Raw genomic sequence first — 115,343 nt, 5'->3', positions numbered from 1 at the left:
ATACCATAGCGCATACTGAAAACAGCGATCAAGCTCCTGTTTTTTTCGTGGTGTGACAGCGCGGTGACACTCATCAACAATAAACGCCACTTTAAGGGATTTTATTTTATCATAGCGTTTTTGTTTGCGTTCGCTAATATTCGTTTCTGCCATGCGCTTCATTAAATGATTAAGTTTTTGAATAGTGGTAATAACCACACCACGATCTTCACTTGCCAGTCGCTGTACTAAATCATTGACATTATCAGTTTCATCAATTGATACAGGATCAAATTCAGCATAAGAAGTAAAAGAACTGGTCGTTTGCTGATCAAGATCGACGCGATCAACAATAAATAGGGTTTTATCAATCGCTGGAATCTGTAACAGATTACACGCCACTTTATAAGAGGTTAAGGTTTTACCCGAACCGGTAGTGTGCCATACATAACCAGATTGCTGTCGTGCCGAAGCCTGCTTAACCGCTTCAATAGCATGGATCTGATAGGGTCGTAATAAAATTAACGCTTCATTATCTTTGTCGGTAATTGAATATTGAGTGACAATTTTATGTGCCTGTGGAATAGATAGCACAGCTTTAGCAAAAGCCAAATAGTCGGTGATAGGTTTATTACTGGTATCCACCCATTTACATAAAAAGCGTTCATTTAATTGAGAATATAGTGCTGAAGCAATATAACGGGTATCGGTGCCATTACTCACAACAAACATCTGCACTGAAGAAAAAATACCCTTAAACTTCCCTTCTTTTAGGTATTTTTTGATCTGACGGAAGCCATCCATATAAGGGTGCTGGCGATTTTTTAGTTCAATATGAATCATTGGCAAACCGTTGATCAGCAATGTCACATCAAAAATACGGTTACGATCATTCGCTTGCTGCTTACCGCTGGTAAACTGATTAATTACTTCATAACTCGTGCTGCCACCAGCTACATCGGCGCGATTAATCACATTCAAACGAATTGTACCAAGGCTGGCATCTTCACGCTGTACTTGTACTTTAGCGATACCATTCTCACCAGCAAGCCATTTAGCCGCTTCATAAAAACTAATAAAAGTCAGCTGTGTTTTAATCTGCATAAACTCTTGCTCCGTTAAAGCGACGCCGCGTAATATTGCACGATTATTCGCTTCAAGAATGTTGCGTAAGTTTTGCCATAAAGCTGCTTCATTGGTTAAATCATCCCGATAGTGCCATTGAGATTCACCTTGAATCAGTTGATTAATCAGGTTGATTTCTAACTCTCGTTCTTTAGTAAATTGAATCGCCACAGGCTGTCCTTTTTATAATGATCCACTAAATAAATAATCGCTGTAACATCGCTTTTTTAAGTGTTTGATAATGGGTTAATTTATTTTGTTGTTCAGTAATTTGTTTATCCAATTGTTGGAAAAAGTTACCGATTTGGGTTTGTTCTTCGAATGATGGAAAATATCCTTCAAACTTAACTAAATTACTATATGTAATTCCAAAAACTTTCATACCAGTCCCAACTAAATAGCAATGTTTCTTAAAATTATCTGTATGAAAAAAATAATATAAATACATTGAAGATTGCTTTATTGGTCTTATCGCGATTGTATGTAACCCTGCTACAATTTTATTCTTCATAGGCGAAAAATTTAAAATACAAGGTTGTGCAATACCTTGATAGTCTTCGGATGCATCAGCCAATACCAAATCTCCTTTTTGCAATATTAGATAATCGCCATACTTAATATTTGGTAACATTTCATCATGACCAATAATATTAGCTTTTTTCCTGTGTATATCACCATAATGAATGTATTTTAAACCAGTATTATTTTCTACTTCCACATCTCTAGATAATGAATAAGATTTAATTTGTTTTAATAAATCTTCTAACTTTTTCTTATTCCAATCCCCACTAAACCCGTTAAAACGCACTTTTGGTACTTTTTCATCTTTTTGAGGAAACATTTTTTGTAGCATGGCTTTTTTATAGTTTTGTGCTTGAGTTAAGGCATGTTGTTGTAGTTCAATCACTTGATCTAGTTTCTGGAAAAAATGGCCAATTTGCGTTTGTTCTTGTTGCTTAGGTGTCAAAATAGGCATTGTTCTAAAAACGGAATCACCAATTGCAAATCTATCAGAACGTGCACCTTTGTCACCATTCATAAACATAAAGCGATGCCATTTAGATGTTGAAAAATAATAATCTAAAAAATCATTATTTATCGAATGTGTTCTAAAAACATAATATAGCGGTGACATCACTCCTGTACGATTTAACTTATTGCGTTTTATCGGTCCAACTGGTGCCAAATTTGAAATCCTTGGATTATAAACAAAATCATTCGGTTGAACGACATAGTAGTGGCATAAATTAATTTCATTTGAAATATCTTTATTAAAAAAATCTCGCTGATTTATAATTCCATACTCAGCGGAATTAGTAAAAGTTTCATTGATAAGATTGTTTTTATTTTTTTCTTGAACTTTGTCCGAGATATCACAAAGTTTTGTAATATTCCACTCCCCACTAAATCCCTTAAACCTCAGTTTAGGCACCTTACTCTTAATGCTTGCCATTACCAACTCCTTGTAATGCCGCTTTAAAGTCTGCTAACTCTTTTTCCGCTTCTGGTGTCGTGCCCGTTAGTTCATCTAACATCGCAATCAGTTCTTTTTCTGCGATTTTTAGTTCTTGTTGTGTCTGCATCATCGCGGTGGATAAATCAGCTAGAGGAATCTCTGGTTCTGTTTCAAAGGTATCAACATAGCGGGGAATATTAAGGTTAAAATCATTCGCTTCAATCTCGGTAAAACTCGCCAAATAGCTGAATTTGTCGATAGTTTTGCGTTCTACATAAGCTTTAAAAATGGTTTCAACATGTTCATCAGTTAAGACGTTTTTGGTTCGCGCTTTTTCAAATAATTCTTGGGCATCAATAAACAGCACATCACGTTGATTGTAATCTTTACGTAAGACAATAATTGTAGTTGGAATACCAGTATTATAAAAAATATTCGCAGGTAAACCTATCACAGCATAAATATGACCGTTTTCAAGTAATGTGCGGCGTATTTTCTCCTCGCTGCTGCCTCTAAACAATACCCCATGTGGCAGCACAATCGCCATAGTACCCTTTGATTTTAAATGGTAGAAGCCATGCAGTAAAAAGGCAAAATCAGCACGCGATTTGGGCGCCAACACCCCATAAGGTGCAAAACGAGCATCATCTAAAAAGCCTTTTACTGCACTCCAGTGCGCGGAATACGGTGGATTCATTAATACACCATCAAAATTGGTTGGTTCATCTGTTGGCCAGTCATCACTTAGTGTATCGGCATTGCTTAAATATTGATTTGCAATCGGCACTTGGTGCAACATTAAGTTCATACGGGCTAGATTATAGGTTGAAGTATTAATTTCCTGACCAAAATAGAGCACGGTTCCTGGTTCTTGACTCTCTTTTTTAATATTAAGCATTAATGACCCCGATCCCATAGTTGGATCATAAATACTAAAACCTTTTTGTTTGTGCTTGCCATGCATCACAATTTTAGTCATTAATTTTGCCACACCATGTGGTGTATAAAATTCCCCCGCTTTTTTTCCTGATTCAGAGGCAAATTCACTGATCATATATTCATAAGCATCGCCCAAGATATCGCCGACATAACCATCTAAATCAACCTCTGCCAATTTTTTCATTACACCCGAAATAGTTTCATTTTGCTTTTGTGGTGAGGCACCAAGTTTACGCGAATAAAGGTCAATATCCTGAAATAGGTTGGCAAAAATCTCATGCGCTTGTTCAATATTACGAAAACCTTGTGCTAAGGTTTCTAATTGGAAAGTGCTGTTATTAATATCATTCAACAATTGAGTAAAAGTATATTGTGGCTCTATTACATAAGAAAACTGGGTATTGAGCACCTCTTTAAGATCTTGCCATAATTCTGGATTAGCATAAGCCTTAGTATAGATTGCTTGTGCTTGTTTTAAATCATCAGCTTTCTCTTCTAGCTGATCAACCGCATAATCCAACATATTATCCGATAGGTATTTATAAAAAATAATACCCAACAAATAGTTTTTGTATTCATTGGCATCCATCTTGGAGCGTAAAATATCGGCTGATGCCCAAAGTGCGTTATAAAGTGTGCTAGAATTTTGTTCCATGTAGCAGAATCTCATCAATTAATGATTAACATTGTTGTTAATTTTATCAGATTTATAAATTTTTTATCCATTATTAAAAATAATAGGCTAATTTGTTACTTATGGTGACTACTTCCTAAACACTTCCCATAAATGCCATTCAACAAACCGATCATGCAAATAATCTTCTTTTATACCTGGTAGTAAGATATTTTTAACTTCAAAATCCCAGAACAATTTTTCAACCCTTTGATGACCATTAACTCCACTTGATATTTCCATTTTTAAACTTCCTTCAATATTAGTTAATTGCCAAACCCCATCGCTTTGTAAACGCCAAAAAGGCATATTCGGATAATAATGCGATCTTGCTTGACCAAATCTCATCAATAAATCTAACAATGGCTTTTCAATTTCAGTACTATCATTAAACAAACGCTCATGCCCCTACTTATATTGAGATAAAACGTAAAATAGTAACAAAGGTTTATGCGGAGCTCTTTGATCGCCTTTTTTCCAAATGGAGAGATCGCTGATTTTTTGTTGTAAATGTTTGATATCCATCATTCCATAAACTGAATGCAAAAGATTGGATATTATGACAAATATTACATTAATTTTGTGAGATAGCTCACAAAGTATTAAACCGTTCAATAAACAGATTTAAAAAAAATGATAATTAAATTGTATTTAAAAATAGAAGTGTAAAAGAATATCGGCAAGTAATTATTAATAGAATCAGAATTGATAAACATCAGACACAAAAAAACCAGCTTTCGCTGGTGTTCTTTTAGAATTGGTGCCCGGACGCGGAATCGAACCACGGACACGGGGATTTTCAATCCCCTGCTCTACCGACTGAGCTATCCGGGCAACAATGGAGGTGTATTAAACACGATTCCCGATTATCCGTCAATCCTTTTTATAAGATATTTTAAAAAAACTCTACTGTTTGGTTGAAATTTAACTAGTTATCACTATATTAATAACTTATTATGACATAATATCACTCTATATTTAGAGGAATTTTATATGCGAGTCTTTGGATTTATTATTTTTTTTATCTATGCTTATTTTGAACTCAGTTTCTTTATAAACGTTGCAGATTCAATAGGTGTTTTTCTTGCTTTAATTGGCATTATTGCCACTTCGATTATTGGGTTTTCTTTAATTAAAAAGCAGGGTTTAAATAACCTAAGTATTATGCAACAAAAAATTGCTAATCATCAAAGCCCTAAAGATGAAATTATTAAGAGCGTGTCCTTACTCTTTGCGGGTTTTTTATTGCTAATTCCGGGTTTTTTAACCGATATGCTTGGCGCGATTTTGTTAATTCCACGCATTCAAGATTATATTGTTCGCTTTATTGTTAAAAAATTTCCTTTCAAAGTTCGCTCATTTTCTTCTAGCAGCAATGTGCAACTTAATGATGTAATTGAGGGGGAATTTGAGCGTAAAGATGATTAATAATTAATCAATTAGAAAATTTTTTAATTTTATTATCTTGAAGAATTTAAAATAAACCCCATGTAATGTTCACTATATTATATAGATCATAATTTTATGATTTATTGTTAATAATTATTTAATTTAAATTAGTGCTAGGAGATAACTAATGAAAATTCGTCCATTGCATGATCGTGTGATCATTAAACGCAAAGAAGTAGAATCAAAATCAGCTGGCGGTATTGTTTTAACAGGCTCAGCTGCGGGTAAATCAACACGTGGTGAAGTTTTAGCGGTTGGTAATGGTCGCATTTTGGAAAATGGTCAAGTTCAACCACTCGATGTTAAAGTTGGTGATATCGTAATTTTCAATGAAGGATATGGCGTTAAAACAGAAAAAATTGATAATGAAGAAGTACTTATCTTATCTGAAAGCGATATTTTAGCCATTGTTCAAGCGTAATTGGCAAATAATTTAATTTATAGACAGAATTTAGGAGAAATACAAAATGGCAGCTAAAGATGTAAAATTTGGTAATGATGCCCGTACTAAAATGCTTAAGGGTGTGAATGTATTAGCTGATGCAGTTAAAGTCACTTTAGGTCCAAAAGGACGTAACGTAGTATTAGATAAATCATTTGGTGCACCAACTATTACTAAAGATGGTGTGTCAGTTGCTCGTGAAATCGAATTAGAAGACAAATTCGAAAACATGGGTGCACAAATGGTTAAAGAAGTGGCTTCAAAAGCAAACGATGCCGCTGGTGACGGTACAACTACCGCAACAGTCCTTGCGCAAGCAATTGTTAACGAAGGTTTAAAAGCGGTTGCGGCTGGCATGAATCCAATGGATTTAAAACGTGGTATCGATAAAGCAGTTGTTGCAGCAGTTGAAGAGCTTAAAAAATTATCTTCACCTTGTGCAGACTCTAAAGCGATTGCTCAAGTAGGTACAATCTCTGCTAACTCAGATGAAACTGTGGGTACTTTAATTGCTCAAGCAATGGAAAAAGTGGGTAAAGAAGGTGTTATTACTGTTGAAGATGGTACTGGTTTACAAGACGAGCTTGATGTTGTTGAAGGTATGCAATTTGATCGTGGTTATTTATCACCATATTTCATCAATAAACCAGAAACAGCTACTGTTGAATTAGATAGCCCATATATTTTATTAGCGGATAAAAAAATCTCTAACATCCGTGAATTATTACCAGTATTAGAAGCAGTGGCTAAAGCAGGTAAATCACTACTAATCATTGCTGAAGATGTTGAAGGCGAAGCATTAGCCACTTTAGTTGTGAACACTATGCGTGGTATTGTTAAAGTTGCTGCAGTTAAAGCACCTGGCTTTGGTGATCGTCGTAAAGCCATGTTACAAGATATCGCGATTTTAACAGCTGGTACGGTAATTTCAGAAGAAATCGGTTTAGAGCTTGAAAAAGCTACTTTAGAAGACCTAGGTCAAGCTAAACGTGTTGTTATCAATAAAGACAATACCACTATCATCGATGGTGTGGGTGAAGAGTCTTTAATCAGTGCACGTGTTGAACAAATTCGTAAACAAATCGAAGAATCAACTTCTGATTACGATAAAGAAAAACTTCAAGAACGTGTAGCTAAATTAGCTGGTGGTGTTGCAGTAATTAAAGTTGGTGCAGCAACAGAAGTTGAAATGAAAGAGAAAAAAGCACGTGTTGAAGATGCATTACATGCAACTCGTGCAGCGGTTGAAGAAGGTGTGGTTGCCGGTGGTGGTGTTGCGTTAGTTCGTGCTGCATCTGCAATTTTAGACCTTAAAGGTGCAAACGAAGATCAAAACGTTGGTATTAAAGTTGCCCTTCGTGCAATGGAAGCGCCATTACGTCAAATCGTGACTAACTGTGGTGAAGAAGCATCGGTTGTTGTTAACGCAGTTAAAGGTGGTAAAGGTAACTATGGTTACAATGCTTCAACTGAAGAGTACGGCGATATGATCGCAATGGGTATCTTAGATCCAACTAAAGTAACGCGTAGCGCATTACAATATGCTGCATCTGTTGCTGGTCTTATGATCACAACTGAATGTATGGTTACTGATCTACCTAAAGATGATAAAGCTGATTTAGGTGCTGCTGCAGGTATGGGCGGCATGGGTGGAATGGGCGGAATGATGTAATTCTGCTGTTTCTCCTAATAAAAACCACTCCGTTATGTGAGTGGTTTTTTTATACCTAAAGAAATTTTTTATAACATATTAAAATTAGGTTGTTAAATGTTGATAAAGTGTAATTATACCAATTGTAATCAGCACTAATCCGCCTAAAAGCTCCGCGTTTTTGCCAACAACACAGCCTAATTTTTTTCCTAGTAATAGACCTGTTGTCACCATCACACACGTTGCTAACCCAATCATTGATGCCGTAAAATAGATATTAACATTCGCCATTGCTAAACCGACCCCAACGGCAAATGCATCAATGCTAGTTGATATAGCGGTAAAGATTAACATAAAAAAAGATTTTTTATTATTTGCTGATACTAGTTCTTCTTCCTGATCGTTTTCATCTAATGATGTTAGGCTGTTATAAATCATGTTTATACCTAAAAATAACATGATAATAAACACTACCCAATGATCCCATTTTTCGATATATTGCAAGGCAATATAGCCAATTAACCAGCCTAGTATTGGGGTAATGGCTTCAACAATGCCAAATAAGATCCCCACTTTTAATGCCCCTAAAAACGGTGTTGATTTGAGCGATACGCCACGACAAATCGCTACCGCAAATGCATCCGTCGACATGGCTAATGCTAGTAATAAAATAGCCCAAAAACTCATGATTGTTACTCTTGCTTCTAATGATATTTATTCTAATTCTTGTAATTTATTTTTTTGGATATTAATAACAGATAGTTAGAGACACTTTCATCGCCTTTGTTTTTATAAATTTCCGCTGTTTTTATTACACTACTTCGGCGACTTGAATCATATTCAAAAAGTTGCTTGAACATAAGATCTGCTGTTTTTGTATCGCCATTTTGAATCGCACAATAACCATACTGCTCGTAGGCATCAGCTTTCCAATGATGTTTGTCGAGATCTAGGCTTTGTTTAAATTGTTTTTGGGCTTCTTGATAACGATCTCTACCACATAAAAAAGAACCATAATGAACATGATATAAACCATTACCAGGTTGCATTAATGTAATACGTTTGTAGATCATTTCTGCTTCGTTATACTCGCCAACATGCTGATCAAACATTGCCATTGCTAGCATCACTTGTGGATTATTGGGCGAATACTGGGAAGCTAATTTTAGATTATAATGTGCAGCCTTAATATTATCTTCGGATTCATTGGCTTTAGCTAAATAACCTAACCCTAATCGCATTCTTGCTAATGCAGCAGTTTCTGGGTCAAACTCTTCTCTATTATTAGTTTGACAACCTGCAAGCATTAGCATAGAAAAACAGCTGAACACTATTAACGATCTTTTCATTTACACTTCCTTTTTTATATTAGAAGATTTATGCTGTTTTCTGAACAAGGTTTTGCTTTTTATACAAGGTTCGTTTAGTTCGATCAACCACTTCACCAGCAAGCTGCCCGCAAGCGGCATCAATATCATCACCGCGGGTTTTGCGAACAATAACCGTAAATCCATACCCCATTAATGTTTTCATAAAGCGATCAATTCGGGTATTTGAACAACGAGAATAAGGTGCGCCAGGGAATGGATTCCATGGAATTAAATTGATTTTACTTGGCACATTTTTTAAGAACTTTGCCAGCTCATGCGCATGTTCAACACTATCATTGATTTGATTGAGTAAAACGTATTCGATTGTCACCTTACCGTGATTAGCATTTGATGTTGATAGATAACGTAAAATTGAATCACGCAGCATGGCCATATTATATTTTTGGTTGATTGGCATAATTTCACTGCGGATTTCATCATTTGGTGCATGAAGTGAAATCGCTAAGGCAACATCAATCATTCCTGCCAATTTATCTAATGCCGGTACTACACCAGAGGTTGAAAGTGTGACGCGTCTTTTTGATAAACCATAACCAAAATCATCTAACATGATTTCCATGGCTGGTGCAACATTAGATAAATTAAGTAAAGGTTCACCCATACCCATCATAACAACATTCGTGATCGGCCGATCGGCTAATTTGCCTGTGACACCAATCGCATTTGATGCTCGCCAAACCTGACCAATAATTTCAGAAACGGTTAAATTGCGATTAAAACCTTGCTGAGCAGTTGAACAAAATTTGCATTCCAGCGCACAGCCCACTTGTGATGATACGCACAAAGTTGCTCGATCACGTTCAGGGATATAAACCGATTCAATCATCTGATTATTACCCACATCTAATGCCCATTTAATGGTACCATCCGATGATCGCTGTTCAAGAGCAATTTTAGGCGCTTTAATTTCAGCTAATTTTTTTAGTTGTTCACGGAGCTTTTTGTTGATGTCGGTCATCAGATCAAAATCATCTATCCCAAAATGATAGATCCATTTCATCACTTGATCAGCTCTAAAGGGCTTTTCCCCAAGCGATATAAAAAAATCACGCAATTGCTGACGCGTAAAATTGAGTAGATTTATTTTTTCTTGTGTTGAATGAACATTAATTGTATTAGCAGCATCTGAATTAATTACAGACGTGTTAGATGTAGCAGATTTTAACATAAGGCCTCGTTTTTACACATTATGGCTATTTCAATTTTTAGGGAAAGGATTATACTGGTTTTCACCTTATCTGGCTAATAGAATATTATAGAAACTCAAAATGATAATAAAAACAATAAAATTAAAATTAATTCTCAATATTATATTGATATTAACTCTATTTTTAGATTTGACAATCACTATGGCACATTCAATTCCATTAAATAAACTTACAGGGCAATTTGACGAAAAAAAAGACAGAGATTTTATACCATTAGATTCAACCGTTTTACCTGTTAACAAAAACGGAATGTATCTACAAAAAGAGCCTACAGAGCAACTAATCAAAGCTTATAATGATTTTAAGAAGAGACATCCAGATATTCCTTTTATTGTGGTAAGTGCAACTCGTAATTACACGTATCAAAATGGCATTTGGCAACGTAAATGGGATGCATTGTTAAAAAAAATCAATGATCCACAAAACATTGCAACGGAAATTTTAAAATTTTCATCAATGCCTGGTACTTCGAGACACCATTGGGGTACAGACATTGATATCACTAGTGTGTCATCCGATTTTTTTAGGCAGGATAAAAAAGGCATTATTCTCTATAAATGGTTGCAAGAAAATATGCCTAAGTACGGTTTTTGCCAAGCCTTTAACGAAGGTCGTAAAGGTGGCTATCTTCCTGAAGAGTGGCATTGGTCATACCAACCTATTGCCAGTCAATATATTGCTCAGTATAAACAGATATTAGACAGTGAACCGAATAAAATTATCCAAACCCTGACCTTTACAGGGCATGATAAAATTAAATTACGGGACTTAATTAAAGAATACGTATTGTCCGTTAATAGCGAGTGTTACTAGGTGCAATTGTTTGTAATTTACGCCAATACGGTAAATATATAGTCACAACAAGCCCACCTCCTTCTCGATTAGCTGCTTTAATAGTACCGTTGTGCATAACGACGGTTTTTCGAGCAATAGCTAATCCCAATCCATAACCCTTACCAAGTTGTGGTGACTGAATACGAACAAATGGTTCAAAAATACTGGATAATTTATTCCATTCAACACCTGGTCCGCGATCTTTAACTTCTATTTGTAAATATTTGTTCGTTTCTTTTAACGAGACCTCAATAGCTTGCCCAGATTGTGAAAAGCGAATCGCATTACGAATAATATTTTCAATCGCGCGACGTATCTGTTCTGAATTGCCTTTGACTATCGAATGATTAATGGTTGAAGGGATAAAATGCACATCAATTGATTGATGATTTGCTTCATAGTTAGCGTCATTGATCACTACACTTAATAAATCTTTCAAGTCAAAATATTCATCATTACGATTGTTCATTTCGGAACGGGAATATTTTAATATTTCGCCAATTAACTGATCTAATCGTTCGGATTCCAGCTCAATTCTTGCTAAACATGTATCGATATTTTGTTTATTCTGCTGAGCAAGCCCAATAGCTAACTGCAAACGCGCCAGCGGCGTTCTAAGTTCGTGCGATACATCATGCAACAATGCTTGACGATCTGAGATTAAGATATTGAGTTGTTCAACCATCATATCAAAATCTTTACCTACTTCGCTTATCTCATCATGCCGATATTCTAATTTATCAAATAATCGAACCGAAAGATCACCTTGTGATACTCGAAAAAAACCCTGTCTTAATAACCGCATTGGTTTAGTTAAATTCCAGGCTAAAGTAAGACTTAACGTGAGTCCAACTAAAACTCCCGTTAGTGTAATAGGCATTGGCATATTAAACAGTATTTTTTGGAACTGAGTATTTATTTCTTCTTTTTTAAACGAAACAGAATACAGTGTTCCATCAGGAGCAACGGCCGAACGTTGGTACATATAATTCGGAGATTCTAATTCATCATTTAGGATATTAACTTGATCATTTTGAGGAGAAACCAATTTTATTGACAGCAATACTCGCTCTCGTTCGGGTAAATGTGCAATAAAATTAAGTGTATCTTCTTCACCAGCCACATGCAATAATTGCGCAATCATATCGACTTTAGTCGGCATATGATTGAGAACTTGTCTATTTTTGTCTTCTACATAGAGCGAAAAAGCAATCCATGTTAACTGAAAGGTAAGAAAAAACATCACACAAAATATAACAAGTATTTTCCAAAATAATCGACGATTCATAGCAAACCTACTGTCATTAACGAATACGATAACCTACAGCTCTGATGGTTTCAATTGTCACGTCATTTTGGGCAACTTGATATAATTTTTGACGAATATTACTGATATGGACATCAACACTACGATCATAAAGCTCTCTAGCGCGACCAAGTCCAACTTCAGATAATTCTTCTTTAGTCACAACTCGTTCACTATTTTTTACGAGTAAAACTAATAAATTAAATTCAGTCGATGTTAAGTCAATAACTTGTCCATTCCATGTACATAATCGTTGAGGTAAATCTAATGTCAAGCCATTAAAATGGTATTTTTTATCATCCACTAACTCAACTGTTCGTTCATCAAAACGACGCAATACTGCGCGTAATCTGGCTAGTAGTTCACGAGGATAACACGGCTTAGGGATATAATCGTCTGCGCCTAATTCTAAACCTAACACACGATCAATATTGTCGCCTTTAGCTGTTAACATGATAACGGGCATATTACACTGTTGACGTATACTTTTAAGAACGTCAATACCATTAATATCAGGCAACATAACATCTAGAATTGCAGCACGATATTTCCCCGATAATGCTTCATCAATAGCATCTTTACCCAAATAAACACTTTTGATATTAAAACCTTCATTGGTTAGATATTCACTAAGCATCTGTGATAATTCGACATCATCATCAATTAACAAAATATTTATCATATATCGCCATTATTATTTAATTTTATGTAGTTACATTATTACAATAATAAAAAAAAAGTCAGGTAATTTTACTAAAATATTACATATTTTGAACAATTCTTGATTATTTAATTCACTGTTTAACCAAATAAAAGTTTAGATTCATGCTAAAATTGCAACATATTTTTTTAAAAAGATTAACATAATTTTTTGCTAAAAATAATTTAAATAATAAACTTTATTTATTCCAGTGCAACATATTTAATTATTTACTTTGCAATCTTAACATTAAAATTTAAACTAACTATTATATTTATCTTTTATAAAATGTTTTACCATCTAGCACTATTTATCATAGTGCAATGATATGGAGATAAAAAATGGAACAACAAGTAGTGTGGAAAGAATTAATTCAATTAGTGAAACATGAAGTTTTACCTGCATTAGGTTGTACAGAGCCCATATCTCTTGCTTTGGCATCAGCGGTTGCTACTAAATATATTGATAAAAACAGTATCCGTCACATTGATGCTTATGTTTCACCAAATTTAATGAAAAATGGTATGGCAGTGACAGTGCCTGGTACAGGGATGGTTGGGTTACCTATTGCAGCAGCTATTGGCGCAATAGGTGGTGATGCCAAAGCAGGTCTTGAAGTACTAAAAAAAATTACACCGAAACAAATTAACCAAGCTAAAACGCTACTTAAAGAGCAAAAAGTCACTGTACACATTGCTAATAATAATGCAGCTATTTATTCTGAAGCCAATATTTACACTAAGACCGATCATGTTAGAGTATGTATCGAAAAATCACACACAAACATAGTGTTAATAGAAAAAAATGGTGAAATCATTTTCAAAGCAGAGAATAAAACACAAGACGAGTCTAAAAAAGATTCAATCATAACTCAGATGTCAGTCAAACAGATATATGAATTTGCAACACGCTGTAATTTTGATGATATCGAATTTATTTTACATTCTGCTGAATTAAACGATGCATTATCTCAAGAAGGATTAAGGCGAGATTATGGCTTAAGTATTGCCGCTACACTAAATGAACAAACAAAAACTGGCTTGTTGGCTGATGACCTGTTATCTAAAGTGATTATTCGCACAACTGCAGCATCCGATGCTCGAATGGGTGGTGCAACTTTACCTGCGATGAGCAATTCTGGTTCTGGAAATCAAGGTATTACCGCAACTATGCCCGTGGTGGTGGTTGCCGATTATTTAAAAGCAACAACAGAACAATTGGCTAGAGCACTCATTTTATCTCATACCATTGCAATTTATATTCATAGTAAATTCCCGCCTTTATCGGCACTTTGTGCTGCATCAACCGCAGCAATGGGCTCTGCCGCTGGTATGGCATGGTTACTTGGTAAAGGACAATATGAACCAGTAGATATGGCTATTTGTAGTATGATTGGTGATTTATCTGGTATTATTTGTGATGGAGCCTCCAATAGTTGTGCAATGAAAGTGTCAACTTCGGTATCTTCGAGTTTTAAAGCTGTTTTAATGGCATTAAATCGTATTCGAGTGACAGGTAAAGAAGGGATAGTTTGTGATAGCGTCGAGGCTTCAATTGATAATCTTGGAGCCATTGTTAGCAATAGTATGAAAGCAACCGACACACAAATCATTAATATTATGTCACATAAAGCTTAATTACATCAGTAATGATAAAATATTAAGCTTTTAACGCTTTTAATATAAGCAGTCAGAACATTTTTGAAAAATTATACTGGACAATGTTATTTTTTATGCGTAATATCTCGTCCTACTTCTATGGTGGCTATAGCTCAGTTGGTAGAGCCCTGGATTGTGATTCCAGTTGTCGTGGGTTCGAATCCCATTAGCCACCCCATTTTATAGAAAAAATCTAACGGCGAGTAGCGCAGCTTGGTAGCGCAACTGGTTTGGGACCAGTGGGTCGGAGGTTCGAATCCTCTCTCGCCGACCAATTTAAAAAAAAAGCCTGCTCAATTGAGTAGGCTTTTTTATTATCTGTTTATCGTTTTATTCCCTCATTTATACATAATCGCTTTTCATTAATTAAAATTAATCCTCTGAATTAAATAGATTAATTAGCGCAATTCACTTTATCTGAATAATTTTATTAGATTACGATAAAAAATGTGATCTCTATATCAATTTTGGTACTCAAAATTGACAACATGTATTTTTTTTAATATTTTTTAAACAATCTTATATGGATTAAGATATATCTGATGGATAAAAAAGCCCACAAATGGAGTGTGACCTTTGGAATATCGTGATATTGCGGCAAAAACAGATGTTGAAGAAAAAATTCGAGCCAATCTCAACATAATTAGCGATCAATCGACAGAAAGAGGACTTGCCAAATACTTTGGTGTCAGTCGAACTACTGTACGCAACGCATTGAATGATTTAGCGATAGAAGGATATGTTTTTCAAAATGATAAAAACTTACCATGCCATAAAATTTTTGAAATTAATATGCTGAAGATGTCTTCATTTAGTGAAGAGGTCCAAAAACATGATGATATACAAATCAAAATAAAAGTACTTTCCAACCAAATAATTAAAATGCCTGCTGAATTAAGAGCATTCTTTGGTTCAAATGATCCGTTAATTAGAATTATTCGACAACGCTTTTTAAACCAAGATCCCCTTTCTTATGAAATTACATATTTATCATCGCTAAAATTTAAAGATTTAAATCAGATAGATTTAAATGGTATTTCTCTTTATCAATTTTTAAAAGAACATTACCATTTTACCCCAAACCACGGTAGAGAAGAGATTACTTATGAAGCAGCAACTGATGATAAAGCAAAACATTTACAAGTTGCTGAAGGTACACCAATTTATAAAGTATCAAGCTATAGTTTTGATAATCATTTCGAACCATTTGAACACACCGATCAGTATTTAGTTGGCAATCGATTTCGGTATCATTTATCGGCTAAAAATATCTTCAATTATGAGGTAACGCATCAATGAAGTTATTTGAAAAAATAGCCACTCATTTTATGGATAAGATAAATACTGGACATTATAGAGTTGGATCTAAATTACCCCCTGAAGGGCAATTGCAAAAGGATTATAATGTCAGTAGAACAACTGTTCGAAAAGCAATTGATCTGCTGGTTGATAAAAATATGGTGGTTAGGAAAAAAGGAGTTGGTTTATTTGTTGCACCAACCTTATCTACCCAAAATATTTTAGAAATGACTGGAATTATTAAACCCTTTGTTTACCAGAATCATAAAAAAATTATTAAAGATACCTATTTAAGACAAGCAGGAAGTTACTATAGTCTGTTATTAAAAATAAAACCCTCCGAGCTTATCTATTACGTTAGTTTTTTAGAAATTGCAAAAAACAGTGCAGTTAAAGAAATTTTTCTCTTACCTCTTAATAATTTTCCCGATTTCCAAATATCTATCATCAAAGTTTTATCAGCCCTCGAAATCACTAATTCTGGTAAAAAAAAGGTCGATAAATTAGAGCAGGATTTGCAGCTTATTGCGGCAAATGCTGAATTGGCAAAACAGTTACGATGCAACATTAACGATCCATTATTTAAAATTTCTAATCACTATTTTGATATTAATAGAGAACCGATAGCTATTGAATATAAGTTTGCTAGTAATACTAAATATGTGGTCGATTTCACTTAGGAGGTAACCCAATGATTAAATTATTACGTGTTGATCACCGTTTAGTTCACGGTCAGGTCGTTGTTTCATGGTTTGAAAATGTTGGCGCTAATACAATTTTAGTTGCCAATGATGCTGTTGCGGGTGATGAACTGCGTAAATCAGCAATTCGTTTAGCTAAGCCTGACAACGCAAAATTAGTAATGAAGTCTGTTGATGACAGTATTGAGGCGATTAACTCTGGCGTAACGGATAAATATCAAATGTTAATTGTAGTTGAGTCCGTGGCTGATGCTGAAAAATTAATCCGAGGCATTCAAGGAAAAATAACTAGTCTTAATTTAGGAGGAACTAAACCCCGTGACGGAACGAAGAATTACTCTAAAACAATAAATTTAACCAATTTAGAAGCAGATCTATTAGCTAAATTACAACGAGATGGTGTTGAAGTATATATACAACAAATACCAAATGAATCTAAGCAGAAATTCGAAAAATAGACAAAAAGGAATACAAAATGAGTATTGTTATTACAGCAATTATTTTGGCCTTGATTGCTATGTTAGCTAATGGTGAATACTTTTTAGGTTCATCAATGTTATCTAGACCTTTAGTTACCTGTACTTTAGCGGGACTAGTAATGGGAGATATCACCCAAGGTATTATTATAGGAGCAACGTTAGAATTAGCCTTTGTTGGTTCATTTTCCATTGGGGCATCTATCCCGCCAGAAATTATATCAGGTAGTGTTCTAGGAACAGCTTTCGCTATTGGTGCAGGTAAAAGTACGGCTGTTGCCCTAACTTTGGGAATTCCAATTGCTTCTCTGGTACTAGTAGTTAAGAATTTATGTTTCTTGTTTATTTTACCTTACTTTGTTCATAAAGCAGATAAGTATGCTAGTGAAGGAAATGGTAAAGGCGTTGATCGGATGAATATCTTGGGTGGTTTCTTTTCCATTAACCTACCAATTGGATTAGTGGTCGGGCTTTCTTATCTATTTGGTAGTGAAGCAATTAAAAACTTGCTTGAAGTTATTCCTGAGTTTGTTATTAATGGTTTAGGCATCGCAACTGGCTTATTACCTGCATTTGGTTTTGCTATGCTAATGAAAATTATGATAAAAAAAACCAATGCAACATTCTTTATTCTTGGTTTTGCTGTAGCAGTATATATGAAAGTACCTGTTACTGGTGTTGCCATTTTTGGTGCGTGTATGGCATTGATTCTTACTGGTTATTCTTCCTTTACCGGCAAAAAATCAATAACCTCAGACAATCAAGAAGTTAATAATCTTTCAGGCAGTGCTTTAGTAGGACAGGAGATCAACTATGAAAATGAAGAATTCTAAACGATTAACTAGAAACGATTTAATGCGAACCTTTTGGCGTTCTTTTACCGCCGAATGGTCATGGAATTATGAGCGACAAATGAATTTAGGTTATTCTTTTGCAATCCGCCCTGCTTTAGAAAAAATCTATAGTCAAAAACCAGAACAATTAACCAAAGCTTATCAAAGACATCTAGAGTTTTATAACGTTACACCTTGGTTAGTTACCTTTCCGTTAGGTATTTCTATTGCAATGGAAGAGCAAAATGCCTTGAATAACGATTTTGATGAAAGTTCAATTAATGATGTTAAAGTTGCATTAATGGGACCACTAAGTGGTTTGGGCGATTCATTTTTCTGGGGAACCTTACGGGTTATAGCCACTGGTATTGGTACTTCATTAGCAATACAAGGTAATATTTTAGGTCCACTTTTGTTTCTATTAATTTTCAATATTCCTGCTGTTTTAGCTCGCTATTTTGGTCTATTCATTGGTTATAACATTGGTGCCTCTTTTATTGAAAAGGTTCAAAAGACTGGTTTAATGGATAAATTATCGTATGGTGCTTCTATCTTGGGGCTATCTGTTGTTGGTGCCATGGTAGCAACGATGGTGACATTAAATATGCCACTAACAATAGGATCAGGCGACGATGCAACATCATTACAGGATATTTTTAATGGTATTGTGCCACAAATATTACCTCTGTTATTTACCTTATTCATCTTTTTATTAGACAAAAAAGGGCTTAAAGCGCATTGGATTTTATTACTAATAGCGGGTATCGGTATTTTTGGAGCTTGGAGTGGATTATTAGGATAATAAGGAGAAAAAATGAAAAGTATCGCTGATTATGTTGCCTTAGAGCCTGAATATTATCAGAACATTTTAGATAATTATCAAGCACTATTCACCCAAAATATTGACCTGAGTAAAATTAAACAACTTAGCTCAATTGTTATATTTGCAACAGGTTCAAGTTCCAACGCAGCTTATGGTGCAAGACCTTTAATGAGTAAAATCTTAAAGATACCTGTTTATATTGAAGATCCTTCTATCGCTGCTAATTATTTACATTACCGTGATCCTAATACTTTGTATATTGCTGTTTCGCAAGGTGGAGAAAGTTATTCAACCATTCATTTAGTAGAACAATTTATAAAAAACAACCAAACCATCTATACGCTTACCAGCAATTCCAATAGCCCACTGTATAAAATTAGTCATCATGTCTTATCTATGGGAATTCCAGTTGAGGAGATGCCTTATGTCAGTGCTGGTTATAGCGTAACCATTCTAGATTTAATATTGATCTCTCTAGTAATTGCTCAAAAAAATGACAGTGTTAGTGATGTTCAATTTAACCACTATATAGAGCAATTTCAGAAAGTTACTCATTTACTTCCTAAAGTCATTGAACAATCCCAAGTATGGGTTAATCAATGCCAACATCAATTTTATCATGCTAAAAGAGTGATATTTATTGGTTATGGTGCAACTTATGGAGTTGCTAGAGAAGCGGAAACAAAATTTACGGAAACAGTACGCAATACAGCTTTTGGTAAAGAACTCGAAGAATACATGCATGGTCCATATTTAGGATTACATGAAGATGATCATATTGTGTTTCTTGAACCCCATGGTCAGTTAGATCAGAGAGCGAAATTATTAAAAGTCTTTTTAAATAAACATGTTAAAAATATTTCAACCATTTACGCCAATAGTAGTAACAATCTTAAAGAAGAGGACTTGTGCCTTAATGTTGATATAGATGAACTATACGCATCATTATTTATGACTGTTCCTATTCATCTATTAAGTTACCAAGTTTCAAGATTAAAAGGTCATAATCTTGAAAAATCAGCCTATCCAGAATTTGATGAAATAACTAGTTCTAAAATTAAGAGGATTTAAAAATGAGAAAATATGACGAAAAGAAAGAATTAGACAGCATGAATGGTGCTTTAGCATTAAGACCACAAATTAATGAATTTATTGATAAAATCCACGATCGTGGTTATAGTAATGTTTGCTGGTTAGGTATTGGTGGTACGTATGCATCATCAATGCAAGCAGTTGTTCATATGAAAGAAAAAACAGCCATTGAAACGTTTGTTCAACATGCGGCTGAATATCTAGTAACAGGAAACAAACGTATCACTAAAGACACATTGATCATTATTTCATCTGTCACGGGTACCACACAGGAAGTCGTTGCAGCTATTGAAAAAATTCAAAAAGAAGTTGGGTCAACCGTATTAGCTTTTATGGATAAAGCCGATACCCCATTAGGGAAAATGGCACATCATGTTATTACTTATCCAATGAATGAACAATTAAAATTCTTTATGACAGCTGATCGTTTAATGTATTTAGCCGGTGAGTTCCCTGACTATGATGAGTTTTATCAAGAAATGGATCAACATTTTGCTAAAAATATTGTTGCTGTTGCCAAAAAAGCCGATAAATTTGGGCGAGAAGTTGCTGAAAAACACCATAACGACACTATGCACTATTTTGTTGGTGCGGGTAATCAATGGGGAGCAACGTATTCTCATGCTATGTGTTATTGGGAGGAACAACATTGGTTACGCTCAAAATCCATTGAATCAGCAGAATTTTTCCATGGTACGTTAGAAGTCATTGATCGTGATACAGCAGTCACTGTTTATGTTGGTGAAGATACACAGCGCTCATTAAGTGAAAGAGTAGCTAAATTCCTACCTCAAATCTGTGGTAATTACACCATAATCGATACTAAAGACTATGAATTACCTGGTATATCAGAAAAATATCGTGGAAATCTTTCACCGTTTGTCTTCCGTACCATTAATAATCGTATTGATGCTTATGTTGAATATTTAAATCGTCATCCTATGACGATTCGTCGTTATTATCGTTGCCTTGATTACTAAAGGAGTACCTTAACAATGATTGCTGTATTAGTAAGTACCCATGGTTCATCAGCTAAAAGCCTAGTTGAATCAGCAGAAATGATCTGTGGTAAACAAACTCTATGTGAAGCTGTATCGTTCTCAATGGGACAATCATTAGATGACTTTCAACAGCAAATTGAGCATCAAATTAAGCTGTTATCGCAGCAATGTCCACAAATTTTATGCTTAGTTGATTTAAAAGGTGGCACACCATTTAATACATTGGTTAAGCAAATGGCTGATCACCAAAATTTAGAGGTAATAACTGGTGTAAATATACCAATGTTGTTAACAACTTTTATGCTAAGAACTGATGAAATTAGTCTAAATGACTTATTATCAGAAATCATTGAAGCATCGGTACAAGGCATTGAGCGGTATAATATTGCTTCAATAATGAACAATAATATCCAAGATGAGGACTTTTAAACATTCTATTTGACAGTAAAGCATAAAACTTGTTGTGAAAAGGCAGATCAATTTTTTATAAGCAATAAAAATATGATTTGCCTTTATTCATGAATAAATCAATTTAAATTAAACTTAACGTATATAACACCACGTTATCCTATCAGTGCCTATAAAAATAATTCTTATCTTACTTGTTTTATGGCAATATTTTGTTTTAATAGTAGATAATCTTTACCTATATAACATCTACTTATTGGAAATAAACTATGAAAAATGTTGGTTTTGTTGGTTGGCGTGGAATGGTTGGTTCTGTTCTTATGCAACGTATGGTTGAAGAACATGATTTTGATTATATCAATCCTGTTTTCTTTTCTACATCACAAGCTGGTCAAGCTGCACCTACTTTTAACGGTAAAACAGGAACATTACAAAGCGCAGATAATATTGATGCATTAAAATCATTAGATATGATTGTGACTTGCCAAGGTGGTGATTATACTTCTGAAATTTATAAAAAATTGCGTGCAACGGGCTGGCAAGGTTATTGGATTGATGCAGCTTCAACTCTACGAATGGAAGATGAGGCTATTATTGTTCTTGATCCAGTCAATAAAGCTAATATTCATAAAGCGTTAGATAGAGGTATCAAAACCTTTGTTGGTGGGAACTGTACGGTAAGTTTGATGTTAATGTCATTAGGTGGGCTGTTTGCTGAAAATTTAGTTGATTGGATATCCGTTTCGACTTACCAAGCCGCTTCTGGCGGTGGAGCTCGCCATATGCGGGAGTTATTAACACAAATGGGAATGCTTAATGCTGAAGTAGCTAAAGAGCTTCAAGATCCTCGCTCATCTATTTTAGATATTGAACGCAAAGTTACCCAAAAAATGCGAGATGGCAGCCTACCAACCGATAATTTTGGGGTCCCATTAGCCGGTAGTTTAATTCCTTGGATTGATAAAGCTTTAGACAATGGTCAAAGTAAAGAAGAATGGAAAGGCCAAGCTGAAACCAATAAAATTTTAAATACTAGCCAGATTATTCCAGTTGACGGTCTTTGTGTTCGTATTGGTGCATTACGTTGTCATAGTCAATCGTTTACGATTAAGCTTAAAAAAGACATCAGTGTTCCAGAAGTTGAAAAATTACTTGCTGCGCATAATGATTGGGTTAAAGTTATTCCAAACGATCGAGATCTTTCAATGCGTGAGCTGACTCCTGCTGCTGTTACAGGTACATTAACTACACCTGTTGGGCGTTTACGTAAACTTAATATGGGTAAAGATTATTTATCAGCCTTTACTGTTGGTGATCAATTATTATGGGGTGCGGCTGAACCATTAAGAAGAATGCTTCGTATTTTAGCTTAATTAACAAAAAAGCCCAATTAATGGGCTTTTTTATATTAAACATGTACTAGATTGTCACAGTGTTTTCTAACAACAACATCAAGAGCGAACCGTTGAATAATGCTTGTTGTACTAATGCAAATGCACCAATTGCGGATCGGTCATCAAGTGATGAACAATTGATAGTAAGATTTTTTCTTAATTCCTCTAAACTTTGTGCATTTAATGCGCTGTTTACCGCATTTAACAATACTTCTGGTGATTTAGTTAATTCACCCGCTAACACAATTCGTTGCGGATTAAAAATATTTACCATCATTGCAACCGCACGACCAAGATTCTCACCAGCATCTTTGACTAACTTTATTGCCAGTTCATCACCTTGATTTGCATAATGACAAATATTAGCTATATTACATTCGTCCCGAGATAATCTGGTTGGGTAGCCTTGTTCAATCATCTGTTTTGCACGATGTTCAATAGCATCATTGACTACACGATTTTCTAAGCAACCAAAATTACCACAGTGGCATCGATCACCTAACGCATCAACTTGAATATGACCAACTTCACAACCACTTTGATTATGATTTGTCAGTAATTGTTGATTAACAATAACACCTGATCCGACCCCCCGATGGACACGAATGAGAATAGAATCATCCACATTTTGTGTCGTACCAAAATAACTTTCAGCTAAAGCTAAACTTTGAATATCATTCCCTAAAAAGATTGAAACATTGAATTGTTTTTGTAGTTCTTCAGCTAATGACCATTCTTTAACTTGAATATGAGGAGTATAACGAACAATACCATGTACAGAATCAATCAATCCAGGAAGAACTACGGATATTGCTATAAGATTTTTAATTCTTTTACTGTTATCTTGGATAAATTGCTCAATTAATCCAATCAAATATTTTTGCGTAAATTCCTGAGTGAAGTGCGTTAATGGACATACACTCGATGCTAAACAATTACCACCAATATCATAAAGCTCAATTGTTACATGTGAACGGCTGAGCTGAACAGCAATAGTCTGATAATAGTTAAATTTAGCTTCAATTGAAACGGCAGGACGACCTCCCGTTGATTGTTGTGCATCAACCTCTCTAATCAGTTTTTTCTTAATCAATTGGCGAGTAATTTTAGTAATGCTGGCTGGCGCTAAATGGCTAATTTCAGCCAATTGAATACGAGAAATAGGAGCATGCTGAACAATCAAACGATAAATCATGGCATAATTTAGCTGTTTGATAAGATCAGCATTTCCAACTAAGTTTAGATAATTAAAGGTCATATGATATCTCAATATTTCATTAATTATCTTATATTTTAGCTGTTGATCTCTCCATTAACAACCGTTTTAATAATAGTAAAGTTACGGTCAAAAACAACTAAATTGGCTATTTTACCTTCGCTAACGCTACCAAGAGTTTTATCAACACCGATTGCTTTAGCAGGATAAAGCGTTGCCATTCTTAATGCCTCATCCAATGCAATACCAACATGTTCGACTGCATTTTTCACTGCATCAATCATCGTTAAAGCTGATCCCCCTAATGTACCTTTTTCATCAACACAACGACCGTCTTTATAATAAATGGTTTTGCCTGCAAATACTCCTGAGGATAAATTCGAACCAGCTAATAACATAGCATCAGTAATTAAAATCAAGTGATCTTGTTTGATTTTATGACTATTTCGAATATTTGCCCAGCTAACATGTTGCCCATCGGCAATAATGCCAACATAAACATCAGATTCATCATAAATTGCACCCACTACACCGGGTTCTCGCCCAGTGATATAAGGCATAGCATTGAATAAATGCGTGCCTAGACGAATACCAGCATTAAAACCTCGTCGACAATCATCATAATGACCATTGGAATGACCTACCGATACATGAATTCCTGCGTTAACTAGTTGTTTAATAAAATGATTTTCAACTTTTTCTGGTGCTAGAGTAATAATTTTAATAACATCAGCATTATCACAAAGAAAGTCGATCATTTCTTGCGATGGTTGACGGATGATATTTTCATCATGGATACCTTTCTTTTCAGGATTAATATAGGGTCCTTCAAGATGTAAACCAAGTGCTTGATTAGGGTGTTTAATTAAATATTCACGCATCACATTTACCGCTTTTATCATGAATTCATCCGTCGATGTAATTAAAGTCGGTAAATAGCTCGTACATCCATAAGCAAGATTAGTCGCTTGCATTTTTTCTAATGTTTCAATACTTAATGCATCGAGTGTTTCATTAAATTGCACGCCACCACAACCATTGACTTGAATATCAATAAACCCAGGCGCAACAATAGCATTTTGTAAATCTTCAATAGTGATACTTGCAGATAGTTCGTCTTGTTTACAGATTTTGGTAATCTTATCGCCGTCGATAATAACGGCGTGATTTTCAAGAATTTCATAACCTGTATAGATACGACAATTTGTTAATGCGTACATTGATTTATCCTTTATAAAACGGTCACTTTTAGATTATCAGCTTCCATTTGTTTAAAATATTTTAAGGTTTTTACTTTAAGATCATCAGTACTTGGCTCATCACAAACAATAAGCGATGCTGGATGCATTTGTAACGCAGTGACAGTCCAAAGGTGATTAACTGATCCTTCAACTCCAGCCTGCAGTGCTAAACTCTTGTTATGACCACAAACTAATAAAATCACTTCTTGTGCATCCATTAACGTTGCAACGCCAATAGTCAGTGCATGTTTTGGCACTTGATTAACATCATTATCAAAAAAACGAGAGTTAGCAATTCGTGTATCTTCGGTTAATGTTTTAATTCGAGTACGAGAGCAAAGTGAAGAACCTGGTTCGTTAAAAGCAATATGTCCATCTTGACCAACGCCACCAACGAACACATTGATTTTACCATAAGTTTTAATTTTCTCTTCATACTGACGGCATTCTTCGTCAATATCTACTGCATTACCATTTAATATATGGATGTTGTTTTTATCAATATCAATATGGTTAAAGAAATTTTCATACATAAATGTGTGATAACTTTCTGGATGATCTTCAGGAAGTCCTACGTATTCATCCATATTAAACGTAACCACATGTTTAAAACTTACCTTACCTGCTTTATATTGTTTAATAAGTTGTTGATACATGACCAACGGTGAGCTTCCTGTTGGTAATCCTAAAACAAACGGACGATCCGCTGTCGGTTTGAAATCATTAATTTTGTTCACAATGCGCTGTGCCACCCAAGCACCAACTTCTTGTGCATTTTGTAAAGGAATAAGCCTCATGAGATAATACCTCTTTTGATATAATAAAATAACTTCTTTTTTTTATAAGTAAAATATGTTAATAGTATTTTACTATATTAACTAAATTAATCAAAAAAAATCGTGACATAAGTCACATTAAACACATAATTAATTTGCGAAGTAAAATAATATAGAGTGAAATAGTACTGAATCATTTATATTCACTTAAAGATGATAATATCATCTTTAAGATTTCCCCCAAAATTATATGAGGTAAACTTATGGGAATTTTAGCTTATTTGCAACGTATCGGGCGCTCGCTTATGGTGCCTGTAGCAGTTTTACCTGCGGCTGCAATACTACTCGGCATTGGATACTGGATTGATCCTCAAGGATGGGGACAAAATAGTATTGTTGCTGCTTTTTTAATTAAATCTGGTGGTGCAATTATCGATAATATGGCGATACTATTTGCCATTGGTATCGCATATGGCATGTCTAAAGATAAAGATGGCGCTGCTGCACTAAGTGGCTTAGTTGGTTTTTTAGTCATCACAACATTACTATCTCCAGATTCAGTATCATTATTAACTAACACACCAATTGATAACGTTTCTAAAGCTTTTAATAAAATTAATCAAAACCAATTTATTGGTATTTTAGTCGGTGTAATTTCTTCTGAAATATATAACCGTTTTAGTAATATTGAGTTACATAGAGCGCTTGCATTTTTTAGTGGTAAACGTCTGGTACCTATCCTTGTTTCATTTGTAATGCTATTTGTTGCTTTTGTAATGCTTTACATTTGGCCAAATATTTATCAAGCCTTAGTTGCATTTGGTAATGAAATTAAAGGATTAGGAGCAATTGGTGCAGGTATCTATGGCTTTTTTAATCGTCTACTTATTCCTATTGGTTTGCATCATGCACTTAATTCAGTATTCTGGTTTAACGTTGCTGATATTAATGATATCCCTAACTTCTTAGCTGGACAAAATGCCATTGATAGCGGTAAAGCAATTGCAGGCATTACTGGTCGTTATCAAGCTGGCTTCTTCCCAATTATGATGTTTGGTTTACCAGGAGCAGCATTAGCTATGTACCATACAGCAAAAAAAGGAAATAAAGAAAAAACGGCTTCGATTATGTTAGCTGCTTCTTTCGCAGCTTTTTTTACAGGTATTACTGAACCGTTAGAATTTGCCTTTATGTTTGTAGCTCCAGTACTTTATGTAATACATGCTATTTTAACGGGTATTTCTTTGTTTATTGCTGCTAGTTTACAATGGATTTCAGGTTTTGCATTTAGCGCAGGTTTACTTGATATGTTACTGCAATCACGTAATCCATTAGCTGTACATTGGTATATGCTAATTCTTCAAGGTCTAGTGTTCTTTGTTGTTTACTATGTAGTTTTCCGTTTTGTGATTGTCAAATTCAATTTAAAAACACCGGGTCGTGAAGACGATGTGGAAACTAATCCATCAACTGAAAACACCTCACCTAAAGAAGCGGTTGGTGATGTATCGGCACTTGCAGAACAATATTTAGTCATTGTTGGTGGTAAAGAAAACCTAACGAATATTGATTCTTGTATTACACGATTACGTTTAAGTGTGAAAGACACAGATCTCGTTGATGAAGAATCAGCAAAAGCCCTTGGTGCTATGGCAGTAATTAAATTAGGGAAAACAGGTGTACAAATTGTAGTTGGTCAGCAAGCTGAAAACATCGCCGATCATATGAAAAAGTTAGTATAGTAAAAAATTAATAAAATTATATTGATAAAAAAATCCACGTTTTTATATAGTCAAAAATACGTGGATTTTTTATTTCATTCCTTTTCAATCTCATAAAAATAACATTAACCCTAATCCATTGAATATCACTATTTATAAATCTTATATGTAAAAAAATTTCAGGTTATGTATATGTTTAAGTATAAAAATTAGAATGTTAAAATTACTTCTTGAATAGTTAATAATTGGTTTAATGATTGGTTATTAATAACTTTACAAGCAATATTATGTGTTACCTTAGCAAGGTTTCTCGCATTAAGTGAAGATTTGCAGACATACACATCTTCAATATCATAAAGTTCAAGCATATTTAATGTCGCAATATAATCACGCATTAAAATTTGTTCTGGAGATTGGTTAGGTAACAGATGAAATACACCATCATCAACAAAAAAGACAGAAATATGATTAATTGCCGATGCAGCCAACGCAATATCCAACGCTTCTCGACCTTTAGCATTACCATGAGGTGGAGAACTAATAATAATTGCAACTTTTTTCATTTGATAGCCTTAGTACTAAAATTGAATAGTTCGATCTGTTTCGGCAATAGATACACTTAATTCACCAAGACCTGTTAACTGGAAATTATCCGCAAGATTTTTTTCAATAATTCCTCGTCTTTGAGCGGCGGCAACACAAATAGTTAACGTTAAAGAATATTCTTTGGCTAGCGTTTGCCATGCCGTAACTAAATCAAATTCATCACTAGCAGGATCGGTAAACCGATTACCATTATAAATACCATCTGCATAAAAAAAGATATTTTTAATCGTATGGGAAGTTCTAGATAGCAAAGTTTGTGCAAATTGATAGGCACAATAAGCAGATTGGGTCCCATATGCAGGACCCATAATAACAAGTGTATAACTTAATGAATCTTTCAAAATCAATCAGTTAAATTTTATTTTGCGTTATCATTGACTTTATTTTGATCGGGTTTTGATTGTTCAGCTTTATCATTGTTATCGCCGTCAATACCAAGTAATTCAACTTCAAACACTAATGTTGATGCTGGTTGAATCCCAACTTTATCATCTTGACCCGGAAAGCTTTGATCTCCATAAGCTAAATCTGGTGGTACAACAAGTTTGATTTTACCACCAACACCAATTAATTGAATTCCTTCAGTCCAACCTTTAATTACGGCATTAAGAGGGAAAGTTGCAGTTTCACCTCGGTCATAAGAACTATCGAATTTACGACCATCTGTCAAAGTACCGGTATAATGAACAATAACAGTATCATCAGCTTTTGGATGGCGATTCGAACCTTCTTTAATAACTTGATAAAGTAATCCTGATTTAGTTTGTTTAACATCTTTTTGTTTAGCAAATTCTTCACGGAATTTATCACCAGCAGCGGTGTTTTCCGTTTTTTCTTTTTCAAAACGAGCTTTGCTTTCTTCTTGAATACGTTTACCAAATGCTTCTAAAACATCTTTAACTTCATCTTTTGAAAGTTGAGAAGCACCGCGGAAAGTTTCATTAAAACCACTAATTAAATATTCTTTATCTGGATTAATTTCATTTTGCTCTAAATTTGTCGCCATGTATGAAGCAAATGAAGAACCTAATGCATAAGCCTCTTTTTGTGCATCAGTTGAAATGGTCACTTTATTGGTGCTAGCATTGTTATCAGTTGTATTTTTTTTATCATCACACCCAACCAATGCTAATACGATTGCACTACTTACTAATGTCATTTTAATCAATGATTTCATACTACTTCTCCGAGTTAGAAACTTTTATATCTCAATTTATTATTCAAATTATTATAAATGATTTAATGTAAGATAATATAGTATTTACAAATCATTTATGTAAATAAATTATAATAACATAGCATAAGCAGATTCGTATAAAAGAAAAGCACTATTCAAATCATTCTTGAGTGAAAGCCGCATCCTCAGTTATAATGAGTACAATTTATAGCAAATAATGTAAAAGGATAGCTATTTTGACTACCGAACTTAATACCCTTGATATTGAAGAAATTATCAGTTTATTACCTCATCGTTATCCATTTTTAATGGTTGACCGTGTAATCAATTATGAAAAAGGTAAAACATTAAAAGCGATAAAAAATGTTACTGTAAATGAACCATTTTTTCAGGGTCATTTTCCCACTAAACCTATTTTACCCGGTGTATTAATTTTAGAAGCGATGGCGCAAGCAACTGGTATTTTGGCCTTCAAAAGTATTGAAGAACTGTCTCCCGGACAGCTTTATTACTTTGCTTCAATTGATAAAGCGCGTTTTAAACGCCCTGTTGTGCCAGGCGATCAACTCGTATTAGACGTTGAATATATCAAAGAACGTCGAGGCATTGCTTTATTCCATGGTGTTGCCACTGTTGATGGTAATTTAGTTTGCGAAGCCGAAATGATGTGTGCTCGTAAATAATATTGATTTTAAATATCCCAGAAACAGTATTAAGGAAAGGCTATGGCAACGGAAATACATCCAAGTTCAGTAATAGAAAAAGGGGCTAATATTGGCAATAATGTTCAAATTGGGCCTTTTTGCTTTGTTGGTGAGAATGTTGAAATTGGTGATGGGACTTTTTTAAAATCACATGTAGTCATCAATGGTCACACTAAAATTGGTAAAGAAAATCAAATTTATCAATTTACTTCAATAGGCGAAGTTAACCAAGATTTAAAATATCGTGGTGAACCAACGCGCACTGAAATTGGTGATCGCAACATGATTCGCGAAAGTGTAACCATTCACCGTGGCACTTTACAAGGTGGTGAATTAACGCGTATTGGCAATGATAATTTATTTATGATTAATGCACATGTTGCTCATGATTGTGTTATTGGTAATAATTGTATTTTAGCCAATAATGCAACGCTTGGTGGGCATGTCCAATTAGATGATTATGTAATTATAGGTGGTATGACTGCTGTACATCAATTTTGTGTTATTGGTTCACATGTTATGGTTGGTGGATGCTCTGGTGTTGCTCAAGATGTGCCACCTTATATTATTGCCCAAGGTAATCATGCAAGCCCACACGGCGTAAATTATGAAGGTTTAAAACGCCGAGGATTTAGTAAAGAGGCTTTGCAAGCGATTCGTAATAGTTATAAAGTTCTTTATCGAAATGGCTTAACATTAGACGATGCCAAAGTAGAAATTGAAACCATAGCGAAACAATATCCTGAAGCTCAATTATTTATTGATTTCTTTTCACGTTCAACTCGTGGCATTATCCGTTAATGATAAATAAACCATTAACAATTGCATTAGTCGCTGGGGAAACCTCTGGCGACATTCTGGGTGCTGGTTTAATTCGTGCACTCAAAAAATACTATCCCAATATTGAATTTATTGGAATTGCTGGACCACAAATGCAGGCTGAAGGATGTAAAGCTTGGTACGAAATGGATGAACTCTCGGTTATGGGGGTCATTGAAGTATTAGGTCGACTACGTCGTATTTTAGCTATTCGTCGCGATATCACTAAACGACTTATTGAGCTAAAACCTGATATTTTTATCGGTATTGATGCCCCTGATTTTAATCTTTCATTAGAAGGAAAACTTAAACAAGCTGGCATTAAAACCATTCATTATGTAAGTCCTTCGGTTTGGGCGTGGAAGCAAAAACGAGTTTTTAAAATAAAACGTAATACTAACCTTATCTTAGCTTTCTTGCCGTTTGAAAAAGCGTTTTATGATAAGTTTGATGTTCCGTGCCGTTTTATTGGTCATAAAATGGCTGATGATATCCCACTAAATCCAGATCAAAAAATAATGCGTCAGCAATTAGGCATTCCTCTTGATTGTCTTTGTTTAGCTTTATTGCCAGGAAGTCGTCATGCTGAGGTCTCTTTGCTTTCAGAACCATTTCTAAAAGCGGCACAATTATTACGCCAGCGTTATCCTAATTTGCATATTGTGGTACCTTTAGTAAATGCCAAAAGGCGTAAAGAGTTTGAAGAAATCAAAGCCAAAATCGCCCCCAATCTTAAAGTACAACTATTAGACGGTCAAGCGCGTGAAGCAATGATTTCAAGTAATGCCGCTATATTGGCATCAGGAACAGCAGCATTAGAATGTATGTTAGCCAAATGCCCAATGGTGGTAGGTTATAAAATGAAAGCTTTCACTTTTTGGTTAGCTAACAAAATAATCAAAACGCCTTATGTTTCTTTACCTAATATTTTAGCGGGTAAAGAGCTTGTACCTGAATTATTACAGCATAACTGCACACCAGAAAATATCGCCAATCATACTATCCCTTTTTTAGAAGGGGATAATACAGAAGTTAAAAATGCATTTCTCACATTGCATAAACAAATTCGTTGTAATGCTGATGAACAAGCTGCACAAGCAGTATTAGATGTTTTAAAGAATTAATGTTTGAAAAATAACTCTGCTAGAGGATTTATATTGTTATTGGAATTTACTTACCCTGATACCACGTTAATAGCCGGTGTCGATGAAGTTGGAAGAGGACCGTTATGTGGCGATGTTGTTACTGCAGCAGTTATTTTAGATCCAACTAAACCTATCGTTGGTTTAACAGACTCAAAAAAACTTACTGAAAAAAAACGTGAACAGTTATTTGAAGTAATAAAAGACAATGCATTAGCTTGGTGTGTTGCCAGAGCATCTGTGGCTGAAATCGATCAATTAAATATTTTACATGCCACTATGCTGGCTATGCAGCGAGCGGTATCAGGCTTAAAGATCAAACCCAATTATGTTTTAGTCGATGGTAATCGTTGCCCTAAATTTGGTATTCAAACTCAATCAGTCGTTAAAGGTGATCTATTAGTTGCTGAAATCAGTGCTGCATCAATTTTAGCTAAAGTTACTCGGGATCGTGAAATGGTCGAACTTGATAGATTATACCCGCAGTATGGTTTAGCCAAGCATAAGGGTTATCCAACAAAAGACCATTTAAGCGCAATTGAACAATATGGCGTTAACCATTTATATCGTAAAAGCTTTGCACCAATAAAAAAATTACTGCAATGCTAAAATCAATTATTAGTGCTTATCGCTTATCAACAGTGATTAATAATGGTGAATTAAGAGTGAAATTACGATTCTTGATAGGTTCTTTATTACCATAGTACTCTTTTAATTTTTTTAAAATAGTGATAAAAATTTAAATACTTTATTATAAATTTTCCAAACTAATTCTGAAAAGTAAATATAACTATAGTCCCATCAAATCAAATATTGTATGGTTTGTTTTCAAATTTTTGGGTGAGTCATTTTTAAATTAATGATCTCTTACTGTGATGAAGTATGATTTTTTAAAAGATTTATCCAATTATCTAACTTGTATCTAAATAACTTTACTTGCTGCTTTAAAACATGAAGTTTACCATTTTTAATAAAAATGATCTCCATATAGTTATAAGGTGAGTTGGTTGCTTGCTCAGGCTTTGGTTTGGTTTGATTGAGATAATTGAAAAATAATATAACCAATTTGGTGATTGATCATTTGTTAAAGAAGTGTAGGTAGCGAATGATAAACCAAAAATAAAACGCTTCAATTGCTACCTATAAAATTTAATCGATTACGATATTAATATAATCTAAAACAGCCACTTAAAAAGTTTTAGAGGCTGTAAATCGTATTTTGAATAACTAATCCCGATTACTGAAAATAGATGTCGATTTTGTTTTGTACATAACTTTACTGGCACGAGCAAAACGAATCGTTTTGAAAATACCTAACAAGCTAGCTTGATGCATTCGATACAACAATCGATGAATAATTAGCGCAAACCATCCCTTTACACCCATTTCACTTTTTCCTGCTATTTTAACCACACCTTGCGCGGTATCATGTAAAGAAATGATTGTGCCATTATCGGTATACTTAAACGATTTTAATGGTGTATTATCGAGCATGTTGATAATGTTCTCGTAACAAATTTTTGCCATTTGATGTGCGGCTTGAGCAGTAGGTGGTGAAGCATGACCATTGTCTTGCATAGCGTAAGCACAATCGCCGATAACAAAAATATTGTCATCACGAGAGGTTTGCAATGTTGGTTTTACCACCAATTGATTTGAACGACTTGACTCTAACCCAGCAATTTCTTTCAAATAATCAGGTGCTTTTACACCCGCAGTCCAGATCATAATATCGGCTTTGATAGTATCACCTTCTTTTGGATAAAATCCATCACTTTCAGCCTTAGTAATCATGGTCTTGGTTAATACATGGATACCTTGTTTTTCAAGTGTTTTAGTAATACTTGCCGCTGTCTTTTCTGGGAGGGCTGGTAAAATACGATCTGTTGCTTCAATAACCGATACATCTAGAAGATCGGAACACATCTTATTACGACCGCAGGCACCAAAGGCTTGCACCATATGTGGTAGTTCAGAAGCTAATTCAACACCGGTTGCACCACCACCAACGATAGCAATCCGAATTTTGTCTTCATCCGTGCTTTGATCATTATCGATGATTGAACAAAAACTGGTAAATTTATTAATTAAGGTTTCTCGCAAGCGAATCGCTGCATTTTGATCGTCTAAGAAGATACAGTGTTCTTTAACACCAGGTGTACCAAAATCGTTAGAAGTACTACCAATGGCAATCACTAAAATGTCATAATCAATAGCGACTGATTCATCTTGATGATTGATAATCGTGATTTGTTTTTGGTCCCGATTAAGGTCAGTAAAGGTACCTTGGATAAATTCAAAATTATGCTGTTGTCCTTGAGATGCATAATAAATATTATCAACTTGCTCATCAAGTACACCCGTTGCTACTTCATGTAATAATGGTTTCCATAAATGATAACTGTTTTTATCAATTAAGGTAATTTGAGCTTTGTCCGTTTTGCCTAACTTATCACCTAGGTCAGTAGCGAGCTCTAAACCGCCGGCACCACCACCAATAATAATTATTTTTTGCATATATCAAGCCTTATTATTTCAATTACATAATATCATACTAAATAAGTAGGTTTTTATCTATTTCTTTTGACTGATAACATTCATAAATAAAATCTATTAAAATGGTGGTTTAGAATTATTGAAATTTATTTAAGGGTGAAATAGAATGTAGACCAATATAGTTGTAAATTATTCCATGTAATCTTTATTTTGGAATAAAAATTTAGCTTTGATTGTTTGAATAAAATACTATATCGTATGATATAGTATATCATTGATGACGTATGTTAATTCTTTATTGCATACAATTATCCTAGTTCTTTAGGCCTTATCTTACAATTGTCACTCAAAACAAATTTATGAATAAAAAAATTTTTATTGTTATAGCATTGATTGTTATATTAATTTCGATGACGATCTTAATCCGTGCTCATAATAGAGAGCTTCTTTTGCAAGGCGAAGTTGATGCGCCTAATGTCAGTATTTCCTCAAAAGCAAAGGGGCGAGTGCAAGTTATTCATGTCAATCGTGGCGATGATGTCAAACAAAATGATGTCTTAATTACGCTTGATAGTCCGGAGCTTTTAGCACAAGTTCGAGCGGCAGAAGCAGCACGAGATCAAGCACAAGCACAAGTAGCACTATCTGAGCATGGTACACGTGAAGAAAGTATCCGATATTATGAAGCATTATTTGAACAAGCTAAAGTAGCTTATGACAATGCTTCAAAAGAGTACAATCGTAATAAAGCCATTTCGGCAAAAGGTTTTGTATCACAATCAATATTAGATAGTGCGCTGAAAACTCGTGATGCAGCTTATCAACAAGTTTTGTCAGCCCAAGCCAATTTAGATCAAGCTCGAAATGGTGACCGTGTTGAACAACGACAAATCTATGATGCCAAATTGAAAGAAGCTGAAGAACAACTTAAGCAATTACAGATCCAATTTGATGACTTACAAGTTAAAGCTCCAGTAGATGGAGAGATAGGTTCGATTCCAGCTGAAGTGGGAGAATTATTCAATGCTAATAGCCCACTATTAACCGTTATTCGATTACCACAAGCTTATTTTGTGTTTAATATTCGTGAAAATATTATGCCTAATATTCACAAGGGTGATCATATTAAGTTGGAAGTTCCAGCTCTTGGTAATAAAGAAGTGGAAGCGGAAGTTCGTTTTATTTCACCAATGGGTGATTATGCAACAAAACGTGCAACTCGTGCGACAGGTGATTTTGATTTAAAAACGTTTGAAATTAGACTTTATCCAACTAAACCTGTAGAAGGCTTACGCGCAGGTATGAGTACATTATGGAAAATAGACAACTAATTTTAGACTTCTGGCATCGCTTTAAAAATGCTTTTAACGATGAAATACCAGTTATATTTAAGCGATTTACTTTCCATTGGTTAATGTGGATTTTACCGCTAATTATTTTTGTTTTAATTAGTAGTATCTTTCATAAAGGTGTACTATTTGATCTACCTGTAGGCTATGTTGATCAAGATAAAAGTACTTTATCTCGTGAAATAGTACGGGATCTGAACGCTGGTGCACATGCAAATCTGATTAATTATGATAATCAGCTAAAAATGGCTGAGCATGATTTAGAGAAAGCCAAGATTTATGCCGTTCTTTATATACCACCTAATTTTGAAGCCGATGTGTTAGCTGGTCGCCAACCAACACCAATGCTTTATTATAATGCACTATATTATAGTGCAGGTTTATATTCAATAATGGATTATTCGGGATTAATTGCATCATTAAATACCCAATATCGAACCACCATGGCAACCAGTATTGGTTTGCCTGTGCCCAAACTTGCACAAGTTAATTTCAATTATGATGGGTTATTTAATGCCAGTGGTAACTCTATGTACTTCCAGCAGTTCTCTGCGGTAGTGCATCTATTACAATTATTTGTGGTTACTACAACAATTCATATTCTATCGCAATTACCTAAACGAACTCGACCTAATTATCCATTTGTATTAGGTAAACTCGCTCCTTATACCATCTGGTATACCATGTTATTGATGTTTGAAATAGCAATGCTGGTTTTATTTTCTGATGCGCGCGTATCTGGTTCGCCATTCGCTATGATGATGGTGGTTTTCTTTTATGTGATTGCAGCACAAAGTATTGGTATTTTACTTTATACATTTACCAAAACAGTATTAGATGCCTATACCTATATTGGGGTATTGGTGGGACTTGCATTAACTTATTCAGGTGTCGTGGTGCCTGAATTGTCGATGCCTTGGATAGCAAGATTTATTTCGTCACTTGAGCCTTTAACCTATGCACTGAATAAATTATTCGATCTCTTTTTACGGCATTCAAGTTATCTATCCGTATTAAAAACCTGTAGTATTTTGATGATCTATCCAATAATAATTACAGTGTTAGTTAGAAAACGTTTAGTCAAGCGTTTACATTCACAGTAAGAGGCAATATTTGGATGCTTAAGCTATTTTTTTCTTCAGCTGTAAAAATGTTTTTCTATATGCTAATGCGACCAATGTGGTTATTGATGTTATTGTCTGTCTCGTTAATGAGTTTAGTTTATCTTAATGGTACTATCACTAATTTACCCGTTGCCATAGTCGATCAAGATCATACTGCTACGAGTCGAAGTTTAATTCGTTCTTTGAATACCAGTTCTAAAATCGATGTAGTTACTTATGAAAATTCATTAGAAGCTTATGATGATATTAACAGTCGTAAATTATTTGCGGTATTTACCATTCCAAGAAATTTTGAAAAACGTCTTTTAAACGGTGAAGAGGTAACAATTCCTGCTTATGGTGATGCCTCTAGCCGTTTAGCTAATGGTCTGATACAAGTGGATATTAAGGGAATATATCAACAAATATTAACCGAATATAATACTCGGGTAATGCGTAATGGTGGTTTTTCTGATCCGCAGATTAATATCATTTTATCGCCAATAAAAGGGCAAACGATGCCGCTTTATAATGCAGGTATCAGTTTTGCGGCGATAACCTTTCCTGGACTATTAGTCATGTTGCTGCAACACTCCTTTTTAATTGCCTCAACGAGAACCAATATCACTTTACACTCCTTGCCCCAAGGTAAACCACCAAGGATTGTTATATTCGGAAGTTTATGTGGGATTATTCCAATATGGTTATTTTTGTCTATCGTCTTATTTGGATTATGGCCATGGCTACTTGGCTATCGACAATTAGCAAGCATACCTGAAATCATTATCATGACATTTCCTCTATTATTAGGAATTTTGGGTTTAAGCAAATTGCTCACTGAATGTTTGCGTCGAACTGAGATGATCTATTTAACTTTAGCATTTTTAACAACACCAGTATTTTACTTATCTGGTACCATATGGCCACTTGATGCTATGCCTTTATGGGTTCAAACAGTATCGAGAATGCTACCATCAACATGGGCAACGAATATGATTGCAGGTGTAAATCAGATGGGTTTAGGTCTGCTAGATAATATATCTAATATATTTATGATTCTCTTTCTCGGTGTAATGTATGGTTCACTTGGCTTTTTTATTGCGGCACTACGAGAAGGAAAAGTCAGAGGATATTTAAAAAAGCTGAAGAATTTTTTACGCCACAAAAACTAAAAAGTCAATAATAAACTGTCAATTAGTTAATGCTAAAACGTGAATATATTATCGATTACTGATATGATAAATGCTTAATTTTTAAAATAAGTAATATGTCGTATGCCCAATAAATATTATCCATGGATTATTAGTTTACGCCCAAAAACATTAGTTTTATCACTTTGCGCTATTTTGATGGGCAATGCACTTGCATATTGGCAAGGATCTTTTGATCCATTGGTTATGTTATTATCGATGATTACCGCATCGTTACTGCAAATTTTATCGAATCTAGCCAATGATTATGGCGATGTCATTAAAGGCAGTGATAAACAGAATTTAGCTGGACATAAACGAGGTTTACAGCTAGGTTTAATTACGCTTAATCAATTAAAAAAAGCATTATGGATTAATATTTTTTTATGTATTTTATTTGGACTAATTTTAATTATTTTTGCTTGTAATAATATTTATGAATTATTCAGTTTTATATTATTAGGATTATTATCTATTATTGCAGCAATAACTTATACAGTAGGTAAAAAACCTTATGGTTATATAGGTCTTGGAGACCTATCTGTACTTATCTTTTTTGGTCTAATTAGTGTAATAGGAAGCTATTACTTACAAACTAACGCATTATCAATGCCGATGATTTTACCAGCTTTAGGCTGTGGATTATTATCCGTTGCTGTATTAAATATCAATAATCTTCGTGATATCGATAGCGACAGAATGAATCATAAACGAACACTAGTAGTATTAATTGGTAAAGAGATTGGACGCTTTTATCATCTGCTACTATTGATGATCGCAATATGCTCATTTAGCTTGTTCACTTATAGTTACTTGCAAACTTATTGGGGGTGGCTATTTATGTTCAGTCTACCTTGGTTGATTAGACATATTTATGCTGTTTTTCAATTTAAAACAGCAAAAGATGCCTTCCCTTTACTATTACAGATGGTCAAACTTGCTTTATTGATTAATTTACTTTATTGTTTGGGAATAATTATGAGTTAGTTCACGTTTATTTAAATTTAATATCGTTTTACTCGATGTTAGCGTTATACTAATAGTATTAAAATACGACAGCAAAAGGAGACTTGACAATGGAGTTTGATACTTCAATTCTTTGCGATTACTACCCAGAAGATGTTAACGTAGTGGAACCTATATTTAGTAATTTTGGTGGCGTGACATCTTTTTCTGGTCAAATTGTGACAGTCAAATGTTTTGAGGATAACGGTTTACTCTTTGAAACGCTACAATCTGACGGTACGGGTAAAATTCTGGTAATAGATGGTGGTGGTTCAGTACGTCGTGCGTTAATTGATGCGGAATTAATTGACATTGCTATACAAAATCAATGGGAAGGAATTATTGTCTATGGTGCCGTCCGTCAAGTTGATTATCTGGCAGAAGCTGAAATTGGTATTCAAGCGCTTACCGCAATTCCTGTAGGTGCTGAAAATCAAGGGATTGGCGAAGTGGATATTCGGGTTAACTTTGGTGGCGTAACCTTCTTTTCGGGTGATTTTATTTATGCCGATAATACTGGCATTATTTTGTCTGAAATTGCACTAGAAATTGAAGAATAATTATTTATTCTTACCGCCGATAAATATCGGCGGCCTTATACTCAAACGCACCCATTACCTCAAACTTTTTGACAATAATTTATACATTATTTGATCGTTCGCTTGCGAATATATCCCCCAGTTACAGTCATAATCAATCCTGCTATTTCCATATCTAATAATTTACTAGTAAGTTCAGGAATCGTTAAATCAACCAAAGCTGCAATCGTATCAACAGCAATAGGTTGATGATGAATTACAGAAAAAATTTCAGGATATAAAATACTGTTATCGTGCTCATCATGATTATGTTCTTGTCGATGAATTGTTGATAAATAACGACTATAATGCTCTAAAATATCAATTGGCTCAGTTACTAAATAAGCTCCTTGCTTTATTAAATAATGCGTTCCACTACAGTTTTGATTATCAATATCACCAGGCAAAGCAAATACATCACGATTTTGCTCAAGTGCATAACGGGCAGTAATTAGTGAGCCACTTTTTTCTGAAGCTTCAACGACAAAAGTACCCAAACTTAGTCCACTAATAATTCGGTTACGTCGAGGAAAATATTCTGCTCTTGCTTTTTCAAACGGTAAAAATTCAGACACAATTGCACCATCTTGAGCCAACATATCATTTGCTAAATTTAAATTTGAGCGCGGCGCAATCTGAGCAAGCCCACTTCCCAAAACTGCAATAGTATGCCCTGACACCTCCAGTGCACCGCGATGACAAATCGCATCCAAACCCAGAGCTAGTCCGCTAGTGACTGTTAAGCCGTTAATAGCTAATTCACCAGCAAAATATCGACCCCATTGTGCGCCATATTCACTAAACTCACGGCTACCGACCATAGCAATTTGTGGGGAATGTAATAGCTTCTGGTTTCCCATAACAAATAAAAATAGCGGTGGTGAACTGATCTGCTTAAGTAGTACTGGATAATCTAAATCACAATAAGCAATCAAATCCTTTTTAGGATAAGATGTATCTAACCACTCAAGTATTGGTTCAAAATGTAAATAAGAAGTCGCTAAAAAATTGGCTTGTTGAGCTTCAGATAATGCTAATTTTTCAAGTAAAAATGGAAGATTGTTAATTTTATTAGGTAAGCCTGACTCAAAAAGCTGGCTAATTTTTTTTAATATAGCAAGCTTTCCTTGTCCAAGCATTGAAATTCGCAATAAGAATTCATATTTACTCATTATAACTTTTTGCACTCTTGTTAGATAAATTTAATATTTTGAATCGATAAGATAAATACTACTAATAGCCAACAAGGGCTATTCAACGACATGATAAATGTTTACAATGATTAACAAACTGAACAAACCTAATTTTTGAGGAGTAAATCGAAGAATTTATGGCTATTTTACCGGTATTACGTTTCCCTGATGAGCGACTCCGCAAAGTTGCTAAACCTGTCACCGAATTTTCACCAGAGTTACAAACAATCATAGATAATATGATTGAAACTATGTATGCCGAAAAAGGCATTGGCCTTGCATCAACTCAAGTAGATATTCATGAGCAAATTATTGTGATTGATGTATCTGAAGATAAAAGCCAACTTTATGTGATTATTAATCCTGAAGTAATCAGTAAAGAAGGAGAAACAGGAATTGAGGAGGGTTGCCTATCAATACCGGATTGTCGTGGGTTTGTACCAAGAGCGGAGAAAATTAAAATCAAAGCACTTGATCGTAATGGCAATCCTTATGAGATTGATGCCGATGAACTACTTGCAATCTGTATCCAACACGAAATGGATCATTTAAAAGGTAAATTATTTGTGGATTACCTTTCACCATTAAAACGTCAACGAATTGAACAAAAGATGAAAAAACTGACGCGCGAAGAACAACGTAATAAATAAAATTAACCGCCATAAATGGCGGTTAAACCATCTACCAAATGTATAGCAACGATATTATTTAGCAACAATAACCATCGCAGGGCGAATCAACCGACCATTTAAAGTATAACCTTTTTGGATAGTATTAACGATTTGTCCTGATTGATGTTCCGGTGATTCAACCATACTAATGGCTTGGTGAACATCAGGATTTAATTGCGAATCTTCAGTGCTGACTACTTCAATACCGAATTTTTTGACCGTATCTAAGAATGATTTTAATGTCAGTTCTAATCCTTCAACTGTTGCTTGATGTTCCGGATTATTTTTATCTGTAGATAATAATGCACGTTCTAAATTATCGATAACTGGCAATAGTTCATTTGAAAACTTTTCCAAAGCAAACTTACGAGCTTTATCGACATCTTGCTCAACACGTTTTCGGACATTATCAATTTCAGCTCGTGCACGAATCATGGCTTCACTTTCATTTTTTTTAGCTAATTGTAACGCTTGTTCAAGCTCGGCAATTCGGACATCTTTTGCTTTCAATTGCGCTTCAAAATCTGGTTGATCTGACGCTTGTTGTTCTGTTATTTCTTCTGTTTGTGTGTCAATGTTAGCATCATTTTCTGACATATTTTTATCTTGTTCTGTCATAAGGTACTCCAAATGTAGTCGAAAACTTAATGAATAACGGTTATTATGGGGACAATTTTTATTATTACAAGCTTATGAGTAGATTGATATGTATTTTTTTATTTTTTACCGAAAAAATACAGGTGTTTATGAAAAATAAAGCAAGGATATTTTATGGACACACCATTTAAATGTATTGGCCTAATTGGACTTCCACGTAAATTAGAAGCAATTGAAACTCATCAAGTGCTTTATGATTGGCTGATTAAACTCGGTATTCATGTATTGGTCGAAGATAGATTAGCCGAATATATCCAATTTCCAGTGAGTCATTATGCCTCATTAGAAACAATTGGTGAACAAGCTGATTTGGCTATTGTGGTTGGTGGTGATGGCAATATGTTACGATCAGCACGATATTTATCCCACTATAAAATCAAAGTAATTGGCGTTAATCGTGGCAATTTAGGCTTTTTAACCGATATTTCTCACGAACAAGTAATAGAACAATTAAGCCCTGTTATTGCCGGTGAGTATGACGATGATCCTCGTTTTTTACTGGAAGTCTCTATCTATGATAATGGCAAAATGATTAACTCGGGTTTTGCTGTAAATGAGATTGTCATCACCCCTAATACTGTCGCCCATATGATTGATTATGATGTATATATTAATGAGCGCAATGCTTTTTCACAGCGCGCTGATGGGTTAATTATAGCAACACCTACGGGCTCTACTGCTTATTCTCTATCAGCAGGAGGACCTATTTTAGCACCACATCTAGACGCCTTAATAATTACGCCGATGTTTCCACATTCATTAGCGGTCCGACCATTAGTGATAAAAGGAGACAATCCTATTCATTTAAAATTTCCAACTACTGCTCTGGATTTAAATGTTGCTTGTGATAGCCAAATTATTTTACCAGTAAAGCCTTCGCAAGATGTCATTATCCGCCGTTCTTTATATGAATTTAATTTAATTCACTCTAAAGATTACGACTATTTTAATAATCTTTCGACTAAATTGGGCTGGTCACAAAAAATGTTTTAATTAATGTTTTCACTCACTACTCAAGTAGGATATAAAAGCGATCCTATTTAGAGAAGTTTTTAAAATTGGCACCACAAATCATATTTTTATTAACAATGCCATCACGTGAACTGTCATGGATGAAAAGATAGCTGCTATTACATCATCGACCATAATACCAAAACCGCCCGGCACACGCTTATCAAACCAACGAATAGGCCAGGGTTTTGCCATATCAAACAATCTAAATGCGACAAAAGCAATCGTCACCCATAGTATTGAAAATTGAGGAATGAAATACAGCGTTATCCACATACCGACAAATTCATCCCAAACAATATGACCCGAATCATGAGTATGGGTATCATCCGACGTTTTTTGGCAAAGATAACAACCAAACACAAACGTCACTAAAATAAAAACCCAATATAAAACCGGTTGTAAACCCCAAAATAAAAGCCACAGTGGTATCGCCATTAATGATCCCATAGTACCAGGCATAATGGGTGATAGCCCACTGCCCAATCCGACCGCTAAAAAATGAATTGGATTAGTGAGTTTTAGGTATTTTTTAAAATCTTTATTGCGTGCTTGTTTCGTCATTCTGATGATAATCGGTTGATAAAATTATGCCGACTTGAGGTCGGCAAAAAGTTTGCTTAGCTAACTCTAGCTAGCACTAATAATATTTAGCTATATTATTAGTCTTTAGCTAAGGTTGCAACCATTACTGCTTTGATCGTGTGCAGGCGGTTTTCGGCTTCATCAAAAACGATGCTATGTTTAGATTCAAAGACTTCATTTGTCACTTCTAAGCCATTTTTCAAACCGTACTGGGCAGCCATTTGTTGACCTACTGTGGTATTCATATCATGGAAAGCCGGTAAGCAATGCATAAATTTAACATTTGGATTCTCTGTTAATTTGACTACATTTTGATTGACTTGGTATGGGGTTAATAATTTCACTCGCTCATCCCACACTTCTTTCGGTTCGCCCATGGAAACCCATACATCGGTATAAAGAAAATCAACACCTTTCACACCTTCAGTGACATCTTCAGTTAAAACGATTTTAGCGCCTGTTGTTTTAGCTATCTCTTGGCACTTTTGAACAAGCTCTGATTCAGGTTGGCACGCTTTGGGCGCCACGAGTCGGATCTCCATACCCATCAAGGCTGCGCCTTCCATTAACGAATTGCCCATGTTATTACGGGCATCGCCTAAATAAGCAAATTTAACGCTATTAAGTGGGCGCTCACCGATATGCTCTTTCATGGTCATAAAATCTGCTAAAATTTGCGTTGGATGCGCTTCAGTCGTTAAACCATTCCAAACCGGCACACCGGCATATTTTGCTAAAGTTTCAACAATATTTTGCCCATAACCTCGATACTCAATCCCGTCATACATGCGACCCAGTACTCTTGCTGTGTCGGCAATCGACTCTTTATGTCCAATTTGGCTACCACTTGGCCCTAAATAGGTGACTTGTGCGCCTTGATCAAAAGCACCAACTTCGAATGCACAGCGAGTACGGGTGGAGTCTTTTTCAAAAATAAGCACAATATTTTTACCCGTTAAATATTTTTCTTCATTTCCTTGCTGCTTTGCTTGTTTTAGTTCAATAGCCAAATTTATTAATTGATTGATTTCATCAGGAGTAAAATCAAGTAAGCGTAAAAAGTGACGTTGATAAAAACCGTACATAATATGGCTCCTAGTATCGTAAATATTTACACGATTCTATTTGAATAATTATGCAAATACAAGTTAAGTATTAAAATAACCCTCACATTTTATCTTCTCTTTATGAAAATCTCAAAAATTAGACTTAATCATTAAAATTATTTTTATAATATTGCTTTTTTTGTATAAAAAAGTGTAATAAAATGCCAATTACTGTATCTTCACAAACAAGTAAAATTGAATTTTTATTCATAAATAATGACGACTTATTCAAAAGGTCTTTTTAATCATGCAAACTTATGCCCTCCTTATATTACAAGACGGTTCACAATTTATCGGTAAATCAATCGGTGCTGATGGAGAAACTGTTGGTGAGGTTGTTTTTAATACCTCAATGACCGGTTATCAAGAAATACTCACCGACCCTTCCTATTGCGAGCAATTGGTCACGTTAACTTACCCCCATATAGGTAATGTCGGCACTAACAATGCCGATGCTGAATCTAATCAAGTTTATGCAAAAGGGCTGATTATTCGTGATTTACCACTATTAGCCAGCAATTATCGCAATGAGCTCGATCTATCGAGCTATTTAAAACAGCATAATGTTATTGCCATTGCTGATATTGATACTCGTCGTTTAACTCGAATCTTGCGTGAAAAAGGGGCTCAGCATGGCGTGATTATCACCGCAAACGATAGAGAAACTTTACTTGAAAAAGCCGATACCGCTAAACAAATAGCGATCGATTTTAAAGGATTATCCGGACTGGACTTAGCCCAAAAAGTCACCTGCACAAAAAGCTATTTGTGGACACAAGGTGTATGGACAAGAGAGCAAGAACAGCCAGCAGCAAAAAACGCCTTGCCTTATCATGTTGTGGCTTATGATTTTGGCGTAAAACGTAATATCTTACGGATGTTAGTTGAACGTGGTTGTAAATTGACCATTGTTCCGGCAAAAACCTCTGCGCAGGAGGTATTAGCATTAAATCCTGACGGTATATTCCTATCAAATGGTCCCGGTGATCCGGCACCTTGTACTTATGCCATTGATGCCATTAAACAGTTTTTAGCTACTGACATACCGATATTTGGTATCTGTTTAGGGCATCAACTGTTAGCGTTGGCTTGTGGTGCAAAAACCATAAAAATGAAATTTGGACATCATGGTGGTAATCATCCTGTTAAGGATCTTGAAAATAATCGAATCATGATTACCGCCCAAAATCATGGTTTTGCCGTTGATGAAATGAGTTTACCGACTCACTTACGTGTGACGCATAAATCACTGTTCGACGGTTCGCTACAAGGCATTCATCATAATCAAAAACCGGCTTTTAGCTTGCAAGGCCACCCCGAAGCGAGTCCCGGGCCTCACGATGCCGCCCCACTATTTGATCACTTTATCGAATTAATTAAAATTTATAAGCAGGAGCAATAACATGCCTAAGCGAACAGATATTCATAGCATTCTCATTATTGGCGCTGGCCCAATTGTTATTGGTCAAGCTTGTGAATTTGATTATTCCGGCGCTCAAGCTTGTAAGGCTCTGCGTGAAGAAGGTTATCGGGTTATTTTAGTCAATTCTAACCCTGCCACCATTATGACCGATCCGGAAATGGCGGATGCCACCTATATTGAGCCGATTGATTGGACAACGGTGAGTAAAATTATTGAACAAGAAAGACCCGATGCCATTTTGCCCACCATGGGCGGACAAACAGCGCTCAATTGTGCGTTAGAACTGGATAAAAGGGGCATTTTAAAACAATTTAATGTCGAGATGATCGGCGCTACCGCTGATGCAATTGATAAAGCTGAAGATCGCAAACGTTTTGATCAAGCCATGAAAAAAATTGGTCTTGATACTGCCCGTTCCGGCATTGCTCACTCATTAAAAGAGGCTTATGCCGTACTTGAACAAGTTGGCTTTCCTTGCATTATCCGCCCTTCTTTTACTATGGGGGGAACCGGTGGCGGGATTGCTTATAACACTCAAGAATTTGATGAAATTTGTACCCGAGGACTTGATCTGTCGCCCACCAATGAACTCCTCATTGATGAGTCATTAATTGGTTGGAAAGAGTACGAAATGGAAGTGGTACGAGATAAAAATGATAACTGTATCATCGTCTGTTCGATTGAAAATGTTGACCCTATGGGCATTCATACCGGGGATTCCATTACCGTTGCGCCAGCTCAAACATTAACGGATAAAGAGTATCAAATCATGCGTAACGCATCGATAGCGGTACTTCGTGAAATTGGCGTTGAAACAGGTGGTTCGAATGTACAATTTTCGGTTGATCCTAAAACCGGACGCTTGATTGTGATTGAAATGAATCCAAGGGTATCACGCTCATCAGCATTAGCATCTAAAGCAACCGGTTTTCCAATCGCAAAAATTGCAGCCAAACTTGCGGTTGGCTATACCCTTGATGAGCTATCTAATGATATTACCGGAGGTAAAACGCCAGCGTCATTTGAGCCTTCGATCGACTATGTGGTGACAAAAATACCCCGCTTTAATTTCGAAAAGTTTGCTGGGTGTAATGATCGTCTAACAACCCAAATGAAATCAGTGGGTGAAGTGATGGCTATTGGGCGGACTTTTCAAGAATCATTACAAAAAGCGCTACGAGGGCTTGAAGTCGGTGCGTGTGGTTTTGATCCGAAAATTGACAATTATGATGATGAAAAAAATCTCAGCAAAATACGTTATGAACTGCAAGAAGTTGGCGCTGAACGAATTTGGTATATTGCTGACGCTTTTCGAGCCGGCTTTAGTTTAGATGAAATTTTCACATTAACGAATATCGATCGCTGGTTTTTAGTGCAGATTGAAGAACTTATCAGCCTTGAAAACCAACTAAAATCGCAATCATTCGCTCGCCTGAATTCAGAATCATTATGGCAACTTAAGCGTAAAGGTTTTTCAGATTTACGTATTGCTAAGCTGTTGAATGTTGAAGAACAAGACGTTCGTGATCGACGAAACCAATACGATATTCATCCTGTATATAAACGAGTTGATACCTGCGCGGCGGAGTTCTCGACCGATACAGCTTATCTTTACTCAACCTATGAACAAGAGTGCGAAGCTAAACCACAATTCATTCGCCCAAAGATTATGATATTAGGCGGTGGACCTAATCGGATTGGGCAAGGTATTGAGTTTGATTACTGTTGTGTACATGCCGCGCTGGCGCTCCATGAAGACGGTTATGAAACGATTATGGTTAACTGTAATCCGGAAACGGTATCTACCGATTATGATACCTCAGATCGACTCTACTTTGAGCCAGTCACATTGGAAGATGTGCTTGAAATTGCTCATGTGGAAAAACCAAATGGCGTAATCGTACAATACGGCGGGCAAACACCATTAAAATTAGCCAGAGCGCTTGAAGTCGCTGGGCTACCGATTATTGGTACCTCGCCAGATGCGATAGATCAAGCTGAAGATCGCAAACGTTTTCAGTCGATTGTCGATAAGTTAAAGTTAAAACAGCCAGTTAACGCAACGGTTACCGATATTGAAGATGCGGTGATTAAAGCCGAACAAATTGGCTATCCATTAGTGGTCAGACCGTCTTATGTGCTTGGTGGTCGAGCAATGGAAATTGTGTATAACGAGCAAGATTTAAGACGTTATTTTAAAACCGCAGTCAGTGAATCGAATAATGCTCCAGTACTACTTGATCACTTTTTAGATGATGCTATTGAAGTTGATATTGATGTCATTGCCGACGGCGAGCAAATCGTCATTGGCGGCATTATGGAGCATATTGAACAAGCAGGAATTCACTCGGGTGATTCTGCTTGTTCATTACCAACGTATACTTTAAGCCCAGAAATTTTAGACCAATTGCGCAAGCAAGCTAAACAGTTAGCGTTAGAACTTAATGTAAAAGGGCTTATGAATGGACAATTTGCCGTCAAAGATAACCAAATTTATTTGATTGAAATCAACCCTCGAGCCGCTCGCACCGTACCATTTGTGTCGAAAGCTACCGGTTTGCCATTAGCGAAAATCGCTGCACGAGTTATGACCGGGCAATCACTGGCTAAACAAAATATCACCAAAGAAGTCATACCGCCTTATTACTCAGTGAAAGAGGTGGTATTACCGTTTAATAAATTTAGTGGCGTTGACCCAATTTTGGGGCCTGAAATGCGTTCAACCGGTGAAGTGATGGGAATTGGTAATACCTTTGCCGAAGCCTTTGCCAAAGCACAACTTGGTAGCTTATCAAGTATGAAAAAATCAGGAAAAGCTTTGCTATCTGTTCGTGATCAAGACAAAACTCGCTTGTTAGCGATCGCTAAACGATTAATTGCGCATGGCTTTAGTATTGATGCTACTTTTGGCACCGCTAAGGCATTACAACAAGCTGGCATACCCTGCCAAATGGTAAAAAAAGAGAACGAAGGGCGCCCCAATATTCATGACCATATTAAAAATGGCGAATATAGCTATATTCTCAATACCACATCTGGACGGGCTGCCATTGAGGCATCGAAAATCCTACGCCGTAGTGCTATTCAATATAAAGTTCATTACGATACCACGATGAATGCGGCTTATGCCACAACGTCGGCGCTTAATTATGATCCAGCTCATAGCGTGAAACCATTACAGGCACTTTATCAATAGAGACGAGCAAAACTCGTCTCTTTTCACTAATCTGGTTTACGGTGTCGTACAAATAAGATCTCTTATTCACCTAAAAAAATATTTCTTTTTCCTTTGAACTATTTTATCTAATTAGGAGAGTTTGAGCATAATCAACGATAATTAATGTAAAAAATATTGAGGAGTGTATACCGTTTCGTACAAAAATCGTCCTTATTTGTTAAGGAATGTGTAAAAATAGGCCGTTTAGGCTAGAAGGGTATTGCTTTATTATTTTATTACTATAATATAGCCACCTCTTTGACGCGGGGTGGAGCAGCTTGGTAGCTCGTCGGGCTCATAACCCGAAGGTCGTTGGTTCAAATCCAGCCCCCGCAACCAATTCTTCTAAAATCTATTTTAAATTATTCTTAATAAAACTATTCTGACTTTGGTACTGCCAGTAACGTTGATACCGCTTCACTAATTCTTCTAGCGATATAGCTATTATTCATGGTGTACAAATGGATACCGTCAACATTTTGTGAAACTAAATCAACAATCTGATCGATAGCATAAGCAATACCTGCGTCACGGAACGCATCAGGGTGATGCTCGTATTTCTCCATCATCTGTTTAAATTTCTTCGGTAGATTTACGCCACACATCGATACCATACGTTCAATTTGGTTTTTGTTCGTTACCGGCATAATCCCTGCTTCAATTGGTACATTAATCCCCATATCACGGGCTTTGTCTAAGAAAGTATAAAAATAGTCATTATCAAAAAATAGCTGTGATATGAGTTGATCTGTTCCTGCACTCACCTTTTCTTTTAAATGTATTAAATCTTGTTTTAGCGTTGATGCTTCAAGATGTCCTTCAGGATAACAGGCCCCAATCACATTAAAATCACCATTTTCTTTAATAAATGAAACTAGCTCGCTGGCATAGCGAAAATCATCTTTAGGTGTAACTGTCGGGCTAATATCACCTCGCAATGCAAGCACATTATCGATACCGGCACATTTAAGATCATGAAGAATTTTCTGCATTTCTGCTTTATCAAAATTAATTCCCGGCAAATGGGCAACACTTTCAATGCCATAAGTATGTTTGACAGCGTGGGCGATATCAATTGTCGTTTGACCATTCAAACTACCACCTGCGCCATAAGTAACACTGATAAAATCAGGTTTGAAGTAACCAAGTTCACGCAATGTGCTATAGATTGTCTCTAAAGGTGACGTTTTTTTAGGGGGAAAAACTTCAAAAGAGAACACGGTTTTTTTATTAAAGAGTAAATTTGTTTTCATCTGTATCATCCATTGGTGTGATTACTATTATCCTTACTGACATTTCCGCCGCCAAAATCGGCGGCGGAAATTAAGGTAAAGCAAATTAATTAACGCTGTTAATTAAGTGTTTTTCGAACTTCTAATGTTGCTTGAACTAAATGTTCTAAACTTGCAACAACTTCTTTCTCACCACGAGTTTTTAAACCACAATCTGGATTAATCCAAAGTTTTTGCTTGTCAATTTTTGCCAGTAACTTCTCAATTGTTGCTTTGATTTCAGCAACCGGTGGTACACGTGGTGAATGGATATCATAAACACCCGGTCCAACTTCAGTTTTAAAGTTATTGGCTTTAAGCACATCAATCAATTGTAGATTAGAACGTGATGCTTCAAATGAAATCACATCAGCATCCATGGCATCGATATCTTTGATAATGTCAGCAAATTCGCTATAACACATATGTGTATGAATTTGTGTATCAGCTTGTACTTTGCTGTGCACTAATCTAAATGCCGGAATAGCCCAATCCAGATATTCACTATTCCAATCAGCTTTACGTAATGGTAATTTCTCTTTTAACGCCGCTTCATCAATTTGGATAACTTTAATGCCGGCCGCTTCAAGATCTAACACTTCATCACTGATTGCTAAACCAATTTGGAATACAGACTCTTTTTGTGAAATATCTTCACGAGGGAACGACCAGTTAAGGATCGTCACTGGGCCAGTTAGCATACCTTTAACGGGTTTGTCAGTTAGGCTTTGTGCATATTGTGAATATTCAACGGTAATTGGTTTAGAGCGTGAAATGTCACCCCATACAATTGGTGGCTTAACACAACGAGTACCATAAGACTGCACCCATGCTTTTTCAGTAAAGACAAAACCATTTAAGCTTTCACCAAAATACTCAACCATGTCATTACGTTCAAATTCGCCGTGAACTAACACATCAATACCAATCTGTTCTTGAAGCTTGATGCATTCTGCAATTTTTTGTTTGTTAAACTCGGTATATTCATTTAAGCAAATTTCACCTTTCTTGAATTTTGCACGGTTTAAACGTACATCAGGTGTTTGCGGAAATGAACCAATCGTTGTTGTAGGTAATAATGGCAAATTAAAGGCTTTTTTCTGTGCTGCTTCACGTACTGAAAATTCCGGTAGACGAGTAAAATCAGACGCTTTTAAAGCCGAAACTTTTTGACGTACCGCTTGATTTGCTCCTTCACGCTCACGCGTAAATAGGGTTTGATTTGCTTTGTAAGCCGGACTATTTTCAAAATTCGAGTCTTTGACTAATTCACCAAGTTCTGCTAACTCTTGTAGTTTTTCTTGAGCAAAAGCAAAATAAGCTCGTTGTTGAATCGTTAATTTAGTTTCGTTTTGTAATGTATAAGGTACGTGGAGTAAAGAACACGAAGTATTAATCACAATGTTTGCCGCTTTTTGCTTAATTTTTGCGACTAATTCCAATGTTTTTTTATAATTATTTTTCCAAATATTTTTACCATTTACCACACCGGCAAATAACACTTTATCAGCCGGGAAACCATGACTTTCAAGTAATGCTAAGGATTGTTTACCTTCAACAAAATCAAGTCCGATACCGTCAAATGGTAACGCCACTAATTGTTGGTAACAATCACGCACATCGCCAAAGTAAGTTTGTAAAACCACTTTGGTTGTACCTTTAACGGATAAAATTGACTGATAAAGCTCATTGAATAGAGCAATATCTTCATGAGTTAAATCCGTCACTAAAATTGGCTCATCAATTTGTATCCACTGCGCACCAAATGCAGTAAATTTCTGAATAATTTCTTGATAGGCTTTAATAATATCGGCTTTAAAATCAACTAGCTGTTTATTACCTAAATACTGTGCTAATTTGAAAAAGGTTAATGCGCCAATCACAACCGGTTTGGTTTGAATACCTAATGCTTTGGCTTCTTGATATTCGTCAAAAGGTTTGGTGCTGGCTAGTTTTATTTGTAGTGAATCTTCAATTTCCGGCACTAAGTAGTGATAGTTGGTATTAAACCATTTTTTCATTGCCAGCGCTCGCACATCACCTTTTTCACCTTGATAACCACGCGCCATGGCAAAATAACGATCGAGTTCAGGTAAGCCTAAATCTTGATAACGTTTCGGGATAACATTCAGTAAACAGGCCGTATCTAATACTGCATCATAAAATGAAAAGTCATTAGATGAGATTAAAGCAATTTTATGTGATGCTTGTTGTTGTAGATGTTCAGCACGTAGGGCTTTTGCTTCATTTAATAATTCAGCTTGGGTTTTGTTACCTTTAAAATAAGCTTCGGTTGCAAATTTAAGCTCACGAAGTTTACCAACACGAGGATATCCAATAACTGCAGTATTCATTTTCTTTTCCTTATTTAGCATTTAGCACTTTTCTTTAGTGGTTAAAAAGATAGCAAAAAAAAATGTTATTGAATAATTCTACTTTTTTATCAAAAGATATAGTTTTTAGCTATATCAAAAGGTATAAAAAATCCCTCTGTTTTTCAACAGAAGGATTGAAATAGATGAAAATTAATAAATTAACTACTGGCGCCATTCGCCACGGATTGGTCTTGAAAAATGAGCAAGCACAGCGATCATACAGATTTCGATCGATACACCCCAATAGATATGCCCTAAAATTTCACTCCAAAGTTCATAACCATTTAGGTTCCATAACCAACCAACGGTGCCTTGCGGATCATAAGCGGGATGACGAAAACCTAATAGCGGGATTAAAAAACCGTGCATCATAACGGTAATGATAATGCCATAAAATGCACCATACCATAATCGAATATTATTCCAGAAGTAGGCAATAAATACATAAACGAAGGCAAAGGCAAAACTAAATAACCAGTGATAAAGTGTTACTGCGCCCGAAACGATTGCCGTTTGGTAAACATAATCAAGTGAATGAGAATTAATGCCTAACCAACCAAGCCATGCATCAATGTGTGCCGCAGGTGGTGAAATTTCCCCAGGAACACGAGGAGGCATATTAACTTCAGAACCCCATTTAACCAGTGCGCTAATGAATCCACCAATCAGAGTAGTCCAAACAATAATTTGACGATTTATTTTATTTCCAAACATTTGAGCGATTCCTTACTATATTTAATAGTTATTTAATAGAATTTTAAATGAGAATACATAATAAATTAGATAAAATAAGTTCTACTTAAAACCTATAGGATACATTGTACAATTTTTTGTTTGTTGAAAACAAATGACCCTGTTTTGATATAATTTTGAAAAATGAAATAGTATCTATTTTAATCAATCATAATAGGTATAGTCATACCAAAATATAAACTCAAATAAAATAAATAATATATAATTTTAAGTCTAAATAATACACATTACAGAAATAATTATTTTCAATTGATAATGATTCTCATTACCATATATAATGCCACTATGTTAGTTTAGAGGTTGAATTATGTTAAAAATATCCACAGTAAGTTTAGAAGAGATCAATAATACCATTCATATCCCCAATCCTAATGCGGGTTTTCTCCGAAAACTGTGGGCTTTTTCTGGTCCGGGTGCTTTAGTTGCGGTTGGTTATATGGATCCAGGAAACTGGATCACGTCAATTCAAGGTGGTGCGCTTTATAGCTATTTATTACTATCTGTAATACTCATTTCTAGCTTAATTGCAATGCTTCTTCAGGCAATGTGTGTGAAAATAGGCGTGGTGACAGGCATGGATCTTGCTCAAGCAACGAAATCAATGGTTGGAAAAAAAGTATCTTTGTGTTTATGGTTTTCGACTGAATTAGCTATCATTGCCACAGAAATTGCCGAAGTCATTGGCAGCGCAGTAGCCTTAAATCTTTTATTTGATATTCCATTATTAATCGGAGTGTTATTAACGGTTTTTGATGTAGCTATCCTTTTAATTTTAATGAGATTTGGTTTCAGGAAAATTGAAGCCATCGTCTTTTGCTTAATTGCGACAATCTTTATCATTTTCGTTTATGAAGTTTTAAGAGCTTCTCCCGAACTTAGTGATATTATAGATGGATTTATCCCTAGGAGGGATATTTTTACTGCCTCAATCAAAGGACATGATTCAGCCTTAGTTATTGCACTTGGTATTGTTGGTGCAACTGTTATGCCACATAATTTGTATCTGCATTCATCTATCGTTCAAACAAGAAAATACAATAGACAAAACAGAGTGAGCCTAAAAGAGGCGATTAAATATGCAACGATTGATTCAAATATACAATTGTCATTTTCATTTATCATAAATTGTCTGTTATTAATTCTTGGAGCATCCCTTTTTTATGGCAATAATCCCGACGATCTTGGTCGATTTACCCAACTTTATGATGCTTTGAAAGATCCTCATATGGTTGGTCCTGTGGCAAGCTCAATGATGGCAACTTTATTTGCATTAGCTTTACTTGCATCAGGTCAAAATGCAACAATCACAGGCACATTAACAGGACAAATAGTCATGGAAGGATTTATTCATTTATCTATTCCTCTCTGGGCCAGACGAATAGTTAGTCGGGGATTAGCGGTTACTCCTGTAATTTTATGTATTTATATCTGGGGAGATAAAGAAAATATTGTTGAGAATTTATTAATCTATACCCAAGTCTTTTTAAGTATTGCCTTACCAATATCAATGATCCCTTTAATTTTAGTCACCTCAAATAAAAAAATCATGAAGGAATTTGTCAATAGTAAAATAACCATTATGTTAGGTTGGATAGCAACCATTTCTCTTGTATTTTTAAATCTACAATTAATTTATGAAATAATTAGTTCATTATTTTATTAACTATCGATCAAAGCCATTAATATTTTTCTGATACATGGCTTGTTTAATTTCTTTGTCTTTAATTAATCATTCACTATTATCTATATGCTTATTTATTCAACAATATAAATAAGCATTGAAAATAGATAAAATCTAGATAACACAACAATTCCATCTGGTACAGTAAAAAAATCAATATTTTATTTGAAAAACTGTATTTATTTACAGTGTTTTTATTGATATACTCGTCTTAATTTTAATCAGCTACATGTATTTATTTAATTGTTATGATAACTCAACTTACTATTAATAATTTTGCTATTGTCGATCAATTGTTAGTTGATTTTGCAACAGGAATGACTGCAATTACGGGGGAAACAGGAGCAGGGAAATCCATTGCGATTGATGCTCTAGGACTATGTTTAGGAAATCGTTCTGATGCCTCATCTATTCGCAATGGGACAGATCGTGTAGATATTTCAGCAAGTTTTATACTTGATGATACGCCAGGTGCATATGCATGGTTGATAGAAAATCAACTTGATGAAGATAATGAATGCATCTTACGCCGTGTAATTAATCAAGATGGTCGTTCTAAAGCATTTATCAATGGTCGAGCCGTACCCATCTCTCAACTTAAAGATATAGGACAAATGCTAATCCAAATTCATGGACAACATGAACATCAACGGCTATTACGCAGTGACCACCAGCAACTATTGTTGAATGATTATATGAATGAGCCAACTCTACTTGCGCAAATGCACCAAGCCCATAAGCATTGGAAAACCGCCTGCCAAGCTTATCAGCAATATGAAACCACACGACAAGATCGTGAGGCTCATCTGCAACTTTTACAATATCAATTAAAAGAATTAAACGAATTTTCGCCGATTGAAGGTGAATACCAACAAATCGATGAAGAATATAAACGGTTATCTAATAGTGAACAATTGATTAACCTCAGCCAACAATCAATCATGATATTAGATGAAGCTGATGAATATAATGTTACTAATTTACTTGGCAGCGTTAAAAACAGTGTGCAACTGTTATCCCATCTTGATCCAACATTAAATAATATTCTTAATATGCTTGAAGAGGCAGCAATTCAAATAAAAGAAGCCAGTTATGAACTTCGTCACTACAGCGAGAGTTTAGAGATCGACCCAGCGCACGTCATGAAACTTGAACAACGGTTATCGAAACAAATTGCTTTAGCACGCAAACATCATATCGCACCAGAGACATTACCAGAATTACATCAAAATTTACTTAATGAATTTAAAAAAATTAATCAACAAGATGAACAAGGAGAACTGTTAAAAGCAGACATTAACAAATACCATAAAATTGCGCTAGAGCTTGCCACTAAATTACACCAAAAACGAGTAACAGTAAGCAAAACATTAGCTAAAAAGGTAACGATAATCATGCATGAACTTTCTATGCCAAATGGGCAATTAAGTATAGATATCACTTTTGACGAAAATCGACTAAGTGAAAATGGGGCGGATCAAGTTACTTTTTTAGTTAGCACCAATGCAGGTCAAGTTTTACAACCGCTATCTAAAGTTGCATCCGGTGGTGAACTGTCACGTATTGCCTTAGCAATTCAAGTACTAACAGCGCAAAAAATGGATACCCCAGCATTAATTTTTGATGAAATTGATGTCGGTATTAGTGGACCAACTGCAGCTAAAGTTGGGCAGTTATTAAGGCAACTTGGAGAATCAACACAAGTTATTACCGTAACACATTTACCACAAGTCGCTGGGCAAGCAAATCAGCATTACTTTGTTAGTAAACAGACGAGTGGGAAACAAACCACAACTGATATGCAAAGATTAGATAAAAATGGTCGTTTAAATGAGCTTGCTCGATTATTAGGTGGAAATAAAATTACCGATGCAACCCTTGCCAATGCGAAAGAGTTACTTATTATCTAATTTAATTATGGTAATATAATGCCTTTAAATTTAGATGGGAGAATAGCGAGATCATGAGTCTATCTGGTAAACATATTTTATTAGGGATAACTGGTGGCATTGCTGCCTATAAATGTCCTGATCTTGTCCGTCATTTAAAAAAAGCAGGGGCACAAGTACATGTGGTACTGACTGATTCCGCAAGCCATTTTGTCACGCCGATGACACTCCAAGCGGTTTCAGGAAATCGGGTATCCAATGATCTTTTTGATCCATCAGCAGAACTTTCTATGGGTCATATTGAATTGGCAAAATGGGCTGATTTAGTATTAATTGCTCCAGCTACAGCAAATATTATCGCTAAAATGGCTAACGGTATTGCTGATGATTTATTATCAACGGTATGTTTAGCAACATCTTCCCCGATAGCTATTGCTCCAGCTATGAATCAGCAAATGTATAAAGCATCAGCAACACAGCATAATTTATCAGTTCTTACATCAAGAAATATCTTAATTTTAGGACCTGATAGCGGCTTTCAGGCTTGTGGTGATGTAGGTCCAGGACGTATGCTTGAACCCCAAGCTATTGTAGAAAAAATTGAGAATTATTTTTCCACAACATCAACACTCACCGATTTCTCAATAACGATTACCGCAGGTCCAACAATTGAAGAAATTGATCCTGTACGTTATATTAGCAACTATAGCTCGGGTAAAATGGGCTTTGCTATTGCCAAGGCTGCAGCTCAAATGGGAGCAAAAGTGACCTTAATTAGTGGCCCTGTTCATCTAGATACACCCAATAATGTCAATCGTATCGATGTGAAAAGTGCTAAACAGATGTACGAAGCAGCATTAAGTCATGCCCAAAAATCAACAATTTTTATCGCTTGTGCCGCTGTTGCAGACTATCATGTTAAAACAATTGCTACCCAAAAAATCAAAAAAACTGATGATAATAATGAATTAGTCATAAAATTGGTTAAAAATCCTGATATTGTTGCAAGTGTCGCTGCATTAAAGAATCACAGACCTTTTGTAGTCGGATTTGCTGCTGAAACCAATAATATTAAAGATTATGCACTAAAAAAATTAACGACCAAAAACCTAGATTTGATCTGTGCTAATGATGTTTCAGATCAAACGATCGGGTTTAATTCTGAGCAAAATGCATTAACTCTTTATTGGCAAAATGGTGAGCAAACGTTACCATTAAGCTATAAACAACAATTAGCATCACAGCTACTTGAAGTAGTGATAACACGATATAAAGCGAGTCATGATGAAAAGAAAAATTGATATAAAAGTATTAGACAAACGTTTAGGTAATCAATTTCCACTGCCAACATATGCAACTGAAGGATCTGCAGGTATTGATTTACGAGCCATGTTTGATGAAACTACTGAAATTAAACCAGGTGAAACCATTTTAACTCCAACGGGTTTATCAATGCATATTGCCGATCCAAACTTAGCAGCATTGGTGCTACCTCGTTCAGGCTTGGGATCAAAAAATGGTATTGTGCTTGGTAATCTAGTTGGTTTAATTGATTCGGATTATCAAGGCCAATTGTTTGTTCCTGTTTGGAACCGCAGTCAAACACCTTTTGTTATTGAAGCTGGCGATCGTATTGCCCAATTAATTATTGTACCTGTTGTACAAGCAGAATTTAATATTGTTGATGAATTTACTCAGTCAGCTCGTGGCGAAGGTGGATTTGGGCATTCAGGTAAAAAATGATTGTGAACAACAAAAACAAAAATCGCAAAGAAGATATCTTACAAGCATTAGCAACCATGCTTGAATCCAATGAAGGTACACAGCGAATAACTACCGCCAAATTAGCTGCGACGGTTGGTGTTTCTGAAGCGGCGCTGTATAGACATTTTCCAAGCAAAACAAAAATGTTTGAAAGTTTAATTGTTTATATTGAAGATATCTTATTATCACGCATTAATATAATTATACAAGATGAGCAAAATACCTTTACTCGTTTAAAACTTATCCTAGCATTAATTTTAGGTTTTTCTGAAAAAAACCCAGGATTAACCAGAATTATGACAGGACATGCTTTGATGTTTGAGCAAGAACAATTGCAAGAACGTATTAGTCAACTCTTTGAGCGAATCGAAATACAGATAAAGCAAGTTATACGAGAAAAGAAGATTCGTGAAGGTATTGCTTTTACTACGGATGAACGCATTTTAGCTAGCCAATTACTTGCTTTTTGTGAGGGTATGATGGTTCGTTATTCTCGTTCAGGTTTTAAATATCTACCTACAACTAATTTTGATACTCGCTGGACATTATTAGCTAGGCAGCTCGTTTGATCTGTCTTATAGCGAGATATTTTCATATAATGCCGATTATCGATTAATAAGGATAATTAAATGAATTTTAGAGATTTAATAAATAATTCTATTTTTATTATAGAAAAATATGATGGCATAGTATTTAGTTATATTGCTCATTTTTGCTTTGCCATTCTCATTTTTATCATTGGACGAACCATTGCTAAATTTGTAGCTCGTCAATTCAGAAAAATATTAACGAATCGTCATGTTGATCCAACAGTAGTGAAATTTGTAAGTTCTTTATCCTATTACGCTATAATTGTAATGACACTGGTGGCCGTTTTAGGACAACTTGGCGTTCAAACAGCATCAATTGTTGCCATTATTGGTGCAGCAGGTTTAGCTGTTGGCTTGGCATTACAAGGTTCACTGTCTAATTTTGCTGCTGGCGTTATTTTAATTATTTTTCGCCCGTTTAAAGTTGGAGAAACCGTTATTATTAATAATCAAAAAGGGATTATTGATTCTATTCAAATTTTTTCAACATCAATTGTTACGCCAACCAACGAATTAGTGGTAATACCCAATAGTCAAGTAGTAGGTGCTAATATTATTAACTATACAAGATTACCAGAAAGACGTTTAGATTTAGTTGTTAATGTTGGATATAATTCTGATATTCAACAAGTTTATCAAGTATTAAAACAAGCTGTTGATAAAACAAGCAATATTATAACAAATAAAGAGCCGACTATTCGTTTGGATCAGTTAGATGCTTCATCAATGAATTTCAATGTTTTAGTTTGGACATCAAATGCCAATTATGGACCGGTTAAGGCTGAATTACTTGAAAATATTAAAAATGGATTAAATGAAAATGGTATTAATATTCCATATCCTACTATGGATGTAAATCTTACTTCTCAACCATAATTTTCAATTATTGCATTCCATTGTTAATCAGCAACGGAATGCAAATCACTTTGTAAAAACTAGATATCTTGATCCATATTTAATGCTGGTTTATCGCAATCAGGGCAACCAACAATTTTAGCAGGAACACCCGCTACAGTCGTATGTTTTGGTACAGATTCCAAAACGACTGAGCCTGCGCCAATTTTAGCCCCTTTTCCAATTTCAATATTACCTAAAATAGTCGAATGAGCACCAATCATCACCCCTTCACGAATTTTAGGATGGCGATCACCATTTTCCTTACCTGTACCCCCTAAAGTCACTGATTGTAAAATAGAAACATCATTTTCAATAATAACGGTTTCACCTATGACAATACCAGTTGCATGATCAAACATTACCCCACAGCCAATTTTAGCCGCTGGGTGAATATCAACACCAAACACTATCGCAATCTGACTTTGTAAAAAAATTGCCAATGACTTGCGATTTTGCCGCCAAAGCCAATGTGCGATTCGATAGGCTTGTAATGATAAAAAACCTTTATAATACAATAATGGGGTAGAATAATGGTTGGTAGCGGGATCACGAATATAAACAGCAATAATATCACCTATTGTTGACTGAATAATATTTTCATCCGCATGATAGGCTTGCCGAGCAATTTCGCGAATTTCAATAGCCGGCATAACTTGCGTTGCAAGTTTATTTGCTAAAATATAGCTTAAAGCACTACCTAAGTTTTCATGATTTAGTAAAGTAGCATGGAAATAACTAGCAAGCATTGGTTCACTTTCTACCAATTCTGATGCTTCTTGCCTTATGGTTTGCCATAACAAATCGGGCTTAATAATTGTTTTTGCATCTTCCACAATAAATCCTTATATTTAAATAGTATTGTTCACATTGTTTCTCAATCTTATGCAGGATGCAAGTTTTGTATTCATTTATCCTATTTAAAAATCAACATGGAAAGCAACGGTAACTAGTTCGATACTACATAAAACAGCAAATCGTATGGTTTAATATTATTGCTGTTTCTTTTTTTTATCATCACTTAAAGTAAATATCGCAATAATCAAAATAAATAGCACAATACTTGCCAATACATAAAATGTTGTCGAATAGCCTGTTTTATCGAATAATTTACCTACTAACCATGATAAAACAATAACACCAACATTAGATGAAATATTAAAGCCTACTAAATATAAGGTAGATGATAATCTTTCATCAAAATTACTTACCACATATTTAAACACAGCTAATATGAATAGTGGTGTTTCAATTGCATGGAATAGTTTAACTAGCGAAATCAGATAAATATTATCTAAGGTTGCTGATAATGAAATCCGGCAAATCATTACTAATGCCGCTACTAACAATGATTTTTTTGCTCCTATTTTATTAATAAAGAAAGGTGCTAAAATCATACAAGTTGCTTCTAAAAATACCTGGAATGAATTTAAATAACCATAGACTTGATAGCCATCCTCTGGTTTATCAAAAAAGCTGGTATAAAAATTTGGAAAAAGTTGTTGATCATAAATAGTATAAAAGCTGTTAGTTCCAATTATAAAAAAGACAAATAACCAAAATTTTTTCATAGCAAATAATGAAAGAATTTCACTCATGGTTGGAATGGTTGGTTTTTGTATTACGGCTTGTGTTTCACTGTTGGCAAAAAATTCTTGTTTAGGATTAAAAATTAAATTAATAATAAAATAGATAGCAGAAACAACAGATGCCATCCAAAAATTAATATGTGGATCGATACTAAATAAAATACCGGCTATAAAAGTTGCAGCCGCATAACCAAACGATCCCCAGAATCGTGCAGGACCAAATTCAAAACCAAACAATCGACTAATTCGCTCAATAAAAGAATCAATCAATGCGCATCCAGAAATAAAGCCAGCACTTAAAACTGGCGCACCAATACACACACCTAATAGAAAATCATTTCGTAATAACGGTTCATACACATAAATTAAAAACGGTCCAATGAGTATCATAACGATACTTTGAAAGGTAATGACCGCTTTGCCTATCTGTAATTTATCTTGAATGATGCCATAAAAAATCATAAAAAACATAGCAGCAGCAGAGTTAGCGGCATAAACAATACCAAGTTGCTCACCGGATAAGCCGATTTTACTTTTTAACCAAATGGCATAAAAAGACCACCAAAGAGACCAAGCAGCATAAAAGGTAATAAGATAACCTGACGAGAACCAATAATTTCTATTTTGCATCATATTCATATTTATTACTCTTATATTGTTGAAGTTTAACGTTAACATGTTAATGTTAACATTATTGTCATATTTAGTATGAAATAGATACATCCGATTATCATAATTGCTACTTAGCTCACACTTTTTATCATTACTTTTTGTGGTATCATCACATATAAGCAATGATTGATAACAATTTTTATTATATTGAGTAAAAGGATCTAACTATGGCTTCACTTAAGGATGTTGCAAAATTGGCATCGGTGTCTTTGATGACAGTTTCTCGTGCAATTAATAATCCTGAAAAATTAAATAAACAGACATATGAACGTGTAAAACAAGCCATTGAGCAACTCAATTATGTGCCAGATCTCTCAGCCAGAAAAATTCGTGGCGATAACTCAGGTCCTTGTGCTATTGGTGTTTTAGCTTTAGAAACGGCAATAACACCATTTTCAGTAGAATTATTACAAGCTATAGAAAAAACTGCCCAAACTCATGGTTGGAATACCTTTATTGTTAATTTATTTGATGATAAAGATCCTGATCATGCAATTAATACTCTTTTATCCTATCGTCCTAACGGTATTATTTACACTACTATGGGACTAAGGAAAGTTGATATTCCAGAAAAGCTGCTTGGCAAAAATATTGTTTTGGCAAATTGTGTTACTGACAATGAAAAGCTAGCTTGCTATATTCCCGATGACTACACAGGTCAATACCAAGCGATGCAACAAGTGATACAAAAAGGCTATAAAAAACCGCTATGCATTTATTTATCAGAAAAAACATTGGCAGGTAAAACACGTCGTAAGGGTGCCGAACAAGCATGGCTTGATGCAGGAAAAAATTTAAGAAAAATAATTAGTTATCATATGTCCATATTGGAAAACAATATTACTCAAGAATACATGATGACAATTGATATATTGAAACAACATTGTAATAACACTCCTGATTTTGATGTATTAATTTGTGGTAATGATCGCATTGCTTTTGTTGCCTATCAATTTTTACTCAATCAAGGACTTCATATACCCAACGATGTGGCCATATTAGGTTACGACAATATGGTGGGCACTGGCGAATTATTTTACCCACCGCTTACTACAGTTCAATTACCGCATTATGAAATAGGCAAGCAAGCAGCGTTACATATCATCAATGGTCAAACAGAAACAAACATAAGCTATGTGGCTTCGCCCTATTTAGAAAGAAACTCTTTGTAAATGAATTGACCGCTTGATAGCGGTCAATTCAAGCATAACTTAAGCATAAATAGATTTTAATTGCCAACTGTCGAGCTGAATAATTTTGGCACTACCATTTTCAGCAAATAAATTTATCTGCCGTTCTGCTGGTAATTTAGGATAGATACGACTTGAAAGACTATACAAATCATCATTAACAAATACTTCAACCGATGATGCATCAATATAAATATGTAACGACAGTTTTTTCGTTTTTGGTAGCGGTACACTACGATAACCTTTTAATTCAATTCCAGAAATACTACGATCAAGAACAATACGTTTTGATTGTAAATCCACATATAACAATGTTGCTTGTTCACCATTTTTGGTTGCCGATAGCTGCAAACCAAATCGCTCTGCAGTACTTTGTGATAAATCAAACTCAACATTCAGTTCACAGCTAATGGATTTAATATGAGTATTTTTCAGTTCACTATTAAGAATTATTTCACTTAATGATTGTGACTGTTCACGGAGCGCAGCCAACTCTTTAATTGGACGATTGCGAACATTATTATTGTGATCCAATATCAATTCACGAGGAAGTGTAAAAGAACCCATCCATTTATCTTGTTTACTTGGCATGGTCGATTCCCACATATCCATCCAAGCAAACACAATTCGTCGTCCATCAGCAGCAAGAAACGATTGTGGCGCATAAAAATCATGACCAAAATCCATTTCTTGAAATGATTTGATTATTGAAAACTTTTTACCTGGCTGCCAATCACCAACAATATAACCAGATTGAAAACGATTTCGATACTGATAGCCTTTAGCCTTCATACCTTGTGGCGAGAACATTAAAATCCATTTATCACCAAGTTTGAAAAAGTCCGGACATTCTAGCATATACACATTAGGATCGATATTACTAACAATAACATGGTCAAATGTCCAACGTTTAAGATCTTTTGAATGATAAAGTAAAATTTGCCCAACATCATCAGTATCACGTTGCCCAACAACCATCCACCATGTATCATCTTGAAGCCAAACCTTAGGATCACGAAAGTGCATAATACCATCTTCTGGCGCAAGTATGGTACCGTGTTTTTTAAAATGGACACCATCTTTACTGGTTGCTAAGCATTGTGATTGAGAAATTTTTTCATCATTACCTTGACCGGCTAACCAAATATGGCCTGTATAGATTAAGCATAGCTCGCCATTATTATTGACTGCTGAACCAGAAAAACAGCCACTTTTATCGTAATCATCGCCAGGTGCAATAGCAATAGGTAACCTTCTCCATGTTACCAGATCATCGCTAACAGCATGCCCCCAATGCATTGGTCCCCAATTTTCATTATAAGGATGATGCTGGTAAAAAGCATGATATTGACCTTTAAAATAGATCAAACCATTAGGATCATTCATCCAGCCAGACTGTGGCGCTAAATGAAAATGCGGATAATATTGTTTGTTCATCACTTTCTCTAGCTTTTTCACAGCTAGATTCGCTTCATCAATAGCAGTAGACATAATAACCCCTTTTTTATCCAGTATGACATATATAATTTACATACTACTCCAAATTAACTGTTAACGTTAACCGTTGATAAAAAAATAGATAAAATATGTGATGGAAGTCACACATTTTTAACGTTAACAATGAATTTTTTGGCAAATGATTTAGTCTATGACTAATTTTAAAAAAGACTTTTATTAATTATAATAATAAACTATACATCCACTGTTTTGCTAACAAAATATAAAAATGGCTTATTTTACGAAATTTGGCAACAACCAATATCTATACTAAGCTTAAATTACCGTAGTAACTAACTATGATCGAGTAAAAAAATGAATAGTACAAAAATTTGGTCTCTTGGGGATGCTGTTATTGATTTGTTGCCATTTGGTGATATGAATTATCAAGCTTGCGCTGGAGGTGCTCCGGCTAATGTTGCTATTGGTATTGCTAAGTTAGGACTGCCCTCTGGTTTTATTGGTAGAGTTGGTAATGATCCATTTGGTCACTTCATGGAAAAGACTTTTTGTGAGCATCATGTTGATTGCCAAAGTCTTGAAAAGGATGAGGAGCATAGAACAAGCACTGTTGTTGTTGATTTAGGTGAAAATGGTGAACGAAGTTTTACCTTTCTGGTTTCACCTTCTGCCGATCAATTTTTGTCTGAACAAGCACTTCCTGATTTTAATCAAGATATTCTTCATTTTTGTTCTCTAGCATTAGTTGGAACAACTTGTCGACAAACGCTCAAACAAGCTATTGAGAAACTTAGTGATAAAAATGGTTTAATTAGTTTTGATATCAATTTACGTGAACAAATGTGGCAAGATAAAAATGAAATGCGCACAATTATCACTCAATTCTGTCATGATGCTGACATTCTTAAACTCTCTGATGAAGAGTTGTTTTGGTTAACTGAGAGCCAAGATTGGCATGTAGCACTCGATAAATTGCAACAACATTATAATGCACCACTTAAGTTAGTTACCAAAGGTAGAGATGGTAGTATTGTGTTATGGCAAGGTAAAACTTTTACTTTTGACTCATTTCATGTCAATAGCATTGATACAACTGGAGCTGGTGATGCATTTATTGCCGGCTTACTTAGTAGTATCGCTTCGTCAGGAATGCCTGAAGATAAATTAATGTTAGAAAGTATGATGACCATTGCCAGTGCCTGTGGCGCCTTAGCAACTACCAAAAAAGGGGCATTAACAGCACTTCCCGATAGCGCATTTTTGCAATCATTTATTAGTGATAACCCTGCTTTATGCGCTAAACAAATGGCGTAATAAAATGACAGAAAAAGATAAAATGTTAGCAGGTTTGTTGTATGATCCTTGTATCAACTCACTTACTAATGAACGACTTTATGCGCAAGATCTTTGTTTTCAATTAAATCAATTATCACCATTAGCCGTAAATCAACGGCAACATCTCTTTGAAAAATTATTAGGAAAAACAGGACAACAATTTACAATTATGCCCGGTTTTCAATGTGATTATGGCTACAATATTGAAATTGGTGAGAATTTCTTTGCTAATTTTAATTGCATCATGCTTGATGCGGCCAAAATTACATTCGGAAATAATGTCCTTGTTGCACCCAATTGCGGTTTTTATACCTCAGGTCACCCACTTGATAGCCAAATACGCAACAGTGGGCTTGAGTTTGCCAAACCGATTACGATCGGTAATAACGTTTGGATCGGGGGTAACGTAATTGTACTACCCAATGTGACTATCGGGGATAATACGGTTATTGCAGCTGGCAGTATTGTAGATCGAGATATTCCTTCAAATGTCGTTGCCATGGGAACACCATGCCGAGTGTATAAAACACTTTAATGCCATTTAAACTATCTGTTTGCTACATTGTGCTCTAGCCCATGCATCAATAGTGAACACATCATCAATAGTGGCAGGTTCCGGAAAATTAAGTTGATCTAACGTGGTTGCAACTTGTTTGGCAATATCCATAAAACCAATTTTATGCTGTAAAAATGCTTCAACTGCCACTTCGTTGGCAGCGTTAAGCGCTGTTGTTGCCGTTTGCCCGTCACCGCAAGCCTCAATGGCTAATTTTAAGCATGGATAGCGAATAAAATCAGGTTGATTGAAGGTTAATGATGAGATTTGAGTAAAATCTAAAGCAGAAACACCGGATGAAATACGTAATGGATAAGACATTGAATAAGCAATTGGCGTACACATATCTGGCACGCCTAATTCTGCAATAATACTGCCATCTAGATAACGTACCATTGAGTGAATAATCGATTGAGGATGTACTATAATCTCCATCTGTTCAGAACTAGCATTAAACAACCAGCGTGCTTCAATGTATTCTAAGCCTTTATTCATCATCGTTGCCGAATCAACTGAAATCTTTTTACCCATTGACCAGTTAGGATGTAAAGTCGCTTGCGCAGGCGTGACTGAAGTTAATTGATTTAACGGTAGTTCCCGAAAAGGTCCGCCAGATCCGGTTAACACAATTTTGGCGATACCATGATCAGTCAGATTAGCAAATCCAAGATCATGTTGTACTGCGGTAGGTAAACTTTGAAAGATCGCATTATGTTCACTATCGACCGGCAGTAGCTCGGCGCCATATTGCTTCACCGCTTGCATAAATAAATGCCCACAAGTGACTAATGACTCTTTATTAGCGAGTAAAATGCGTTTACCTTTTTTAATTGCAGCAAGAGTCGGCCTTAATCCTGCTGCACCAACAATTGCAGCCATAACTTGGTTAACTTCGGGGAGCTGTGCTAAATCACACATAGCTTGCTCACCACTCAGTACTTCTATATTCAATTTTAGGTTAGCTAAATTTGCTTTAAGCTGCTGCGCTGCTTGTTTGCTCGCCATAGCAACATATTTTGGTTTAAACTCCTGACACTGCTCTGTCATTTTTGCAACATTAGTGCCACCTACTAGCACATAAGCTTTGTATAAAGTTGGATTTTGCCGAATGACGGCTAACGTGCTACAGCCGATCGATCCTGTTGAACCTAAAATTGCGATATTTTTCATAATTAATAAATTAAACCAATGTTATTTTCTTCAAAGTAAGCGACGTAGTCTAAATCCGGTGCTCTATCGGTCATCACCAAATTAAACTGATCAAGGTTACAAATAAAAGCCGGTTTAACTTGATTAAACTTAGTATAATCGGCAATTAAAATATTTTGATTCGATTTTTTCATCGCCTGATGCTTCATATTTAGTTCATCAAAATGGTAACAAGTTGCACCTTGAGTGAGATCAATACCCGCTGCCGAAATAAAAGCTTTATTTGGACAGATAAAATCGAGCGGATTATGGGAACTAATGCCGGTAAAAATTGCATTATTAAGCTGATATTGCCCACCACATAAAATGATTTTACATTTTGGTTTGTTTTGTAACGCTAGAAAAGCATTGAGTGAATAGCAGATTGCAGTAAAAGCAATATCATCACTAATTTCATCAATGATAAATTGCATGGTGGTACCGCAATCAAAAAAAATAGTATCGTTCTCATCAACAAATTGGCTAACTAGTTTGCCGATATAACGCTTTTCATCTACATGTTTATCTTTTTGATCTGAAACAAAATATTGCGATATGGTATGGCGTGCTTGGTTAACTACATAACCGCCTAAAACAGCTAAACATGAAGATTGATTACTAAGATCTCGACGAATTGTCATTTCAGAAACAGCAAGCATTTGCGCTGCTTGCTTTAAATGAATTTTATCGGTAATTTTTAATTGCTCAATAAGTGCATTAATTCTTTTTTGCGGTTGCGTTTCCATTGCCATTCCATAAATAGCAATAAGCTACTATACAGTAGCTTATAAAAGGATGAATTAATAGCCGCTAGATGATGCGTTATCGCCTGATACAATTGCAATACCAGCACTAGCGCCTAACCGTGTTGCACCAGCTTGAACCATTTTTTCAGCAGTTTGACGATCTCTAATGCCACCTGATGCTTTGACACCCATTTTATCACCGACTGTTTCGCGCATCAATTTAACATCTTCAACAGTTGCCCCTGATAAGCTAAAACCAGTTGAAGTTTTAACAAAAGCAACTCCAATTTCTTTACAAATTGTACAAACTGTAACGATTTCTTCTTTAGTTAATAAGCAAGTTTCTAAAATAACTTTTAACGGCACTGAACCACAAGCATTAAATACCGCTTGAATATCTTCTTTAACCGCCGTTAAATCATTGCTTTTTAGCCAGCCGACATTGATAACCATATCGATCTCTTCTGCGCCAGCTTTGACTGCCATTTCAGTCTCAAATGCTTTAGCAGAAGTCAGCATAGCCCCTAAAGGAAAGCCAACAACTGAACAAACCTTTACATCGCTACCTTTAAGCAAGCTAGCGACTAAAGGCACATAGCCTGAATTAACACATACAGAATAGAAATGATACTGCTTTGCTTCTTCACAAAGTTTACGTATTTGATCTTCTGTGGCATTCATCGCCAGTAAAGTATGATCAATATACTTTGCATAATCCATAATGATGTCCTTTAATTTTTGTTAGTAATGTCTAGTAAATGATTTTAGTATTAAGTAAATGATGTTATAAAAATAACATATATAGCCATACAATGTTATTTCCGTAACATTATATACTTAAATTTTGATAATTAAAAACTAAACTATTTACTAAACTTAGACAATTGAATCAAATTGAAGTGATTGGTATGAAAAAGATAAGCAATGTGCAATTTAACATTACCTATTAATTGAAGATATGATGCGTGATTCACTAAATCAAATTGGAAACCATGATTTTAAGAAACTTGATTATCTTTAGTGGCAAATAATGCGCTAATACAAACAGAATGTTTACCCTTTAATTGTGCACAAGCGCATTATTTGTATTGAGTAACTATAGATAAACTCAGTTAGACTTTATCGCTTAAGATAGAAAAATAATTGTTTATCGAGTGATTTTTTATTTTTGATCTATTCGCTAACTGATAAAACTAATATTTTGTATTTTTCAGCGGTAATTAACTGATTGATTATTGATTAGTAAAAATCAAAAAAACCTAGTTTTATCAACTAGGCTTTTTAGACAAGAGATTAAAATTCCATTAACTCTTTTTCTTTATCAGCAAGCACTGCATCTAATTTTTTAATAGCTGCATCGGTTGCTTTTTGAATTAAATCTTGTGATTTACGTTCATCATCTTCTGAGATTTCTTTATCTTTTAACAAAGCTTTGATTTGATCGTTAGCATCACGACGAATATTACGAATTGACACACGACCTTGTTCTGCTTCATTACGGACTATTTTAGTTAAATCACGACGACGTTCTTCAGTTAACGGTGGCAGAGGTACTCGAATAACTGTCCCTGCTGAAGCAGGATTGAGTCCTAAATCAGAGGTTAAAATCGCCTTTTCAATCATTGGTGTTAATGATTTATCAAATACCGTAATGGCTAAAGTTCTTGCATCTTCAGCGACAACGTTAGCTAGCTGACGTAGTGGTGTTGGGCTACCATAATATTCAACCATAATCCCATCTAATAAACTTGGTGATGCACGGCCTGTTCTAACTTTAGAAATATGAGTTTGAAACGCATCAATACTTTTTTCCATGCGCGTTTGCGCTTCTTTTAAAATCTCATTTAACATAATAAAAACCTTATATTGAAATAAAAAAGACTAACAGCTAACTGTTGCCTGATTATTAATTAATGTTCCTTCTTGTTCACCTAAAATGACCCGACGTAACGCACCTGGCTTGTTCATATTAAATACACAAATAGGTAAATTATGATCACGCGCTAAGGTGAAGGCTGCTAAGTCCATCACTTTTAATTCGTCATCCAATACTTTTCCATAATTTAATGTTTTATACAATGTTGCCGTTGGATCTTTAACAGGATCAGCTGAGTAAACACCGTCAACTTTAGTTGCTTTTAAAACTACGTCAGCTTCAATCTCAATACCACGTAAACATGCAGCAGAATCAGTTGTGAAAAATGGATTACCTGTACCAGCAGAAAGAATAACGACTTTACCATGACGAAGCAAGCTAATCGCTTCAGTCCAACGATAATCATCACATACACCATTTAAAGGAATGGCTGACATTAAACGAGCATTAACTTCAATTCGATGCAACGCATCACGCATAGCAAGACCATTCATTACCGTTGCCAACATACCCATATGATCGCCAACAACACGGTTCATTCCTGCTTTAGCAAGACCAGCACCCCGGAATAGATTTCCCCCTCCAATAACGACAGCAACTTGAACATTCATTTCAATCAGTTCTTTAATTTCTTGTGCCATACGATCAAGAATGGTTGGATCAATACCAAAACCTTCGTCGCCTTGCAGTGCTTCACCACTAAGTTTAAGTAAAATTCGTTTATAGAAAGGGGTTGCCATATGAAGTCTCACTATTCGTTATTTCGTTACTTAATTACCTGACAAGCTATACTTGTTAACAGTAATTTAAAAATATTTTGTAGATAAACAAAACCGCCTTGACGGCGGTTTTTATGAAACAATTAAGATTGTTTCGACATCGCAGCAACTTCTGCTGCAAAATCAACTTCGACTTTCTCGATGCCTTCACCCACTTCAAAGCGGATAAATTTAGCAACTGTCGCTTTTTTCTCTGCTAATAAATCACCTACTGTTTTACTTGGATCCATAACAAATGGTTGACCAGTAAGAGAAACTTCACCAGTGAATTTACGCATACGACCTTCAACCATTTTTTCAGCGATTTCACGTGGTTTACCTGATTGCATAGCGATATCAATTTGGATATTACGTTCATGTTCAACCACATCAGCAGGTACATCACTTGGGCTGACATATTCTGGTTTACTTGCTGCAATGTGCATAGCAATATGTTTCACTAATTCTTCGTCACAGCCATTGTTTGCAGCAACTAAAACGCCAATACGTGCACCATGTTGATAACTACCAACAACTTCACCAGTAATTTCTTGAACACGACGAATACCGATGTTTTCACCGATTTTAGCAACTAAAGCTGTACGTTCTTCTTCAAATTTTGCTTGTAAAGCAGCAAGATCTGTTAAACCATCATTTAATGCGGCTGTGGCAACTTTTTCACTAAATTCTAAGAAACCAGCGTCTTTAGCAACAAAGTCGGTTTCACAGTTGATTTCTAAGATTACACCTGATTTTTTATCAGCAGCAATTTTAGAGATAATTACACCTTCAGCAGCAACACGACCTGCTTTTTTAGCAGCTTTTGCTTGACCAGATTTACGCATGTTGTCGATAGCAAGATCGATATCGCCATTCGCTTCAACTAATGCTTTTTTACATTCCATCATACCTGCGCCAGTTCTTTCACGCAGTTCTTTTACCATAGAAGCGGTAATTTCAGCCATTTTTAAATCCTCTAGTTAACCATTGTGATGATTGTCATTAGAATAGGTCGATACTGATTATCGACCTTGAAAATATTTGAGTTTATTACTCAGCTGCTGGAGCTTCTTCAACGAAGCTTTCTTCAGATACTGGAGATTGGTTTTGCTCACGACCAGAACGTACTGCTTCAGCTACTGCATTTGCATATAGTTGAATAGCACGAATCGCATCATCATTACCAGGAACAACGTAATCAATACCATCCGGATCTGAATTAGTATCAACAACAGCAATGACTGGAATACCTAAATTGTTAGCTTCTTTGATAGCGATATGTTCGTGGTCTGCACCAATAACAAAAATCACATCGGGTAAGCCACCCATATTTTTAATTCCACCCAAGCTATTTTCTAATTTAGCCATTTCTCGAGCACGCATTAATGCTTCTTTTTTGGTTAATTTGTCAAATGTACCATCACTAGCTTGTGTTTCTAAATCTTTTAAACGTTTGATTGATTGACGTACTGTTTTCCAGTTAGTCAACATACCACCTAACCAACGGTGATTTACGTAGTATTGCCCACAGCTTTCAGCCGCTTGTTTAATCGCTTCGCTAGCTGCACGCTTTGTACCAACAAATAAAATTTTACCTTTACGAGCGGCAATCTTGTTTAATTCAGCTAATGCTTCGTTAAATAAAGGAACTGTTTTTTCAAGATTGATGATGTGAACTTTGTTACGAGCACCAAAAATAAATGGTTTCATTTTTGGGTTCCAATAACGAGTTTGGTGTCCAAAGTGTACACCCGCTTGTAACATATCGCGCATTGATACTGTAGTCATGATTTCCTCATTTTGACGTTGGGGTTATGCCTCCACATATCCGCTTTAACCGACCTTATTGAAAAAAACAAAAGGCACCCCGGAAAAGAGTAATGATATGTGTGTGTTATAACGTTAATTAAATATTAAAATTTGTGCTTACTCTTACAACGATTTTTTGAAAAATGAATGTTAAAAGCAGCGCGCGTTTTATACCATATTTAGATAAAATTTGCCAGCGTTATTTTTTATAAAAATAATAGAAAGAATAGAAAGAATAATGTAGTGCTTTAAAAAAGCAAATTACATTAAAAATAACAATCGAACAAATCTTATGAAGTTACTAAGTATTTTATCAATCAAGAAATAAAAACGTTGATCCTGTTAATGCTACGTTTTTAATCGTTAATTAACCTTCTAATTATGCTTCTGCTCTAAATAGTATTAAAATATCAACTGATAAAGAGATACTATCACTAACAAAATTAAATGTATGTCAAAAGAAAGTTAAAAGAACAGGAACTAATGAGGTGATTGCCGAACAAATCAATTTAGATAAGATATATATTGGAGAGTCTTCTGATTCAATGATTTTATCACCTAATATAAAATAAGTGACAAGTATGAACAATTAAATGTCTCTACGCAACTTGAAAATTCTAATGTCTTACATAAGGTAAATTTTTATACAGTTCCACATCGTTATATTTTTACATTCCAAAATTTTTTTGCAAAAATAATTGTAAAATATTAATCATCTATTCTTTTAAAAGTCATAAGTAATAAACAAGATATAATTATAGATCAAGTTAGAATAAATATCGTAGTGTGACAAACAAAGTAAAAAAGTGTTGTAAGAATGTTACTTTAGCGCAGTAAATGAGTTTAGTTTTTTATGCTATAAAAAAACCATTCAATAAGTTTTACTTATCAAATGGTTTCATAAAATTTAGTTGAACATTTGATTGAACTTCAAACAAATCCAATCCCATATCGATCCAAATAATCCTGTTTCTTCAACATTTTGCAGTGCTACTAATGGTTGTTCATTAATCACTTTGCCATCTAATAAAAACTGTATTTTACCAACACTGGTACCTTTAGTAATTGGCGCATAAATATAATCATCAATAATATATTGTACTTGTACATCAGCAGAACGTCCTTTTGGTACAGAAACGAAAGCACCATTAACCGATCCTAATGGAACTTTATTTTGATCTCCATACCAAATTGTTTCATTCACTAATGAACTCTCTGCTTTAACAGGATTTGCCGTTTCGAAAAAGCGAAATCCCCATACTAATAATTTTTTACTTTCTTCTTCACGACCTTTAAAAGTTCGACCTCCTAACACCACTGAAATCAAACGCGTATTTCCATCTACAGCAGAAGCAACTAAATTATAACCTGCCGCATTAGTATGTCCTGTTTTGATCCCATCAACATTTAATGTTGTATCCCAAAGTAGACCGTTACGATTTAATTGGGGTTTAGAGAGGGTATAAGTAAATTCTTTTTCTTTATAGATTGCGTATTCATTTGGTAAATCACGAATTAATGCTTGCCCTAAAAATGCCATATCTTTGGCGGTTGTATATTGTCCTGGTGCATCAAGTCCGTGTACAGTTTCAAAATGCGTATGCTCTAAACCTATTTTTTTAGCATATTCATTCATTAAATTAACAAAAGCACCTTGACTACCAGCAACATGTTCAGCCATAGCAATACATGCATCATTACCAGATTGAATGATAATACCTTTATTTAGATTAGCAACTGAAACTGTTTTACCCACTTCTAAAAACATTAGCGATGATCCTTTTAATGCAGGATTGCCAGTTGCCCAAGCATCTTTACTTACGACAACCATATCATCATTTTTTATACGGCCTGATTGTAATGCTTGACCTATAACATAACTAGTCATCATTTTAGTTAAACTAGCCGGATCACGTTGTTGTTCCGCATTATATTGAGCTAAAATTTCCCCCGATTTGGCATCAATTAAAATATATGACTCTGCATTTAATTGTGGAATAGCAGGAATAGGAAAAGCCATTTCAGCTGACGCAGTTGAACAAATCGCGAGTGCTAAAAACGCGAAAGATAATTTAAATTTCTTTTTCATTTATTTGAATTCCGTTAAATGTTTTTAGATAACATGTATCGATGTGTATGAATAGACATCATAATGCCAAAACTTGCCATTAAAACGACTAAAGAAGAGCCACCATAACTTATTAGTGGTAATGGTACACCAACTACTGGTAAGATTCCACTGACCATACCAATATTAATAAACACATACACAAAAAAGACTAAAATTAGCCCGCCAGATAAAATTCTGCCAAAAGTTGTTTGAGCTTGTGAAGCAATAATTAATCCACGTACAATTAAACATAAAAATAGAATAAGTAGAACGATTGTACCTACAAAACCAAATTCTTCCGCAATAACCGAAAAAATAAAATCGGTGTGCCTTTCTGGTAAAAATTCTAATTGTGATTGAGTCCCACTAAGCCAGCCTTTACCCCAGATTCCACCTGATCCAATCGCTATTTTTGATTGGATGATATGATAACCAGCTCCACTAGGATCGAGTTCAGGATTGAATAACATCAAAACACGAAGCCGCTGATAATCATGCATTAAGAAAAACCACATAATTGGTAAAAAAGCAGCAATTAAAACAACAGCAATCAAAATAAACCGCCAATCAATTCCGGCTAAAAAAATAATAAAAATGCCAGACATAACGATTAAAATAGCCGTACCTAAGTCAGGTTGCATTGCTACAAGTAAGGTCGGTACACCAATTATAGCCAAAGTTTGTAACGTTGTTTTTAGTGTCGGAGGACAGCCATCACGATGGATAAATTTTGCTACCATCAATGGTACTGCAATTTTGGCAATTTCAGAAGGTTGAAAACGTAAAATACCCAAATCTAGCCAACGCTGTGCACCTTTACTGGTATAACCAAAAATATCCACTAATAGTAATATTATAATGCAGATTATATACAATGTAGGTGCCCATGTTTCATATGTTCTAGGTGAAAACTGTGCAAAGACAATCATCACAATAAAACCTAACATAATTTGAATGACGCGTTTTTCAATCATATCGATATCTTGGCCAGTTGCACTCCAAAGAATATAAAGACTATAACCAAGTAATAAAGTAATAAATAGAAAAAATAGTGGATCAATATGTATCTTTTGCCAGAAAGATTTTTTTATATTATTCATAATTAATCTTCAATTCCCGTATTTGGTGATGATTCATTTAATTCCATTGAATTATTACCAAGAAGGTAAAAATCTAATATTTTTCGCGCTACAGCACCACCGTTTGAGCTTCCACCTCCACCATTTTCTAAAACAATAGCTAAAGCAATTTTGGGTTTATCATAAGGTGCATAAGCAACAAACAAAGCATGATCACGTAAATGCTCAGGAACCTTATGAGCATTGTAGACTTCATCTACTTTTAATCCATAAACTTGGGCCGTCCCCGATTTACCTGCTGCTTGATATTTGGCATCAGCATAAATTTTACGTGCCGTTCCTCGCGAACCAAACATAACACGATACATACCTTCTTTAGCAAGCGCCCAATAACTTGGATTAACATCAGATAAACTATTATTTTCCAAATATTTATCTGGATTAATTATTGGCTGTTGCTCATTAGAATTTAAAATATCGCTCTTTTTATATAATAAAAAATGTGGGGTATAGGTTTTACCATTGTTGATTAATATAGTTAATGCTTTTGCCATTTGTATTGGGGTTGCCGTCCAATAACCTTGTCCAATACCAACAGGAATCGTATCTCCTTGTAGCCAAGATTTTTTATGGCGTTGTATTTTCCATTCACGGCTGGGCATAACAGCACGGCTCTCTTCATTGGAAGATATATCAATACCTGTTCTCTCACCAAAGCCGAATTTAGTCATCCATGCTTTTAAGCGATCAATGCCCATATCATAAGCAACCTGATAAAAATAGGTATCGACAGATTCTTCTATTGCTCTTAATACATCAACTCGCCCATGTCCCCATTTTAACCAATCCCGATAGCGTCGCTCGGTTCCTGGTAATTGCCACCATCCTGGATCGTTAACGACGCTTTTTGATGTAACAACCCCTTCACTTAAAGCAGCAATAGCAATATAAGGTTTGACCGTTGAAGCAGGTGGATAAGAACCAAGTAATGCTCGATTATAAAGAGGTTTATTCGGATCATTAAGCAATGCTTTATATTTATCATTCGATATCCCCCCTACAAATGGATTAGAATCATAGGTAGGACTTGAAACCAAAGCTAAAATTTCACCATTATTAGGGTCAATAGCAACTACAGCTGCTTTACGACCAGCTAACAATTGTTCTATATAACGTTGTAACTTAAGATTGATAGATAAGTAGATATCCTCACCAGCTTGAGGTGGATGTTGATTAAGTTGACGTACGATTCTTCCTCTACTGTTAACTTCTACTTTTTCATAACCAGGGATGCCATGTAATACATCTTCATAATATTTTTCAATCCCCATTTTTCCAATATTAAACGTCGCAACATAATTGCTACTTTTATTTTCATCTTCTAAGCGTTGTTTATCTTGACCGTTAATTTTTGAAATATAGCCAATAATATGAGTCAATGATGCTTCATATGGGTAATAACGATGCTGTATCCCAACAATAGAAACATAAGGAAAGCGATGTTGGTCAACAACAAAACGGGCTATCTGTTGTTGGGTTAAATTATCTTTTAATGGAACAGGGCGATGAGCTTTATAATTTCGGCGTTCCTTTTGAAAATTCTCGATATCTTCATCAGTTAAATCAACAATAGTTTTTAACTGATTAAATTGTTCATTAAGGTTTTTAATTTTATCAGGAATGATATTAAGTTGATAAGTGATATTGTTAATGGCCAATGGTGTACCATTACGATCATAGATCATACCACGACTCGGCGGTATGGGAATGATTTCAATACGATTATTATTAGATTTAGTGCTGTAATAACCATAATTAGCAATCTGAAGATCAGCTAAATTAACAAGTAAAACTAATAATAATAAAATAATGACAATAAAAGCAAATAGTGCTCGTCGCAAAAATAAATTGGTTTCTGCAGAGTGATCACGAATATTGCTTTTCTTTTTGTTACTTAAGATAGGGATAGTAATACTCCTCTAAATACTTTTAACAGCATGATGCTGCTGTTCTTCCCATTTTTGATAAGCATTAACAATTCTGGCAACGACAGGATGACGAACCACATCATCACTATTAAAAAAATTGAAACTAATTTCGTCAACTTTACTTAATACTTCTATAGCATGACGCAAGCCAGATTTTTGATTGCGAGGAAGATCTATTTGGGTAACATCACCTGTTATTACCGCTTTAGAATTAAAACCAATACGAGTTAAAAACATCTTCATTTGCTCAATAGTAGTATTTTGACTTTCATCAAGGATAATAAAAGCATCATTAAGTGTACGTCCACGCATATAAGCAAGTGGCGCAATTTCTATAATGCTTTTTTCAATGAGTTTTTCCACTTTTTCAAAACCTAGCATTTCAAACAAGGCATCATAAAGAGGTCGTAAGTAAGGATCAACTTTTTGACTGAGATCGCCAGGTAAAAAGCCAAGTTTTTCACCAGCTTCCACAGCCGGACGAGTCAATACAATTCGACGTACTTGTTGTTTTTCCAATGCATCAACAGCCGCAGCTACGGCTAAATAAGTTTTACCGGTTCCAGCAGGGCCAATACCAAAAGTGATATCATAATCCAAGACATGCGCAATATATTGTGATTGATTAGGGGTTCGAGGTTTTATAACGCCACGTTTAGTTTTTATCATCACCAACTTTCCCGCTGGATGATGAACATATGTTGGTAAGTGTTCACTTATTTTTTCAAGCGCACCTGACTCTTTTATTGTCAAGTGGACATGCTCAGATTCTATTTCTACAATTTTATTATTATTTTTGGTATGTTTATAAAGAGACTGTAAAATATCCTTTGCAGCTTTAACACAGACAGCATTACCTGTTATAGCAAATAGATTTCCCCGATGATTAATTTCAATGCCTAATCGACTTTCAAGTTGTTTAATATTGTCATCATAAGGACCACAAAGACTATTAAGCCTCTTATTATCTGCTGGTTCAAGTACAGTTTCGTGTGTAATAATATCCAAAGTTAAGTCCCTCTTAATAATAATTTAATCACTAAGACGCTGTTCACATAAAGAGCACTTTTCAACCTCTTTTAAAATCCATTTTTCAACGGTTACAGCTAACAATATTTTATAACACTATATTATTAAATGCTTTTTTTAGATTACTGTTTATGAAATCATTGCGCTTTTTATTATTTTTAACATAATGTTTGTTGTTCAAATGTTAGCAGTATATATTCTAGTACTTTTTCATTATAATCAGAATCGCAGTAATGATATTTTATATATTTCCCTAACGTTTTATTACTAAAAATAGGGATAAAAAAGTAAAAATTTTAGCGACTTTTATTTAATTATCTTATTATTTTTTTTAATAAATAATAATTTTTTGCCTCAGGGGAGAATAGCGACATTATCCACTGTGTTTATTGGCTTACCGCCACAAGTCTCCAATATGACAAACATATTATTTTCCTTTCATCTCATTGTATATAATAATTTTAATATTATAAGTCAGCTAAATATCTACTTTTTTATTATGGATGATAAATTCCCACCCCTAAATCATTTTCTTTACGAGTTCGAGATATCACTGACATTGGTGATTGACTTACTCGTAAATCCATTTCATCTTCGGTTCGAATTACTTTACCACGTAATGAATTTGGATAAACATCCGTAATTTCAACATCAACAAATTTTCCAATCATATTAGGGTAACCCTCAAAATTAACTATACGATTGTTTTCAGTTCTACCTGTTAATTCCATCAAATCTTTTTTAGACGGACCTTCAACTAAAATACGTTGTACCGTATTTAACATTCGACGGCTAAATTGCATTGCTTGTTGATTAATACGTTCTTGAAGAATATACAGACGCTGCTTTTTCTCTTCTTCTGATACATTATCTTCCATTTCTGCAGCAGGCGTACCTGGGCGAGCGGAATAAACAAAACTGTAACTTAAATCAAAATTCACATCAGCAATAAGTTTCATGGTTTGTTCGAAATCTTCTTGTGTTTCTCCAGGAAAACCTACAATAAAATCCGAACTAATTTGAATATCAGGACGCACTTTACGTAATTTGCGAATAATGGATTTATATTCAATTGCAGTATGAGTTCGTTTCATTAAATTTAATACTCGATCAGACCCACTTTGTACAGGTAAATGTAAGAAATTAACCAGTTCTGGGGTATCACGATATACATCAATAATATCATCAGTGAATTCGATTGGATGACTAGTAGTAAAACGAATACGATCAATACCATCAATAGCAGCAACTAAACGTAATAACTCAGCAAATGAACAAATATCACCATCAAAGGTTGGTCCGCGATAAGCATTAACATTTTGACCCAGTAAATTCACTTCACGTACACCTTGTTCTGCAAGTTGTGCTATTTCATAAATAACATCATCACAAGGTCGACTTACTTCTTCACCACGAGTATAAGGTACCACACAATAAGTACAATATTTATTACATCCTTCCATAATTGAGACAAATGCTGTTGGACCTTCACTACGAGGTTCTGGTAAACGGTCAAATTTTTCAATTTCAGGAAAACTGACATCAACCACATGTTTACCCTTACCACTACGTATTTGCTCTATCATTTCAGGTAGACGGTGAAACGTTTGCGGTCCAAAAATGATATCAACAAAAGGGGCACGTTTGCGAATATGCGCACCTTCTTGAGAAGCTACACAACCACCTACACCTATAATAATATTAGGATTATGTTGTTTAAGATTTTTCCAACGCCCTAATTGGTGAAATACTTTTTCTTGAGCTTTTTCTCGAATAGAGCAAGTATTCAGTAATAGAATATCTGCTTCTTCTGGATTTTCAGTTAATGTTAAACCATGGGTAGATTCAAGAAGATCAGCCATTTTGGTTGAGTCATACTCATTCATTTGGCATCCCCATGTTTTTATATGTAATTTTTTGCTCATCAATAACTCAGCTATAATTAATTGTTAAAATGAAAACGGGTTTAAATCCGCGATTTTAGCGCCCCATATTGTAATCCTTTGTGATTGTAGGGTCTATAATAAAATAAAAAACGTTAATGCAATGTAATATTGTATATTTTCTAATAAACTTTACTGGCATATAAAAGATCATCAATTAACCATATTTAAAATTTCTATAATCACGAAATAAATCCTAATATCTGATTAATTATCTATTTTATATTTGATAATAAAATTTTACATAAATCTCTTTTTAATTATTGCAATATATTAAATATTGATAACTAAAATAATGTGTTATTGAAAATAATCAGAATAAATGAGATTAACATTAATTCAAAATTGGATTTAAACCCGTCTCTTGCATGATGATAATTAACAAGTAGAGTAAGTTATATAAAAAATAGAATAATTTAATAAGATAAATAAAAAATGGCTATTTACAAAAAAGATTTATTTAAAATAGCAAATATGGATAAATCCTCAATTAAAAAGAGCAAGCGAAGATGATAATCATTCTTTTTAAAAAAGAAATATTTTATGTTATTATTCGCGCTTAATTCTCTTAGTAAATAAATAGTTTAGATATGCCCAAAACACTCAGTCCAACAAAGCGCCTATTAATTAAAGGTATCATTGCGACATGTTTATTATCTGTCACGCGCGTTGGTTTTGCCGCAACATTAGCAAAAGTGGTTGCAGTACGTATTTGGCCTTCATCAACCTATACAAGAATAACAATAGAAACAAACACACGTTTAAAATATAATCATTCTTTACTAAACAATCCAAAAAGGCTTGCTGTTGATATCAATGATATTAATTTAGATACAGCCTTAAAAAAAATTTCATCAAAAGTATTAAGTCGTGATCCTTATATTAAATCGTTGAAAGTTATTCAGCTCAATAGCAAAACAGTAAGAATAATGATCGAATTAAAACAGGATATTAACCCAAATACTTTTACACTTCCACCAATTGGAAAATATAAAAATCGTTTAGTTATCGATCTTTATCCATCTAAAGTAGCTTTAACTGAAGATAATGATCCTTTACTTGCTCTATTAGAAGAGTATAAAGAAGGCGATCTTAGTAAAAAACAGTCTGAAATCAAAATTGATAACAATAAAAAGAAAAATTCACAGAAGAAAAGCACACAAACTCCACCAGTAGTAGTCGTACTTGATCCTGGTCATGGTGGTGAAGATCCTGGCGCTATTGGTTTTAAAAAAACACGAGAAAAAGACATTGTTTTACAAATAGCTCGTCGTACTTACAGTCTACTTAAAAAAGAGCCTAATATAAAAGTCTATATGACTCGTAATGAAGATGTGTTTATTCCTTTAAATGTACGAGTGGCAAAAGCACGTTCTTTGCAAGCTGATCTTTTTATTTCCATTCATGCTGATGCTTTTATAGATCGATCTGTAAAAGGATCATCTGTTTTTGCCCTTTCAACTAAAGGGGCAAGTAGTTCAGCTGCTAGCTATTTAGCACAAACTCAAAATGAAGCTGATCAAATTGGTGGTATAAGTCGCAGTGGTGATAAATATTTAGATAATACCATATTAGATTTAGTACAAAAAACTACGCTGAGTAATGGTGTAATATTGGGCAGTTCTATTTTAAACCGCATGAAAAGCGTCAACAAATTACGTAAACCATCAATTGAGAAAGCAGGTTTTGCGGTATTAAAAGCTCCTGATATACCTTCTGTTTTAGTTGAAACAGCCTTCATTAGCAATGTTAATGAAGAACAAAAATTAAATACAGCTGCATTCCAGATCCAAATATCTAACGCAATCGTTAATGGTATTAAAGATTACCTGAAAAAACGTAAAAAATAAATTTTCTAAGAAGTTTCAGGTAAACTATATGTTTAAGATATAATCTATTGAATAATAACTAAACTTCTTTCTGCATCTAATTCTGGAACAGTCAGTTTTATATTTTGTTTAAGAATAAAACCTTCAGGAATGACATCAATATCGCTACCTTTTAAGGCATAGAAAGCACCTTGTTGATTAGGAAGATGTTTACACCAACTAAGCATATCTTGCAAAGAAGCGAAGGCTCGACTGATTACTCCATCGAATTTTTTATCGATATACTCTTCAATACGATTTTGTACAGGATTGATATTTTTTAATTTTAATTCAAATTGTACCTGTTTTAAAAAACGAATACGTTTACCTAAACTATCAACTAAATCAAATTGCTTATCAGGATTAATAATAGCTAGTGGTATACCTGGTAGCCCAGGACCTGTACCCACATCTATAAAGGACTTACCAATTAAATAAGGGGATACAACTAAGCTATCCATGATATGTTTAATGAGCATTTCTTTTGGATCACGCACCGCAGTTAAATTATAAGCCTTATTCCATTTATTAAGCATTTCAACATAATCAACCAGCTGATCAATTTGTAGATCAGTGATCGATAGATCCGTTTGATCAATAAGATTAATGAGTTTCTTTTTTAACATAATTCTTCTTTTTTAAATAAACTAATAGCATTGAAATCGCTGCCGGAGTAATACCCGATATACGTGAAGCTTGTCCAATTGACACAGGTTTATGTTGCTTTAATTTAGCCACAACTTCATTTGATAAACCTGAAATTTCCGCATAATCAATATGCTCTGGAATAAGAGTTTCTTCATTACGTTTTTGGCGTTCAATTTCTTCAATTTGTAATTTTATATAACCATCATATTTAACTTGTATTTCAACTTGTTCTGCTGCTTGATCATCACTTAGCCCTGGTGCAAATAGAGACAAAGATTGTAGTGTTTTATAACTCATTTCAGGACGTTTAAGCAACTCTTCGCCATTGGCTTCTTTGGTAAGGTTAGCGCTTAATACCGCATTAACTTCATCAATTTTTTCAATGTGAGGATGAACCCAAATATCACGTAAACGCGCTCTTTCTTGCTCAATAGCTTCAAATTTTTCATTAAAACGTTGCCAACGATAATCATCCACCATACCTAATTTACGGCCAATTTCCGTTAAGCGAATATCTGCATTATCTTCACGTAGCATTAAACGATATTCAGCACGCGAGGTGAACATGCGATAAGGTTCATTGGTACCAAGTGTACAAAGATCATCAACTAACACTCCTAAATAAGCTTGATCACGAGTTGGATACCATTGATCTTGATCATAAACAAAACGAGCTGCATTTAATCCTGCCAGCATACCTTGAGCAGCGGCTTCTTCATAACCTGTAGTACCATTGATCTGTCCAGCTAAAAATAAACCTTTGATCACTTTACTTTCAAGTGTTGGTTTGAGATCTCGAGGATCAAAATAATCATATTCGATCGCATAGCCAGGTCTGACAATATTAGCATTCTCTAATCCTTTCATACTTCGTACAAAGGCTAGTTGAACATCAAATGGTAAACTCGTTGAGATCCCATTCGGATAGATTTCATTACAGTTTAATCCTTCTGGTTCTAAATAGATCTGATGCGAATTACGATCCGCAAAACGCATAATTTTATCTTCTATTGATGGACAATATCTTGGTCCAACACCTTCAATAATACCAGTATACATAGGACTACGATCCAAACTATTTCGAATGATCTCATGTGTTATTTCATTGGTACTGGTAATATAGCATGGGATCTGTCTAGGATGTTCACTGGCTTTACCTAAAAATGAGAATACTGGTGTAGGATCGTCACCATATTGGGTATTTAATTGTGAAAAATCAATTGTTCTAGCATCAATCCTTGGTGGAGTACCTGTTTTTAAACGCCCCATTCTAAATGGATATTGATGTAATGCTTTAGATAAACCAATTGCAGCAGGATCACCTGTCCGTCCACCACTATAATTATCAAGTCCTATGTGGATCTTACCATCTAAAAATGTACCTGTGGTTAATACAACTGCTTTTGCTTTGAAAGAAACACCCATTTGAGTCACAACACCTGTGATCTGATCATTTTCGATAATCACGTCTTCAACTGATTGTTGAAATAACATTAAGTTTTCTTGGTTTTCAAGGGTTGTTCTTATTACTTTGCAATATAAAGATCGATCTGCTTGAGCGCGCGTTGCTCTTACCGCGGGTCCTTTACTACTATTTAATATTCGAAATTGGATCCCTGCCAGATCAATAGCATGAGCCATTAATCCTCCCATAGCATCAATTTCTTTAACCAAATGACCTTTACCTATACCACCGATAGCTGGATTACAGGACATTTGACCTAATGTATTGATATTATGGGTTAAAAGTAGTGTTTTTCGCCCCATTCTTGTTGATGCCATAGCGGCTTCGGTTCCTGCATGTCCACCACCTACAATGATGACATCAAAAAGATCTGGATAAAACATAAAAAAGCCTCGTACGTTATTTTATATATAGGCGATCAAATATTTTTTGATCATGTGATTTGGATTTATTTAGCGTAGAGAATTTTACTCATCTTTTTCATTACGTCAAATGATCTATTTTGATCGCGATCTAAATTAAATAAGATCTTTTATATGATCTTTTATTTTTATTATTATTATGTTGGATCTTTTCTGTTGATAACTGGTATTTATAATTATTTTATAGGATCTTATACAATAGTTAACTCTGTTAATTGATCGGATCTTTTCTTGTTTAAAATTGTTGATAAATAGATTACTTATCCACAAAGAATTTATTTTTTTGGGTTGTTAATATGCTTATCACAGCTTGTTATCCAGTTTTAGCACAGAGTTATCCACAGAAAATAAATTTGTTTGCTTATTTTTTAGCTTTTATTGATTTAATTTTATACTTGATTATATGATCTATTTTTTGAAAAAGAATGGAGGATCACATTAACAGGTAAGATCTTTGAAAAGATATTTCGTTTTTACTTTTAATAAAAATACTTTTAGATCAAAAAATATCGCTTAAGTTAATTCAATGATTTTATGCTATATTAAAGTTCGTTTATAATACTATAAAAGAGGATTTGTGCTTAAATTATTTATAATAAGAAGATAAAATTGATGTGATTAAAATTGTTTAATGATATTTGAATAATGCAAAATATTTTTATTTATATAGATATCATTTATTCTATTATTAATAAATAATAATAGTATGGTTAGTTTTATACCAATACAAATTGTATATATCATTATTTAATATTATAACTTTAAAAGTTTACAAAGTATTTTGTTGTTTTAAAATTAAATATTTAATAAGCCTTTATGGGATCTTATTTACTTTTCTATAAAAGTGATTGATTTTTGTAAAAGCAAATTTATACTTAATGCGATTCGTTTTTTTATTGTGAGGTTTTTTTATTACTCTTTCACAGCTACCTTTACCTTTTTCATTACCTAATAATGAAACTTTTGATAGTTTTTATGTAGGTGATAATCAATTATTGTTTGATTCTTTACAAACTTTATTGGGTAAAGAGAGTTTTAATGTCTTTTATATATGGTCAGCAAGTGCCGCTGGTCGTACTCATCTATTACATGCTTCATGTCAAAATAAGTTAGCAAGCTATATTCCTTTAAAACAGCATGTTCTACTTGTACCTGAGATTTTACAAGGTTTAGATAATTATGATTTGGTTTGTTTAGATGATATTGATGCGATAGCAGGTCATCGTGATTGGGAAGAAGCAATATTTGATCTTTTTAATCGTTTAACCGAAAAAAACGTTAGTAAATTATTGATAACTGCCAGTGCTCCTCCAAAACAAGTTCCTTTTATACTACCTGATTTGGTATCAAGGTTAACGTGGGGGCAAGTTTATCAGTTAAAAGAGTTAAGTGATGAGGATAAACTAAAAGCTTTACAACTTAGGGCTAAGCTAAGTGGATTTGAGCTATCAACGGAAGTTGGATTATTTTTGTTAAAACGTGTTAATCGCGATATGCGAACTTTATTTTCTTTAATGGAAGAGTTTGAAGTAGCTACGTTAGCTCAACAACGCAAATTAACCATTCCTTTTATTAAACATATTTTGGATTTATGAAATGAAAAAGAAACCTGAAGCTATTGTTTTTTTCGATTTAGATGGAACCTTATTTAATAAAGATATAGATGTGTTACCTAGTTCTTATAATGCAATAAAAAAACTTAAAAAAAATAATATTATACCTATAATAGCAACAGGAAGAACACCACTTGAAGTAGTTAATTTGATGAAAGAAACGGGAATAAATTCGATTATAGGGATGAATGGACAAGTCGTTGTTTATGAAAAAGAGGTCGTATTTACCAATAATATTGATAAAAATGTCATTACTCGTTTATATGAATTTTCTAGGGAGAAAACGAATATTCCGTTGTCTTTTTATAATTATCAGACGATGCGAATTAGTGAAAATAGTCAACCTGCACAAAAATTTTACCATTATTTAAAACAAGATGTTCCTTCTGTTGATGATCAAATTTATTTAAAAGAACCGATTCAAATGTTGTTATTGCTTTGTGAGCAAGGTGAATCATCTTATCGTGAGCTATTTCCTGAACTCACTTTTATTCGTAATACTCCTTATTGTGTTGATGTCTTTAATCATGGTGGTTCAAAAGGAAGAGGTATCAGTGAACTATTAAAAATGAAAGGTTTTAATGACGTACCTACATATGCCTTTGGTGATGGTATGAATGATTTGGAAATGTTCCTAACCGTTGATCATCCAATAGCTATGGGGAATGCAGTTAAGACGCTAAAAGACAAAGCTCAATACGTTACAGATACTAATGATAATGACGGTATTGCTAAAGCACTAGATAATTTTGGCTTAATTTAAAATATTAAAAAATCATCTAATGGATTAGATCAGATGATTTTCAATTGATGATATTATTATTTTTACTTATTTTTAATGATGTTGTTTAAAGCCAACATTATTATTACCAAAACAGTTGTCATAATCAAATCCAGTTAACTCTTTAACTAAACTTCTTATTTCTGGTGTTGCATCTTGTTTTTTACCACCGTTTTTTAATCTATCAAGCTCTTGAATAATAAGTGCATGAGTCGATTTATCTAATTTCATACGATATGTGAAGAAGATACCTAATAGTGCCATTCCACACACACCGAATACTAATACTAAGTTGATTGCTGTAACCGCACTCTCTGGTTGAACAGCATCTACGCCTGATACAAAACCGGAATATTTCAATACTATACCTAAAATAAAGACAATTGTTGCACGCATTAGTTTACCCGCCATGGTCATGGCACCTGCATAAATACCTTCACGGCGTCTGCCTGTTAATACTTCATCAATGTCAGCTAAGAAGGTGTATACGCTCCATGGAATGTAATAAACCCCCCCTGTTCCTAAACCAAACCAAATAGTAATACCAATAACAATCCATGTAACATAAGGCATGTTAAAGTAGTAAACACCGATATAACCGATTACTGAAGATATTACAATTAGTATTGCAATGACAAATGGTCTTTTGAATCCACGTTTTACACACCAAGCCATGAAGAAGGCGGTAGAAATGAGTTGACAAATACTGCTTAAACTGTTCATTTGTGAAACGAAGGTTTTTGGTTGACCTAAGTTAAATACCACAAAATAAGTAAATGTTGCCGCAAATAACCATTCAGCACCAAAGCCAAATAGATACATACCTAAATGGTTTCTAAAGGTTTTTAAACGGAAAGTTGAAAAAACATCTGAAAATAATTTAACAATACTTTCCCAAAGGCCAGAAGTTGTTTCATCTTCAATTTCATCAACTGATTTTTCCCAGCTATTAAAATAAAGTAAAATTAGTGCTATCGCCATAATAGATGCATAAGTAATACCTGTTAATAAGAATGGTAGTGGAGAGTCTTTACCATCAAATAGATAGAAAAATACACCAGGGATAGCAGCGGCTAAGAAGTTGGCAACTTTACCAAACATTGCTTTGGAGCCTGCTAGGTAAGTTCTTTGATCGAAGTTTTTAGTCATCTCTACCGGTAAAGTATTGTATGGAATCATAATCATGGTATAGATGAATTCAAATAAAATATAGGTTGTTAAGTAGTACCAGAAATTCATCCCATCTACCCAAAGTAATGGGTAAATAATCATACATGGAATAGCAAATAGGATAAAGAATCGACGACGTCCGAATCGACGCCCAAGTTTTGTATGGTTAAAGTTATCAGTAATAAACCCCATTAGTGGATTTAAAATTACATCTAAATAGGTAGCTATTGAAAAAATTAACGTTGCTTGAAATGCTGAAAGTCCACAAAATGTTGTATAAAAGTATAATAACCAAGCCGCACTGATTGCTAACGCACCACTTCCTATTAAATTACCACTACCATAAGAAAATCGGGTTAGTAAGGTTATTTTTTTCTGATTATCAGCCATAAATCTATTTTCCTTAATAATTATGAAATACTGTTTTAAAAATATTATTAGAATAATATTTAATTTGTACAAGTTTATTTCAAAATTTTTTTTAGAAATGTGATATTGGTAACACTTTATTTAATTTGAAAAGTTCAAATATGAATAGTATTAAAAATAAAAAGGATAAATCTCATATTTTTATTATTTTTTTGAACTGTTTTTTTAAATTGTGATCTTATTAACAGAAAACATTAATAAAATACTAAAAAATATAAAACAGCATTTTAAAAAATAGGAAAACAATAATGAATAATTTTAAATTGAAGAAAATACCGCTTTTAATTTTTCTATCAACCTTTCCTATCTGTAGCTTCGCTGGTTCTGGTCAAACAATCTTTCAATATGAACATAATTGGAAATCTATGGATAGGATTCATGGGGATACTATTAAATTAATTCATAAAACCGACGATAGTTGGCAATATGAATTTAAATTTGGTGTTACTGAAGGTGGTGGAAACAAACGTGATGTTTTATATGATGATATGCAAGGTGGATCAGGTGGTGTCGTTATTCAAAAAACATTTACGCTTGATGATGGCTGGGGATCGATTATTCCATCATTTGAATTAGGTTTCAACAAAGATTCAACTCTTTATCAACCAGGATTGAAATATAGTTATAAAATTAATAGTGATTGGTCAACAAGTTTGCGCTATCGTTATGAATGGAAGAAAATATCTCATGCTGAACGTTATAAAAGAGCAAAAATAGCTGGCAAACAAGTTAAATATGTTGCTAGTAGTAATACAGGAAGGAATCGTTTAGATTGGGCATTAATGTATTCGGGTATAAAAGCATTTAACTTTGCCTATACCTTTAACTATTATATTGGTGATTATACTAACAATTCTTATAAAGCCTTAAAGAACGGTTTTTCTAAAAATGAATATAAAGCTTATAACAATAAAAAAACTGATTATGAGCAAGAATTTAAAATTACCTATAATTATTCAAAATTGTTCCGTCCTTATTTTTCCATTTCTGATGTATCGAAAAATAAAACCACAAATACTCGACAAGCTAAGTTTAAAGTTGGTTTCAATTACGCATTCGGTCAATCAAATAGCAAAGATTCTAATTTCGCTTATAAAACCTATTTCAAATATGCGCATCATTATGGTTTAACTTCACATTATCATGGTGATAGTTTTGGTCTTTATACTGATTTTGATAAGACAGGCTATGTTGGTCTAAGTGTAAATACTTATAACCAATTAAAAAATAGATTATTCTTTGACGATATTGTTTCTAGCCATTATCAAATTTATGGAGGTTACAATTTTTATTTGGCTGATAATTGGGTACTAACACCAAATATGGAAGTTAGATTCTATTCTGGTGGTGGTTATAAAGCTAAAAGTGAAGAAAACTTACCTCATTATCAATTAGGTGATGTAAGTGATTTACAACGTCCAGGTGTTCGTTATTCTCCCGCTTTAAAATTGACTTGGTTACAAAGTGATGATCTATCTTTTTATGGCCAATATCGATTTGAATATCGCAAAGTTTCAAGAAGTAAACGCGAAGATAGTGTTCAAGGTTATGTCGATAATCGAGCGCGCAATCGTTTTGATATCGGTGCTGATATTAATCTAACTCCTGATTGGAACATTGGCTATCGCTTCTCATACTTAAAAGGGAACTATGTATTACACAATGATAAAAAGAATGATTATCAACAAGAACTGGATATAAATTGGCAAGCAACCAAAGTTTGGCAAGTTAACTTTGCTGCAGAAGATGTGGCAAAAAGTGTTCATTCTGACGCAAGGGAAGCTAAGTTAGCACTAGGATTATCTTATTTATTTTAATCGATAAAAGTGTTAAAAACAGTTAGTGGTGAAAAAATGATAAAGAAAATTTTTTTCGGATTTTTATTGGTTGTCACTTCAATCAATCAAGTATTGGCAAGTACGGTAATACAAGGTTATGTTTATGTTAATAAACCAGTTATTTCATCGGTGATAGTCCGTGATGTGAATAATAAAATTTTAAAAACGGCGACTAATAGCGATGGGTTTTATCAACAAGATGTTTCTGAACTGACTCCACCACTAATTGTTTTTAGTAATGAAAACTCACTTGCCCGAAAAGCGGATGAAGGGCAAATGTGTAACGGTAATTGTTTGGTTTCATACGTTCATACCTTACAAAAAGATGAAAAAAATACTGTTAATATTAATCCATTAACTGATTTTTTAACTAGTGAACTAGCTAAACAAATCAATCTTCTAGGTCCAGAACAATTTACTGATAATCAATTATCTTTTTCAATAGATGATGCTGCATTAAGCCATGCTTATAAAAAATATCATTTGCTGTTTGATAAAGCATTACGCCAAGTAGGCATTATGGCTAATTTATTTGATCCACTTACTACTGCAAATTCAGATATTAACAAGCTACTTAATGTAATGTACTTTAATCGTGGATACGATTCTTCTACTGGTAAAGTAAGTGGTACTGTATTGTTTGATATGCGTTTAAGACCCATTAGCCAAGATTCACCTTTTGATTATGATCAGGCAGTTAAGCAAAAAGAAAGAAATATAAATGCTAAGCAACGTATTTTTATTTTAGGTGATTCGACTGCGTCCAACTATGATAAAAAAGTTTATCCAAGAATGGGATGGGGCCAAGTTTTTGATCAGTTTATTGATGATAAGGCTGATACGGTTGTCATCAATGGCGCACAGTCAGGCCGTTCAAGCCGTAGTTTCAAAACTGAAGGATGGTTCGATTTACTGATCCCTTTAATGAAAAAAGGCGATTATATGATCATCGCTTTTGGACATAATGATGAAAAATGTAACGGCAACAATCCGAAACGAGGTAAAGTGGATGTTGCTAATTTATGCACTTATCCTAATGATGATAATAACCAAAAACAGTATCCATCAATGCAAGAAAATATGTCATTCCAATCCTCTTTAGAAGGTTATCTCGCTGTGGCAAACGCGTTGGATATGACGCCAATTTTGATGACACCAGTCACCCGTTATAAAGATAAAAATAATAACATTGCTCATCAAAATCAAAGTACCAATCCTGTTAGTCATATGCATTATACCGCCAATAAACCTGGTTTTGCATATTGGGGAGATTATTCGAATACGATTAAACATACGGCTAAAGTTAATCAAGTAGCTTTAATTGATTTGGAGTCATTGAGTATTGATTTTGCGAACCAACACAAGGATGACTGGCAGTCTTACTGGTTAGCTGTAGATCCTAATGATCCTAAATATCCTTATTATAAAAATCAAACTTCTGGCGTGATTAACAATCCGGATGCTACGCATTTTCAAGAAAAAGGTGCACAAGCAATAGCTAAGATTATTGCAACAGCTATTAACAACGATCCTCTATTAAAACAAGATGCTGTTGTGGATCTTAATAAAATTAATCAAAAAAATTAGGGTATCAATTAAAATGAAAAAACGACTAATAGCTGTGTTAATTCCATTAGCAATTAACTCATATAGTTTTACCAGTTATGCTTTATCACCTGCGCCAATAAAAGTTAAACAGGCTCTTGATGTTGCACCTGAAAATGGTTTTGGCGGATACAATTCAGTAACAAATGTTGGAACAACAGGAGGTTCTAAAGCTAAACAAGAAATGATCTTTTTAGTTAACAATAAGAAAGATCTTTTAGAAGCTATTAAAATAAATAAAGATGAACCTCGTATTATACAAATCTCTGGGATTGTAGACATTAGTGAAGACAAACCTTACAAAGACTTTGATGATCAAAAGTCACGTTCGCTGATCAAAATTCCTAGTAATACTACGTTAATTGGTGTGGGTAAAGAAGCGGGTTTTATTAATGGTTCTATTATTTTATCTAATGTAAATAATGTCATTATTCGAAATTTAAAAATTGAAGCACCAATTGATGTTGCACCAAAATTTGAAGAGGGAGATGGATGGAATGCCGAATGGGATGGAATAAACATTATTTCCTCAACTTATGTTTGGATTGATCATGTTACTCTAACTGATGGTAAATTTACCGATAATATGTACCAGAAAAAAGATGGCTGGAAATATGTACAACATGATGGTTTATTGGATATTAAGCGTGGTAGTAATTTTATTACTATCTCTTATTGTCTATTTGAAAATCATGATAAAACTATGTTAATTGGCCATAGTGATAAAAATGCTGATCAGGATGAGAATAAGTTAAATATCACGCTTCATCATAATGTTTTTTTAGACATTACTCAACGCGCACCAAGAGTAAGGTTCGGCAAAATCCACATGTATAACAACCTGTTTAAAGGATCGGTTAATAAATCTAAAACTGTATACCCATATCAATACTCTATTGGCTTAGGCTATAAAGGCAGTGTGCTTTCGGAAAATAATCACTTTATGATTGATGGTTTAAAAGATAACTGCAAAGTAGCTAAACAGTTTAAAGGCGATAACCTTCGGGATAAAAATTCTTTATTTAATCAATCTAAGTTGAAATTAGCGTCATGCGGTTTTGTTGATAATTTGTATTGGTCTGTGCCTTATCAATATAGTGTGGATGATATTAAGCAATTTAGTAAAAACTCTGATCGATTAGTCGGTAGTGGAAAGCTTTAGAATTATTGAAATAAACAAAAATGTTAGGACCCATAATGAAAAAAATATTAACTTCAATACTTTGTCTGTCTACGCTTTATGTTAGCTCAGCTTCTGCACAAGAGTGGAAAGCGATAGCATTTGGCCAATCGACTGACTTAAATTTTGCCTCACTTATCAAGCCTGAAAAAGTGGGAACCAATAATGCCTGGATTGCTGGTCAAAAAGATCATTTAGTTCCAAATCAACCTTATCAATTGCCGTCAGATTTCTATTTAGAGAGTCGAGGCGGTAAAATTGCTAACTCGCATGATGGAATGGTGGTTTTTTATACTCAATTACCCGTTAATCAAACTTTTACTTTAGAAAGTGATGTTACCTTAGAGCAAATAGGACCTGAAGTGGATGGAAAAACGCCTGCCGCTCAAGAAGCGGTTGGTTTATTTGCTCGTGATACTATTGGGGTTGCTAGAAGTGATCCTCAGCCGGCTGGTTATGAGGAGTTTCCAAATGCTTCAAATGTAATTATGAATGCATTAATTACTCAAAATCAAAAAAATGATAATTTAGTAAAAGTAACCGGCTTAGTACGTGATGGTGTAAAAAAAGCATGGGGTAATGAAGGCATATCAATTGAGAAAGTTGGTTATGTTGAACATGTTAATTATGTTGACGTTAAAAGTATGCATTTAACAATGACCAGAACGGCAGATCAATTTATCTTATCGATGAAAAATAATGCGACTGGTGAAGAGAAACAGTGGGCAACCAATGATTATTCAGGATTCTTAAATCAACAAGATAACAAAAATATTTATGTCGGCTTTTTTGCTTCTAGAAACGCAAAAGTTGAGTTTAAAAATTCTAAATTAACCCTTAATGATGAAATGGTTGACTATGATAAATTACCCGCTAAACCTGAGGTAATTGTTGATATTAAACCAACGTTAATCTTATCATCACCACAAAATGTATATAGTAAAAATTATACACTACAGTTTTTTCCAAATACTTCAGGTACCGTATTTGTTAAAGAAATTAATAAAACGTTGAATGCGGAAGTTGGTAAGTTATTACAGTTTCCAGCTCAGCTAAAAGATGGAACTAATACCTTTACTGTTGAGTTTACTGATAATGCTAAAAATAATACGCAAATTTTTACAATTAATCTAAATAAATCATCGATTGAAAATTTATCTAATATTATTGTGTCGCCAGAAGGTAAAAAGGATAATAAAGGTACCAAACCATCACCGGTTGATTTCGAAACGGCTGTTAATAGCGTTGAACCGGGCGGTATTATTCATTTGATGGATGGTTATTATGACGGCATGACTCTTCCGGCTCAATTAAGTGGATTACCCGGTAAATTAAAAACCATACAAGCCATTAATAAGCATAAAGCGATTTTTATTAACACTACGTTTAATTTAGATAGCAACTATTGGGCTATTAAGCAGGTTATCTTTGATGGAAATATTGATGATAAAGACAATAAACCAGCTTATTTAAGAATTTCGGGTAGTCATAATGTGATTGATCAAGTTATTACACGTAATAATAGTGATACCGGTTTGGCAATCTCAGCTAAAAAGAAAAATCAAAATCGAATTTATTGGCCATCTTATAACCTAATTCTTAACTCTGATTCTTATAATAATATGGATAAATCAGGTAAAAATGCTGATGGTTTTGCCGCTAAATTGGGTGTTGGTAAAGGGAATGTATTTAGAGGGTGTATTGCTCATAATAATACTGATGATGGTTTCGATCTTTATAACAAGATTGAAGATGGCCCAAATGAACCTGTATTAATTGACAGTTCAGTTACTTATTCAAACGGTTTTCCTTTTTCAAAACCCAATATTGCTACAGGGAGTATAGGTAATGGCTTTAAATTAGGAGCAGAAGGTCAACCGGTAAATCATAAAATTATCAATTCAATTTCCTTAAATAATAATATGGATGGCTTTACTGATAATTTTAATACTGGTTCTTATATCATGAAGAATAATCTTTCGATCAATAGTGCGAGGTATAATTATATTTTACGCGCTAATCCCTATGAATTTTTAAAACCAGTGGTCATTTTTGAACACAATTATTCTATTCGTGATAGCTGGCAATCAGCGATAAAAGATTCATTTGGACCACAGATTAAAAGTAAAGATTTTAAATCTGTAACCAGCAATCAATTATGGAAAGGAAATAGTGACTTTAAAATCACTCGAGATAAAAACGGTAATATAGTGTTACCAAAAGAGCTAAAAACGCTAATCGAAAAAAATAAAGCTAAATAATTAAAATAATAAAGTGCTAGATCTAGTAAGATTTAGCGCTTTTAATCTTTGCAATTATCCATCTCATTCTTTAATTCTTATTATCTAATATGTTGTTAAATGCGTTTAACTATTTTTTGAAGAAAATATATTGGAAATTAAAATTTATATTTAAATTATATCGTTATAGATATTCACTAAATATAAACGATTAAAAATAATGAAATGTGCCATTTCATCAATTAAGTTGAAATGGCACAAAATTGTAGGATGTAGTAAATAATAAATTCTAAATTAATCTAGTAAACTTCTGATATAATCGGTAATGTCTGGATCTTTGCTGTTTTCAAATAAACATTTTTGGAATCGTTCACCTTTGATCGCATCTTTAAGTAATGATTGATCAATTGCTTTCAATGCTTCAATTAAACTTTTTCCTGCTGCATTTTTCATATCATTTAAAATTACAGCATTAGCATTTTGAGATTCACGACGTTCAGGCGGATAACCTAATCCTTTTTCGCCATCAAAGGCTTTTTCAAAAATATAACGAGCATTGAGTTCAGCACCCCAACCAAAACCTTTAGCAAAAGCGAGTGATAATGCATTACCATTATTTACTTGTGCAAACAAATAAGCATCCGTAGGTTCAATACAATAACCACAATTAACACCAGGAAATGCATTTAATGCCATTAATGCGCCTTGTCCTGTACCACATCCTGTGATAACAAAATCAACGGCTTTGCTGTTTAATAAAATAGCGCTAATAATACCTAAATGAACATAAGTTAATTTTTTATCATTGTCGCCATCCATACCAACATTAAAAACTGTATGTCCATGTTTCTCTGTTGCGTTTTTTAATTCATTTAAAATAATCGGATTTTTAGCTGCTTGGCTAAATTCGTTCATTAATGCTATTTTCATGATTTCCCTCTATTTTTGATTGAAATAATAATCAGTTACATAACAAAGTTTAGTAATTTGTTCTAAGTACTTTTTACTTTCATTATAAACTCGCAAAAAAATATATCAATTTATTTAAGTAAAATAAAACGATGTTTTAATAAAATTATTGCAATGTGATGAAAGTCACAAAATCATCACACTTTTTATATTACTATATTTTATAAATGAGCATCTTTTAAACATTTGTATATTCATATTCAGGGAGTTTATATGGCTAAGGGGAATATCGTAAGGCTGTCATATTCATCATTTACAGATGAAGATTCGAAAAATGAAATTATCCGGTTAACGCCAGAAGGTATTTTATGCCATCGTAATTATTTTTATCAAAAGTGCTTTACCAATGATGGTCAAAAGCTACTTTTTGCGGGTGAATTTGATACTCATCGTAACTATTATTTACTTGATATTGAAAACCAAACAGCAAAACAACTTACCGAAGGACCTGGTGATAATACCTTTGGTGGTTTTTTATCGCCAGACGATAAATTTTTGTACTATGTGAAAAATGAACGCAACTTGCAACAAGTTAATCTTGAAACGTTAGAAGAAAAAAATATTTATACAGTACCTGATGAATGGGTTGGTTACGGTACATGGGTTGCTAATAGTGATTGTAATGAAATTGTAGGCATTGAAATTGATAAAAAAGATTGGACGCCACTTACCGACTGGACAATATTTAAAGCATTTTATGATAAAAACCCGCACTGCCGTTTAATCAAGATTGATATTAAAACAGGTGTAGCCAAAACAGTTATTGATCAGAATGTATGGTTAGGTCATCCAATTTTTAGACCTTTTGATGATAAAACTATCGCATTTTGCCATGAAGGGCCTCATGATTTAGTTGATGCAAGAATTTGGTTGGTTGATCGTGATGGTCAAAATGAACGAAAAGCGCATGATAATTTACCTGGTGAGAGTTGCACTCATGAATTTTGGGTACCAGATGGATCAGGACTTGCCTATGTGTCTTATATGAAAGGACAGCAAGAACGATATATCCGTCTTTATAATCCGATGACAAATGAAGATAAAGAGATTATGGCAATGCCAGCTTGCTCACACTTAATGAGTAATTTTGATGGTACACTTTATATTGGTGATGGAACAGGCAGTCCTGTTGACGTAATTGATACAAATGGCTATAAAATTGAAAATGATCCATGGCTTTATATTTTGGCACCTAGAACAAAAACAGCACATAAATTGGTTAAGCATAACAGTACATGGCGTGTTTTAGATGGTGATCGTCAAGTTACTCATCCCCATCCATCGTTTTCACCTGATAATAAATACGTTTTATATTCGTGTGATGCGCAAGATGAACCCGCACTTTATTTAACTAAAGTGCCCGCTAACATATTAGAAGAAATGTGATAGACCCATTTTGTCTATCATAACTATAACGGAGAATAAAATTATGTCGATTTTAAATAAATTTTCACTCAATAATAAAATAGCGCTGGTAACGGGTGCTTCTTACGGCATCGGTTTTGAAATAGCAAAATCATTGGCTGGTGCGGGAGCGAAAATCGTATTTAATGATGTGGTACCAGAAAACTTGCAAAAAGGACTTGAAGCTTATAACGCTGCTGGTATTGATGCCCATGGCTATCTATTTGATATTACAGATGAAGATGCTGTTGAAAAATCGATTGCTCAAATTGAAAAAGAACATGGTGTGATTGATATTTTAGTTAATAATGCAGGTATTATACAGCGCAAATCGATGCTTGAAACAAGTGCGGCAGATTATCGAAAAATTATTGATATCGACCTGACTGGTCAATTTATTATGGCAAAAGCTGTCCTTCCTTCAATGATCAAAAAAGGAAGTGGCAAAATCATCAACATCTGTTCAATGATGAGCGAGCTTGGTCGTGAAACAGTTGTTGGTTATGCATCGGCTAAAGGTGGCTTAAAAATGTTAACCAAAAATATCTGTTCTGAATTTGGGCATGCCAATATTCAATGTAACGGTATTGGTCCAGGTTATATTGCCACTCCTCAAACTGCGCCATTACGTGAAAAACAAGCAGATGGTTCTCGTCACCCATTTGATCAGTTCATTATCGCTAAAACACCGGCAGGGCGATGGGGGACTCCTGATGATTTGGCTGGAGCAGCCGTATTTTTAGCATCAGAAGCTTCAAATTTTGTTAACGGGCATATTCTTTATGTTGATGGTGGTATTTTAGCTTATATTGGTAAGCAACCTTAATAAAATAAGGTTAAAAATTAGATAATTTAAGAGATAATAAAATAAAAGGATGTTATTTATTATCTCTGTTTTTTTTATAAATTTAGGAGTAATGTCATGTTTTGTTTTAATTCAGATATTGAATTAATTGATTTAGGAAATGGGGTTAAACGTAAAATTTTAGCTCATGATGGTAATATGATGGCGGTTGAAGTTCATTTTGAAACTGGCGCAATTGGTGCGATGCATCATCATCCACATGAACAACTAACCTATGTTTTGTCTGGTGAATTTGAATTTACTATCGGTGATGAGACTAAGATTGTTCGTGCTGGTGATACATTATATAAAAAACCCAATATTGAACATGGTTGTGTTTGCAAACAAGCTGGCGTTTTGCTTGATATGTTTACTCCTCAAAGATTAGATTTTTTATAAAATAGCTAGTAACGACTCATTATTAATTATGATATACTTTCGATAGTTTTGATTTGTTCTAGTTGATCATTTAATAATAGAATAATGACTAATTTTTAGTAAGGAGATGTGCTAATAATGAATGATAGCTCACCAGAATCGGTTGCTTCGGTTTTAAAAGTTTTCGGAATTTTAGAAGCTTTATCCGAATCTAAAGACATTGCTATATCAGAATTATCGCAAAAAGTAATGATGCCCAAAAGCACAGCCTATCGTTTTTTACAAACCATGAAATCATTAGGTTATGTTAATCAAGAAGAAGATTCAGATAAATATTCTCTTAATTTGAAATTACTTGATTTAGGCAACCGAGTGCTTTATCACCAAAACTTTTTAGCTATTGCTGATTTGGAAATGAGAAAGTTAAGGGATAAAACTAAAGAAACGATTCATTTAGCTGTTCGTGAAGGTGACCAAATTATCTACATTAATAAAGTGGCATCAGAACAATATAGTCTTTGTTTAACTTCTAAAATAGGCAATCAAGCGACTGTGCATGCCAGTGGATTAGGTAAAGTATTATTAGCTTGGTTAGATGATGAAAGTAAAAAAAGCTTAGTTAATAGTATTAATTTTGTTCAATACACACCTAAAACAATCACCAATAAAGAGGCATTTTTTGCTGAACTCGATGAAGTTAAACGTTTAGGTTATGGCAAAGATGATGAAGAGTCAGAGCTTGGTTTACGTTGTTTTGCAGTGCCAATTTATAATCGTTTAGGTAATATTATTGCAGCCTTAAGTTTATCAACCTCTATCTTTAGATGTAATACAGCAGAAGATGAAGCTAAACTTGTCGGTGAAATTAGCCAATCTGCCGCCAAAATATCTGAATTAATTGGTTATAATAAGCAATCAAAATTGTCAGAATAAAGGTTATTATTGATAAATAACCCCTAAGCTTACTGCTTGGTTTGCTCCAGTTACTTCTGGAATATTAGATGGAATATTATTCATCCTACAATAAGCAAGCCAAGCAAAAGCAATCGCTTCCATATCAGCACTGTTTATGCCTTTCACATCAGTAATCAAAACTTGCCATTTTGGTAGTAATCTTGATAATCGTTCCATTATGAGAGGATTTTTTGCACCACCTCCACAAACTAACAGCTCACAAGATAATCTATTATTTATCGGTAATTTTTTTATTTCTTCAGAAATAGATAAAACAGTAAACTCGACTAATGTTGCTTGGATATCTTGCGCAGATAAATGCATTCCTACTAATTTATTATGTAACCAAGATAAATTAAATAGTTCTCGTCCAGTACTTTTAGGAGCAGGTATTTGAAAATAATTTTCCTTATAAAGATAATTTAATAAATCTGGATTAATGCTACCTGTTTTCGCCCATAGTCCATCTTGATCATAGTTTTTTCCTAACTGCTCTTTAATCCATCCATCTAATAATACATTACCTGGACCAGTGTCATAACCTATAATAGGGTATTGAGGAATTAATACAGTAATATTACTTATTCCGCCAATATTAAGTATCACGCGATTGATATTCGGATCTTGCAATACCGCGTTATGAAAAGCTGGCACGAGTGGTGCGCCTTGTCCCCCATAAGCCATATCTTTACGTCGAAAATCTGCTATAGTGGTTATTCCTGTTTTTGCCGCAATAATATTCGCATCTCCAATTTGCATGGTGAACGGATTAGCACCATTTGGTGCGTGATAGATGGTTTGTCCGTGACATCCAATCGCTGTAATTTGATGTTTTTTAATCTGATTATCTTTTAAAAATTGATTTATACTATCTGCAAAAAGTTGGCCAAGTCTGTGATCAATTTCACCTAAATTTTGTAATGTGGTCTGTTTGGTTTCGCATAGAGTAAGTAGAAGTTGTTTTAAATTGGCTGGCATTGGGTAGCAATTACTAGCGATTGAGGTAATTTTTCTATCTGTTATATTTACTAAAGCAATATCAATACCATCCATACTGGTACCTGACATTACACCAATATACAAATTTTGCATAAAGTTATCCTTCTCGAATGATATTACCTGTTCTTATATCTCTAATTTCAGAAGGTTGTAAACGATGACCTGTTTCACCTCTTAAAACAGGAAAACATTCTCCAAACTGTTGTTTTACATCAAAAATTGTTCGGCAGGGATTATGACCTGAAAGATTAGCGCTTGATGAGATGAGTGGTTTACCAAATAAATCACAAAGCTGACAAACTAAAGGATGATTAGTGACTCGCACTGCAATAGAGTCAAATTTGCCTGTTAAAAAATAGGGAGTTGTTTTATTTTTAGGAAAAATCCAAGTGACAGGTCCAGGCCAGCTGGTAAATGCTAACCTCTTTTGCTCTTTATTGAGAGTTGAATCATCAATATAAGGAAGCAGTTGCTGATAATCACTCGCAATTAAAATTAGCCCTTTATCAATTGATCGCTGCTTTAACTGTAGCAGGTTTAATACAGCAATTTCATTGTTGGGATCACAACCCAATCCAAAAACGGCTTCGGTAGGGTAAGCAATTACATCACCATTTTTTAAACGACCAATACATTCTGATACTGTTAATAAATTTGTCATTAAGATTTAAATATTCATTAAAACGATTGAAAATTATATTAAACCCAGAGAGTTAGATTTGCAAATTAGCTGAGATTATTTTAAAACATCATAATTATCTATAATAAAACACAATGATTAAGGTAATTAAAACTGACAGGCTGGGTATGTCAACGAAAAATCATATTATTGCCAATTCATTTGTGGGTAGTTGATTGCCGTTAATTCAACGGTTTGCTGCATATTGATAATTTTAACTCTTGGATCAATAAATGGGAGTAATCCACGAGCTTGAATATCATTATCGATGATGTAGCAATGTGCAGTTTTTTCGATAATATCATCTAATAATGGATTATTTTTTAGCGCAATAATCACACCATTTTGCCAGAATAAAACGGCATCGTGTTGTGATATGAATTGTGTATTTACAGTTGATTGGTTGGCTGTTGAAATAGTATGTAACATAATTCTCACTTTTTTTATACTTAAACGTATAGTTAACCTGAAACTTTTTGACAGAAAAGCAAGTTAATCTTGTTTGGTACATCTTTAATGGTTATTAGTATATAATAAGGACTATTTATTGAGCAAAGAATTCCTCATGAAACCAATTATTTTAGCCGATGAGCACGCAACCATTTCATTGGGTAGCAAACTTGCTAAGCAATGTTTAAACTATTTATTGAATCAAGATGATACGATAATTCTTTATTTAATTGGTGATCTTGGTGCTGGTAAAACTACTTTTAGTCGTGGATTTTTACAACAATTAGGTCATACAGGTAATGTCAAAAGTCCAACATATACTTTAGTTGAACCGTATCAATTCGATGGCTTTTCTGTTTATCATTTTGATTTATATAGATTAATTGATTCTGAGGAACTTGAGTTTATGGGTATCCGTGAATATTTTTCTTCGCGTTCGATCTGTTTAATTGAATGGCCTGAACAAGCGAAAGGTATATTACCAAGTGCTGACATTGAAATTCATTTGGCTTATTTATCCTGTGAACGTACGGCTTGCGTGCAAGCAAAAAGCCAAAAGGGTCGAACGATTATTAATTTTTAACAATACACATTAACGGTAAAAGATGATGAAAAAATTACTTACTTTTTTAATGTTATTATTGCTTTGTAACTCAGCTTATGCAGCTAAAGTAGTGATTGCCGTTGATGCAGGACATGGTGGTAAAGATTCTGGCGCAATAGGTCAAAGCAATTTATATGAAAAGACAGTTACATTTTCAATTGCCAAAAAATTAACTAATTTGTTAAATAAAGATCCTAGTTTTAAAGGGGTATTAACCCGTAGTAGTGATACTTTTATCTCGGTTCCACAGCGTTCAGAAATCGCTCGAAAAAATAAAGCTAATTTATTAGTTTCTATTCATGCTGATGCAGCCCCAAATCGTAACGCAACAGGTGCGTCAATTTGGGTCTTATCGACCAAACGGGCTGATACTGAGCTTGGTCGTTGGCTTGAACAAGATGAAAAACAATCTCAATTATTAGGCGGAGCTGGCGATGCTCTTGCTGAAGATAATAATCGTCATTTAAGTCAAGCGGTCTTAGATTTACAATTTTCTTATTCTCAGCGAGTAGGTTATGAATTAGCAATGCAAGTTTTAACGTCAATAAAAAGTGTAACTAAGCTTCATAAAAATCAGCCAGAATATGCAAGTTTAGGTGTTTTACGTTCACCTGATATTCCGTCGATTTTGATTGAAGTTGGTTTTATTTCTAATTTTGACGAAGAACGTCTGTTAAGCAGTAATGCCCATCAAGATAAGATTGCTAAAGCCATTTATCAAGGTATAAAAAACTATGTAAAACAGAATCCTAAATTTGGAGCACAACATTAATGGCAATCCATATTCTATCTCCCCAATTAGCGAATCAAATTGCGGCAGGTGAGGTAGTAGAGCGCCCCGCATCAGTTATTAAAGAATTAGTTGAAAATAGCCTTGATGCGGGTAGTACTCAAATTGATATAGATATTGAGCAAGGCGGCTGTAAATTAATCCGTATTCGTGATAATGGTTGTGGTATTACTAAAGATGAATTAGCACTTGCTTTAGCACGTCATGCAACCAGTAAAATCAGTACGTTAGATGATCTCGATGCAATTATTAGTCTCGGATTTCGTGGTGAAGCACTAGCAAGTATTAGTTCTGTTTCAAGATTAACTTTAACTTCGAGAACAGTAGAACAGACTGAAGCATGGCAAGTTTATGCAGAAGGTCGAGATATGACGCCAACTATTAAACCCGCTGCGCATCCTATTGGTTCAACAGTTGAAGTTCTTGATCTATTCTATAATACTCCTGCAAGGCGCCGTTTTTTAAAAACGGAAAAAACCGAATTTATGCATATTGAGGAATTTGTGCGACGCATTGCGCTGGCTCGTCCTGATGTCTCATTTAATTTGCAACATAATGGTAAATTGGTTAAACAGTATCGAGCATCTGAATTAAAAAAAAGAGTGGAATTAGTTTGCGGTCGAGCATTTATACAAAAAGCAGTGAAACTTGATTGGCAACACGATGATTTAGTGATTCAAGGTTGGGTCACCAGCAGTGAAAGCAGTGAACTGCAATACTTTTATGTTAATGGCCGTGTCATCAAGGACAAATTGCTCAATCATGCATTGCGACAAGCATACAATAGCCGTACTAATGAGCAACAAAGTTATGTTGTATTTTTACAAATTGATCCTAAACAAGTTGATGTTAATGTGCATCCCGCGAAACACGAAGTTCGTTTTCATGAAGCGAGATTAGTACATGATTTTGTTTATCAAGCAATTGTCATGGCTCTTGAATCAAATCAACCGTTCACATATAAAGAAAAAGTGATAATGGCTCCGAATCGACAAGCTGCCGGTGAAAATATCTTTAATCAACAAATAGAAACTGAGCATAAAAATTATCCAACAATGAGCTCGTTAACTAAAAAACCGATCAATCACATTAAAGAAAATGCAATTTATGGTCAATTAGTTGAAATTAATCCAAAAACAGAAATAGAAAAAACTCAGCCTCAATCATTTCAGCCAACAGAAGATGATGGTTTAATAACTGCACCTCAACAAGCAGTTATTGAAGCATTATTTCCTAAACGAAATATGCCATTACAATCATTACAACAGCAACTTGATAGTTCATCATTAGTGCAATTTGGTCGAGTATTAACTATCATTCAATCTGATATGGCGTTGCTTGAAAAGTTTGAAGATAATCAGCAAAAATTAATGTTAATGAAATTACCTGTGGCCCAAAAAAAAGTGACCACAATTAAATTATTATCTCAAGAATCGGAAAAATTATTGATACCTTTAACGATATTAATAGATCATAAAGAACAGCAAGTGATTACTAATTATCAAAAACAATTACAATTTTTAGGTTTTGATTTTTATATAGATAAAGCTAAATTGTACTTAGAAAATGTGCCTAAAATGTTGCGGGCTATGAATTGGCAACAAACTTTGCCAGCATTAATTAGTTTTATATCAGAATCAGAACAGGAAGTTTTAAATCCAACACAGATAGCTAATTGGTTAGCAAATCAGTATGATGACAGTCATACAGTATGTTGGAGCGTAGCTAAAGTGATTCAGTTATTGGCTCAGTTAGAACAGATAGATATTAATTTGTTACAGCAACAAACTTTTTTATATCCAATTGATATACAATTATTTACTCAATCGATTTTATCATGAACAAACCAAAAATTATTTCATTAATGGGACCCACAGCATCGGGTAAAACGGCATTTGCAATGGCTCTTTATGATCGTTATCCTATTGATATCATTAGTGTTGATTCCGCACTAATTTATCGCGGAATGGATATTGGGACGGCAAAACCAACTAAAAAAGAACAACATAAATATCCGCATAAATTGATTGATATTTGTGATCCAGCACAAAGTTATTCAGCAGCTAATTTTCGGCATGATGCGATTGTCGAAATTGAAAAAACCCTAAACAAAGGACGCATTCCATTGTTAGTAGGTGGCACCATGTTATATTTTAAAGCGCTAATTGAAGGGCTATCTCCGCTTCCTGTTGCCAACATGGAAATACGTAAACAAATAGAAGAAAAAGCTAATAAAATGGGGTGGCAAGCGATTCATGAAGAATTGCAAAAAATTGATCCTATATCGGCTGAGCGTATTCATCCTAATGATCCACAGCGTCTAAATCGTGCTTTAGAAGTTTATCTTATCACAGGTAAAAGTTTAACCGAGCTAACTCAAGAAAGTGGTAAAGCTTTACCATATGATATTATGCAATTTGCTATAATGCCAGATGATAGAGCTGAACTTCATAAGCATATTGAGCAACGTTTTTTACAGATGTTAGATCAAGGTTTTGAAGATGAAGTGAAAAAACTTATGCAGCGCTCCGATCTTCATTTAAATCTACCTTCTATTCGCTGCGTTGGTTATCGCCAAATGTGGGAATATTTAAGTGGCGATACCAGTTATGATGAAATGGTATTCAAAGGTATTTGTGCTACTCGTCAATTAGCAAAACGGCAAATTACCTGGCTTCGTGGTTGGAAGCAACCTGTCACATGGTTAAATAGAAATAATATGGAAAATATTTTAAATCATCTCTTTTAATTTCAAATAGATATTTTCATTGCTTATTACTTGGTCTTTTTATTTATTGATAGTTTATTTAGTTTTGTTAAAATATTTTAGATTAATGAGGCGGTTTCGTATATTATTTTGTCTAGTTAATGTAAAGTTATTAAAAATTTAGTTATTTGTGCATAAATTGCAATTGATCGGTTCAAGTACCGTGTTTTTTATGTTATTTTGATATTTACTTACGTAAATATTCTATAATTGTAATTACAATAGATATTTATTTTTGAAAATATAATTTCAATCTTCATATTATTTCATTTTAAAGGATAATCTCATGTCAAAAGGGCAGTCATTACAAGATCCTTATTTGAATTTGCTTCGTCGCGAGCATATTCCTGTATCAATTTATTTGGTTAATGGTATTAAATTACAAGGTCAAATCGAATCATTTGATCAATTTGTTATATTACTAAAAAATACTGTAAGCCAAATGGTTTATAAACATGCTATCTCAACAGTTGTACCATCAAGATCAATTTCTGGATTAGTATCTCAGCCAGAAGAGGAAAATGAAAACTGATTAAATCAGCGGAGAATCTGATTGTTTGATCGATATAAAGGCGGAGAATCTGCCTTATTAGTCCATGTTTTCCTTCCTCAAGAAAGCGATATCGAGGATCTAAAAGAGTTTGAAGTATTAGTTGCTTCTGCTCAAATAGAGATTCTCGATATTGTGACAACATCAAGAAAAACACCTCAAGCCAAATATTTTATTGGTGAAGGTAAAGCCCTAGAAATTGCTGAAAAAGTTAAAGAACTACAAGCTTCCGTTATTTTAGTTAATCATACATTGACGCCTACTCAAGAACGTAACCTTGAAAAACTATGTGAATGTCGCGTTGTTGATCGAACTGGTTTAATTTTAGATATTTTTGCACAACGAGCGAGAACTCATGAAGGTAAATTACAAGTTGAATTAGCACAATTGCAATATTTATCTACTCGTTTGGTTCGTGGATGGACACATTTAGAACGACAAAAAGGTGGTATTGGTTTAAGAGGACCGGGGGAAACACAGTTAGAAACTGATAGACGTTTGATTCGTCATAGAATTCAATTAATTTTATCAAGATTAGCTAAAGTAGAAAAACAGCGTAACCAAAATCGGCAATCAAGAAATAAAGCAGATCTCTCCACTGCATCTTTAGTTGGATATACCAATGCAGGTAAATCAACACTATTTAATGTTCTAACTCATGCCGATGTTTATGCAGCTGATCAGTTATTTGCTACGCTCGATCCTACACTAAGGCGGATTACAGTTGATGATGTTGGAGAAGTTGTTTTAGCTGATACGGTAGGTTTTATTCGTCACTTACCTCATGATCTGATTGCGGCTTTTAAAGCAACTTTATTAGAAACACAAGAAGCAGCTTTATTATTACATGTTATTGATGCTGCTGATCCTAATATGTTGGAGAATATACATGCAGTAGAAGAAGTATTATTTGAAATTGATGCACATGATATCCCAACACTATTAGTAATGAATAAAATTGATTTAATCGAAGGTAGAGAACCGAGCATTGATCGTAATGAAGAGGGAATTCCAATTCGTGTTTGGATTTCTGCTCAAAATGGTTTAGGATTAGATCTCTTATTTATAGCATTAAAAGAAAGGCTTGCTAAACAGATTCAAGTTTGTCAGTTGAATTTACCTGCTCATTTGGCAAAATTAAGAAGTCGTTTTTATCAGTTAAATGCAGTAGAACGTGAGTTTATTAATGATGACGGTAGTTTTCGACTAGATGTGAGAATGCCTTCCATTGAATGGAATCGTCTCTGTAAACAGGAGCCAGATCTGTTATACTTAATTAATACGCAAAATAACAACTAATCGTTAAATGGAGCATATAAAATATGGCGTGGAATCAGCCCGGAAATAACGGACAAGATAACGATCCATGGGGAAGTAATAACAAAAAACCTTCCAATTCAACAAATGATATATTGGATAAAATTAAAAATTTACTTAAAAAAGGTAAGTTAGGCAATAACAATGGCGGTTCATCAAACACTAAATTACCGATGAATACCTACAAAATTATTGTAATAGCATTTATTGCTTTAATATTTATCTGGGGTTTAAGTGGGTTTTATACCATTAATCAAAGCCAAAGAGGGGTGATTACTCGCTTTGGTCAAGTTCAACCAGAAATTGTTCAACCTGGATTAAATTGGAAACCTACCTTAATTGATAAGGTCTATATTGTTGATACTCAAGGAACTCGAAATTTCAATGTCCAAGGCTTTATTGTTACTACAGGTGAGAACCTTGTCTTTGTTGAGATGAATGTACAGTATCGTATTAGCAATCCTTTAAAATATTTATTCAATGTTACTAATGTTGAAGATAGCCTTCGCCAAGCCGCAGATAGTGCTCTTAGAACCGCTGTGGGTAGCTCTAATATTGATGCTATCATTTCCGATGGTCGTTCAATTCTTGAAAGTAGCACTAAGGATGAACTTGTTAATGTAATCACCCATTATGATATGGGAATTAATATTGTTGATTTAAATTTCCAAGTGGCTCGTCCACCGGATGAGGTACAAGATGCTTACGATGATGCAATTCGTGCTCAGGGTGATAGTGAACGTGAAATCAAGCAAGCAGAAGCAGATAAAGTTCAATTAGTTCAGCAAGCTGAAGGTAAATCGGCAAGAATTTTAGCTGATGCTAATGCCTATAAAGTCCGAGTAGAGCTTGAAGCTGCAGGTGACGTTGCACGTTTTGAGCAAATTTTACCTCAATATAAAGCTGCTCCTGAAATAACTAAAGAGCGTTTATATATTGAAATGATGGAAAAAATATTAGAGAAGACTCATAAAGTCATCGTTAATGATAAAAGTGGTAATCTAATGGTTCTACCATTAGAACAATTATTAAAAAATAAAGGCGAAAAAGTATCTACATCAACAGTAAATCAAAGTAGTGATTATAATTTTAATATGCCAAATTCTTCTGAAGCAATGAAAAGTACACCTCAAACAGCAAGTGAATCACAAAAAAGTGCCACAACAAGTAACAATAGTTCTTCTACTAGCAATACAGCGAGAACTATGAGAACTATGGGACAATAATAAGGAGAAAGATGAGTATGCGTAAATTATTGATTCCTATCGTTTTAATTTTAATTGGTATGTTCTTTTCAAGCGCTTATGTGATAGAAGAAGGAACACGTGGTGTTGTTTTAAGATTTAATAAAATTATTGGGTTATCTGATCCAGGATTACATTTTAAAGTTCCTGGTATGGATAGCATCAAAGTTATTGATGCTAAAATTCAAACAACTAATAGTTCTAATAATAGCAAAGAACAACGTTTTTTTAACGTACAAAAGAAAGAATTAATTGTTGATTATTTTGTACAGTGGAAAATTGTTGATTTTAATCGTTATTATGAAACAGTAGCTGGCGGAAATAACGTTGAAGACTTACTTTTAGCACGTCTAAATGGTCGTTTAAGAGCTGAAATTGGTAAATTAAGCAATAAAGATATTATTAATGATTCTAACGCTGATACTAAATCACGAAATTCTTTAATGATTCGAGTTAAAGATGCTTTGAATGGAAATCATCAAGACTCCATTGATACTGCACCAATTGACAAATTGGTTACTGATACCCAAAAAGATTCTGAAATCAATAAAACCAGCTTAAGAGCATTTGGTGTTGAAGTCATTGATGTTCGAATTAAACAGATTAACTTCCCATCTGAAGTTTCTGGTTCTATCTATGCAAGAATGCGAGCAGAACGTGAAGTGATCGCTCGTGATAAACGTTTTGAAGGTGTTAGAAAAGCCGAAGAAACAAGAGCGACAGCTACGCTAGAAGCAACCAAAATATTATCAGAAGCAGAGCGTCAATCTCGTATAATCCGAGGTGAAGGCGATGCTAATGCCGCTAAACTATACGCTGATGCCTTTGGTAAAGATATGGTGTTTTTTAGTTTTATTCGTAGTTTAAAAGCGTATGAACAAAGTTTCACTGGTAATGATGTGATGGTCATTAGTCCTGATAGTGAGTTTTTCCAGTATATGAAATTAAAATCAAATAAATAACAGAATGAGTAAACAGTCTATGAGTAATAATGTTGTTGTACTAGGTACACAATGGGGTGATGAAGGCAAAGGTAAAGTTGTCGATTTACTTACTGAAAAAGCAAAATATGTGGTACGTTATCAAGGCGGGCATAATGCAGGTCACACGTTGGTTATTGATGGCGAAAAAACCGTATTACACTTAATTCCATCAGGAATTCTACATAATAATGTTATGAGTATTATTGCTAACGGTGTAGTGCTATGTCCAGATGCTTTAATGAAAGAGATGAAAGAACTTGAAAATAAAGGTATACCTGTTCAAGAAAGACTACTTATCTCTGAATCGTGCCCATTAATCTTGCCTTACCATATTGCATTAGACCAAGCTCGAGAAAAAGCTCGTGGAAATAAAGCTATTGGTACTACTGGTCGAGGTATTGGGCCTGCTTATGAAGATAAAGTTGCACGTCGTGGACTTCGTGTTGGGGATTTACTTGATAGACTGGCATTTGCTGAAAAATTAAAAGAAGTGATGGAATACCACAATTTTCAATTAGTAAATTACTATAAAGCTGAAGCTGTTGATTATCAGAAAGTCCTTAATGACACATTAGCAATTGCAGATATTTTAGTATCTATGATTGCCGATATACCTGCACTTTTAGAAGATGCACGAAAAAAAGGTGAAAGGATTATGTTCGAAGGTGCACAAGGTACATTGCTTGATATTGACCATGGTACGTATCCTTATGTGACATCTTCTAATACGACTGCTGGTGGAGTAGCAACTGGTTCTGGTTTTGGTCCCCGTTATGTCGGTTATGTATTAGGAATTGTTAAAGCCTACTCTACACGAGTTGGAGCTGGTCCTTTTCCTACAGAATTATTTGATGAAACTGGCGAGTACCTTTGTAAACAGGGTAATGAATTCGGTGCAACAACAGGTCGTCGTCGTCGTACAGGATGGTTAGATGCAGTTGCCGTTCGAAAAGCCGTACAACTAAATTCTGTTTCTGGATTTTGTCTTACAAAACTGGATGTTCTCGATGGTCTTAACGAAGTTAAAATTTGTGTTGGTTATCAATTACCAAATGGTCATGTCATCAAAAATGCACCGGCTGCTGCTGAAGATTGGAGTTTAGTAAAACCAGTTTACGAAACAATGCCAGGTTGGAGTGAATCGACGTTTGGTATCAAGAGTTATGATGCATTACCAAAAGCAGCAAAAGCTTATATCAAACGGATTGAAGAATTAACGGAAACACCAGTTGATATTATTTCAACGGGTCCGGATCGTAGTGAAACTATGATTTTACGTGATCCATATTCAGTATAATTTTAAATTAAGAAAAATCGGGATAATTATCCCGATTTTTTATTTTAAGCTTATAAACAAAATAAAATGATTAAACATATAAGAAGAATATCATGACAAAAATAGGGACACCACTATCATCCAGCGCAACAAAAGTTTTACTTTGTGGTGCAGGGGAACTAGCAAAAGAAGTTGTGATTGAATTACAGCGATTTGGTTGTGAAGTGATTGCTGTTGATCGTTATGCTAATGCTCCAGCGATGCAAGTTGCACATCGTTCTCATGTTATCAATATGTTAGATGGTAATGAACTAAGAAACGTCATTGAAACTGAAAAACCCGATTATATTGTTCCTGAAATAGAAGCCATTGCAATAAAAACTTTAGTTGAATTAGAGAGTGAAGGATTTACGGTCATTCCCACTGCAAATGCAGTAGCGTTAACAATGAATAGAGAAGGTATTCGTCGCCTAGCTGCTGAAAAATTAAAGTTACCTACTTCACCTTACCGTTTCGCTTCAAATAAAACAGAATTTAAACAAGCAATAACAGAAATTGGTTTTCCCTGTTTTGTCAAACCGATTATGAGTTCTTCCGGCAAAGGTCAGTCATTATTACGTAGTGAAGTTGATATAGATTCCTCATGGATCTATGCTCAAGAAGGTGGACGTACAGGTGAAGGAAAAGTAATAATAGAAGGCTTAGTGAATTTTGATTACGAAATTACCTTACTTACTGTCAAACATATTAATGGTATTTCATTCTGTGAACCTATTGGTCATCGTCAAGAAAAAGGGGATTATCGAGAATCTTGGCAACCGCAACAAATGTCTAATCAAGCTTTAAATCTAGCAAAAGAAATTTCAACTAAAATAACTGATGCTCTAGGAGGACGAGGTATATTTGGTGTTGAATTATTTGTAAAAGGTGATCATGTTTGGTTTAGTGAGGTTTCTCCTCGTCCGCATGATACTGGGTTGGTAACATTAATATCTCAAAATTTCACCGAATTTGCATTACATGCTAGAGCTATACTGGGATTACCAATTCCTATGATTGAACAATACAGTGCTGCTGCTTCTGCGGTTATTTTAGTAAATGGTTGTTCAAAGCAAATTACATTTGCTAATTTAGAAAAAGCATTACAAGAGTCACATACAGATATACGTTTATTTGGTAAACCTGAAGTAGATGGTGTAAGGCGAATGGGAGTCGCATTGGCAAAAGCCGAAACGGTCTCCGAAGCGGTAAATAAAGCCGTAAATGCGGTTAAACGACTCCAAATAACGTTATAACACATCATTTTGAGTAAAAAGCAGTCAATCAATCTAAAAATAATAAAATTTCTTAAATAGGGGTTGACGAGAGCAAGTGAAGTGAGTAACATACGCAACCCTTGAGACAGCAAACTGAATAACAAAATATTTAGTGAAAGATAAATAGCTGTCAGCTCTTTAAAAAGAAGAAACAGACAATCTGTGTGGGCACTTGCGAGACGAAAGATTAAAA

At 34.4% G+C, this 115,343-nt stretch carries 101 protein-coding genes, 4 tRNA genes and 2 pseudogenes (1 of these 107 running past the window's edge); 61 read left to right on the top strand and 46 right to left on the bottom strand.

Annotated elements, in window-relative coordinates; genetic code table 11:
* The 5 genes and pseudogenes from J3U19_RS07065 to J3U19_RS07045 form a co-directional block, all read right to left on the bottom strand.
* Positions 1–1,275, bottom strand: partial view of a type I restriction endonuclease subunit R gene (locus J3U19_RS07065; RefSeq protein WP_267345850.1) — the 5' end (the start) only. The gene continues 1,791 nt to the left of window position 1, outside the view; 1,275 of the gene's 3,066 nt are visible here — the first part of the coding sequence; it begins with the start codon at positions 1,273–1,275; the stop codon falls past the left edge of the window.
* Between the two features lie 25 nt (positions 1,276–1,300).
* Positions 1,301–2,557, bottom strand: a complete 1,257-nt coding sequence (locus J3U19_RS07060) for a restriction endonuclease subunit S (RefSeq protein WP_267345849.1) — start codon at positions 2,555–2,557, stop codon at positions 1,301–1,303.
* Positions 2,544–4,154 (bottom strand): type I restriction-modification system subunit M, encoded by a 1,611-nt coding sequence (locus J3U19_RS07055; RefSeq protein ID WP_267345848.1) that lies wholly within the window; start codon positions 4,152–4,154, stop codon positions 2,544–2,546. Before J3U19_RS07055 ends, J3U19_RS07060 begins: the two co-directional genes overlap by 14 nt.
* Before the next feature lie 273 nt (positions 4,155–4,427).
* Positions 4,428–4,700: pseudogene (locus tag J3U19_RS11550) on the bottom strand (restriction endonuclease); the annotation flags it as partial.
* A gap of 230 nt (positions 4,701–4,930) precedes the next feature.
* Positions 4,931–5,006: transfer RNA gene (locus J3U19_RS07045), tRNA-Phe, on the bottom strand.
* Between the two features lie 159 nt (positions 5,007–5,165).
* Here J3U19_RS07045 and J3U19_RS07040 point away from each other — a divergent pair.
* The 3 genes from J3U19_RS07040 to groL all read left to right on the top strand — a co-directional run bounded on the left by J3U19_RS07040 (position 5,166) and on the right by groL (position 7,735).
* A complete protein-coding gene (locus tag J3U19_RS07040) occupies positions 5,166–5,600 on the top strand; it encodes an FxsA family protein (protein ID WP_267341133.1) in 435 nt (144 codons plus the stop codon).
* Between the two features lie 148 nt (positions 5,601–5,748).
* Positions 5,749–6,042 carry a co-chaperone GroES gene (locus J3U19_RS07035; RefSeq protein ID WP_034915350.1) on the top strand — a complete coding sequence of 98 codons (294 nt, stop codon included), beginning with the start codon at positions 5,749–5,751 and terminating at the stop codon, positions 6,040–6,042.
* Between the two features lie 46 nt (positions 6,043–6,088).
* Complete coding sequence (gene groL, locus J3U19_RS07030; protein ID WP_267341132.1) at positions 6,089–7,735, top strand: chaperonin GroEL; 1,647 nt, start codon at positions 6,089–6,091, stop codon at positions 7,733–7,735.
* Positions 7,736–7,819: 84 nt separating this feature from the next.
* Here the strand turns inward: groL and J3U19_RS07025 are convergent, their stop codons facing one another.
* Genes J3U19_RS07025 through J3U19_RS07015 form a run of 3 tightly spaced genes read right to left on the bottom strand, consistent with a single transcriptional unit; the run spans position 7,820 to position 10,273 of the window.
* Positions 7,820–8,401 carry a manganese efflux pump MntP family protein gene (locus J3U19_RS07025; protein WP_267341131.1) on the bottom strand — a complete coding sequence of 194 codons (582 nt, stop codon included), beginning with the start codon at positions 8,399–8,401 and terminating at the stop codon, positions 7,820–7,822.
* 32 nt (positions 8,402–8,433) lie between these two features.
* On the bottom strand, positions 8,434–9,063 hold the full coding sequence (locus J3U19_RS07020) for a hypothetical protein (RefSeq protein WP_267341130.1): 630 nt from the start codon (positions 9,061–9,063) through the stop codon (positions 8,434–8,436).
* Positions 9,064–9,091: 28 nt separating this feature from the next.
* The gene (locus J3U19_RS07015) at positions 9,092–10,273 is read right to left on the bottom strand and encodes a bifunctional tRNA (adenosine(37)-C2)-methyltransferase TrmG/ribosomal RNA large subunit methyltransferase RlmN (protein ID WP_267341129.1); all 1,182 of its coding nucleotides are present in this window, start codon (positions 10,271–10,273) and stop codon (positions 9,092–9,094) included.
* A gap of 100 nt (positions 10,274–10,373) precedes the next feature.
* Between J3U19_RS07015 and J3U19_RS07010 the strand changes: the two genes are divergently transcribed.
* The gene (locus J3U19_RS07010) at positions 10,374–11,126 is read left to right on the top strand and encodes a M15 family metallopeptidase (protein WP_267345844.1); all 753 of its coding nucleotides are present in this window, start codon (positions 10,374–10,376) and stop codon (positions 11,124–11,126) included.
* Here J3U19_RS07010 and J3U19_RS07005 read toward each other — a convergent pair.
* Both J3U19_RS07005 and J3U19_RS07000 read right to left on the bottom strand, forming a co-directional pair.
* Positions 11,107–12,435: an ATP-binding protein gene (locus tag J3U19_RS07005; protein WP_267341126.1), complete on the bottom strand. Its 1,329-nt coding sequence runs from the start codon at positions 12,433–12,435 to the stop codon at positions 11,107–11,109. The genes J3U19_RS07010 and J3U19_RS07005 overlap by 20 nt on opposite strands.
* 16 nt (positions 12,436–12,451) lie before the next feature.
* On the bottom strand, positions 12,452–13,132 hold the full coding sequence (locus tag J3U19_RS07000) for a response regulator transcription factor (RefSeq protein WP_416380266.1): 681 nt from the start codon (positions 13,130–13,132) through the stop codon (positions 12,452–12,454).
* A 362-nt stretch (positions 13,133–13,494) separates the two neighbouring features.
* Between J3U19_RS07000 and J3U19_RS06995 the strand changes: the two genes are divergently transcribed.
* The 12 genes from J3U19_RS06995 (at position 13,495) to asd (ending at position 22,817) form a co-directional block, all read left to right on the top strand.
* Complete coding sequence (locus J3U19_RS06995) at positions 13,495–14,790, top strand: serine dehydratase subunit alpha family protein (protein WP_267345843.1); 1,296 nt, start codon at positions 13,495–13,497, stop codon at positions 14,788–14,790.
* 123 nt (positions 14,791–14,913) lie between these two features.
* Positions 14,914–14,989, top strand: a tRNA-His gene (locus tag J3U19_RS06990).
* Positions 14,990–15,008: 19 nt separating this feature from the next.
* Positions 15,009–15,085: transfer RNA gene (locus J3U19_RS06985), tRNA-Pro, on the top strand.
* 302 nt (positions 15,086–15,387) lie between these two features.
* Positions 15,388–16,110, top strand: a complete 723-nt coding sequence (locus J3U19_RS06980) for a GntR family transcriptional regulator (RefSeq protein ID WP_267341122.1) — start codon at positions 15,388–15,390, stop codon at positions 16,108–16,110.
* On the top strand, positions 16,107–16,790 hold the full coding sequence (locus J3U19_RS06975; RefSeq protein WP_267341120.1) for a GntR family transcriptional regulator: 684 nt from the start codon (positions 16,107–16,109) through the stop codon (positions 16,788–16,790). Before J3U19_RS06980 ends, J3U19_RS06975 begins: the two co-directional genes overlap by 4 nt.
* 11 nt (positions 16,791–16,801) lie before the next feature.
* On the top strand, positions 16,802–17,269 hold the full coding sequence (locus J3U19_RS06970; protein WP_267341119.1) for a PTS sugar transporter subunit IIB: 468 nt from the start codon (positions 16,802–16,804) through the stop codon (positions 17,267–17,269).
* 17 nt (positions 17,270–17,286) lie between these two features.
* The gene (locus J3U19_RS06965; protein WP_267341118.1) at positions 17,287–18,120 is read left to right on the top strand and encodes a PTS mannose/fructose/sorbose/N-acetylgalactosamine transporter subunit IIC; all 834 of its coding nucleotides are present in this window, start codon (positions 17,287–17,289) and stop codon (positions 18,118–18,120) included.
* Positions 18,101–18,922: a PTS system mannose/fructose/sorbose family transporter subunit IID gene (locus J3U19_RS06960; RefSeq protein WP_267341116.1), complete on the top strand. Its 822-nt coding sequence runs from the start codon at positions 18,101–18,103 to the stop codon at positions 18,920–18,922. The genes J3U19_RS06965 and J3U19_RS06960 overlap by 20 nt, the downstream gene beginning before the upstream one ends.
* Positions 18,923–18,934: 12 nt before the next feature.
* On the top strand, positions 18,935–20,014 hold the full coding sequence (locus tag J3U19_RS06955; protein WP_267345842.1) for an SIS domain-containing protein: 1,080 nt from the start codon (positions 18,935–18,937) through the stop codon (positions 20,012–20,014).
* A 2-nt stretch (positions 20,015–20,016) separates the two neighbouring features.
* Positions 20,017–21,015 carry an SIS domain-containing protein gene (locus J3U19_RS06950; RefSeq protein WP_267341112.1) on the top strand — a complete coding sequence of 333 codons (999 nt, stop codon included), beginning with the start codon at positions 20,017–20,019 and terminating at the stop codon, positions 21,013–21,015.
* A gap of 15 nt (positions 21,016–21,030) precedes the next feature.
* Entirely contained in the window at positions 21,031–21,465 is a 435-nt protein-coding gene (locus J3U19_RS06945) for a PTS sugar transporter subunit IIA (protein WP_267345841.1), read from the top strand.
* 248 nt (positions 21,466–21,713) lie between these two features.
* On the top strand, positions 21,714–22,817 hold the full coding sequence (gene asd, locus J3U19_RS06940) for an aspartate-semialdehyde dehydrogenase (RefSeq protein ID WP_267341109.1): 1,104 nt from the start codon (positions 21,714–21,716) through the stop codon (positions 22,815–22,817).
* A 46-nt stretch (positions 22,818–22,863) separates the two neighbouring features.
* Here the strand turns inward: asd and J3U19_RS06935 are convergent, their stop codons facing one another.
* From J3U19_RS06935 to nagB, 3 genes are read right to left on the bottom strand one after another with little or no spacing between them, the layout of a single operon-like run.
* Positions 22,864–24,096, bottom strand: coding sequence for an ROK family protein (locus J3U19_RS06935; protein WP_267341108.1), 1,233 nt, complete (start codon positions 24,094–24,096; stop codon positions 22,864–22,866).
* Between the two features lie 35 nt (positions 24,097–24,131).
* Positions 24,132–25,274, bottom strand: a complete 1,143-nt coding sequence (nagA, locus tag J3U19_RS06930; protein WP_267345839.1) for an N-acetylglucosamine-6-phosphate deacetylase — start codon at positions 25,272–25,274, stop codon at positions 24,132–24,134.
* An 11-nt stretch (positions 25,275–25,285) separates the two neighbouring features.
* Entirely contained in the window at positions 25,286–26,092 is an 807-nt protein-coding gene (nagB, locus tag J3U19_RS06925; RefSeq protein ID WP_267341105.1) for a glucosamine-6-phosphate deaminase, read from the bottom strand.
* A gap of 242 nt (positions 26,093–26,334) precedes the next feature.
* On the opposite strand from nagB, the gene nagE reads away from it, so the two are divergent.
* Positions 26,335–27,813, top strand: coding sequence for an N-acetylglucosamine-specific PTS transporter subunit IIBC (nagE, locus tag J3U19_RS06920; protein WP_267341104.1), 1,479 nt, complete (start codon positions 26,335–26,337; stop codon positions 27,811–27,813).
* A gap of 188 nt (positions 27,814–28,001) precedes the next feature.
* On the opposite strand, the gene tusC is transcribed toward nagE, so the two are convergent.
* Genes tusC through fkpA form a run of 3 tightly spaced genes read right to left on the bottom strand, consistent with a single transcriptional unit; the run spans position 28,002 to position 29,575 of the window.
* Entirely contained in the window at positions 28,002–28,355 is a 354-nt protein-coding gene (gene tusC, locus J3U19_RS06915; protein WP_267341103.1) for a sulfurtransferase complex subunit TusC, read from the bottom strand.
* Positions 28,356–28,370: 15 nt separating this feature from the next.
* Positions 28,371–28,739: a sulfurtransferase complex subunit TusD gene (gene tusD / locus J3U19_RS06910; protein ID WP_267341101.1), complete on the bottom strand. Its 369-nt coding sequence runs from the start codon at positions 28,737–28,739 to the stop codon at positions 28,371–28,373.
* 17 nt (positions 28,740–28,756) lie between these two features.
* Positions 28,757–29,575 (bottom strand): FKBP-type peptidyl-prolyl cis-trans isomerase, encoded by an 819-nt coding sequence (gene fkpA / locus J3U19_RS06905; protein ID WP_267341099.1) that lies wholly within the window; start codon positions 29,573–29,575, stop codon positions 28,757–28,759.
* Between the two features lie 236 nt (positions 29,576–29,811).
* Between fkpA and fabZ the strand changes: the two genes are divergently transcribed.
* Genes fabZ through rnhB form a run of 4 tightly spaced genes read left to right on the top strand, consistent with a single transcriptional unit; the run spans position 29,812 to position 32,849 of the window.
* Complete coding sequence (gene fabZ / locus J3U19_RS06900) at positions 29,812–30,258, top strand: 3-hydroxyacyl-ACP dehydratase FabZ (RefSeq protein ID WP_267341098.1); 447 nt, start codon at positions 29,812–29,814, stop codon at positions 30,256–30,258.
* 42 nt (positions 30,259–30,300) lie between these two features.
* Positions 30,301–31,080, top strand: a complete 780-nt coding sequence (gene lpxA / locus J3U19_RS06895) for an acyl-ACP--UDP-N-acetylglucosamine O-acyltransferase (protein ID WP_267345837.1) — start codon at positions 30,301–30,303, stop codon at positions 31,078–31,080.
* The gene (gene lpxB / locus J3U19_RS06890; protein ID WP_267345836.1) at positions 31,080–32,222 is read left to right on the top strand and encodes a lipid-A-disaccharide synthase; all 1,143 of its coding nucleotides are present in this window, start codon (positions 31,080–31,082) and stop codon (positions 32,220–32,222) included. Before lpxA ends, lpxB begins: the two co-directional genes overlap by 1 nt.
* Positions 32,223–32,261: 39 nt before the next feature.
* On the top strand, positions 32,262–32,849 hold the full coding sequence (gene rnhB / locus J3U19_RS06885; RefSeq protein WP_416380263.1) for a ribonuclease HII: 588 nt from the start codon (positions 32,262–32,264) through the stop codon (positions 32,847–32,849).
* 618 nt (positions 32,850–33,467) lie between these two features.
* Here rnhB and J3U19_RS06880 read toward each other — a convergent pair.
* Positions 33,468–34,757 carry an NAD(P)/FAD-dependent oxidoreductase gene (locus tag J3U19_RS06880; protein ID WP_267339006.1) on the bottom strand — a complete coding sequence of 430 codons (1,290 nt, stop codon included), beginning with the start codon at positions 34,755–34,757 and terminating at the stop codon, positions 33,468–33,470.
* Positions 34,758–35,095: 338 nt separating this feature from the next.
* Between J3U19_RS06880 and J3U19_RS06875 the strand changes: the two genes are divergently transcribed.
* The 5 genes from J3U19_RS06875 to rraA all read left to right on the top strand — a co-directional run bounded on the left by J3U19_RS06875 (position 35,096) and on the right by rraA (position 39,943).
* On the top strand, positions 35,096–36,067 hold the full coding sequence (locus J3U19_RS06875) for an HlyD family secretion protein (RefSeq protein WP_267345834.1): 972 nt from the start codon (positions 35,096–35,098) through the stop codon (positions 36,065–36,067).
* Positions 36,049–37,188 carry an ABC transporter permease gene (locus J3U19_RS06870; protein WP_267341091.1) on the top strand — a complete coding sequence of 380 codons (1,140 nt, stop codon included), beginning with the start codon at positions 36,049–36,051 and terminating at the stop codon, positions 37,186–37,188. The genes J3U19_RS06875 and J3U19_RS06870 overlap by 19 nt, the downstream gene beginning before the upstream one ends.
* Before the next feature lie 14 nt (positions 37,189–37,202).
* The gene (locus J3U19_RS06865) at positions 37,203–38,360 is read left to right on the top strand and encodes an ABC transporter permease (RefSeq protein WP_267345832.1); all 1,158 of its coding nucleotides are present in this window, start codon (positions 37,203–37,205) and stop codon (positions 38,358–38,360) included.
* A 102-nt stretch (positions 38,361–38,462) separates the two neighbouring features.
* Complete coding sequence (locus J3U19_RS06860; protein ID WP_267341089.1) at positions 38,463–39,365, top strand: 1,4-dihydroxy-2-naphthoate polyprenyltransferase; 903 nt, start codon at positions 38,463–38,465, stop codon at positions 39,363–39,365.
* 89 nt (positions 39,366–39,454) lie between these two features.
* A complete protein-coding gene (gene rraA, locus J3U19_RS06855) occupies positions 39,455–39,943 on the top strand; it encodes a ribonuclease E activity regulator RraA (RefSeq protein WP_267341087.1) in 489 nt (162 codons plus the stop codon).
* Between the two features lie 86 nt (positions 39,944–40,029).
* Here rraA and dprA read toward each other — a convergent pair whose 3' ends face one another.
* Positions 40,030–41,133, bottom strand: coding sequence for a DNA-processing protein DprA (gene dprA, locus J3U19_RS06850; protein ID WP_267345830.1), 1,104 nt, complete (start codon positions 41,131–41,133; stop codon positions 40,030–40,032).
* A 158-nt stretch (positions 41,134–41,291) separates the two neighbouring features.
* On the opposite strand from dprA, the gene def reads away from it, so the two are divergent.
* Positions 41,292–41,804, top strand: coding sequence for a peptide deformylase (def, locus tag J3U19_RS06845; protein WP_267341084.1), 513 nt, complete (start codon positions 41,292–41,294; stop codon positions 41,802–41,804).
* A 54-nt stretch (positions 41,805–41,858) separates the two neighbouring features.
* On the opposite strand, the gene grpE is transcribed toward def, so the two are convergent.
* Complete coding sequence (grpE, locus tag J3U19_RS06840; protein WP_267341083.1) at positions 41,859–42,443, bottom strand: nucleotide exchange factor GrpE; 585 nt, start codon at positions 42,441–42,443, stop codon at positions 41,859–41,861.
* Positions 42,444–42,596: 153 nt separating this feature from the next.
* Between grpE and nadK the strand changes: the two genes are divergently transcribed.
* Positions 42,597–43,475, top strand: coding sequence for an NAD(+) kinase (gene nadK / locus J3U19_RS06835; protein WP_267341082.1), 879 nt, complete (start codon positions 42,597–42,599; stop codon positions 43,473–43,475).
* A gap of 78 nt (positions 43,476–43,553) precedes the next feature.
* Here the strand turns inward: nadK and J3U19_RS06830 are convergent, their stop codons facing one another.
* Together J3U19_RS06830 and argF are read right to left on the bottom strand one after the other, a co-directional pair.
* The gene (locus J3U19_RS06830; protein ID WP_267345828.1) at positions 43,554–44,057 is read right to left on the bottom strand and encodes a phosphatidylglycerophosphatase A; all 504 of its coding nucleotides are present in this window, start codon (positions 44,055–44,057) and stop codon (positions 43,554–43,556) included.
* Positions 44,058–44,155: 98 nt separating this feature from the next.
* Positions 44,156–45,163 (bottom strand): ornithine carbamoyltransferase, encoded by a 1,008-nt coding sequence (gene argF, locus J3U19_RS06825; protein WP_267345827.1) that lies wholly within the window; start codon positions 45,161–45,163, stop codon positions 44,156–44,158.
* A 268-nt stretch (positions 45,164–45,431) separates the two neighbouring features.
* On the opposite strand from argF, the gene carA reads away from it, so the two are divergent.
* The 3 genes from carA (at position 45,432) to J3U19_RS06810 (ending at position 50,163) form a co-directional block, all read left to right on the top strand.
* Positions 45,432–46,586, top strand: a complete 1,155-nt coding sequence (gene carA / locus J3U19_RS06820) for a glutamine-hydrolyzing carbamoyl-phosphate synthase small subunit (RefSeq protein WP_267345826.1) — start codon at positions 45,432–45,434, stop codon at positions 46,584–46,586.
* A gap of 1 nt (position 46,587) precedes the next feature.
* Positions 46,588–49,803, top strand: coding sequence for a carbamoyl-phosphate synthase large subunit (gene carB / locus J3U19_RS06815; protein WP_267345825.1), 3,216 nt, complete (start codon positions 46,588–46,590; stop codon positions 49,801–49,803).
* A gap of 283 nt (positions 49,804–50,086) precedes the next feature.
* Positions 50,087–50,163, top strand: a tRNA-Met gene (locus tag J3U19_RS06810).
* A 38-nt stretch (positions 50,164–50,201) separates the two neighbouring features.
* Here J3U19_RS06810 and metF read toward each other — a convergent pair.
* The 3 genes from metF to J3U19_RS06795 form a co-directional block, all read right to left on the bottom strand.
* Positions 50,202–51,077, bottom strand: coding sequence for a methylenetetrahydrofolate reductase [NAD(P)H] (metF, locus tag J3U19_RS06805; RefSeq protein ID WP_065562711.1), 876 nt, complete (start codon positions 51,075–51,077; stop codon positions 50,202–50,204).
* A gap of 98 nt (positions 51,078–51,175) precedes the next feature.
* Positions 51,176–53,449 (bottom strand): 5-methyltetrahydropteroyltriglutamate--homocysteine S-methyltransferase, encoded by a 2,274-nt coding sequence (gene metE, locus J3U19_RS06800; protein WP_267345823.1) that lies wholly within the window; start codon positions 53,447–53,449, stop codon positions 51,176–51,178.
* 183 nt (positions 53,450–53,632) lie between these two features.
* Positions 53,633–54,184 carry a YagU family protein gene (locus J3U19_RS06795; protein WP_065562709.1) on the bottom strand — a complete coding sequence of 184 codons (552 nt, stop codon included), beginning with the start codon at positions 54,182–54,184 and terminating at the stop codon, positions 53,633–53,635.
* A gap of 346 nt (positions 54,185–54,530) precedes the next feature.
* Here J3U19_RS06795 and J3U19_RS06790 point away from each other — a divergent pair, with 346 nt between their 5' ends.
* The 6 genes from J3U19_RS06790 (at position 54,531) to J3U19_RS06765 (ending at position 61,023) form a co-directional block, all read left to right on the top strand.
* The gene (locus J3U19_RS06790) at positions 54,531–55,886 is read left to right on the top strand and encodes an Nramp family divalent metal transporter (RefSeq protein ID WP_267345822.1); all 1,356 of its coding nucleotides are present in this window, start codon (positions 54,531–54,533) and stop codon (positions 55,884–55,886) included.
* A 266-nt stretch (positions 55,887–56,152) separates the two neighbouring features.
* Positions 56,153–57,814 (top strand): DNA repair protein RecN, encoded by a 1,662-nt coding sequence (gene recN, locus J3U19_RS06785; protein ID WP_267345821.1) that lies wholly within the window; start codon positions 56,153–56,155, stop codon positions 57,812–57,814.
* A 53-nt stretch (positions 57,815–57,867) separates the two neighbouring features.
* Positions 57,868–59,094, top strand: coding sequence for a bifunctional phosphopantothenoylcysteine decarboxylase/phosphopantothenate--cysteine ligase CoaBC (gene coaBC / locus J3U19_RS06780; protein ID WP_267341070.1), 1,227 nt, complete (start codon positions 57,868–57,870; stop codon positions 59,092–59,094).
* Positions 59,078–59,536, top strand: coding sequence for a dUTP diphosphatase (gene dut / locus J3U19_RS06775; protein WP_267345878.1), 459 nt, complete (start codon positions 59,078–59,080; stop codon positions 59,534–59,536). The genes coaBC and dut overlap by 17 nt, the downstream gene beginning before the upstream one ends.
* Before the next feature lie 2 nt (positions 59,537–59,538).
* Complete coding sequence (slmA, locus tag J3U19_RS06770; RefSeq protein WP_267341069.1) at positions 59,539–60,126, top strand: nucleoid occlusion factor SlmA; 588 nt, start codon at positions 59,539–59,541, stop codon at positions 60,124–60,126.
* Positions 60,127–60,186: 60 nt separating this feature from the next.
* Positions 60,187–61,023 carry a mechanosensitive ion channel domain-containing protein gene (locus tag J3U19_RS06765; RefSeq protein ID WP_267341068.1) on the top strand — a complete coding sequence of 279 codons (837 nt, stop codon included), beginning with the start codon at positions 60,187–60,189 and terminating at the stop codon, positions 61,021–61,023.
* 59 nt (positions 61,024–61,082) lie between these two features.
* Here J3U19_RS06765 and cysE read toward each other — a convergent pair whose 3' ends face one another.
* Both cysE and J3U19_RS06755 read right to left on the bottom strand, forming a co-directional pair.
* Positions 61,083–61,859 carry a serine O-acetyltransferase gene (gene cysE, locus J3U19_RS06760; RefSeq protein WP_416380286.1) on the bottom strand — a complete coding sequence of 259 codons (777 nt, stop codon included), beginning with the start codon at positions 61,857–61,859 and terminating at the stop codon, positions 61,083–61,085.
* Positions 61,860–62,033: 174 nt separating this feature from the next.
* Positions 62,034–63,269, bottom strand: a complete 1,236-nt coding sequence (locus tag J3U19_RS06755) for an oligosaccharide MFS transporter (RefSeq protein WP_267341066.1) — start codon at positions 63,267–63,269, stop codon at positions 62,034–62,036.
* A gap of 200 nt (positions 63,270–63,469) precedes the next feature.
* Here J3U19_RS06755 and J3U19_RS06750 point away from each other — a divergent pair, with 200 nt between their 5' ends.
* On the top strand, positions 63,470–64,474 hold the full coding sequence (locus tag J3U19_RS06750; RefSeq protein WP_267345819.1) for a LacI family DNA-binding transcriptional regulator: 1,005 nt from the start codon (positions 63,470–63,472) through the stop codon (positions 64,472–64,474).
* A gap of 39 nt (positions 64,475–64,513) precedes the next feature.
* Here J3U19_RS06750 and J3U19_RS06745 read toward each other — a convergent pair whose 3' ends face one another.
* Complete coding sequence (locus J3U19_RS06745) at positions 64,514–65,983, bottom strand: glycoside hydrolase family 32 protein (protein ID WP_267345817.1); 1,470 nt, start codon at positions 65,981–65,983, stop codon at positions 64,514–64,516.
* A gap of 321 nt (positions 65,984–66,304) precedes the next feature.
* On the opposite strand from J3U19_RS06745, the gene J3U19_RS06740 reads away from it, so the two are divergent.
* Both J3U19_RS06740 and J3U19_RS06735 read left to right on the top strand, forming a co-directional pair.
* Positions 66,305–67,264, top strand: coding sequence for an aminoimidazole riboside kinase (locus J3U19_RS06740; protein WP_267345816.1), 960 nt, complete (start codon positions 66,305–66,307; stop codon positions 67,262–67,264).
* Between the two features lie 4 nt (positions 67,265–67,268).
* Complete coding sequence (locus J3U19_RS06735) at positions 67,269–67,820, top strand: sugar O-acetyltransferase (RefSeq protein WP_267345814.1); 552 nt, start codon at positions 67,269–67,271, stop codon at positions 67,818–67,820.
* 6 nt (positions 67,821–67,826) lie between these two features.
* Here J3U19_RS06735 and ispC read toward each other — a convergent pair whose 3' ends face one another.
* The 12 genes from ispC to miaB form a co-directional block, all read right to left on the bottom strand.
* The gene (gene ispC, locus J3U19_RS06730) at positions 67,827–69,011 is read right to left on the bottom strand and encodes a 1-deoxy-D-xylulose-5-phosphate reductoisomerase (RefSeq protein ID WP_267341061.1); all 1,185 of its coding nucleotides are present in this window, start codon (positions 69,009–69,011) and stop codon (positions 67,827–67,829) included.
* A gap of 2 nt (positions 69,012–69,013) precedes the next feature.
* The gene (gene deoR, locus J3U19_RS06725; RefSeq protein WP_267345813.1) at positions 69,014–69,775 is read right to left on the bottom strand and encodes a DNA-binding transcriptional repressor DeoR; all 762 of its coding nucleotides are present in this window, start codon (positions 69,773–69,775) and stop codon (positions 69,014–69,016) included.
* A 54-nt stretch (positions 69,776–69,829) separates the two neighbouring features.
* Positions 69,830–70,495 (bottom strand): deoxyribose-phosphate aldolase, encoded by a 666-nt coding sequence (gene deoC / locus J3U19_RS06720; protein ID WP_267341059.1) that lies wholly within the window; start codon positions 70,493–70,495, stop codon positions 69,830–69,832.
* A gap of 573 nt (positions 70,496–71,068) precedes the next feature.
* Positions 71,069–71,626: a ribosome recycling factor gene (gene frr, locus J3U19_RS06715; RefSeq protein WP_324123795.1), complete on the bottom strand. Its 558-nt coding sequence runs from the start codon at positions 71,624–71,626 to the stop codon at positions 71,069–71,071.
* Positions 71,627–71,656: 30 nt separating this feature from the next.
* Positions 71,657–72,391, bottom strand: coding sequence for a UMP kinase (gene pyrH, locus J3U19_RS06710; RefSeq protein WP_267341057.1), 735 nt, complete (start codon positions 72,389–72,391; stop codon positions 71,657–71,659).
* A 122-nt stretch (positions 72,392–72,513) separates the two neighbouring features.
* The gene (gene tsf, locus J3U19_RS06705; RefSeq protein ID WP_267341055.1) at positions 72,514–73,374 is read right to left on the bottom strand and encodes a translation elongation factor Ts; all 861 of its coding nucleotides are present in this window, start codon (positions 73,372–73,374) and stop codon (positions 72,514–72,516) included.
* Between the two features lie 85 nt (positions 73,375–73,459).
* Entirely contained in the window at positions 73,460–74,197 is a 738-nt protein-coding gene (gene rpsB, locus J3U19_RS06700; protein WP_267341054.1) for a 30S ribosomal protein S2, read from the bottom strand.
* Between the two features lie 928 nt (positions 74,198–75,125).
* A complete protein-coding gene (locus tag J3U19_RS06695; RefSeq protein ID WP_267341053.1) occupies positions 75,126–76,307 on the bottom strand; it encodes a serine hydrolase in 1,182 nt (393 codons plus the stop codon).
* 14 nt (positions 76,308–76,321) lie between these two features.
* The gene (mrdB, locus tag J3U19_RS06690) at positions 76,322–77,428 is read right to left on the bottom strand and encodes a peptidoglycan glycosyltransferase MrdB (RefSeq protein ID WP_267341051.1); all 1,107 of its coding nucleotides are present in this window, start codon (positions 77,426–77,428) and stop codon (positions 76,322–76,324) included.
* Between the two features lie 2 nt (positions 77,429–77,430).
* A complete protein-coding gene (mrdA, locus tag J3U19_RS06685) occupies positions 77,431–79,368 on the bottom strand; it encodes a penicillin-binding protein 2 (protein WP_416380287.1) in 1,938 nt (645 codons plus the stop codon).
* An 18-nt stretch (positions 79,369–79,386) separates the two neighbouring features.
* The gene (locus J3U19_RS06680; protein ID WP_267341049.1) at positions 79,387–80,403 is read right to left on the bottom strand and encodes a PhoH family protein; all 1,017 of its coding nucleotides are present in this window, start codon (positions 80,401–80,403) and stop codon (positions 79,387–79,389) included.
* Between the two features lie 518 nt (positions 80,404–80,921).
* Positions 80,922–82,349, bottom strand: coding sequence for a tRNA (N6-isopentenyl adenosine(37)-C2)-methylthiotransferase MiaB (gene miaB, locus J3U19_RS06675; protein WP_267341048.1), 1,428 nt, complete (start codon positions 82,347–82,349; stop codon positions 80,922–80,924).
* 608 nt (positions 82,350–82,957) lie between these two features.
* Between miaB and J3U19_RS06670 the strand changes: the two genes are divergently transcribed.
* Positions 82,958–84,217 carry an N-acetylmuramoyl-L-alanine amidase gene (locus J3U19_RS06670; RefSeq protein WP_267341046.1) on the top strand — a complete coding sequence of 420 codons (1,260 nt, stop codon included), beginning with the start codon at positions 82,958–82,960 and terminating at the stop codon, positions 84,215–84,217.
* Between the two features lie 44 nt (positions 84,218–84,261).
* Here J3U19_RS06670 and rsmG read toward each other — a convergent pair whose 3' ends face one another.
* Positions 84,262–84,861 (bottom strand): 16S rRNA (guanine(527)-N(7))-methyltransferase RsmG, encoded by a 600-nt coding sequence (rsmG, locus tag J3U19_RS06665; protein WP_267341045.1) that lies wholly within the window; start codon positions 84,859–84,861, stop codon positions 84,262–84,264.
* The gene (mnmG, locus tag J3U19_RS06660) at positions 84,839–86,731 is read right to left on the bottom strand and encodes a tRNA uridine-5-carboxymethylaminomethyl(34) synthesis enzyme MnmG (RefSeq protein WP_267345812.1); all 1,893 of its coding nucleotides are present in this window, start codon (positions 86,729–86,731) and stop codon (positions 84,839–84,841) included. Before mnmG ends, rsmG begins: the two co-directional genes overlap by 23 nt.
* A gap of 950 nt (positions 86,732–87,681) precedes the next feature.
* Between mnmG and hda the strand changes: the two genes are divergently transcribed.
* Together hda and J3U19_RS06650 are read left to right on the top strand one after the other, a co-directional pair.
* On the top strand, positions 87,682–88,365 hold the full coding sequence (hda, locus tag J3U19_RS06655; RefSeq protein ID WP_267345877.1) for a DnaA inactivator Hda: 684 nt from the start codon (positions 87,682–87,684) through the stop codon (positions 88,363–88,365).
* Between the two features lies 1 nt (position 88,366).
* A complete protein-coding gene (locus tag J3U19_RS06650; RefSeq protein ID WP_267345811.1) occupies positions 88,367–89,146 on the top strand; it encodes a Cof-type HAD-IIB family hydrolase in 780 nt (259 codons plus the stop codon).
* Positions 89,147–89,218: 72 nt separating this feature from the next.
* Here the strand turns inward: J3U19_RS06650 and J3U19_RS06645 are convergent, their stop codons facing one another.
* Positions 89,219–90,724 carry an MFS transporter gene (locus J3U19_RS06645; RefSeq protein ID WP_267341041.1) on the bottom strand — a complete coding sequence of 502 codons (1,506 nt, stop codon included), beginning with the start codon at positions 90,722–90,724 and terminating at the stop codon, positions 89,219–89,221.
* A 287-nt stretch (positions 90,725–91,011) separates the two neighbouring features.
* Here J3U19_RS06645 and J3U19_RS06640 point away from each other — a divergent pair, with 287 nt between their 5' ends.
* Genes J3U19_RS06640 through J3U19_RS06625 form a run of 4 tightly spaced genes read left to right on the top strand, consistent with a single transcriptional unit; the run spans position 91,012 to position 97,647 of the window.
* Entirely contained in the window at positions 91,012–92,580 is a 1,569-nt protein-coding gene (locus tag J3U19_RS06640) for an oligogalacturonate-specific porin KdgM family protein (protein WP_267345810.1), read from the top strand.
* A gap of 36 nt (positions 92,581–92,616) precedes the next feature.
* Positions 92,617–94,188, top strand: coding sequence for an SGNH/GDSL hydrolase family protein (locus J3U19_RS06635; protein WP_267345809.1), 1,572 nt, complete (start codon positions 92,617–92,619; stop codon positions 94,186–94,188).
* A 13-nt stretch (positions 94,189–94,201) separates the two neighbouring features.
* Positions 94,202–95,368, top strand: a complete 1,167-nt coding sequence (locus J3U19_RS06630; protein ID WP_267341038.1) for a pectate lyase family protein — start codon at positions 94,202–94,204, stop codon at positions 95,366–95,368.
* Between the two features lie 35 nt (positions 95,369–95,403).
* Positions 95,404–97,647, top strand: a complete 2,244-nt coding sequence (locus J3U19_RS06625; protein WP_267345808.1) for a right-handed parallel beta-helix repeat-containing protein — start codon at positions 95,404–95,406, stop codon at positions 97,645–97,647.
* Between the two features lie 273 nt (positions 97,648–97,920).
* Here J3U19_RS06625 and J3U19_RS06620 read toward each other — a convergent pair whose 3' ends face one another.
* Positions 97,921–98,556: an RpiB/LacA/LacB family sugar-phosphate isomerase gene (locus J3U19_RS06620; RefSeq protein WP_267345807.1), complete on the bottom strand. Its 636-nt coding sequence runs from the start codon at positions 98,554–98,556 to the stop codon at positions 97,921–97,923.
* Between the two features lie 252 nt (positions 98,557–98,808).
* On the opposite strand from J3U19_RS06620, the gene J3U19_RS06615 reads away from it, so the two are divergent.
* The 4 genes from J3U19_RS06615 (at position 98,809) to kdgR (ending at position 102,154) form a co-directional block, all read left to right on the top strand.
* On the top strand, positions 98,809–99,981 hold the full coding sequence (locus J3U19_RS06615) for an oligogalacturonate lyase family protein (protein ID WP_267341033.1): 1,173 nt from the start codon (positions 98,809–98,811) through the stop codon (positions 99,979–99,981).
* A gap of 43 nt (positions 99,982–100,024) precedes the next feature.
* Positions 100,025–100,825 carry a gluconate 5-dehydrogenase gene (locus J3U19_RS06610; RefSeq protein ID WP_267341032.1) on the top strand — a complete coding sequence of 267 codons (801 nt, stop codon included), beginning with the start codon at positions 100,025–100,027 and terminating at the stop codon, positions 100,823–100,825.
* A gap of 96 nt (positions 100,826–100,921) precedes the next feature.
* Positions 100,922–101,242 (top strand): cupin domain-containing protein, encoded by a 321-nt coding sequence (locus J3U19_RS06605; protein ID WP_065561895.1) that lies wholly within the window; start codon positions 100,922–100,924, stop codon positions 101,240–101,242.
* Positions 101,243–101,359: 117 nt separating this feature from the next.
* Positions 101,360–102,154, top strand: coding sequence for a DNA-binding transcriptional regulator KdgR (gene kdgR / locus J3U19_RS06600; RefSeq protein ID WP_267341031.1), 795 nt, complete (start codon positions 101,360–101,362; stop codon positions 102,152–102,154).
* 6 nt (positions 102,155–102,160) lie between these two features.
* Here kdgR and J3U19_RS06595 read toward each other — a convergent pair whose 3' ends face one another.
* The 3 genes from J3U19_RS06595 to tusB form a co-directional block, all read right to left on the bottom strand.
* Entirely contained in the window at positions 102,161–103,267 is a 1,107-nt protein-coding gene (locus tag J3U19_RS06595; RefSeq protein WP_267341029.1) for an anhydro-N-acetylmuramic acid kinase, read from the bottom strand.
* Between the two features lie 4 nt (positions 103,268–103,271).
* On the bottom strand, positions 103,272–103,835 hold the full coding sequence (locus tag J3U19_RS06590) for a Sua5/YciO/YrdC/YwlC family protein (protein WP_267341028.1): 564 nt from the start codon (positions 103,833–103,835) through the stop codon (positions 103,272–103,274).
* Positions 103,836–104,000: 165 nt separating this feature from the next.
* Positions 104,001–104,282, bottom strand: coding sequence for a sulfurtransferase complex subunit TusB (gene tusB, locus J3U19_RS06585; protein ID WP_267341027.1), 282 nt, complete (start codon positions 104,280–104,282; stop codon positions 104,001–104,003).
* Positions 104,283–104,418: 136 nt separating this feature from the next.
* On the opposite strand from tusB, the gene tsaE reads away from it, so the two are divergent.
* The 10 genes and pseudogenes from tsaE to purT all read left to right on the top strand — a co-directional run bounded on the left by tsaE (position 104,419) and on the right by purT (position 115,129).
* Positions 104,419–104,886 carry a tRNA (adenosine(37)-N6)-threonylcarbamoyltransferase complex ATPase subunit type 1 TsaE gene (gene tsaE / locus J3U19_RS06580; protein WP_267341025.1) on the top strand — a complete coding sequence of 156 codons (468 nt, stop codon included), beginning with the start codon at positions 104,419–104,421 and terminating at the stop codon, positions 104,884–104,886.
* 67 nt (positions 104,887–104,953) lie between these two features.
* Positions 104,954–105,658 (top strand): annotated as a pseudogene (locus tag J3U19_RS06575) (N-acetylmuramoyl-L-alanine amidase); the annotation flags it as partial.
* Positions 105,659–105,678: 20 nt separating this feature from the next.
* Positions 105,679–107,538 carry a DNA mismatch repair endonuclease MutL gene (gene mutL / locus J3U19_RS06570; RefSeq protein WP_267345804.1) on the top strand — a complete coding sequence of 620 codons (1,860 nt, stop codon included), beginning with the start codon at positions 105,679–105,681 and terminating at the stop codon, positions 107,536–107,538.
* On the top strand, positions 107,535–108,446 hold the full coding sequence (miaA, locus tag J3U19_RS06565; RefSeq protein ID WP_267341020.1) for a tRNA (adenosine(37)-N6)-dimethylallyltransferase MiaA: 912 nt from the start codon (positions 107,535–107,537) through the stop codon (positions 108,444–108,446). Before mutL ends, miaA begins: the two co-directional genes overlap by 4 nt.
* Before the next feature lie 304 nt (positions 108,447–108,750).
* Positions 108,751–108,996: an RNA chaperone Hfq gene (hfq, locus tag J3U19_RS06560; protein WP_267341019.1), complete on the top strand. Its 246-nt coding sequence runs from the start codon at positions 108,751–108,753 to the stop codon at positions 108,994–108,996.
* A 21-nt stretch (positions 108,997–109,017) separates the two neighbouring features.
* Complete coding sequence (gene hflX / locus J3U19_RS06555; RefSeq protein ID WP_267341018.1) at positions 109,018–110,313, top strand: ribosome rescue GTPase HflX; 1,296 nt, start codon at positions 109,018–109,020, stop codon at positions 110,311–110,313.
* A 23-nt stretch (positions 110,314–110,336) separates the two neighbouring features.
* Positions 110,337–111,557 (top strand): FtsH protease activity modulator HflK, encoded by a 1,221-nt coding sequence (gene hflK / locus J3U19_RS06550; RefSeq protein WP_267345803.1) that lies wholly within the window; start codon positions 110,337–110,339, stop codon positions 111,555–111,557.
* A 17-nt stretch (positions 111,558–111,574) separates the two neighbouring features.
* A complete protein-coding gene (hflC, locus tag J3U19_RS06545; RefSeq protein ID WP_267372663.1) occupies positions 111,575–112,537 on the top strand; it encodes a protease modulator HflC in 963 nt (320 codons plus the stop codon).
* 19 nt (positions 112,538–112,556) lie between these two features.
* On the top strand, positions 112,557–113,855 hold the full coding sequence (locus tag J3U19_RS06540; protein WP_324123794.1) for an adenylosuccinate synthase: 1,299 nt from the start codon (positions 112,557–112,559) through the stop codon (positions 113,853–113,855).
* A 92-nt stretch (positions 113,856–113,947) separates the two neighbouring features.
* Positions 113,948–115,129 (top strand): formate-dependent phosphoribosylglycinamide formyltransferase, encoded by a 1,182-nt coding sequence (purT, locus tag J3U19_RS06535; protein WP_267341014.1) that lies wholly within the window; start codon positions 113,948–113,950, stop codon positions 115,127–115,129.
* The last annotated feature ends 214 nt before the right edge of the window (positions 115,130–115,343 follow it).

Source organism: Gilliamella sp. B2828, from assembly GCF_026537125.1.
Lineage (GTDB): Bacteria > Pseudomonadota > Gammaproteobacteria > Enterobacterales > Orbaceae > Gilliamella.
The sequence above is the reverse complement of the archived record's forward strand: the minus strand, read 5'-3'. Positions and strand labels throughout refer to the sequence as shown.

Coding starts and splice junctions, on each gene's coding strand:
- J3U19_RS07060 (WP_267345849.1), bottom strand. CDS start 2,557: ATGGCAAGCATTAAGAGTAAGGTGCCTAAACTGAGGTTTAAGGGATTT.
- J3U19_RS07055 (WP_267345848.1), bottom strand. CDS start 4,154: ATGGAACAAAATTCTAGCACACTTTATAACGCACTTTGGGCATCAGCC.
- J3U19_RS07040 (WP_267341133.1), top strand. CDS start 5,166: ATGCGAGTCTTTGGATTTATTATTTTTTTTATCTATGCTTATTTTGAA.
- J3U19_RS07035 (WP_034915350.1), top strand. CDS start 5,749: ATGAAAATTCGTCCATTGCATGATCGTGTGATCATTAAACGCAAAGAA.
- groL (WP_267341132.1), top strand. CDS start 6,089: ATGGCAGCTAAAGATGTAAAATTTGGTAATGATGCCCGTACTAAAATG.
- J3U19_RS07025 (WP_267341131.1), bottom strand. CDS start 8,401: ATGAGTTTTTGGGCTATTTTATTACTAGCATTAGCCATGTCGACGGAT.
- J3U19_RS07020 (WP_267341130.1), bottom strand. CDS start 9,063: ATGAAAAGATCGTTAATAGTGTTCAGCTGTTTTTCTATGCTAATGCTT.
- J3U19_RS07015 (WP_267341129.1), bottom strand. CDS start 10,273: ATGTTAAAATCTGCTACATCTAACACGTCTGTAATTAATTCAGATGCT.
- J3U19_RS07010 (WP_267345844.1), top strand. CDS start 10,374: ATGATAATAAAAACAATAAAATTAAAATTAATTCTCAATATTATATTG.
- J3U19_RS07005 (WP_267341126.1), bottom strand. CDS start 12,435: ATGAATCGTCGATTATTTTGGAAAATACTTGTTATATTTTGTGTGATG.
- J3U19_RS06995 (WP_267345843.1), top strand. CDS start 13,495: ATGGAACAACAAGTAGTGTGGAAAGAATTAATTCAATTAGTGAAACAT.
- J3U19_RS06975 (WP_267341120.1), top strand. CDS start 16,107: ATGAAGTTATTTGAAAAAATAGCCACTCATTTTATGGATAAGATAAAT.
- J3U19_RS06970 (WP_267341119.1), top strand. CDS start 16,802: ATGATTAAATTATTACGTGTTGATCACCGTTTAGTTCACGGTCAGGTC.
- J3U19_RS06965 (WP_267341118.1), top strand. CDS start 17,287: ATGAGTATTGTTATTACAGCAATTATTTTGGCCTTGATTGCTATGTTA.
- J3U19_RS06960 (WP_267341116.1), top strand. CDS start 18,101: ATGAAAATGAAGAATTCTAAACGATTAACTAGAAACGATTTAATGCGA.
- J3U19_RS06955 (WP_267345842.1), top strand. CDS start 18,935: ATGAAAAGTATCGCTGATTATGTTGCCTTAGAGCCTGAATATTATCAG.
- J3U19_RS06950 (WP_267341112.1), top strand. CDS start 20,017: ATGAGAAAATATGACGAAAAGAAAGAATTAGACAGCATGAATGGTGCT.
- J3U19_RS06945 (WP_267345841.1), top strand. CDS start 21,031: ATGATTGCTGTATTAGTAAGTACCCATGGTTCATCAGCTAAAAGCCTA.
- asd (WP_267341109.1), top strand. CDS start 21,714: ATGAAAAATGTTGGTTTTGTTGGTTGGCGTGGAATGGTTGGTTCTGTT.
- J3U19_RS06935 (WP_267341108.1), bottom strand. CDS start 24,096: ATGACCTTTAATTATCTAAACTTAGTTGGAAATGCTGATCTTATCAAA.
- nagA (WP_267345839.1), bottom strand. CDS start 25,274: ATGTACGCATTAACAAATTGTCGTATCTATACAGGTTATGAAATTCTT.
- nagB (WP_267341105.1), bottom strand. CDS start 26,092: ATGAGGCTTATTCCTTTACAAAATGCACAAGAAGTTGGTGCTTGGGTG.
- nagE (WP_267341104.1), top strand. CDS start 26,335: ATGGGAATTTTAGCTTATTTGCAACGTATCGGGCGCTCGCTTATGGTG.
- tusC (WP_267341103.1), bottom strand. CDS start 28,355: ATGAAAAAAGTTGCAATTATTATTAGTTCTCCACCTCATGGTAATGCT.
- fkpA (WP_267341099.1), bottom strand. CDS start 29,575: ATGAAATCATTGATTAAAATGACATTAGTAAGTAGTGCAATCGTATTA.
- lpxA (WP_267345837.1), top strand. CDS start 30,301: ATGGCAACGGAAATACATCCAAGTTCAGTAATAGAAAAAGGGGCTAAT.
- lpxB (WP_267345836.1), top strand. CDS start 31,080: ATGATAAATAAACCATTAACAATTGCATTAGTCGCTGGGGAAACCTCT.
- J3U19_RS06880 (WP_267339006.1), bottom strand. CDS start 34,757: ATGCAAAAAATAATTATTATTGGTGGTGGTGCCGGCGGTTTAGAGCTC.
- J3U19_RS06875 (WP_267345834.1), top strand. CDS start 35,096: ATGAATAAAAAAATTTTTATTGTTATAGCATTGATTGTTATATTAATT.
- J3U19_RS06870 (WP_267341091.1), top strand. CDS start 36,049: ATGGAAAATAGACAACTAATTTTAGACTTCTGGCATCGCTTTAAAAAT.
- J3U19_RS06865 (WP_267345832.1), top strand. CDS start 37,203: ATGCTTAAGCTATTTTTTTCTTCAGCTGTAAAAATGTTTTTCTATATG.
- J3U19_RS06860 (WP_267341089.1), top strand. CDS start 38,463: ATGCCCAATAAATATTATCCATGGATTATTAGTTTACGCCCAAAAACA.
- rraA (WP_267341087.1), top strand. CDS start 39,455: ATGGAGTTTGATACTTCAATTCTTTGCGATTACTACCCAGAAGATGTT.
- dprA (WP_267345830.1), bottom strand. CDS start 41,133: ATGAGTAAATATGAATTCTTATTGCGAATTTCAATGCTTGGACAAGGA.
- def (WP_267341084.1), top strand. CDS start 41,292: ATGGCTATTTTACCGGTATTACGTTTCCCTGATGAGCGACTCCGCAAA.
- grpE (WP_267341083.1), bottom strand. CDS start 42,443: ATGACAGAACAAGATAAAAATATGTCAGAAAATGATGCTAACATTGAC.
- nadK (WP_267341082.1), top strand. CDS start 42,597: ATGGACACACCATTTAAATGTATTGGCCTAATTGGACTTCCACGTAAA.
- J3U19_RS06830 (WP_267345828.1), bottom strand. CDS start 44,057: ATGACGAAACAAGCACGCAATAAAGATTTTAAAAAATACCTAAAACTC.
- argF (WP_267345827.1), bottom strand. CDS start 45,163: ATGTACGGTTTTTATCAACGTCACTTTTTACGCTTACTTGATTTTACT.
- carA (WP_267345826.1), top strand. CDS start 45,432: ATGCAAACTTATGCCCTCCTTATATTACAAGACGGTTCACAATTTATC.
- carB (WP_267345825.1), top strand. CDS start 46,588: ATGCCTAAGCGAACAGATATTCATAGCATTCTCATTATTGGCGCTGGC.
- metF (WP_065562711.1), bottom strand. CDS start 51,077: ATGAAAACAAATTTACTCTTTAATAAAAAAACCGTGTTCTCTTTTGAA.
- metE (WP_267345823.1), bottom strand. CDS start 53,449: ATGAATACTGCAGTTATTGGATATCCTCGTGTTGGTAAACTTCGTGAG.
- J3U19_RS06795 (WP_065562709.1), bottom strand. CDS start 54,184: ATGTTTGGAAATAAAATAAATCGTCAAATTATTGTTTGGACTACTCTG.
- J3U19_RS06790 (WP_267345822.1), top strand. CDS start 54,531: ATGTTAAAAATATCCACAGTAAGTTTAGAAGAGATCAATAATACCATT.
- recN (WP_267345821.1), top strand. CDS start 56,153: ATGATAACTCAACTTACTATTAATAATTTTGCTATTGTCGATCAATTG.
- coaBC (WP_267341070.1), top strand. CDS start 57,868: ATGAGTCTATCTGGTAAACATATTTTATTAGGGATAACTGGTGGCATT.
- dut (WP_267345878.1), top strand. CDS start 59,078: ATGAAAAGAAAAATTGATATAAAAGTATTAGACAAACGTTTAGGTAAT.
- J3U19_RS06765 (WP_267341068.1), top strand. CDS start 60,187: ATGAATTTTAGAGATTTAATAAATAATTCTATTTTTATTATAGAAAAA.
- J3U19_RS06755 (WP_267341066.1), bottom strand. CDS start 63,269: ATGAATATGATGCAAAATAGAAATTATTGGTTCTCGTCAGGTTATCTT.
- J3U19_RS06750 (WP_267345819.1), top strand. CDS start 63,470: ATGGCTTCACTTAAGGATGTTGCAAAATTGGCATCGGTGTCTTTGATG.
- J3U19_RS06745 (WP_267345817.1), bottom strand. CDS start 65,983: ATGTCTACTGCTATTGATGAAGCGAATCTAGCTGTGAAAAAGCTAGAG.
- J3U19_RS06740 (WP_267345816.1), top strand. CDS start 66,305: ATGAATAGTACAAAAATTTGGTCTCTTGGGGATGCTGTTATTGATTTG.
- J3U19_RS06735 (WP_267345814.1), top strand. CDS start 67,269: ATGACAGAAAAAGATAAAATGTTAGCAGGTTTGTTGTATGATCCTTGT.
- ispC (WP_267341061.1), bottom strand. CDS start 69,011: ATGAAAAATATCGCAATTTTAGGTTCAACAGGATCGATCGGCTGTAGC.
- deoR (WP_267345813.1), bottom strand. CDS start 69,775: ATGGAAACGCAACCGCAAAAAAGAATTAATGCACTTATTGAGCAATTA.
- deoC (WP_267341059.1), bottom strand. CDS start 70,495: ATGGATTATGCAAAGTATATTGATCATACTTTACTGGCGATGAATGCC.
- frr (WP_324123795.1), bottom strand. CDS start 71,626: ATGTTAAATGAGATTTTAAAAGAAGCGCAAACGCGCATGGAAAAAAGT.
- pyrH (WP_267341057.1), bottom strand. CDS start 72,391: ATGGCAACCCCTTTCTATAAACGAATTTTACTTAAACTTAGTGGTGAA.
- tsf (WP_267341055.1), bottom strand. CDS start 73,374: ATGGCTGAAATTACCGCTTCTATGGTAAAAGAACTGCGTGAAAGAACT.
- rpsB (WP_267341054.1), bottom strand. CDS start 74,197: ATGACTACAGTATCAATGCGCGATATGTTACAAGCGGGTGTACACTTT.
- J3U19_RS06695 (WP_267341053.1), bottom strand. CDS start 76,307: ATGAAAAAGAAATTTAAATTATCTTTCGCGTTTTTAGCACTCGCGATT.
- mrdB (WP_267341051.1), bottom strand. CDS start 77,428: ATGAATAATATAAAAAAATCTTTCTGGCAAAAGATACATATTGATCCA.
- miaB (WP_267341048.1), bottom strand. CDS start 82,349: ATGAGCAAAAAATTACATATAAAAACATGGGGATGCCAAATGAATGAG.
- J3U19_RS06670 (WP_267341046.1), top strand. CDS start 82,958: ATGCCCAAAACACTCAGTCCAACAAAGCGCCTATTAATTAAAGGTATC.
- rsmG (WP_267341045.1), bottom strand. CDS start 84,861: ATGTTAAAAAAGAAACTCATTAATCTTATTGATCAAACGGATCTATCG.
- mnmG (WP_267345812.1), bottom strand. CDS start 86,731: ATGTTTTATCCAGATCTTTTTGATGTCATCATTGTAGGTGGTGGACAT.
- J3U19_RS06650 (WP_267345811.1), top strand. CDS start 88,367: ATGAAAAAGAAACCTGAAGCTATTGTTTTTTTCGATTTAGATGGAACC.
- J3U19_RS06645 (WP_267341041.1), bottom strand. CDS start 90,724: ATGGCTGATAATCAGAAAAAAATAACCTTACTAACCCGATTTTCTTAT.
- J3U19_RS06640 (WP_267345810.1), top strand. CDS start 91,012: ATGAATAATTTTAAATTGAAGAAAATACCGCTTTTAATTTTTCTATCA.
- J3U19_RS06635 (WP_267345809.1), top strand. CDS start 92,617: ATGATAAAGAAAATTTTTTTCGGATTTTTATTGGTTGTCACTTCAATC.
- J3U19_RS06630 (WP_267341038.1), top strand. CDS start 94,202: ATGAAAAAACGACTAATAGCTGTGTTAATTCCATTAGCAATTAACTCA.
- J3U19_RS06625 (WP_267345808.1), top strand. CDS start 95,404: ATGAAAAAAATATTAACTTCAATACTTTGTCTGTCTACGCTTTATGTT.
- J3U19_RS06620 (WP_267345807.1), bottom strand. CDS start 98,556: ATGAAAATAGCATTAATGAACGAATTTAGCCAAGCAGCTAAAAATCCG.
- J3U19_RS06615 (WP_267341033.1), top strand. CDS start 98,809: ATGGCTAAGGGGAATATCGTAAGGCTGTCATATTCATCATTTACAGAT.
- J3U19_RS06610 (WP_267341032.1), top strand. CDS start 100,025: ATGTCGATTTTAAATAAATTTTCACTCAATAATAAAATAGCGCTGGTA.
- J3U19_RS06605 (WP_065561895.1), top strand. CDS start 100,922: ATGTTTTGTTTTAATTCAGATATTGAATTAATTGATTTAGGAAATGGG.
- kdgR (WP_267341031.1), top strand. CDS start 101,360: ATGAATGATAGCTCACCAGAATCGGTTGCTTCGGTTTTAAAAGTTTTC.
- J3U19_RS06595 (WP_267341029.1), bottom strand. CDS start 103,267: ATGCAAAATTTGTATATTGGTGTAATGTCAGGTACCAGTATGGATGGT.
- J3U19_RS06590 (WP_267341028.1), bottom strand. CDS start 103,835: ATGACAAATTTATTAACAGTATCAGAATGTATTGGTCGTTTAAAAAAT.
- tusB (WP_267341027.1), bottom strand. CDS start 104,282: ATGTTACATACTATTTCAACAGCCAACCAATCAACTGTAAATACACAA.
- tsaE (WP_267341025.1), top strand. CDS start 104,419: ATGAAACCAATTATTTTAGCCGATGAGCACGCAACCATTTCATTGGGT.
- mutL (WP_267345804.1), top strand. CDS start 105,679: ATGGCAATCCATATTCTATCTCCCCAATTAGCGAATCAAATTGCGGCA.
- miaA (WP_267341020.1), top strand. CDS start 107,535: ATGAACAAACCAAAAATTATTTCATTAATGGGACCCACAGCATCGGGT.
- hfq (WP_267341019.1), top strand. CDS start 108,751: ATGTCAAAAGGGCAGTCATTACAAGATCCTTATTTGAATTTGCTTCGT.
- hflK (WP_267345803.1), top strand. CDS start 110,337: ATGGCGTGGAATCAGCCCGGAAATAACGGACAAGATAACGATCCATGG.
- hflC (WP_267372663.1), top strand. CDS start 111,575: ATGCGTAAATTATTGATTCCTATCGTTTTAATTTTAATTGGTATGTTC.
- J3U19_RS06540 (WP_324123794.1), top strand. CDS start 112,557: ATGAGTAATAATGTTGTTGTACTAGGTACACAATGGGGTGATGAAGGC.
- purT (WP_267341014.1), top strand. CDS start 113,948: ATGACAAAAATAGGGACACCACTATCATCCAGCGCAACAAAAGTTTTA.